The 113672-nt window shown below is 66.8% G+C and carries 102 protein-coding genes and 1 pseudogene (2 of these 103 running past the window's edge); 44 read left to right on the forward strand and 59 right to left on the reverse strand.

The genetic code is table 11. From position 1 onward, the window contains the following. The 3 genes from ACZK3W_RS18445 to ACZK3W_RS18455 form a co-directional block, all read left to right on the forward strand. Nucleotides 1-1434 carry the 3' portion of a TonB-dependent receptor gene (locus ACZK3W_RS18445; RefSeq protein ID WP_478450164.1) on the forward strand. 864 nt of this gene lie to the left of the window's left edge, so 1434 of the gene's 2298 nt are visible here — the last part of the coding sequence; its start codon lies off the left edge, out of view; it ends in the stop codon at nt 1432-1434. 127 nt (nt 1435-1561) lie between these two features. Continuing rightward, complete coding sequence (locus ACZK3W_RS18450) at nt 1562-1852, forward strand: hypothetical protein (RefSeq protein ID WP_478450165.1); 291 nt, start codon at nt 1562-1564, stop codon at nt 1850-1852. Nucleotides 1853-2018: 166 nt separating this feature from the next. Further along, complete coding sequence (locus ACZK3W_RS18455) at nt 2019-2933, forward strand: IS110 family RNA-guided transposase (RefSeq protein WP_180838801.1); 915 nt, start codon at nt 2019-2021, stop codon at nt 2931-2933. A 188-nt stretch (nt 2934-3121) separates the two neighbouring features. Here ACZK3W_RS18455 and ACZK3W_RS18460 read toward each other — a convergent pair whose 3' ends face one another. After that, nucleotides 3122-4375, reverse strand: coding sequence for a flavohemoglobin expression-modulating QEGLA motif protein (locus tag ACZK3W_RS18460; RefSeq protein WP_125895588.1), 1254 nt, complete (start codon nt 4373-4375; stop codon nt 3122-3124). A gap of 227 nt (nt 4376-4602) precedes the next feature. Continuing rightward, nucleotides 4603-5712, reverse strand: coding sequence for a ribosome small subunit-dependent GTPase A (rsgA, locus tag ACZK3W_RS18465; protein ID WP_032129866.1), 1110 nt, complete (start codon nt 5710-5712; stop codon nt 4603-4605). A 114-nt stretch (nt 5713-5826) separates the two neighbouring features. Between rsgA and ACZK3W_RS18470 the strand changes: the two genes are divergently transcribed. From ACZK3W_RS18470 to ACZK3W_RS18480, 3 genes are read left to right on the forward strand one after another with little or no spacing between them, the layout of a single operon-like run. Further along, entirely contained in the window at nt 5827-7101 is a 1275-nt protein-coding gene (locus ACZK3W_RS18470; RefSeq protein ID WP_125895589.1) for a pyridoxal phosphate-dependent aminotransferase, read from the forward strand. Nucleotides 7102-7104: 3 nt separating this feature from the next. Beyond that, nucleotides 7105-7722 carry an SGNH/GDSL hydrolase family protein gene (locus ACZK3W_RS18475; protein ID WP_125895590.1) on the forward strand — a complete coding sequence of 206 codons (618 nt, stop codon included), beginning with the start codon at nt 7105-7107 and terminating at the stop codon, nt 7720-7722. Between the two features lie 4 nt (nt 7723-7726). Further along, nucleotides 7727-8443 (forward strand): class I SAM-dependent methyltransferase, encoded by a 717-nt coding sequence (locus ACZK3W_RS18480; protein WP_125895591.1) that lies wholly within the window; start codon nt 7727-7729, stop codon nt 8441-8443. Between the two features lie 68 nt (nt 8444-8511). Here the strand turns inward: ACZK3W_RS18480 and ACZK3W_RS18485 are convergent, their stop codons facing one another. Then, complete coding sequence (locus ACZK3W_RS18485; protein WP_125895592.1) at nt 8512-9291, reverse strand: polysaccharide deacetylase family protein; 780 nt, start codon at nt 9289-9291, stop codon at nt 8512-8514. 59 nt (nt 9292-9350) lie between these two features. Here ACZK3W_RS18485 and grxD point away from each other — a divergent pair, with 59 nt between their 5' ends. Then, the gene (grxD, locus tag ACZK3W_RS18490; RefSeq protein ID WP_049421809.1) at nt 9351-10277 is read left to right on the forward strand and encodes a Grx4 family monothiol glutaredoxin; all 927 of its coding nucleotides are present in this window, start codon (nt 9351-9353) and stop codon (nt 10275-10277) included. Between the two features lie 77 nt (nt 10278-10354). Here the strand turns inward: grxD and ACZK3W_RS18495 are convergent, their stop codons facing one another. Together ACZK3W_RS18495 and ACZK3W_RS18500 are read right to left on the reverse strand one after the other, a co-directional pair. Next, nucleotides 10355-10894 carry a DUF924 family protein gene (locus tag ACZK3W_RS18495; RefSeq protein ID WP_006384394.1) on the reverse strand — a complete coding sequence of 180 codons (540 nt, stop codon included), beginning with the start codon at nt 10892-10894 and terminating at the stop codon, nt 10355-10357. Nucleotides 10895-10937: 43 nt separating this feature from the next. After that, entirely contained in the window at nt 10938-11714 is a 777-nt protein-coding gene (locus ACZK3W_RS18500) for an AMP nucleosidase (RefSeq protein WP_005414446.1), read from the reverse strand. A gap of 151 nt (nt 11715-11865) precedes the next feature. On the opposite strand from ACZK3W_RS18500, the gene ACZK3W_RS18505 reads away from it, so the two are divergent. From ACZK3W_RS18505 to ACZK3W_RS18525, 5 genes are all read left to right on the forward strand, one after another. Beyond that, the gene (locus ACZK3W_RS18505; protein ID WP_049462465.1) at nt 11866-13275 is read left to right on the forward strand and encodes an amidohydrolase; all 1410 of its coding nucleotides are present in this window, start codon (nt 11866-11868) and stop codon (nt 13273-13275) included. Continuing rightward, nucleotides 13275-14537 carry an amidohydrolase family protein gene (locus tag ACZK3W_RS18510; protein ID WP_253143916.1) on the forward strand — a complete coding sequence of 421 codons (1263 nt, stop codon included), beginning with the start codon at nt 13275-13277 and terminating at the stop codon, nt 14535-14537. Before ACZK3W_RS18505 ends, ACZK3W_RS18510 begins: the two co-directional genes overlap by 1 nt. 20 nt (nt 14538-14557) lie before the next feature. Then, nucleotides 14558-15190, forward strand: coding sequence for a 2-hydroxychromene-2-carboxylate isomerase (locus tag ACZK3W_RS18515; RefSeq protein ID WP_049421816.1), 633 nt, complete (start codon nt 14558-14560; stop codon nt 15188-15190). Between the two features lie 95 nt (nt 15191-15285). Beyond that, nucleotides 15286-16227: a DegV family protein gene (locus ACZK3W_RS18520; RefSeq protein ID WP_032129875.1), complete on the forward strand. Its 942-nt coding sequence runs from the start codon at nt 15286-15288 to the stop codon at nt 16225-16227. Between the two features lie 77 nt (nt 16228-16304). Continuing rightward, nucleotides 16305-16643, forward strand: a complete 339-nt coding sequence (locus ACZK3W_RS18525) for a hypothetical protein (RefSeq protein WP_032129876.1) — start codon at nt 16305-16307, stop codon at nt 16641-16643. A 216-nt stretch (nt 16644-16859) separates the two neighbouring features. On the opposite strand, the gene ACZK3W_RS18530 is transcribed toward ACZK3W_RS18525, so the two are convergent. The 4 genes from ACZK3W_RS18530 to ACZK3W_RS18545 all read right to left on the reverse strand — a co-directional run bounded on the left by ACZK3W_RS18530 (nt 16860) and on the right by ACZK3W_RS18545 (nt 21973). Beyond that, complete coding sequence (locus ACZK3W_RS18530; RefSeq protein WP_125895595.1) at nt 16860-18272, reverse strand: efflux transporter outer membrane subunit; 1413 nt, start codon at nt 18270-18272, stop codon at nt 16860-16862. Next, complete coding sequence (locus tag ACZK3W_RS18535) at nt 18269-19351, reverse strand: HlyD family secretion protein (protein ID WP_006384446.1); 1083 nt, start codon at nt 19349-19351, stop codon at nt 18269-18271. Before ACZK3W_RS18535 ends, ACZK3W_RS18530 begins: the two co-directional genes overlap by 4 nt. Before the next feature lie 21 nt (nt 19352-19372). Then, nucleotides 19373-20902, reverse strand: a complete 1530-nt coding sequence (locus ACZK3W_RS18540) for an MFS transporter (protein WP_032129878.1) — start codon at nt 20900-20902, stop codon at nt 19373-19375. Nucleotides 20903-21055: 153 nt separating this feature from the next. Continuing rightward, the gene (locus tag ACZK3W_RS18545; protein ID WP_032129879.1) at nt 21056-21973 is read right to left on the reverse strand and encodes a LysR family transcriptional regulator; all 918 of its coding nucleotides are present in this window, start codon (nt 21971-21973) and stop codon (nt 21056-21058) included. A 141-nt stretch (nt 21974-22114) separates the two neighbouring features. On the opposite strand from ACZK3W_RS18545, the gene ACZK3W_RS18550 reads away from it, so the two are divergent. Continuing rightward, complete coding sequence (locus tag ACZK3W_RS18550) at nt 22115-22561, forward strand: universal stress protein (protein ID WP_478450166.1); 447 nt, start codon at nt 22115-22117, stop codon at nt 22559-22561. 5 nt (nt 22562-22566) lie between these two features. Beyond that, on the forward strand, nt 22567-23037 hold the full coding sequence (locus ACZK3W_RS18555; RefSeq protein ID WP_049400257.1) for a hypothetical protein: 471 nt from the start codon (nt 22567-22569) through the stop codon (nt 23035-23037). Between the two features lie 54 nt (nt 23038-23091). Here ACZK3W_RS18555 and ACZK3W_RS18560 read toward each other — a convergent pair whose 3' ends face one another. From ACZK3W_RS18560 to frmR, 5 genes are all read right to left on the reverse strand, one after another. After that, complete coding sequence (locus ACZK3W_RS18560; protein ID WP_125895596.1) at nt 23092-24537, reverse strand: GGDEF domain-containing protein; 1446 nt, start codon at nt 24535-24537, stop codon at nt 23092-23094. Nucleotides 24538-24724: 187 nt separating this feature from the next. Continuing rightward, nucleotides 24725-25555: an S-formylglutathione hydrolase gene (gene fghA, locus ACZK3W_RS18565; RefSeq protein WP_478450167.1), complete on the reverse strand. Its 831-nt coding sequence runs from the start codon at nt 25553-25555 to the stop codon at nt 24725-24727. Between the two features lie 63 nt (nt 25556-25618). Further along, nucleotides 25619-25978: a YqcC family protein gene (locus ACZK3W_RS18570; protein ID WP_049421830.1), complete on the reverse strand. Its 360-nt coding sequence runs from the start codon at nt 25976-25978 to the stop codon at nt 25619-25621. An 8-nt stretch (nt 25979-25986) separates the two neighbouring features. After that, the gene (locus ACZK3W_RS18575) at nt 25987-27096 is read right to left on the reverse strand and encodes an S-(hydroxymethyl)glutathione dehydrogenase/class III alcohol dehydrogenase (protein ID WP_012512082.1); all 1110 of its coding nucleotides are present in this window, start codon (nt 27094-27096) and stop codon (nt 25987-25989) included. Between the two features lie 66 nt (nt 27097-27162). Further along, nucleotides 27163-27438 carry a formaldehyde-responsive transcriptional repressor FrmR gene (gene frmR, locus ACZK3W_RS18580; protein ID WP_005411009.1) on the reverse strand — a complete coding sequence of 92 codons (276 nt, stop codon included), beginning with the start codon at nt 27436-27438 and terminating at the stop codon, nt 27163-27165. A 212-nt stretch (nt 27439-27650) separates the two neighbouring features. Here frmR and ACZK3W_RS18585 point away from each other — a divergent pair, with 212 nt between their 5' ends. Continuing rightward, the gene (locus ACZK3W_RS18585) at nt 27651-30740 is read left to right on the forward strand and encodes a TonB-dependent receptor domain-containing protein (RefSeq protein ID WP_478450168.1); all 3090 of its coding nucleotides are present in this window, start codon (nt 27651-27653) and stop codon (nt 30738-30740) included. Between the two features lie 135 nt (nt 30741-30875). Then, nucleotides 30876-31373, forward strand: coding sequence for an Imm70 family immunity protein (locus tag ACZK3W_RS18590; protein WP_293797536.1), 498 nt, complete (start codon nt 30876-30878; stop codon nt 31371-31373). A gap of 8 nt (nt 31374-31381) precedes the next feature. Here ACZK3W_RS18590 and ACZK3W_RS18595 read toward each other — a convergent pair whose 3' ends face one another. Then, nucleotides 31382-32287, reverse strand: coding sequence for a LysR family transcriptional regulator (locus ACZK3W_RS18595; RefSeq protein WP_478450169.1), 906 nt, complete (start codon nt 32285-32287; stop codon nt 31382-31384). Nucleotides 32288-32417: 130 nt separating this feature from the next. On the opposite strand from ACZK3W_RS18595, the gene ACZK3W_RS18600 reads away from it, so the two are divergent. Together ACZK3W_RS18600 and ACZK3W_RS18605 are read left to right on the forward strand one after the other, a co-directional pair. Further along, the gene (locus tag ACZK3W_RS18600) at nt 32418-33521 is read left to right on the forward strand and encodes an alkene reductase (RefSeq protein WP_478450170.1); all 1104 of its coding nucleotides are present in this window, start codon (nt 32418-32420) and stop codon (nt 33519-33521) included. A gap of 59 nt (nt 33522-33580) precedes the next feature. Further along, a complete protein-coding gene (locus tag ACZK3W_RS18605) occupies nt 33581-33997 on the forward strand; it encodes a VOC family protein (protein WP_478450171.1) in 417 nt (138 codons plus the stop codon). A 12-nt stretch (nt 33998-34009) separates the two neighbouring features. On the opposite strand, the gene ACZK3W_RS18610 is transcribed toward ACZK3W_RS18605, so the two are convergent. Continuing rightward, the gene (locus ACZK3W_RS18610) at nt 34010-34705 is read right to left on the reverse strand and encodes a DAPG hydrolase family protein (protein ID WP_107433164.1); all 696 of its coding nucleotides are present in this window, start codon (nt 34703-34705) and stop codon (nt 34010-34012) included. 75 nt (nt 34706-34780) lie between these two features. On the opposite strand from ACZK3W_RS18610, the gene ACZK3W_RS18615 reads away from it, so the two are divergent. Then, nucleotides 34781-35443 (forward strand): TetR/AcrR family transcriptional regulator, encoded by a 663-nt coding sequence (locus tag ACZK3W_RS18615; RefSeq protein ID WP_071229532.1) that lies wholly within the window; start codon nt 34781-34783, stop codon nt 35441-35443. 51 nt (nt 35444-35494) lie between these two features. Here ACZK3W_RS18615 and ACZK3W_RS18620 read toward each other — a convergent pair whose 3' ends face one another. Both ACZK3W_RS18620 and ACZK3W_RS18625 read right to left on the reverse strand, forming a co-directional pair. Continuing rightward, nucleotides 35495-36157 carry an SMI1/KNR4 family protein gene (locus ACZK3W_RS18620; RefSeq protein ID WP_285301564.1) on the reverse strand — a complete coding sequence of 221 codons (663 nt, stop codon included), beginning with the start codon at nt 36155-36157 and terminating at the stop codon, nt 35495-35497. A 129-nt stretch (nt 36158-36286) separates the two neighbouring features. Next, nucleotides 36287-37171 carry a LysR family transcriptional regulator gene (locus tag ACZK3W_RS18625; protein WP_125895894.1) on the reverse strand — a complete coding sequence of 295 codons (885 nt, stop codon included), beginning with the start codon at nt 37169-37171 and terminating at the stop codon, nt 36287-36289. Between the two features lie 107 nt (nt 37172-37278). Between ACZK3W_RS18625 and ACZK3W_RS18630 the strand changes: the two genes are divergently transcribed. Both ACZK3W_RS18630 and ACZK3W_RS18635 read left to right on the forward strand, forming a co-directional pair. After that, entirely contained in the window at nt 37279-38337 is a 1059-nt protein-coding gene (locus tag ACZK3W_RS18630; RefSeq protein WP_032129891.1) for an NAD(P)-dependent alcohol dehydrogenase, read from the forward strand. A gap of 116 nt (nt 38338-38453) precedes the next feature. Continuing rightward, on the forward strand, nt 38454-39710 hold the full coding sequence (locus ACZK3W_RS18635) for an NnrS family protein (RefSeq protein WP_478450172.1): 1257 nt from the start codon (nt 38454-38456) through the stop codon (nt 39708-39710). 39 nt (nt 39711-39749) lie between these two features. Here ACZK3W_RS18635 and ACZK3W_RS18640 read toward each other — a convergent pair whose 3' ends face one another. Continuing rightward, complete coding sequence (locus tag ACZK3W_RS18640; protein ID WP_032129893.1) at nt 39750-41114, reverse strand: glutamate--cysteine ligase; 1365 nt, start codon at nt 41112-41114, stop codon at nt 39750-39752. Nucleotides 41115-41266: 152 nt separating this feature from the next. Between ACZK3W_RS18640 and ACZK3W_RS18645 the strand changes: the two genes are divergently transcribed. The 3 genes from ACZK3W_RS18645 (at nt 41267) to ACZK3W_RS18655 (ending at nt 44582) form a co-directional block, all read left to right on the forward strand. Beyond that, entirely contained in the window at nt 41267-41971 is a 705-nt protein-coding gene (locus tag ACZK3W_RS18645) for a VIT1/CCC1 transporter family protein (protein WP_049421856.1), read from the forward strand. Next, complete coding sequence (locus tag ACZK3W_RS18650; RefSeq protein WP_049400270.1) at nt 41968-42792, forward strand: helix-turn-helix transcriptional regulator; 825 nt, start codon at nt 41968-41970, stop codon at nt 42790-42792. Before ACZK3W_RS18645 ends, ACZK3W_RS18650 begins: the two co-directional genes overlap by 4 nt. Nucleotides 42793-43610: 818 nt before the next feature. Further along, nucleotides 43611-44582: an MBL fold metallo-hydrolase gene (locus tag ACZK3W_RS18655; protein WP_423162501.1), complete on the forward strand. Its 972-nt coding sequence runs from the start codon at nt 43611-43613 to the stop codon at nt 44580-44582. A gap of 73 nt (nt 44583-44655) precedes the next feature. Here ACZK3W_RS18655 and yihA read toward each other — a convergent pair whose 3' ends face one another. Further along, entirely contained in the window at nt 44656-45258 is a 603-nt protein-coding gene (yihA, locus tag ACZK3W_RS18660; RefSeq protein WP_041864681.1) for a ribosome biogenesis GTP-binding protein YihA/YsxC, read from the reverse strand. 155 nt (nt 45259-45413) lie between these two features. Between yihA and ACZK3W_RS18665 the strand changes: the two genes are divergently transcribed. The 4 genes from ACZK3W_RS18665 (at nt 45414) to ACZK3W_RS18680 (ending at nt 48696) form a co-directional block, all read left to right on the forward strand. Then, the gene (locus tag ACZK3W_RS18665; protein ID WP_032128969.1) at nt 45414-46214 is read left to right on the forward strand and encodes a c-type cytochrome; all 801 of its coding nucleotides are present in this window, start codon (nt 45414-45416) and stop codon (nt 46212-46214) included. A 106-nt stretch (nt 46215-46320) separates the two neighbouring features. After that, nucleotides 46321-46971: a thiol:disulfide interchange protein DsbA/DsbL gene (locus tag ACZK3W_RS18670; protein WP_478450173.1), complete on the forward strand. Its 651-nt coding sequence runs from the start codon at nt 46321-46323 to the stop codon at nt 46969-46971. Between the two features lie 106 nt (nt 46972-47077). Beyond that, nucleotides 47078-47905, forward strand: a complete 828-nt coding sequence (locus tag ACZK3W_RS18675) for a thiol:disulfide interchange protein DsbA/DsbL (protein WP_478450174.1) — start codon at nt 47078-47080, stop codon at nt 47903-47905. Nucleotides 47906-47958: 53 nt separating this feature from the next. Further along, on the forward strand, nt 47959-48696 hold the full coding sequence (locus tag ACZK3W_RS18680; protein ID WP_182474396.1) for an endonuclease/exonuclease/phosphatase family protein: 738 nt from the start codon (nt 47959-47961) through the stop codon (nt 48694-48696). 58 nt (nt 48697-48754) lie between these two features. On the opposite strand, the gene ACZK3W_RS18685 is transcribed toward ACZK3W_RS18680, so the two are convergent. Beyond that, nucleotides 48755-49630, reverse strand: coding sequence for an EamA family transporter (locus tag ACZK3W_RS18685; RefSeq protein ID WP_032128972.1), 876 nt, complete (start codon nt 49628-49630; stop codon nt 48755-48757). A gap of 72 nt (nt 49631-49702) precedes the next feature. On the opposite strand from ACZK3W_RS18685, the gene ACZK3W_RS18690 reads away from it, so the two are divergent. The 4 genes from ACZK3W_RS18690 to ACZK3W_RS18705 all read left to right on the forward strand — a co-directional run bounded on the left by ACZK3W_RS18690 (nt 49703) and on the right by ACZK3W_RS18705 (nt 53737). Continuing rightward, nucleotides 49703-50185, forward strand: coding sequence for an Lrp/AsnC family transcriptional regulator (locus ACZK3W_RS18690; RefSeq protein WP_164081387.1), 483 nt, complete (start codon nt 49703-49705; stop codon nt 50183-50185). A gap of 77 nt (nt 50186-50262) precedes the next feature. Next, entirely contained in the window at nt 50263-50814 is a 552-nt protein-coding gene (locus tag ACZK3W_RS18695) for a M23 family metallopeptidase (protein WP_478450175.1), read from the forward strand. A gap of 172 nt (nt 50815-50986) precedes the next feature. Next, entirely contained in the window at nt 50987-53131 is a 2145-nt protein-coding gene (fhuE, locus tag ACZK3W_RS18700; protein ID WP_032128963.1) for a ferric-rhodotorulic acid/ferric-coprogen receptor FhuE, read from the forward strand. A gap of 171 nt (nt 53132-53302) precedes the next feature. Continuing rightward, a complete protein-coding gene (locus tag ACZK3W_RS18705) occupies nt 53303-53737 on the forward strand; it encodes a hypothetical protein (protein WP_478450176.1) in 435 nt (144 codons plus the stop codon). Nucleotides 53738-53807: 70 nt separating this feature from the next. Here the strand turns inward: ACZK3W_RS18705 and ACZK3W_RS18710 are convergent, their stop codons facing one another. Beyond that, entirely contained in the window at nt 53808-56669 is a 2862-nt protein-coding gene (locus ACZK3W_RS18710) for a TonB-dependent receptor (protein ID WP_049421358.1), read from the reverse strand. A 259-nt stretch (nt 56670-56928) separates the two neighbouring features. Here ACZK3W_RS18710 and ACZK3W_RS18715 point away from each other — a divergent pair, with 259 nt between their 5' ends. Beyond that, the gene (locus tag ACZK3W_RS18715) at nt 56929-57816 is read left to right on the forward strand and encodes a hypothetical protein (protein ID WP_279913754.1); all 888 of its coding nucleotides are present in this window, start codon (nt 56929-56931) and stop codon (nt 57814-57816) included. Between the two features lie 57 nt (nt 57817-57873). Here the strand turns inward: ACZK3W_RS18715 and ACZK3W_RS18720 are convergent, their stop codons facing one another. Continuing rightward, on the reverse strand, nt 57874-58281 hold the full coding sequence (locus tag ACZK3W_RS18720) for an ExbD/TolR family protein (RefSeq protein ID WP_032128960.1): 408 nt from the start codon (nt 58279-58281) through the stop codon (nt 57874-57876). Nucleotides 58282-58432: 151 nt separating this feature from the next. On the opposite strand from ACZK3W_RS18720, the gene ACZK3W_RS18725 reads away from it, so the two are divergent. The 3 genes from ACZK3W_RS18725 (at nt 58433) to ACZK3W_RS18735 (ending at nt 62057) form a co-directional block, all read left to right on the forward strand. After that, nucleotides 58433-60418 carry a transglycosylase SLT domain-containing protein gene (locus tag ACZK3W_RS18725; RefSeq protein ID WP_180838435.1) on the forward strand — a complete coding sequence of 662 codons (1986 nt, stop codon included), beginning with the start codon at nt 58433-58435 and terminating at the stop codon, nt 60416-60418. 68 nt (nt 60419-60486) lie between these two features. Next, complete coding sequence (locus ACZK3W_RS18730; RefSeq protein ID WP_478450177.1) at nt 60487-60723, forward strand: hypothetical protein; 237 nt, start codon at nt 60487-60489, stop codon at nt 60721-60723. A gap of 113 nt (nt 60724-60836) precedes the next feature. Further along, on the forward strand, nt 60837-62057 hold the full coding sequence (locus tag ACZK3W_RS18735) for a multifunctional CCA addition/repair protein (RefSeq protein ID WP_478450178.1): 1221 nt from the start codon (nt 60837-60839) through the stop codon (nt 62055-62057). A 46-nt stretch (nt 62058-62103) separates the two neighbouring features. Here the strand turns inward: ACZK3W_RS18735 and ACZK3W_RS18740 are convergent, their stop codons facing one another. The 12 genes from ACZK3W_RS18740 to ACZK3W_RS18795 form a co-directional block, all read right to left on the reverse strand. Next, nucleotides 62104-62301: a hypothetical protein gene (locus ACZK3W_RS18740; protein ID WP_125895627.1), complete on the reverse strand. Its 198-nt coding sequence runs from the start codon at nt 62299-62301 to the stop codon at nt 62104-62106. Between the two features lie 102 nt (nt 62302-62403). Continuing rightward, the gene (locus ACZK3W_RS18745; RefSeq protein ID WP_125895628.1) at nt 62404-62838 is read right to left on the reverse strand and encodes an SseB family protein; all 435 of its coding nucleotides are present in this window, start codon (nt 62836-62838) and stop codon (nt 62404-62406) included. A gap of 49 nt (nt 62839-62887) precedes the next feature. Continuing rightward, nucleotides 62888-63223, reverse strand: a complete 336-nt coding sequence (locus ACZK3W_RS18750) for a hypothetical protein (RefSeq protein WP_125895629.1) — start codon at nt 63221-63223, stop codon at nt 62888-62890. 3 nt (nt 63224-63226) lie between these two features. Beyond that, nucleotides 63227-64264, reverse strand: a complete 1038-nt coding sequence (locus tag ACZK3W_RS18755) for a S41 family peptidase (RefSeq protein ID WP_049400477.1) — start codon at nt 64262-64264, stop codon at nt 63227-63229. 150 nt (nt 64265-64414) lie between these two features. Then, nucleotides 64415-64627, reverse strand: a complete 213-nt coding sequence (locus tag ACZK3W_RS18760; protein WP_125895630.1) for a hypothetical protein — start codon at nt 64625-64627, stop codon at nt 64415-64417. 3 nt (nt 64628-64630) lie between these two features. After that, complete coding sequence (locus ACZK3W_RS18765) at nt 64631-65665, reverse strand: S41 family peptidase (RefSeq protein WP_125895631.1); 1035 nt, start codon at nt 65663-65665, stop codon at nt 64631-64633. A gap of 258 nt (nt 65666-65923) precedes the next feature. Next, entirely contained in the window at nt 65924-68953 is a 3030-nt protein-coding gene (locus tag ACZK3W_RS18770; protein WP_293794486.1) for an autotransporter family protein, read from the reverse strand. A gap of 299 nt (nt 68954-69252) precedes the next feature. After that, on the reverse strand, nt 69253-70311 hold the full coding sequence (locus tag ACZK3W_RS18775) for an acyltransferase family protein (RefSeq protein ID WP_478450179.1): 1059 nt from the start codon (nt 70309-70311) through the stop codon (nt 69253-69255). Nucleotides 70312-70334: 23 nt separating this feature from the next. After that, nucleotides 70335-71483: an N-acetylglucosamine-6-phosphate deacetylase gene (gene nagA, locus ACZK3W_RS18780; protein WP_032128952.1), complete on the reverse strand. Its 1149-nt coding sequence runs from the start codon at nt 71481-71483 to the stop codon at nt 70335-70337. Then, nucleotides 71483-72511, reverse strand: coding sequence for an SIS domain-containing protein (locus tag ACZK3W_RS18785; RefSeq protein ID WP_049400482.1), 1029 nt, complete (start codon nt 72509-72511; stop codon nt 71483-71485). The genes nagA and ACZK3W_RS18785 overlap by 1 nt, the downstream gene beginning before the upstream one ends. A gap of 7 nt (nt 72512-72518) precedes the next feature. Then, complete coding sequence (locus ACZK3W_RS18790) at nt 72519-73586, reverse strand: LacI family DNA-binding transcriptional regulator (protein WP_006391719.1); 1068 nt, start codon at nt 73584-73586, stop codon at nt 72519-72521. Between the two features lie 39 nt (nt 73587-73625). Then, nucleotides 73626-74915, reverse strand: a complete 1290-nt coding sequence (locus ACZK3W_RS18795; protein ID WP_106469126.1) for a sugar MFS transporter — start codon at nt 74913-74915, stop codon at nt 73626-73628. Between the two features lie 376 nt (nt 74916-75291). On the opposite strand from ACZK3W_RS18795, the gene ACZK3W_RS18800 reads away from it, so the two are divergent. The 3 genes and pseudogenes from ACZK3W_RS18800 (at nt 75292) to ACZK3W_RS18810 (ending at nt 81628) form a co-directional block, all read left to right on the forward strand. Further along, nucleotides 75292-76308 carry a glucokinase family protein gene (locus ACZK3W_RS18800; protein ID WP_125895634.1) on the forward strand — a complete coding sequence of 339 codons (1017 nt, stop codon included), beginning with the start codon at nt 75292-75294 and terminating at the stop codon, nt 76306-76308. Between the two features lie 143 nt (nt 76309-76451). Continuing rightward, a complete protein-coding gene (locus ACZK3W_RS18805) occupies nt 76452-79160 on the forward strand; it encodes a TonB-dependent receptor (RefSeq protein WP_478450180.1) in 2709 nt (902 codons plus the stop codon). A 111-nt stretch (nt 79161-79271) separates the two neighbouring features. Then, a pseudogene (locus ACZK3W_RS18810) lies at nt 79272-81628 on the forward strand (beta-N-acetylhexosaminidase). Between the two features lie 145 nt (nt 81629-81773). Here ACZK3W_RS18810 and ACZK3W_RS18815 read toward each other — a convergent pair. Then, nucleotides 81774-82166, reverse strand: a complete 393-nt coding sequence (locus ACZK3W_RS18815) for a VanZ family protein (protein ID WP_125895637.1) — start codon at nt 82164-82166, stop codon at nt 81774-81776. Next, nucleotides 82163-83347 (reverse strand): class I SAM-dependent methyltransferase, encoded by a 1185-nt coding sequence (locus tag ACZK3W_RS18820; protein ID WP_012512116.1) that lies wholly within the window; start codon nt 83345-83347, stop codon nt 82163-82165. The genes ACZK3W_RS18815 and ACZK3W_RS18820 overlap by 4 nt, the downstream gene beginning before the upstream one ends. A 59-nt stretch (nt 83348-83406) precedes the next feature. Here ACZK3W_RS18820 and ACZK3W_RS18825 point away from each other — a divergent pair, with 59 nt between their 5' ends. Beyond that, a complete protein-coding gene (locus tag ACZK3W_RS18825) occupies nt 83407-84144 on the forward strand; it encodes a pteridine reductase (protein ID WP_024957037.1) in 738 nt (245 codons plus the stop codon). A 31-nt stretch (nt 84145-84175) separates the two neighbouring features. Here the strand turns inward: ACZK3W_RS18825 and folK are convergent, their stop codons facing one another. Then, nucleotides 84176-84661 carry a 2-amino-4-hydroxy-6-hydroxymethyldihydropteridine diphosphokinase gene (gene folK, locus ACZK3W_RS18830; protein ID WP_125895639.1) on the reverse strand — a complete coding sequence of 162 codons (486 nt, stop codon included), beginning with the start codon at nt 84659-84661 and terminating at the stop codon, nt 84176-84178. A 92-nt stretch (nt 84662-84753) separates the two neighbouring features. Here folK and ACZK3W_RS18835 point away from each other — a divergent pair, with 92 nt between their 5' ends. Then, on the forward strand, nt 84754-85497 hold the full coding sequence (locus ACZK3W_RS18835; RefSeq protein ID WP_125895640.1) for a proteasome-type protease: 744 nt from the start codon (nt 84754-84756) through the stop codon (nt 85495-85497). A gap of 75 nt (nt 85498-85572) precedes the next feature. Here ACZK3W_RS18835 and ACZK3W_RS18840 read toward each other — a convergent pair whose 3' ends face one another. The 5 genes from ACZK3W_RS18840 to ACZK3W_RS18860 all read right to left on the reverse strand — a co-directional run bounded on the left by ACZK3W_RS18840 (nt 85573) and on the right by ACZK3W_RS18860 (nt 90126). Then, nucleotides 85573-85731, reverse strand: coding sequence for a hypothetical protein (locus ACZK3W_RS18840; protein ID WP_478450181.1), 159 nt, complete (start codon nt 85729-85731; stop codon nt 85573-85575). 10 nt (nt 85732-85741) lie between these two features. Beyond that, nucleotides 85742-87253: a two-component system sensor histidine kinase NtrB gene (locus ACZK3W_RS18845; protein ID WP_478450182.1), complete on the reverse strand. Its 1512-nt coding sequence runs from the start codon at nt 87251-87253 to the stop codon at nt 85742-85744. Nucleotides 87254-87257: 4 nt separating this feature from the next. Beyond that, nucleotides 87258-87698, reverse strand: coding sequence for a response regulator (locus ACZK3W_RS18850; RefSeq protein ID WP_005411057.1), 441 nt, complete (start codon nt 87696-87698; stop codon nt 87258-87260). Then, nucleotides 87695-89512: a sensor histidine kinase gene (locus ACZK3W_RS18855; RefSeq protein ID WP_032130516.1), complete on the reverse strand. Its 1818-nt coding sequence runs from the start codon at nt 89510-89512 to the stop codon at nt 87695-87697. The genes ACZK3W_RS18850 and ACZK3W_RS18855 overlap by 4 nt, the downstream gene beginning before the upstream one ends. Before the next feature lie 230 nt (nt 89513-89742). Further along, nucleotides 89743-90126: a BON domain-containing protein gene (locus ACZK3W_RS18860; RefSeq protein WP_478450183.1), complete on the reverse strand. Its 384-nt coding sequence runs from the start codon at nt 90124-90126 to the stop codon at nt 89743-89745. A 171-nt stretch (nt 90127-90297) separates the two neighbouring features. On the opposite strand from ACZK3W_RS18860, the gene ACZK3W_RS18865 reads away from it, so the two are divergent. Next, nucleotides 90298-91341, forward strand: coding sequence for an oxidoreductase (locus tag ACZK3W_RS18865; protein WP_032130517.1), 1044 nt, complete (start codon nt 90298-90300; stop codon nt 91339-91341). A gap of 335 nt (nt 91342-91676) precedes the next feature. Here ACZK3W_RS18865 and gnd read toward each other — a convergent pair whose 3' ends face one another. The 7 genes from gnd to ACZK3W_RS18900 form a co-directional block, all read right to left on the reverse strand. Continuing rightward, nucleotides 91677-92582, reverse strand: coding sequence for a phosphogluconate dehydrogenase (NAD(+)-dependent, decarboxylating) (gene gnd / locus ACZK3W_RS18870; RefSeq protein ID WP_014648435.1), 906 nt, complete (start codon nt 92580-92582; stop codon nt 91677-91679). A gap of 10 nt (nt 92583-92592) precedes the next feature. After that, nucleotides 92593-93831, reverse strand: coding sequence for a hypothetical protein (locus ACZK3W_RS18875; protein WP_478450835.1), 1239 nt, complete (start codon nt 93829-93831; stop codon nt 92593-92595). A gap of 17 nt (nt 93832-93848) precedes the next feature. Further along, on the reverse strand, nt 93849-94457 hold the full coding sequence (locus ACZK3W_RS18880; RefSeq protein WP_032130308.1) for a DUF2242 domain-containing protein: 609 nt from the start codon (nt 94455-94457) through the stop codon (nt 93849-93851). Nucleotides 94458-94699: 242 nt separating this feature from the next. After that, on the reverse strand, nt 94700-96877 hold the full coding sequence (locus tag ACZK3W_RS18885; protein ID WP_032130309.1) for a carboxy terminal-processing peptidase: 2178 nt from the start codon (nt 96875-96877) through the stop codon (nt 94700-94702). A 252-nt stretch (nt 96878-97129) separates the two neighbouring features. After that, nucleotides 97130-98140: a lipoyl synthase gene (gene lipA, locus ACZK3W_RS18890; RefSeq protein WP_133935589.1), complete on the reverse strand. Its 1011-nt coding sequence runs from the start codon at nt 98138-98140 to the stop codon at nt 97130-97132. A gap of 18 nt (nt 98141-98158) precedes the next feature. After that, complete coding sequence (lipB, locus tag ACZK3W_RS18895) at nt 98159-98869, reverse strand: lipoyl(octanoyl) transferase LipB (RefSeq protein WP_032130311.1); 711 nt, start codon at nt 98867-98869, stop codon at nt 98159-98161. Beyond that, nucleotides 98857-99135: a YbeD family protein gene (locus ACZK3W_RS18900; RefSeq protein WP_005411067.1), complete on the reverse strand. Its 279-nt coding sequence runs from the start codon at nt 99133-99135 to the stop codon at nt 98857-98859. Before ACZK3W_RS18900 ends, lipB begins: the two co-directional genes overlap by 13 nt. Before the next feature lie 261 nt (nt 99136-99396). Between ACZK3W_RS18900 and ACZK3W_RS18905 the strand changes: the two genes are divergently transcribed. After that, nucleotides 99397-100470, forward strand: a complete 1074-nt coding sequence (locus ACZK3W_RS18905) for a lipid A deacylase LpxR family protein (RefSeq protein ID WP_032130312.1) — start codon at nt 99397-99399, stop codon at nt 100468-100470. A 174-nt stretch (nt 100471-100644) separates the two neighbouring features. Here the strand turns inward: ACZK3W_RS18905 and ACZK3W_RS18910 are convergent, their stop codons facing one another. From ACZK3W_RS18910 to ACZK3W_RS18950, 9 genes are all read right to left on the reverse strand, one after another. Continuing rightward, entirely contained in the window at nt 100645-101865 is a 1221-nt protein-coding gene (locus ACZK3W_RS18910; RefSeq protein ID WP_032130313.1) for a D-alanyl-D-alanine carboxypeptidase family protein, read from the reverse strand. Between the two features lie 100 nt (nt 101866-101965). Beyond that, nucleotides 101966-103240, reverse strand: a complete 1275-nt coding sequence (locus tag ACZK3W_RS18915) for a septal ring lytic transglycosylase RlpA family protein (protein ID WP_478445059.1) — start codon at nt 103238-103240, stop codon at nt 101966-101968. Continuing rightward, nucleotides 103237-104382: a lytic murein transglycosylase B gene (gene mltB, locus ACZK3W_RS18920; RefSeq protein WP_478445060.1), complete on the reverse strand. Its 1146-nt coding sequence runs from the start codon at nt 104380-104382 to the stop codon at nt 103237-103239. The genes ACZK3W_RS18915 and mltB overlap by 4 nt, the downstream gene beginning before the upstream one ends. Nucleotides 104383-105442: 1060 nt before the next feature. Then, nucleotides 105443-106522, reverse strand: coding sequence for a rod shape-determining protein RodA (gene rodA, locus ACZK3W_RS18925; protein WP_049421382.1), 1080 nt, complete (start codon nt 106520-106522; stop codon nt 105443-105445). A gap of 192 nt (nt 106523-106714) precedes the next feature. Then, the gene (gene rodA, locus ACZK3W_RS18930) at nt 106715-107827 is read right to left on the reverse strand and encodes a rod shape-determining protein RodA (RefSeq protein ID WP_032130317.1); all 1113 of its coding nucleotides are present in this window, start codon (nt 107825-107827) and stop codon (nt 106715-106717) included. Continuing rightward, nucleotides 107824-109911: a penicillin-binding protein 2 gene (mrdA, locus tag ACZK3W_RS18935; RefSeq protein ID WP_125893449.1), complete on the reverse strand. Its 2088-nt coding sequence runs from the start codon at nt 109909-109911 to the stop codon at nt 107824-107826. Before mrdA ends, rodA (ACZK3W_RS18930) begins: the two co-directional genes overlap by 4 nt. A gap of 3 nt (nt 109912-109914) precedes the next feature. After that, nucleotides 109915-110400 carry a rod shape-determining protein MreD gene (gene mreD / locus ACZK3W_RS18940; RefSeq protein WP_032130319.1) on the reverse strand — a complete coding sequence of 162 codons (486 nt, stop codon included), beginning with the start codon at nt 110398-110400 and terminating at the stop codon, nt 109915-109917. Next, nucleotides 110397-111557: a rod shape-determining protein MreC gene (gene mreC / locus ACZK3W_RS18945; protein WP_125893447.1), complete on the reverse strand. Its 1161-nt coding sequence runs from the start codon at nt 111555-111557 to the stop codon at nt 110397-110399. The genes mreD and mreC overlap by 4 nt, the downstream gene beginning before the upstream one ends. Before the next feature lie 121 nt (nt 111558-111678). Further along, nucleotides 111679-112725 (reverse strand): rod shape-determining protein, encoded by a 1047-nt coding sequence (locus tag ACZK3W_RS18950; protein WP_005419402.1) that lies wholly within the window; start codon nt 112723-112725, stop codon nt 111679-111681. A 283-nt stretch (nt 112726-113008) separates the two neighbouring features. On the opposite strand from ACZK3W_RS18950, the gene ACZK3W_RS18955 reads away from it, so the two are divergent. Beyond that, on the forward strand, nt 113009-113672 hold the 5' portion of the coding sequence (locus tag ACZK3W_RS18955) for a carbohydrate kinase family protein (RefSeq protein ID WP_049463230.1). Its footprint extends 275 nt past the window's final position; the window shows 664 of its 939 coding nt (coding positions 1-664); it begins with the start codon at nt 113009-113011; its stop codon lies beyond the right edge, outside the window.

Consider the following 113672-nt stretch of genomic DNA (forward strand, 5'->3'; position numbering starts at 1 on the left):
GCGCCGGGAACTCTGGACCGCAGCAAGTGCAAGTTCAGCGGTGGCGTCACCAGCATCGACGATGCGTACTACCAGAGCCGTGCACTGCGTGACGACAACCTGTACTCGGTGGATGCCGACCTGCGCCTGGGTGAGCAGGGGCGCCTGAAGCTGCTGGCCTATCACCACGACAACCGTGGCCAGGGCCACTGGTGGGCACCGGGCCAGCCGTCCTACCCGGGCACCGACAAGATGCTGCCGATCTCGATCCGCAGCACCAACTACACGATCAACCGCGATGGCCTGACCGCCGCACTGTCGTGGACGGTCGGTATCCACGAGCTGGAAGCCGGCCTGTGGTACGAGCAGAACGACCACAACGTGTCGCGCAACTTCTACTACATCAGCGGCCCGTTCCTGGACGACCTGTACCTGAAGAACCCGGACCGTCTGCTGTTCAACCAGGACTTCGACATCCGCACGCGCCAGTTCTACGTGCAGGACCGCATGCGCTTCCTGGACCAGCGCCTGACCGTGGACGTCGGCATCAAGAGCCCCAACACCCGCATGCGCGCCACCGCCAACCCGGGTGTGGAAACCAGCATCGCCTCGGGCACGCTGACTGCCAAGGAATCGGTGCTGCCGCAGCTGGGCCTGGGCTTCAAGCTCAACGCCAACAACGAGCTGTTCGCCTCGTATGCCGAAAACATCGCTGCCTTCGTCGGCGGTGGCAGCGGCGGCCCGCTGCAGGTGTCGCCGGAATCGTTCGCGGCCAGCGTCGGCCTGGAGCCCGAGAAGTCGAAGAGCCTGGAAGCCGGTTTCCGTACTTTCGGTGAGAAGTACCAGGCGTCGATCGCTGCCTACAACGTGAAGTTCGACAACCGCCTGCTGTCGCTGAACCCGTGCTCGAGCATCGAAGTCGGCACGCGTCCGGAGTGCGTGACGCGCTTCATCAACGTCGGTTCGGTGAAGAGCTACGGCGCGGAACTGACCTTCATCCTCAAGCCGATCGACGGCCTGCAGTGGTACAACGCGCTGTCCTGGAACAAGACCACCTACGAGGACGACTACCTGTCCGGCGGCGCGGTAGTGCCGGTGGCCGGCAAGATCACCGTGGATACGCCGCAGCGCATGGCCTCCAGTGAAATCAGCTGGAACCGCGATGGCTTCTTCGCCAGCCTGCGTGCCAAGTACACCGGCAAGCGCTACTACACTTACACCAACGACCAGTCGGTGCCGGGCGTGACTACCTTCGACGCCGGTGCGGGCTACGATTTCGGCCCGGGCCTGGGCCTGCGTAACGTGCGGGTGTCGTTGAACGCGACCAACCTGACCAACAAGCGCTACGCCGGCCAGCTGAGCTCGTTCGCACCGACCGATCCGAAGGGCACGCGCTATGCGATCCATGCGAGTGCGCCGCGGCAGCTGTTCATGACGGTGGCGGCGGAGTTCTAAATCGAAAGCGGGCGCTGCGGCGCGTTGATTGTTCCTGCATGGCGTGGGTAGGCAGGCCCATGCAGGACACGCCGTAAACCCATCCATGGGGGCTCGATCGGCGCATCCATGCGCCTCACGGTCCTGCATGGGCCTGCCTACCCACGCTGGACAGTTCCCCGCGCCGGCGCGGAGGCAATTGAAAGCAAGAGCAAAAGCAAAAGCAAAGAGCCGGGCACTGCCCGGCTATTTGCTTTTCAAGCTTTTCAAACGCAATCCCTCTGGTGGATTGCTGGCCGTCTCGCAGGAAATTGTCTGGAGCGGGGGGCTTGCGCTGGCCAGGACCGTCCACGGCATGGATGCCGTGGCCGAGCCTTATCTGATCGGAATCTGGCAGCGTAGGCGTCGAGAGCCGGCGTGGGCCGCCGTGCGAGCCTAGATCTCGACGATCCGTAACCAGGATCGCGACGATCGCCATGTAGCTTGGCGCCCACGCCGGAATCTCCCTTGATCCGCCCGAACAGTTGCTGGAGCGACCACTCGAAGCGATAAGACTGGGCAAGCGGGGGAGCTCTCGACCCTTCCAGACTATACGGAGTCAGGTGATGAACGGGATCGGGATTGATGTCAGCAAGCGTCAGCTGGATATCGGTACGACGGACGGAGAAACCCTGCAGGTCAGCAACAACCGCTCCGGGTTTTCTGAACTGGATGTTTGGCTGAAGAAGCGTCCGACCCGCCAGATCGTGCTTGAAGCCACGGGTGGCTATGAGCAGCCGGTGCTGGATTTCCTGCACAAGGCCGGTCATCCGGTGGCCCGTGCCAATGCCTTGCGCGCCCGGAAACTGGCTCAGGGGTTGGGTCAGACTGCCAAAACCGACCGTTTGGATGCCTACGCGTTGGCGCAGATGGCCGCCCTGGTGAAGCTGCCTCCCTATCAGCCGCTGCAGTCTTGGCAGCAGAAGATGCGGGAGTTCGTTCGGGCACGTCGGCAGGCGATGGACGCCCTGACCATCGCGCGGCAACAGCAGGAAATGGTGCTTGATCGTGAACTGCGCCGACTACTGCAGGGCAACATCACCCGCCTACAAACGTTGGTTGAGCGTCTGGGCAAGCAGATCGTCGAGCAGGTTGGTCAGCAGCCTCAACTGAAGATGCTGAAGTCGATGAAGGGCGTAGGGCCTGTGCTGCAGGCAGTTCTAGCCAGCTATCTGCCAGAGCTTGGCAGGATCACTGGCAAGCGCATCGCCAGCCTGGTCGGGGTAGCCCCGATGTCCCACGACAGCGGCACGATGAGAGGAAAACGAAGCATCCACGGTGGAAGAGCCGAAATCCGGCAAGTGCTCTACATGGCGGCAATGTCGGCCATGCGGCATGAACCTCGGCTGCGCGATTTTTACCAGTCGCTACGAGCCCGCGGCAAGGAAGGCAAGGTGGCCATCGTGGCAGTGATGCGGAAGATGCTGGTCATCCTCAACGCCCGTGTGCGCGACGCTGAAAGCGGGCTAGTCCCCGCCTGAGGCGAGCCAGGGCGAAAGACCAAAGGCTGCCGGCCAGCGGCCGGCACTACCGTGCCCGTTTACCTGACGGGCCTGAGACTCTCCAGCAACACAGTTGCTACAGGGACGTACTTGCGGCGTGTCCTGGCCAGCGCAAGCCCCCCGCTCTCTCCGATATCAATCAAGACGCCACAAGCCGCCAACGCATTTCATTCCGGCGCCAGCTGGTCCATCCGTATCCGGTTGGCGAACAGCGAGAACGCCAGCATCCCGGCCAGGCCATTCGCCCGGCTCACCCAGTGCGGCAGCCAACGCGGCGGCTTCAGCACCCCCGCATCGAACAACGGCGCGAACGCGATCGCATCGGTCAGGCTCATCTTGCCGGCAAACAACCAGCGGCAGACCTGCAGGCGGTCCTCGGCCAGCATGTGGCGGAAGAAGGTGTGCACCGACACCAGGCCGCGCAGGTACACCGTGTCCTTGGTGAAGGCCAGGCCGCCACTCGGCGGCACGCCACGGAACACGCGCTGCGCCGAAGCGAAACTCTCTTCCGCGTTCTGCCCGGCATCGCAGAAATAGCGGAACACTTCGATGAAATCAGCACCTTCGCGGGCCATCGCAATCGCTTCGGTACGCAGGCTGATGCGCTTGAGGCGCTCGATGTCGATGCTGCCGGTGATCTGCTCGGCGAAGGTGGCCAGCCCTTCCTGGGTTGCCGTCACCCGCGGCGAGGACAGTGCCAGGCTGGGCAGCACCGGCTGCTCGCGGCCGTTCAGGGCGGTCAGTGAATGCACCAGCGCTTCATGGTGGAACAGCTGCGCGCGGTCGTAGGCGCTGAAGCGTGCACTGGTGCGCAGGCGGATGCGGGTCGGGCCGGCGGCGGCCTTGGACACCAGCTCCGGGTCGAGCTGTACCTGGATGATGCGCGATTCGAAGAACGCGTCCAGATCGTTCTGCAGCTGCAGTTGCAGCGCGATGGCCGAGACCGGCACCTGTTCTTCCGGTGCCAGCAGTTCGTGGTCCAGCTCGGCGGCGATCTGGATGAAGTGGCGCGCCGCTTCGCGCGTGCTCGGGCCATTGCCCGGCAACGGCTGCTCGGGGGCGCCGAACAGCTGCACCGAACAGGAGTCGACGGCGGCAGTGCCCAGTCCTTCCAGCAGCTGCGCAGCCAGGTCCCAGCTCTGCGCTGACTGCCGCACGTAGTGACCCAGTGGATGGCTGTCGTCGCAGTCGGCGGCAATCGCGGCCAGCGCACGACGTTCCTCGCTGAAATCCAGCTTCGGGTAGTCCACCTTCGGCAGTACCGGCTGGCCGCGTGCCACGCTGGCCAGGAACGGTGCCTGCAGCGTCGCCGGCCAGCTGGTCAGGCCCAGCAGGCGGATGCCTCCCACGGCCTCGACCAGGCGCGCATCGAGCGCTGCATGGTGGGCCACGTCACGGTCCAGCGTCGCAGTCGGTTCCATGCGCGGACTATAGCGCTCTGCCCGCACGTTGGTAGGTGCAATGGATCGGGTAGCTGCCAACCTTGGTTGGCATCCGCCGAAGGCGGACTTCGGATACATCCGTGCCAACCAAGGTTGGCACCTACCAGGAGCGGGCAGTTGGCACCCACCCGAAGCAGGCAGACGCAGGTTCATTGCAGGGGGCAGAGCCCATTGCGGTGCAATGGGATCCGACCCCGCGATACCGATCAACGCCTGCGCGGCTTGCCTGCCGGGCGGAACTGCTGGCCCTTGCCCTTCTTGCCACCGCGTTCCTGCGCGGTCTCGGCCTGGCGTACTGCCAGCTTGGCGGCAGCGGCGGCCACTTCTTCCTTCAGCTTGAAGTAGTTCAGCAGCCGGCTCTCTTCGATCTCGCCGGCCTCGATCGCTGCACGCACGGCACAGCCCGGTTCCTGCTGGTGCTTGCAGTCGTTGAAACGGCACTGTGCGGCCAGCGCTTCGATGTCGGCGAAGCCACCTTCGGACAGCGTTTCTTCGCCGGTCGGCTTCAGCTCGCGCATGCCCGGGGTGTCGATCAGGCAGGCGCCGGTCGGCAGCGGCATCAGCGCGCGGTGCGTGGTGGTGTGGCGTCCGCGCGAATCGTTGGCGCGCACCGCGTTGGTCTTCATCCGCTGCTCGCCCAGCAGGGTGTTGGTCAGCGTGGACTTGCCGGCACCGGAGGAACCGACCAGCACCACCGTGCGGCCCGGGCCCAGCCACGGCTGCAGCACCGCCACGCTGTCGGCATCCAGGCCGTTGATCGCATGCAGCGCGATGCCCTGCATCTCCAGCTCTTCCAGCACCGCCAGTGCGTCTTCGCTGTACTCGGTCTGGTCGGCCTTGGTCAGCACCACCACCGGCTCTGCACCGCCACCACCGACCAGCAGCAGGTAGCGTTCGATGCGGCGCGGATTGAAGTCGGCATCCAGGCCACAGACGATGAACACCGTATCGATGTTGGCGGCGATCACCTGCTGGTGGTAATGCTCGCCGGCCGCACCGCGCTTGATCGCGGTACGCCGCGGCAGCAGGGCGACGATGCGGATGCCATCGAGCAGCACCCAGTCACCCACCGCTGGCCGTTCATGGCTGGGGAAGCGCGGGCGCTGCCATTCCGGCAGCGACTCGGCCTTGATCGACGCATCCGGGCCATCGGCCACCACGTAGTGGGTGCGGTGCTGTTCGATCACCCGTGCCGGGCGGGCCTGCGGATGTGCGGCCATCGCGGCCTGCCAGTCGGCCTGCTGCGCCGGGCCCGGCCAGGGCCAGCCAATGGTCTGCAGGGCGATGAAATCGGGGGTCTGGGTCATCGCCGCCATTCTACCTGTGCCGGCGCCCTGCCAGCCCAGCAATGACGGGCCCGGAGCCCTTGCCATGCATTGCAGCAATTCCGGTAGGATGGAAGCCCCATGCCTTTTGACGGCCCAGCTCCCATGTCCACCAACTCGCCCAAGCCCCTGGCCATCCGCGAGCGCCTTTCCGAAGTGCGCTACGAAATCCGCGGAGAACTGGCGCGGCGAGCCCGGGAGCTGGAGGCGCAGGGCCGCAAGCTGATCAAGCTCAACATCGGCAATCCCGGCGCCTTCGGTTTCCGCGCGCCGGAGCACCTTCAGCGTGCGATCGCCGACGACATGGGCCGCACCGACCCCTACACGCACCAGCAGGGCCTGCCGGTCGCGCGTGAAGCCATCGCCAGCTACTACGCCCGCCGTGGCGCGCCCGATGCGCACCCGGACCGCGTCTTCCTCGGCAATGGCGTCAGCGAACTGATCGACCTGTCGCTGCGTGCGCTGCTCAATCCCGGCGACGAAGTGCTGGTGCCCTCGCCCGACTACCCGCTGTGGTCGGCCTCGACCATCCTCAACGATGGCCGCCCGGTGTACTACCGCTGCGCACCGGAGAACGGCTTCCAGCCGGACCCGAGCGAGATCGAGACACTGGTGTCCTCGCGCACCCGCGCCATCGTGCTGATCAACCCGAACAACCCCAGCGGCGCAAGCTACCCGCGCGAACTGCTGGAGCGCGTGGTCGAGATCGCGCGCCGCCACAACCTGCTGTTGCTGGTTGATGAGATCTACGACCAGATCCTGTACGACGACGCGGTGTTCCAGCCGGTCGCGCCGCTGGCCGGTGATCATCCGTGCCTGACCTTCAGCGGCCTGAGCAAGGTGCACCGCGCCTGCGGCTGGCGCGTGGGCTGGGCCCACCTCAGCGGCGACGATGCCCGCCTGGGTGACTTCCGCGCGGCGCTGGACCTGCTCGGTGCGCTGCGCCTGTGCGCCAACGTGCCGGGCCAGTACGCCATCGAGGCCGCGGTGAACGGCCCGGACACCATTTCCGAGCTGTGCACGCCGGGCGGCCGCCTGTACGAAACCCGCCGTGCGGTGATCGAAGCCTGCGAAGCCAGCGAGCACCTGTCGCTGGTCGCTCCCTCCGGTGCGCTGTACGCGTTCCCGGCCGTGGTAGGCGCTGCGGCCAAGGGCTTCGACGACCACAACTTCGCGCTGGACCTGATGAACAACGAGGGCGTGCTGGTGGTGCCGGGCTCGAGCTTCAACGTGCCCTACCGCCACCATTTCCGCGTGACCCTGATGCCGGAAGCCTCGGTGATGCGCGATGTATTCGCGCGCATTGACCGTGCCCTGGCCCGCCGTGCCGAGGACGCGACCAAGGTCGTGCCGCTGAAGCCGCGCCGTTCGGTGGCCTGACCTGTGACCCTGTCCTACCTGGCGCTGGGCGATTCGTACACCATCGGTGAAGCGGTTGCAGTCGAAGGCCGCTGGCCGCACCAGCTGGCTGCCGCGCTGCGTGCACAGGGCACTGAGCTGTCCGATCCGCAGACCATTGCGACCACCGGCTGGACCACCGACGAACTTGATACAGGCATCGATGCGGCCGCGCCGCAGGGGCCGTTCGATTTCGTCAGCCTGCTGATCGGCGTCAACAACCAGTACCGCGGGCGTCCGCTGGACGAATACCGCAGCCAGTTCCAGGCGCTGCTGCAGCGGGCGATCGGCTTCGCTGGCGGTGACGCCGGCCGCGTGCTGGTGCTGTCCTTCCCCGATTGGGGTGCGACCCCGTTCGGCGCCGGCAGTGGCCGCGACCTGGCCGCCATCGAGATCGAGACCGACGAGTTCAACGCGGCTGCCGAGGTGATCAGCACCCAGCAGGGCGTGGCCTTCGTCGACATCACCGATATCAGCCGCGCGCAGGGCGAAGACCCGACGATGTTTGCCGAGGACGGCCTGCATCCTTCAGCGCGGATGTATGCGCTGTGGAGCGCGCGCGCTCTGCCGGTGGCCGCGCATCTGCTTGGCGGCACGGACTGAGGCGATGGACGGCACGCCACGGAACGGCCCGCCCCTGCCCTGCACGCCCCTGACCGCCCCGCAGGCCCGCTTGATCGCAGAAGCATTCCGGCCAGCGCAGGCCTGGGGCAGCCGCCGCGACTACTACTACACCCGCGGCAAGCTCGGCAGCGATCCGCTGTACGACGGCGTGCTGCAGCATCTGCCTGACGATGGGCAGCCTGTGCTGGACCTGGGCTGCGGGCTGGGCCTGTTCGCCCATGTGCTGCGCCAGCGCGGCGGTACCCAGCATTACCTGGGCGTGGACGTGGATGCCGGCAAGATCACCCGCGCGCAACGTGCTGCCGCCGACCTGCAGGACGTGCGCTTCGACTGCGTGGATGTGCAGGCGCCGCTGCCGGCCCAATCCGGGCACGTCCTGCTGCTGGACGTGCTTCAGTATCTGGACGCGGGCCCACAGCAGGCCCTGCTGCGCGCGGCCAGCGCACAGGTGGCCCACGGCGGCTGCCTGTTGCTGCGTACACCGCTGGCCACCGGCGATGGCCGCGACCGCACCACGCGGGTCGCCGACCGGCTGGCCTGGCTGATCGGCTGGATGGGCACACGACCGCGCCACTATCCCGATCCGCAGGTGTTGCAGGCGACATTGATCGAGGCCGGATTGCAGGTGACGTCGCCCCGGCCGCTGCACGGGCGTACCCCGTTCAACAGCTGGCTGCTGGTGGCGCACCGCATCCGGTAGCGCGGGGCCATGCCCGGCGGATTCCATCCATGCCGCTGCGCTCGCCGGGCGTGGCCCGGCGCTACCGGTTATCCGGCCGGCAGCTGCGCCTTCAGCCCGCGCTCGTGCAGTGCCTGCAGCACGCGCTCGATGATCACCAGGTTATGCCCATGGGCGGCACCTTCGTGCAGCAGCACGATCGCGCCCGGGCGCAGATCCGGCAGCAACCGTGCCAGCACGCCGTCCGGCGTGCAGCCGACGCCGTCGTAGCCGCGCGCGCTCCAGCCTACCCGGACCAGCCCCAACCGCTGCAGCACCGGCGCCACGAACGGATTGGTCATGCCCACCACCGAGCGGTACCAGCGCACCGGCTGGCCGCTTACCGCCTGCAGGGCATGCTGGCAGCCCTCGATCTCGGCGCGCATCGCCGCCGGGCCCAGCCGCCAGAAGCGCGCCTGCGGATGGCTGTGGCTGTGATTGCCCAGGTCATGGCCACGGCGCAGGATCTCGGCGACCAGTTCCGGCTGCGCCAGCGCACGTTCGCCCACCAGGAAGAAGGTGGCGCGCGCCTGGTGGCGGTCCAGCAGGTCGAGCATGGCGCGGGTTTCCGGGCCAGGACCGTCATCGATGGTCAGCCATACCGTGTTGCCGGCCTCCGGCAGTCGGCTCAGCACCGGCGCATAGAAGCGGCTGTTGGGCAGGAACACCGGCACCATGAACAGCGCATGGCTGGCCACCATCAGCGGCAGCCCCCACTGCCAGCCGGCCAGGGCCCAGACCAGGATCACGGCCAGCTGCGACGCCACCAGCCAGGGCAGCCAGCGCCAGGGGCGGGGCGGGATGCGATGCAATGTTCCTGCGTTGCTCATCCCCCATGATGCCATGGGGGTTAGAATTGATGATTCGAATTCCCGGAACCCCGACGTCCATGTCCCTCGATCCCGCCCTGCGTTCGCGCATCGAATCCATCCTCAACGCCAACCGCGTCGTGCTGTTCATGAAGGGCCAGCCGTCGATGCCGCAGTGCGGTTTCTCGGCCAAGGCCGTGGGCGCCCTGCAGGACCTCGGCGTCGAGTTCGCCCACGTCAACGTGCTGGCCGACCAGGAAATCCGTGAAGGCATCAAGGCCTACGGCGACTGGCCGACCATCCCGCAGCTGTACATCGACGGCGAACTGGTCGGCGGCAGCGACATCGTGCTGCAGATGGCCGCCAGCGGCGAGCTGAGCAGCGTGCTGGGCCTGGCTGCGCCGGACCGTACCCCGCCGAGCATCACCGTCACCCCGGCAGCCGTGGAAATGCTCAAGGGCGCGCTGGCCGATGCCCCGGGCGCGGCCCTGCAGCTGTCCATCGACGCCGGTTTCCAGCCGAACTTCCAGCTGGCCCCGCACGACGAAGGCGCGATTGCCGCCGAGTCCAACGGCCTGCGCGTGCAGTTCGACCTGGCCAGCGCGCGTCGCGCCAACGGCATCACCATCGACTGGGTGGACGACATCCGCGGCAAGGGCCTGGCCATCGACAACCCGAACGCGCCGAAGCCGGTACAGGAAATCAGCGTGCGCGATGCCGACGACCTGGTGCGCGCCGGCAACATCACCCTGGTGGACGTGCGCCCGGCCGACGAGCGCGCCATCGCAGCCGTCGGCGTACCGTTCAAGAGCTTCGACGGCAACGGCCGCGCCGCGCTGGAAGCCCTGCCGAAGGACACCGCACTGGCCTTCATGTGCCACCACGGTGGCCGCAGCGCGCAGGCCGCCGAGCAGTTCCGCGCCCTCGGCTTCACCAAGGTGTTCAACGTCACCGGCGGCATCAACGCCTGGTCGGAAGACGTGGACAACGGCGTGCCGAAGTACTGATCGGCACTGAAAAAGGGGACGGAGGGGATTAAGTCGTTTTTGCCATAAACGACTTAATCCCCTCCGTCCCCTTTTTCTTAGCCGGCGAACCCGCCTTCGGCCAGGTAATCCAGTTCTTCCGGCGTGGGGATGCGGCCCAGCACGGCGTTGCGATGCGGGAAGCGCCCGAAACGGCGGATGATGTCGCGGTGCAGTTCGGCGTACTGCAGGTATTCCTTGTCACCCAGCACGTCGAACATCGCCACCGAGCGGTCCTGGTCCAGCGGATCCTCGGAGTGCTCGAACGGCAGGTAGATGAAGGCGCGCAGCTTCGGCACCAGCTGCAGGTCCAGGCCTTCCTCGATGGCACGCATGGCGTAGTGCCGGGCCAGGCCATCGGTGGCGTAGGAATGGGCAGTGCCCCGGAAGCAGTTGCGCGGGAACTGGTCCAGCAGCAGCATCAGGGCCAGCGCCCCTTCGGCACTGCCCAGCCAATGCTCGCGCCCGCGCGAAGCGGCGGCGAAATGCTCATCCAGAAACAACTGGCGGAACTGCGCGTCGAACGCGTCGTCGCGGGCGAACCACTTCGCAGGGCCCGCCTCCTTCCAGAATTCCACCACTTGCGCGGCAACGTCCATTACCTACTCCCAGGCCCGGACGCCCCGCGCCCGGCCTTCATCATCATTCGTCGAAGCGCAGGTGGCGGACCGACTTGCCGTTGCGCCGGATAAGCTTAAGCGCCTCGATGCCGATCTGGATATGGTTTTCCACGAACTGGGAGCTGACCTTGGCATCGGAGGCCTCGGTCTTGACCCCGTCCGGGATCATCGGCTGGTCCGAAACCAGCAGCAGCGCGCCGCTGGGGATGTGGTTGGCGAAGCCGGCGGCGAACACCGTGGCCGTTTCCATGTCGATGGCCATGCAGCGCATCGCCCGCAGCCGCTCCTTGAAGGCCTCGTCGTGCTCCCAGACCCGGCGGTTGGTGGTGTAGACGGTGCCGGTCCAGTAATCGTGGCCGAGGTCGCGGATCATGGTCGAAACCGCACGCTGCAGCGCGAAGGCCGGCAGCGCCGGTACTTCCGGCGGCAGGTAGTCGCCCGAGGTACCCTCGCCGCGGATCGCCGCGATCGGCAGCACCAGGTCGCCCAGCTGGTTCTTGCGCTTGAGACCACCGCACTTGCCCAGGAACAGCACCGCCTTGGGCATCACCGCCGACAGCAGGTCCATGATGATCGCGGCATTGGGACTGCCCATGCCGAAGTTGATCATGGTGATGCCATCGATGGTGGCACTGGCCATCGGCCGGTCCAGGCCGATGACCGGCGCGCCGGTCAGCTCGGAGAACGTATGCAGGTAGCCGCCGAAGTTGGTCAGCAGAATGTGCTGGCCGAACTGGTCCAGCGGTACGCCGGTATAGCGCGGCAGCCAGTTGTCGACGATTTCCTGCTTGCTCTTCATGGGCAGTCCGGTACGGCGGGGGACCGGGTATTTTCAGCCACCCGGCCGGTGCCGTCGAGCCACCGTCGACAGGCCTGTGAAGAAGGTCACTTGGCAAGCCCGCCGCCTCCGGGCTAGCGTCGACGGTTGGACCAGCTGCAAGGGGAACTGCATGGCATCGACGTTGTTGCGCGCCGGGGTAGCCCTGGCACTGCTTTCATTGAGCACGGCTCCGGCGGTGGGCGCCTCGCGCTTCGTCGCCGATCCCTACCCCAGCACCTACCAGGCGCATCCCGATGCGCCGGTGCTGATCCAGAACGCCACCGTGCTGACCGGCACCGGCCAGCGCCTGGACAATGCCGACGTGCTGCTGCGCGAAGGCCGCATCGTCGCCGTTGGCCGCCAGCTGCAGGCCGATGCCGGTGTCACCCGCATCGATGCGCAGGGCAAGTGGGTCACCCCTGGCCTGATCGACGTGCACTCGCACCTGGGCGTGTACCCCAGCCCCGGCGTCGGCGCGCACAGCGACGGCAACGAGATGACCGCACCGGTCACCGCCAACGTCTGGGCCGAGCACTCGGTGTGGCCGCAGGACCCGGGCTTCGCCACCGCACTGGCCGGCGGTGTGACCAGCATGCAGGTGCTGCCGGGCTCGGCCAACCTGGTGGGTGGCCGCGGCGTGACCCTCAAGAACGTACCCGCGGTGACCTACCAGGCGATGAAGTTCCCCGGTGCACCGTGGGGCCTGAAGATGGCCTGCGGCGAGAACCCCAAGCGCGTCTATGGCGAAGGCAAGGGCGTGACCCCAGCCACGCGCATGGGCAACGTGGCCGGCTACCGCGCCGCCTTCATCGATGCCGCCGACTACATCGCCAAGAACAAGCCGAAGCCGGCCAAGCGCAAGGGTTGGTTCGGCAGCGACAAGGGCGACAGCGCCGGTGATGCCGGCGGCAAGCGCGATCTCAAGCTGGACACGCTGGCCGGTGCGATCGAAGGCGACATCCGCGTGCACATCCACTGCTACCGCGCCGACGAGATGGCCACCATGCTCGATCTGGCCAAGGAATTCGGCTTCAAGGTAGCCGCCTTCCACCACGGCGTGGAGGCCTACAAGCTGGCCGACCGGCTGGCCGCCGACGGCGTCTGCGGTGCGCTGTGGGCCGACTGGTGGGGCTTCAAGATGGAAGCCTTCGACGGTATCCCGGAGAACATCGCGCTGGTCGACCGGCCGAAGAACAGCTGCGCCATCGTCCACTCCGACTCACCCGAAGGCATCCAGCGCCTGAACCAGGAAGCGGCCAAGGTGATGGCGTCCGCGCGCCGCGCGCGCATGCCGGAGATCACGCCCGAACACGCCATCACCTGGATGACCGCCAACGCCGCCAAGGCACTGGGCATTGAAGGCCAGACCGGCACCCTGGAGGCCGGCAAGATGGCCGATGTGGTGGTCTGGAACGGCAATCCCTTCAGCTCGTACGCGCTGGCCGAGCAGGTCTTCATTGATGGCCGCAGGTTGTACGACCGCAGTGCACCGGCAGCGACGCCGCGTTCCGATTTCCAGCTTGGCCAGGAGGTGCGCTGATGGGCGTGTTGAACAAGCGTCGCCGGGCATGGCCCGGCGCTACCTTGGTTGCGCTGTTGTTGATGACAACCGCAGCCTCGGCGCAGGACCTGCTGGTGCGCAACGCGACCGTGCATACGGCCAGCACGCGTGGCAGCCTGCAGAACGCCGATGTGCTGGTGCAGGGCGGCATCATCCGCGCGGTGGGCAACGGCCTGTCGGCGCCGGCCGGCGCCAGCGTGGTCGAGGCCAATGGCCGTCCCCTGACACCGGCACTGTTCGGTGGCATCACCGAGACCGGTATCGAAGAAGTTTCCGGTGAATCGAGCACGGTGGACAGTTCGCTGAAGCTCGGTGAGCAGCCACTGCGGCCGGAATTCGACGTCACCCTCGCCTACAACCCGGCCTCAGTGCTGATTCCGGTCACGCGCCTGGAAGGCATCGGCTTCACCGCGCTGGGCGCTGCCACCGGCGGTGGTTTCGTGGCCGGCCAGGGCGGCGTGATGCGGCTCGATGGCAGCACCGATCCGATCGGCCCGCGTGCCCTGTTCCTGCGCATCGGCGCGGCAGCCTCCGAACTGACCGGGCATTCGCGCGCCGCGCAATGGATGCTGTTGCAGCAGATGATCGACGAAGCACGCGGACAGGTGGCTGCGGACTCGCCGCACGCGCTGCTGACGCCAGCCGGACGCCGCACGCTCAGTCGCTACCTGGCCGGCCAGGGCCGCATCGTGGTGGAGGTGGATCGCGCCGCCGATATCCGCCAGCTGCTGCGCTGGGCCACCCGCGAAAAGGTGAAGATCGCCATCGCCGGTGCCAGCGAAGCCTGGCAGGTCGCGCCGGAGCTGGCCGCCGCACAGGTGCCGGTGTTCGTTGACGTGCTGGCCAACCTGCCGGCCAGCTTCGACCAGATCGGCGCCACCCTGGAAAACGCCGCGCGCCTGCAGCGTGCCGGCGTGCCGGTGTCGTTCGTGCAGCGCGGCGACGCCACCCACAACGCGCGCAAGATGCGCCAGCTGGCCGGCAACGCGGTGGCCAACGGCCTGCCGTGGATCGATGGCCTGGCTGGGCTGACCCGGGTGCCTGCACAGGCGTTCGGGGTGGCCGACCAGATCGGCAGCATCGAACCCGGCAAGCGCGCCGACCTGGTGCTGTGGGAGGGCGATCCGCTGGACGTGGCGCACTATGCCGAGCAGGTCTGGCTGGGCGGCCGTGCGATGCCGATGCGCTCACGCCAGACCGAACTGCGTGACCGCTACCTGCAGCGCAACGCGCAGCCCTGACCGCACACGAGGACACACCGATGGCGACACTGCGCTGGTACTTCGACCTCATCTCGCCCTACTCCTACCTGCACTGGCAGAAGCTGAAGCAGCTGCCGCAGTTCGCGCAGATCCAGACCGTGCCAATTGCCTTCGGTGCGGTGCTGCATCACCTGGGCAACCTAGGGCCGGCCGAGATTCCGGCCAAGCGCCGCTTCATCTACCGCCAGCTGTTGTGGACCGCGCAGGCCGAGGGCACACCGCTGCGATTCCCGCCCGGCCATCCGTTCAACCCGCTGCCCGCCCTGCGCCTGTGCCTGGCCGCCGGTGCCAGCGTGCAGGCGGTGGACGTCCTGTTCGACTGGATCTGGCGCGACGGCAACGCGGCCGACAGCCCTGACGCCCTGCGCGAACCGGCCGCACAGCTGGGTATTGACGATGTCGCCAGCGCCATCGCCGACCCGGCGGTGAAGGAGCAGCTGCGCCGTAACACCGAGGCCGCAATTGGCGCCGGGGTGTTCGGTGTGCCGACCCTGGCTATCGATGAGGAGCTGTTCTGGGGCAACGACGCGCACCCTCTGATGGCGGCGGTGCTGGCCGATCCGGGCCTGCTGCGGCAGCCCGAATGGCTGCGCCTGGCCACCCTGCCGGTGGCGGTGCAGCGCAGTCGCTGAACAGGGCGTGGCGCGTTTCCCTCGCGCGCCTGGCTGGGATTTGAGATAGATTTCACGTTTCCGAACCTACAACCGCCCTGGAGGGGGAGCCGCGGATGCGCATCGGAATCGTCGTCGACTCGGCCTGCGACCTGCCGCCGGACTTCATCGCCACCCACAACATCGTGCTGCTGCCGATCACCGTACGCATCGGCGAAGCGGTGCTGGCCGATCATCGCGATGAACAGGCCACACTGAGCTTTCTGCACGCGCACGTGGCCGAACACGGTGCTGAAGCGGAAACCATCCCCTTCAGCGTCAACCAGATCCGCGACCTGTTCCTGCAGCAGCTGGTGATCGATTACGACCACGTGTTCTGCATGACCATCACCAAGACCCGCAGCCCGATCCATGACAACGCGCTGCAGGCCAGTTTCGCCATCCTCAACGACTACAAGCCGGTGCGGCAGGCAGCGGGCTACAACTCGCCGTTCGCGCTCCGCGTGCTCGACACCCAGAACCTGTTCGCCGCGCAGGCGGTGACCGCAGTGGAAGCGGTGCGCCTGCGCGACAGCAACGCCAGCGTGCAGCAGATCCGCGAGCGGCTGGAGGAGCTGGCCAGCAACGTGCACGGCTACATGGTCACCCGTGACCTGTACTACATGCGCGCGCGTGCGCGGCACAAGGGCGACCGCAGTGTCGGCCTGCTCAGCGCCGCACTGGGCAGTGCGCTGGACATCAAGCCGGTGCTGCACGGTTACCGCGGCGAGACCGGACCGGTGGCCAAGATCAAGGGCTTCGACAACGCCGTGCAGAAGTTGTTCGCGGTAGTTGGCCAGCGCGTACGCGCCGGGCTGATGACACCGACGGTGTGCGTCAGCTACGGCGGTGAGCTGGAAGAGCTGCGCACCCTGCCCGGCTATGCACAGCTGAAAGAGGTCTGCGCCACCCATGGCGTGACCGTGTACGAATCGGTGATGAGCCTGACCGGCATGGTCAACGTCGGCAAGGGCGCAGTCACCGTGGGCTTCGCCGATGGGCCGCATCGGTTCGAGTGAGGCCCCGACGCGGCGCGGATCTGCACATCGATTCCACCGCGGTTGTGCCAGTCTTCCCGCACTTCAAGGAGAACTCCATGCCTGCGCAGTACCACATCAGCCTGCCCGACCCGTCCAAGGCCCGCGGCAATGACCCTGACCTGTCCTTCCATTCGCAGGGCGCCGCCGGTTTCGCCGAAGAGCTGCAGGATGCGCTGCGCAATGGCAGCCTGTTCGAGCGCTGGAAGGCCAAGCAGCCTGACCCGGACGCGGTGGAACCGCAGTGGGGCGTGACCGACCCGGATGCCACCGTGACCGGCGAGCAGAAGGACCTGCGCATCAACCTGGTGGCCACCACCCGCATCGACAGTGACGTGTTCAAGCAGCGCCTGCGCCTTCTGGCAGGCCACCATTGGGAACTGCGCGACGTGCGTTGAGGCCATGCCCTGGTAGTGCCGGCCGCTGGCCGGCAACCGCAACATCGATGGAGGTGCCGGCCAGCGGCCGGCACTACCCCGACGATTTCCTACCAGCCCCCGCCCAAGGCCGTGCTCTGGTCGACGCCAACCTTGGTTGGCGCTTCCGGGAAAATCGCCAACCAAGGTTGGCAACTACCGACGAACCGCCGGGCATGGCCCGGCGGTTCCATTTCCCTACCAACCACCGCCCAGCGCGCGGTACAGCTCCACCCGCGCGATCGCAGCCGTGGCCTGGCTGTTGGCCAGCGCAGCCTGGTTGTCCAGCGCGATGCGCTGGGTGGTCAGCACATCCAGCATGTCGACCACGCCAGCCTGGTACTGCCGGCGCGCCGCGCCCAGTGCGCTCTCGCTCTCGTCCACCGCCACATGCAGCTGCACCGTGCGCTGCTGCTCGGCGGCATAGCCATCGATGGCGTCGTCCACTTCGTGCCAGGCCTGCAGCACGGTACGGCGGAACTGCAGCGCCGACTGTTGCTGCTGCAGCCTGCTCAGCGCGAGGTTGGCCTTCAGCCGCCCGCCCTGGAAGATCGGTACGCTGATGGACGGCCCGATGCTGAAGCGGTGCGCGTTCCAGCCATCCAGATCATCCAGCTGCTTGGCCTGGAACCCAGCGTCGCCATTCAAGGTGATGCGCGGCAGGAAACTGGCCTTGGCCACGCCGATGCCGGCCGTTGCCGCATGCAGTGCCGCTTCGGCACGACGGATGTCCGGGCGACGCTCGGCCAGTTCACTGGGCAGCCCCACCGCCACCGCCGGCAACGCCGGCCAGTCACGGCGTGCATCCTGCAGCTGCGCGTCCAGCGCCTGCGGCGGCTGCGCCAACAGGAACGCCAGCGCATTGCGCAGCTGCGATTCGCGATGCCGCAGCGGCGCGATGCGTGCCTGCAGCGATGCCACCTGCGCGGACGCGCTGGACACCTGCAGCGTGCTGGCCACGCCCTGTTGCTGGCGTGCCTCGGTCAGGCGCTTCATGTCGAGGGCGATGCTGAGGTTGTCCTCGGTGATCGCCAGCAGCTGCCGCGTCGCGCGCAGCTGCAGGTAATCACGCGCGGTTTCCGCCAGCAGCGCGATGCGCACCGCGTGTGCATCCTCCTCGGCCATCTGCACGCGTGCGTCGGCCGCTTCCACCTGGCGGCGCACACGCCCCCACAGATCCAGTTCCCAGCTCAGGCCGATGCCGGCCTGGAACAGCCCGTAGTCATCACGGCCGCCGTTGCCGGACGGATCATTCAGGCCCACCTCGCTGTTGCGTGCACGCACGCCACTGGCGCTCGCGCTGACGCTGGGCAGGCGATCGGCGGCGGTGATGCCACGTGCGGCGCGGCTCTGCTGCACGCGGTTGGCGGCCAGCTGCAGGTCCAGGTTGGCCGCGAGCACCTGGCCGGCAAGCTGCCCCAGCAGTGGATCGTCGAAGCCGGCCCACCAGGCCGCGTCCTGGTCGATGGCGTTGCCGGCGACCGCCTCACCCTGCCAGTGGCTGGGCAGTTCCGCCTGCGGGCGTACGAAGTCCGGACCCATCGTGCAAGCAGCCAGGGCCGTGCACAGGCTGGCCGCAACGAAGGTGCGGAACAGGGTGACTGCGCTCATGCACCCTCCCCGCTCTTGTGGCCCGGACTGTGCTGCACGCTCTGCGCGCGGGCGCGGCTGCCCAGGTCAACACTGGCTTCCACCGACATGCCGGCACGCAGCTGGTCCAGCAGTGGCTGGCCGGGTTCCAGCACGATCTTGACGGGAATGCGCTGCACCACCTTGGTGAAGTTGCCGGTGGCGTTTTCCGGTGCGACGGCGGCGAAGGTGACGCCGGTGGCCGGTGCGATGCTGTCGATGTGCCCGCGCAGCGGCTTGCCCGGGAACACGTCCACCTTCAGCTCGACCTGTTGGCCGGCCTGCATGCGGGTCATCTGCGTTTCCTGGAAGTTGGCGACCACGAAGGCGCGCTTCAGCGGTACCACCGCAGCCACCGGCGTACCCGGGGTCAGGTAGGCGCCCACGCGTACCGCACGACGGCCGACCATGCCGTCGATCGGCGCGCGCAGCACGGTGTGCGACAGGTCCAGTTCGGCACGCGCCTGCGCCGCTTCTGCACGCTGTACCGCCGCCTGCGCGGCCTGCACGCCAGCGCTGAGGATGTCGGTGCGCTGGCGTGCGGTCGACAGCGCGGCCTGGCCCTGCTGCAGATGCGCACTGGCCACGGCCTGCTTCGACTGCGCCTGCTGTGCGTTCTGCACGGTGCCGGCGCCGTCACGGGCCAGTTCGCGGTAACGCTGCTGGTCGGCGCTGGCCAGGGTCAGTTCGGAGCGGCTGACATCGACACTGGCCCTGGCCTGTTCAATCAGCGAGTCCTGCTGGGCCAGTGCGGCCTGCGCGTTGGCCAGCTGTGCACGGGCGTTGGCGAGGTCGGCACGGGCCGCCTGCAGGGCCACCTGGTAGTCGCGGTCGTCGATGCGGGCAAGCACGTCGCCCGCCTTCACCGACTGGTTGTCCTCTACTTCCACGGCACTGACGAAGCCGGGAATCTTCGGCGCGACCAGCGTGTAGTCGGCAACGACATAGGCATTGTTGGTGGTCTGGTGACCGCCGTCGCGCAGCAGCAGCCAGGCACCGATGGCCAGGGCCAGCACGCCCAGGCCCAGGCCGGTATTGAGAGTGGTTCGATTGATCGTCATGAGGGGGTTCCTGCGAAAGGTTCAGGCCACGGCACGTGGCGGATGGATGCGGGTGGGCATCCAGGCAATGAGGGGAATGAAGGCCAGCGCCACCAGCGCGACCACCCAGTACAGGTCGGCCGAGGTCAGCGCCTGCACCTGCGCATGCAGGCGCGCGCCCAGCTGCGGGCCCTCGGCCAGCCACGGCTGCTCGCCAAGGCGGTCGACCAGCACGGTGGAATGGAAATGACGGCGGCCCTGGGCGACGGCATCCAGCACGCCGCTGGCGAGCACGGCAGCAAAGCCCTTGACCGTGTTGAACCACGCCGAGGCGAACGGACCGTCCTGCGGTGCCAGCCCGCCAGTGGCCAGCATCAGCAGCGGCAACACCGCCATCGGCTGGGCGAATACCTGCAGCAGCTGTACCCACAGGAAGTTGTCGCGGATCCAGGCCACATCCAGGTGCGAGCCCAGCCAGCAGGCCAGCGCCAGCATCGCCAGGCCGGTGGCCTGCACCCAGCGGCAATCCACTGCGCGGATGTTCAACAACGCCGCCACCAACGGCAGTGCGATCACCTGTGGCAGCGCCACCCACAGCAGCATCGGTGCGGTCTGCAATGGCCGGTAGCCCTGCACGCTGGCCAGGAAACCGGAGGGAATCGAGATCACTGCCAGCAGCACGAACAGCACGCCGCCCAGCGTCACCAGCGAGTAGCTGAGGTTGCGGTTGGCCAGCAGCTGCAGCTTGAAGAACGGCAGCGGGTGGAACCATTCATTGATCATGAACAGCACCATCAGGCCGGCGCCGCCACCGATCATCAGGGTGATCATCGGCGAGTCGAACCAGTTCAGGCGCGGGCCCTGCACCAGGCCCAGCACCAGCAGCACCAGCGCCGGCAGGCCCAGCGCCAGGCCCACGCCATCGAACTGGGCAAAACGCTCCAGCCGCAGCGGGTCCTGCGGCAGGCCCCAGCTGACCATCGCCATGGCAGCCAGGCAGTACGGCACGATCTGCCAGAACGCCCAGTGCCAGCCCACCTGCTCGACCCAGAACGCGGCCAGCGGCGTGCCCATGCTCGGGCCGAAGGTAGCGGTCAACGCGTAACCCGCCAGGCCATACAGCTTGATGCCCGGCGGCAGGAAGCGCAGTGCCACGCTCATCAGCAGCGGCGGCAGCGCACCACCACACAGCCCCTGCAGCGCGCGCAGCAGCAGGAACACCTGCAGGTTCGGGGCAAGCGGGCAGAGCACGCCCAGCACCATGAAGCCACCGATCATCGCCAGCGCGAAGCGGCGCAGCGAGAAGGTGGCGGCACACCACGGGGCGAAGGCCATCGCGCTGACCGACATCGCGCTGTAGAGGGCGACGATCCAGCTGCCGTCATCGACGCTGAAACCCATCGCACCGCGGATGTCGGCCAGGGCGACCTTGGTGATGTTCTCGTTGAAGCCCGACACCAGCACCGCCAGCAGCACGCCACACAGGCCGACCAGAACGCGGCGGTCGAGCCCGGGGGCGGCGGCAGGACGGGGCGCAGCAGCGGCCGGGACAGCGGCGGCCGGCGTACTCATCGCCGGGCACCGATCCGTGCAGTGCACGGCATGTTGGGGGTCATTGGAATGCGCTCAGTGAAACTCCGGGGAGCGCAGTCTAGGGAGCTGGTACCCTGCGAAAAATGGCGCAGCCCGCATCCCAGGCGTGCGTCACGCGCACGCATGAAAGTGTCAGCGCGGAGCCTCCCCTGCGCTTTCGCACATGGTCTTGATCGAGCGCCGCAGCCACTGGTGCGCAGCATCGTTGTCCAGCCGCGGGTGCCAGGCCTGGACGATGGCGGCGGTGCGCACCGGGATCGGCAGCGGGAACAGGCGCAGCGGCAGGCGCATGCTGACGATCCGCTCCAGCATCACGCTCGGCATCTGCGGCAGGATCAGGTCCGACTCGGCGGCCGCGAAGATCGCGCCGTGGAAGGTCGGGCTGATCAGCGCCACCCGCCGCTGCAGGCCCAGCGTGGCCAGGTCGTCATCGATCGGGCCACGCGGCAGCCCCCGCCGCGACACCGCGATGTGGTCGCAGGCAGCAAAACGCTCGGCGCTGATCTCCTCATCGAACAACGGATGATCTTCGCGCGCGGCGCCCATGAACGAGGTACTGAACAGGTTCTGCACCTTGGTATCGGGCGCGTGCTTGCCGGCGGTGCTGATGTACAGGTCGATCCGGCCCTGCGCCATCGCGTCGTCGTCGGTATCGCCCTCGGGCACGAAGCGCAGCACCGCGCGCGGCGCCTGCTGGCGGAACAGTTCACGCAGGCGTCCGCCGAATCCACCGATGAAGACATCATTGGCGCGGACATTGAAGGTGCGCTCCAGGGTGCGCAGGTCGATCTCGCGACCGGCGTTGAACACACGGTGGGCCTGCTCGATCACATCGCGGACCTGCTCACGCAACTGCAGCGCGCGGGGCGTGGGGGCCAGACCGCGGCCGGCACGCACCAGCACCGGGTCGCCCAGCGCGGTGCGGATCCGGCCCAGGGTACGGCTCATCGCCGGCGCGCTCAGGTTCATCCGCCGCGCGGCGGCGGCCACGCTGCATTCGTCAATCAGCACGTCCAGTGCCAGCAACAGGTTCAGGTCCGGCAGGGGCATGACAGTCTCCAGTAAATCAGATGACTCTACGACACTTGTAACCACAGTCGATTGCGTTTTACGCATTCATTGACTGCCGCGCACGGCATGGGTGCGCGCAGTGACATCGGCGACCATCCCCGGCCTGCCAAGGAGACATCCATGTTCAATACCCTGCTGGTCGCCCTGGACGGTGGCCCCCAGCACGCACGCGTGCTGGACCTGGCCGCAGCCATCACCGGCCCCCACAGCCGCCTGCACCTGCTGTGCGTGCTCGACCCCGAATTCGCGCTGGCGGCCGATGCCAGCGAAGCCGACCGCATCGAGTACCCGGAAGCCGCCCGCCAGCGCTCGCGGGCCGAAGCGGTGCTGGCCGAAGCCCTGGCCGAGCTGCGCGAGCGCGGCGTCGACGCCATCGCGCAGATTCCCTCGGGTGACCCGGGCGAAGTGATCAGCGAGCAGGCCCGGCGCCTGAAGTGCGACCTGATCGTCATCGGCCACCGCCACCTGTCCCGCCTGGAACGCCTGTTCGAACCCTCGATCGGGCAATGGACCATCGACCACGCGCCCTGTCCCGTGCTGGTGGAAACCCGCGACCCACAACCCTAGCAACCATGGCCTCCCGTTCCCCGTTGTTTCCCACCCGCGTCAACTACCGCGCCTTCGGCCGCCAGTTCGGCCGCGGCGAACAGGCACTGCTGGCGGCGATACGCCAGCTGCACGATCCTGATCAACAGGCCGATGGACTCGCCCAGCTGAGCAGCCTCGGTATTGATCCCGAAGGCTGCGACGCGTTCGTCGGCCTGCTGCCGCTGCTGGCCACGCCCACCGCCCCGATCGACCTGCTGCCCGCTGGCTCACCGTTCATCGCGGCCAGCGAACTGGACCTGCTGGTCTGCCTGCTGCGCATCGCCCAGTGGCGGCATGCACGCCCGCGCGAAGATGACACGCTGGCACCGTTGCGCCAGCAGCTGGCGCGCTGTGCGATGGCCGTGCAGGCGGCAAACCTGCCGTTGCGCCAGCGCTCTTTGTCACCGGTCGGGCTGAGGCTGCTCGATCCCACTGGCTGGTTGCGGCAGCGCTGACCCGGCCGCGCCGCCCGTGCGTAATCACGCACGGGGACCGGGCACCCGGCGCGCTCAGCAATCCATCCTGCCGTGCGCACTGCCTTCGTCGTCGAGCACGTGCGCATGCAGGATCACCTGGTTGCGACCGGCACGCTTGGCGGCGTACAGGCCGGCATCGGCATCCGCCAGCAACTGATCCGCGCTGGCCAGAGCCGGCGGGTGCAGGTAGCCCACGCCGATGCTGATACTGACCGACCCTTCCGGCAGTGGCAGCGCCGCCACCGCCTCACGCAGGCGCTCGGCCAGCGCCAGCACGCCCGACAGCGGGCTTCCGGGCACGATCACCGCAAATTCCTCGCCGCCGTAACGGGCAACACTGTCACCGGCACGGCCGGCACTGATCTTCAGGACCGTGGCCACGGCCTGCAGGCAGCGGTCCCCGGCCGGATGTCCGTGGCGGTCGTTGAAGGCCTTGAAGTGGTCGATATCCACCAGCAGCAGGCCCAGCTCGGTGCCGCTGCGCCGCGCACGGTTCCATTCCGCCAGCAGCAGTGCATCGAACTCACGCCGGTTGGCCACACCGGTCAGGCCATCCTGCCGAGCGAGCTGGTCCAGCGATGCCTGCCGTTCCATCAGGTCCACCTGCAACAGGATGCTGCGCACGCCGAAGCCCAGCGTTGCCACCACGAAGCCAGTGACCGCCAGCGGCCGCGCATGATCAACCACCAGGGTACCGACCACCAGCAGCAGCAATGGCAGGATCATCGGCCCCGCCGCCTGCACCGTTCTGCCCAGCCTCGGGTGCATCACGAACGTCGGCGCAGGCGCCTGGCTCATCGCCAGCAACGCCAGCAGCAGGAACGGCAGGTCGATCAGCAGATCGTTGTAGGCACCGAAGGACTGTTCCGAGGTGTAGTGGTTGATGTAGTACGCCACCATCAGGTAGCCCACCGCGTAGATCGCCAGCGCGCGGAAGAAGTTGCGCCGCTCCGGAACGTCTCCCACCAGCCAGCGCACCACCGCAAACCCGGCAATGCACAGATTCTGGATATCGAACATGCGCTGCATGTTGGACAACGCGTGGTCGTCGATGTCGACGCGCGCGGCGAACGACTGCGCATGCACGAAGAACAGCACGCCCAGCAACGCGGCCATCGCCGCGTCGATCAGGCTGATGCTCAGCCGCTCGCGGCGTGCACGGGCCAGGATGAACACCAGCGGCACGCCGTACAGCACATACAGGAACAGGCTGGCCTGCGGCGTGACATCGGCACGGCCGGCACCGAGCGCATCGATCATGTTGACGGCCATGCCACCCGCCCAGAGCAGCAGCGCCAGGGCGGTGGCGCGCCAGCCGAGCGCGGCACGGTCGCGGCGCGCCCGCCACAGGCAGGCCGCCGCCGCCAGCAACGGGGCACCCGTGAGGAACCCGAAGGAACCCGCACCGGCCGGACCCGACCACAGGGCCACGACCAGGCCGTGGCAGAGCACATACAGCAGCGCCAGCACTACCGGCATGCATCCCCCGATCCGCAAGGCCGTATGGGCGCACGATAGCCCCGCTCGCGCCACGGCCACGTGATCCAATACAGCAAATACGACACTTCGCGTGCCCCGCCATGGGAGTGCCGGCCGCTGGCCGGCAATCCCGGGGAATCACAGGGCTGCAGGTTGCCGGCCAGCGGCCGGCACTACCGGAAAGCCGTCAGCCGTGCAGGGCGCGGGCGTGGTGGGCGATGTGCTCGCCGATGAAACTGGCGATGAAGTAGTAGCTGTGGTCGTAGCCCGGCTGCAGGCGCAGGGTCAGCGGATGGCCGGCGGCATCACAGGCCTGCTGCAGGCGCTGCGGTTGCAGCTGGGTCTGCAGGAATTCGTCCGCCTGGCCCTGGTCGACCAGCAACGGCAGGCGCTCAGTGGCCACGGCGACCAGTTCGCTGGCATCCCACTGCGCCCAGTCCGCCGGGTTGTCGCCCAGGTAGGCGTGGAAGGCCTTCTGCCCCCACGGCACGTGGCTGGGCGCAACGATCGGCGAGAACGCCGACACGCTGCGGTAGCGCCCCGCGTTGCGCAGCGCGATCACCAGCGCACCGTGACCGCCCATCGAGTGGCCGCTGATGCCGCGCGCATCGGTGACCGGGAAATTCGCCTCGATCAGTGCCGGCAGTTCCTGCGCCACGTAGTCGTGCATGCGGTAGTGCTTCGCCCACGGTGCACGGGTGGCATTGAGGTAGAACCCCGCCCCCTTGCCCAGGTCATAGCCCTCGGCATCGGCCACGTCATCGCCGCGTGGGCTGGTATCGGGCGCGACGATGATCACGCCATGCTCGGCCGCGTAGCGCTGCGCGCCCGCCTTGGTGATGACGTTCTGCTCGGTGCAGGTCAGCCCGCTCAGCCAGTAAAGCACCGGCAATTTCTGCGTTTCCGCCTGCGGCGGCAGGTACACGGCGAACTGCATGTCGCAGCCCAGCGTGGTGGAATGATGGCGGTAGACGTCCTGCCATCCGCCGAAACAGGCGCGGTGTTCAATGCGTTCCATGGTGCTCTCCTGCGCGGCGCGTCAGCGCACGCGTGCTTCTGGTAGATGCCGACCTTGGTCGGCTTATCCACGCGCGGCGTGGATGCCTTTGTTGATCCGTTCATCCAGCTGCGCCAGCAGGCGCAGCAACGATTCGACGCCAGGCTGGCCATCAAGATTGCGCCAGGCCGCCACGGCCACATCGCTGCGCGGCGGCCACTGTCCGGCTGCGCGCGCCTCATGAAGGCGCGGCAGGAATACCTGCGCAAGCCACTGCTCGAACGGCATGCCATCGTCGCTGCCGAAGGCCGAGGTCACCGCACGCGGTGGCCCCACCTCCCCCACTACCCAGCCCAGCGCACGCAACGCCTGCTCGATCGGAGCCACCAGGGCCGCGCGCGGGTCTTCCGCACGCGGCCGGCGCAGAGCATCCAGCCAGCCCATGACGCGGCTCAGTAGTGGACCACCGAACGGATCGACTTGCCTTCGTGCATCAGGTCGAAGGCTTCGTTGATCTTGTCCAGGTCCATGGTGTGGGTGACGAACGGTGCCAGTTCGATATCGCCCTTCATCGCGTCCTCCACCATGCCCGGCAACTGGCTGCGGCCCTTCACGCCGCCGAAGGCAGTGCCCATCCATTTGCGCCCGGTCACCAGCTGGAACGGACGGGTGGAGATCTCCTGGCCCGAACCGGCCACGCCGATCACCACGCTCTGGCCCCAGCCACGGTGCGCGCATTCCAGCGCCGCGCGCATCACGTTGACGTTGCCGATGCACTCGAAGCTGTGGTCCACGCCCCAGGTGGTCATCTCGACGATGACCTGCTGGATCGGCTTGTCGTAGTCCTTCGGGTTGATGCAGTCGGTGGCGCCGAATTCGCGCGCCAGTTCGAACTTGGACGGGTTGGTGTCCACCGCGATGATGCGGCCGGCCTTGGCCTGGCGCGCACCCTGGATCACCGCCAGGCCGATGCCACCCAGGCCGAACACCGCCACGCTGTCGCCCTCCTGCACCTTGGCGGTGTTGTGCACCGCGCCGATGCCGGTGGTGACGCCACAACCGAGCAGGCAGACGTGCTCCGGGTTCGCGTCCGGATTGATCTTCGCCAGCGAGACTTCGGCCACCACGGTGTACTCGCTGAAGGTCGAGCAACCCATGTAGTGGTACAGCGGCTCGCCGTTGTAGCTGAAGCGGCTGGTGCCGTCGGGCATCACGCCCTTGCCCTGGGTGGCACGCACCGACACGCACAGGTTGGTCTTGCCGCTCTTGCAGAACAGGCACTCGCCACACTCGGCGGTGTACAGCGGAATCACGTGGTCGCCGGGCTTGACGCTGGTCACGCCCTCACCGACCTCCACCACGATGCCGGCGCCTTCATGGCCCAGCACCACCGGGAACAGGCCTTCCGGATCATCGCCGGACAGGGTGAAGGCATCGGTGTGGCAGACACCGGTGTGGGTGATCTTGACCAGCACCTCGCCCTTCTTCGGCGGGGCGACGTCGATCTCGACGATCTGCAGCGGCTGGCCGGGACCAAAGGCGACGGCGGCACGGGACTTCATGGTGGCTTCTCCAGGATCAGGCGGAAAGGGAATGGCAGGACGATCGGCGCGATATGGCGCCGATGCTTATTTCAGGTACGAGCGGATCAACGCGCTCATGTCGCGCACGCGTTCGGCGCGTTGTTCGTCTGAGGCAGCGGGTTGCCCGAACTCCTCGCGCAGATGGGCCTCCATCACTTCGGACATCAGGCCATTGACCGCGCCACGGATGGCGGCGATCTGCTGCAGCACCGGCCCGCAGTCGGCACCGGCTTCCAGCGCGCGATCCAGCGCATCGCACTGGCCGCGGATGCGGCGCACGCGGGCCAGGACCTTCTTCTTCTCTTCGGGGGAGTGCGGCATGGCGGGGCCACTTCGGAACTATACTGGGGGATAGTATACACAGAGGGGCGAATGAAGCCATCTGGTGCTGCCGAGGCATGCCCCAGGGACAGATCAGCCCAGAATATGAATGAACAATAAATAGATTCATTTGTTACTTTTTCATGACGTAGGGTGTCGCATTCGCCCCTGCGTTTACCCCTGAGTCACATTGGCGTGACCAGGGAGAAATCATGTACCGACCGTTGTTCGCCCGCAGTCGCTTGTCTGTCGCGCTGGGTTCGGCATTGGTGCTGGTGGCCGCCGCACCGGCCATGGCGCAGCAGGCCGCCACGCAGGAACAGAAGGCCGAGCCCGCCAGCAGCAAGACCCCCGTGCAGCTGGACCGGATGACCGTCACCGGCTCGCGCATCTACCGCGCCGGTTTCGACACGCTCGAGCCCGCCGCGGTGGTCAGCCGTGAATCGATCGAGAACTATGGCGACACCAACCTCATCGATGCCCTGACCCGGATTCCCGGGGTCAGTGCCGGCGTCAGTTCGCGCGGCGACCAGGCCGGCTTCGGTGCAGGCGTCAACTTCGCCAGCAAGTTCGGGCTGGGCAGCAATCGCCTGCTGACCCTGGTCAATGGACGCCGCTTCGTCACCTCTACACCGCCCACCATCTTCGGAGCCGGCGGCGGCTCGGGCATCCAGGTCGACATGAACGCCATTCCCAGCGTCATGGTGCAACGCATTGAAAGCCTGAGCGTTGGCGGTGCCCCCACCTATGGCTCGGATGCGATCTCCGGCGTCAACAACATCATCCTGCGCGACCGGTTCGAGGGTGCCGAAGTCGAACTGGGCTACGGCAGGACCAGCAAGAACGACAACGAGCGCTACTCCTGGTCGGCCATCTTCGGTACCGACTTCGCTGATGGCCGTGGCCACATCGTGGTTGCCGCCGAGCTGGACAACGCCGATGGGGTGAACGCGCTGCAACGCGATTTCTACCGCCAGGGCTACAGCCTGCAGGCCAATCCCACGGCGGCCAATGCCACTGCCCAGCCCCTGCGCCGGCCGACCAATGATGGCCGCATCGACGGCAGCATTCCGTTCAACACCGGGCCCCGCGATGGTATCCCCGACCAGGTCTGGATCCGCAACCGGCGCATTGCCAGCATGACCTTCGGTGGCCTGGTGATGCCGGCAACCGGCAGCTACACGCGCAACGGCCTGGGCGACATCCTTGGCTTCGGCCCGAACAAAGACAAACTGTGGCAGTTCAACAACGAGGGCAAGCTGGTCGAGTTCAATCCCGGCACCAGCTACGCGGGCGGCAACGCTTCCGGCGGTGACGGCCTGAACCTGTTCGAGACGGTGCCGCTGATCGCCGACCTCGAACGACGCTCGGTATTCTCCACCGGCAGCTTCGACTTCACCGACAACGTGCGCGGTTTCTTCGAACTTTCGCGATACGAAGCGACCGCCCGCGAAACCCTCGACCAGAACGTCTACAACGCGGTGTCCTTCGGCAATGCGCGCCTGGACGGCGGCGGTACCGCCAGCGGTGCACTGACCTTCAGCGCCAGCAATCCGTTCCTCAGTGCGGAAACCCGCAAGATCCTCGCCGACAACGGCATCACCTCGTTCCGCCTGTCGCGATCTTCGCGCGATCTGTCGATGAACAACGCCAGCACCGAAACCCGCCTGACCCGTGCGGTGCTCGGCCTGAACGGCTTCTTCGAGGTCGGAAAGCGCAGCTTCAACTGGGAAGCCAGCGTCACCCACGGCCGCGGTGACTTCGACTACCTCGGCACCGGCCTGATCCAGCAGAACTTCATCAATGCGATCAACGTCACCACCGACGCCAGCGGGCGCATCATCTGTGATGCCACCCGCCCGGGCACCACGGCCGATGCGAACTGCCGCCCGCTGAATCTGTTCGGCGAGAACCAGGCGTCGCGCGAAGCCCTGGACTATGTCTCCACCCGGACCGTGGCCAAGGCGCAGACCCGCCAGACCGTCATCAATGCGTCGGTATCCGGCGGCCTGTTCGATCTTCCCGGCGGCGAGCTGTCCGCGGCGGCCGGCTTCGAACACCGCCGCGAAGAAGGCTCCTTCACCCCCAGCGAGTACCAGCGCCTGGGCCAGGGCCGTTCAGTGCCGACCCAGGCGGCGGAAGGCAAGTACCACACCAATGAAGTGTTCGCCGAAGTGCTGGCACCGCTGTTCAATCCCGACTGGGATATCCCGGTCCTGCATCGCCTGGACCTGACCGCCAAGTTCCGCCGCGTCGACAATTCCGTCGCCGGCGCGTTCAATGCGTTCACCTACGGCATCCAGTACGAACCGATCGCCGGCCTGCAGCTGCGCGGCAACAAGACCCAGTCACTACGCGCGCCCTCCATCGCCGAGCTCTACACCACCCAGCAGCCGGCCTACTACAACATCCCGGAAGTGTGCTCGCTGGACAACATCAGCGGCGGCTCAAATCCGGCGGTGCGTCGCCGCAACTGCCAGGCGTTCTTCGCCGCCTACCCGGGTGCCGATCCGAACACTTTCCGCCAGCAGCCGACCAATACGCTGGGTTCGACCAACGGCAGCACCCGCCTGCAGAACGAAACGGCGAAGTCGTGGACGGCCGGCATCGTGTTCGCCCCAGAATGGATCCCGGGCCTGCGCGTCGCCGCCGACTGGTATGACATCAAGATCAACAACGTGATCACGTCGCTGAGCGCCAACGACATCATCACCGGTTGCTTCGACACTGCCGACTTCAACGCCGCCAACGTCCCCAACGCCAACCGCTTCTGCAGCCTGGTGACGCGTGATCCGAACACCGGCGTGGCTACCAGCATCAAGACCGAGTATGGCAACGGCCCGGTGCTGATGTTCCGTGGCTGGACCGCCGAAGTCGGCTACCGTTGGGACCTGTCGCGCTTCGGCGTACTGGACCTGGACTTCTACGGCTACATGCCGAAGAACCGTGGCCAGGCCGCGAACCGGGACGTGCCGTTCGTCGAACAGGCGGGCAGCTTCAACGAGCCCAAGCGCCAGTTCCGTTGGACGGCCCAGCATCGCATCGGCAACTGGAACTACGGCGTGGCCTCCAACTACACCAGCCGCGCCCAGTACACGATGACCGATACCCCGGAAAGCCGTCAGTACTTCTACCGCGACAGCTGGACCACCTGGGACGCCAACGTCACCTACCGCATCACCGACGCCGCGCGCGTGACGTTGTCGGTGATCAACGTGGGCGATGACATCGGGCCGTTCCCGTATGTACTGGATGCACTGGGCCGTCGCTACATGGCCAGCCTGCGCTACAACTTCAAGTAGGCCTGGCGCAGCGTTTCCACAGGCGGGGCCCGGTGTACGGGCCCCGCCTTTTTTCAGTTCGCCCTTGGATTCTGCAATGTTTCGTATGGACGTCCCCCTCTAGCGGGGCCGACCATCAAGGGAACATCACGCGGAATGAAAATCGATGAAGCACCACCAGAAGATCGCCTACATTCTGCCTGCAGCTCCGGCGAGTCATTGGGGTTCACGCGCATGACAGTCGGCATCCGGCTTGGACAGATCACCGATGAGATAGGAAGTTCCAGCTTCCTGTACGCGTTCTTCTCAACCATCTCCGGGAATCTCGAACCGGATGGATGGGGAAGCCGATTCCCTATCCTCATGAGGCAGCTATATGCCGGCAGACTGCAGCAATCAGATGCTGCCGACGCACTGGCCGAACTGCATATGGTTCGACGTGAGCTGGCCGATCTGCCGCCAGCCCGTGTCATCTGGTCGCTCGAGGATCGAACCCAGCATCCACCGTGGGGAGACGATATCGCTCCCGACATCGACAGCCTGGCGACCTACTTCGTGACCGCACATGGACGCGATCTGATTGCTCTTCTGGCTGAGGTATTTGAAGCACTCCAGGAAGGCGAAGACACGTCCGCCCGGATCGTCGACTACTGATACCCAGCTCAGTCAAACACGCCCTCACCCGCCAACCGGGTCAGCTCATCCACCACGTAGCGCACCTTCGGCCGCAGGTGACGCGTCGGTGGCCACAGCGCATGGATGTCGATGTGCCGCTGCATGTGTTCGTCCAGCACCGATTGCAGCACGCCGGAATCAAGATGGCGGCGCACCAGTGAAATGGGCATCTGGCAGATGCCGAGGCCGGCGATGGCCGCTTCGATCACCGCGTCGCCATCATTGAGTTGATAGGGCGCACTGGGAATGAACGTTCCCTCGTCCTCCTCGCTGCCGATCCGCCACCAGATCGGTTGCCCGTGGCGGAAGCCGACGATGCTGCGGTGCTGCACCAGTTCCTGCACCGTGCGCGGCACGCCATGCGCCTGCAGGTACGCCGGCGATGCGCAGGTGACCAGGCGCTGGCGCCCCAGCCGGCGCGCGACCAGGTGCTCGGCCTGGTGCAGCCCACCGAAACGGATCAGCAGGTCGATGCCCTCTTCGACCGGATCGACGAAGTGATCGGTGAAGGTCATCGTCAACTGCAGGTCCGGATACTGGCGGCACAACCGCAGCAGCACCGGCAGCACCACCAGCCGCCCGAACGAGGACGGCATGTCAATGCGCAGCCGCCCGCTGGGCAGGCCCGCCGAACCCAGACAGGCCTCGGCCGCGGAGATTTCTTCCAGCGCCGCCGCACAGGAGGCGTAGTACGCCTCGCCATCAGTGGTCAGTGCGATGCGCCGCGTAGTGCGATGGAACAGGCGCACCCCCAGCCGCGCTTCCAGCCGGGCGATGGCCTTGCCCACCGCCGAGCGCGAGATGCCCAGCGCGTCTGCCGCCTCGGTGAAGCTGCCCGAGCGTGCGGTCGTGACGAACGTCACCAGGCCATTCAAGGATTCCAGCGGCAGCATCGTTCGCACCCCATTGGGGACAAATAGTCCCCCACCAAGGGAGATCGAAGCGCTTTATGCGCCCGCATGTCAACTCCATCCTGTGTGCATCGCGCCGCTGGCGCCTCTCCCCCGCACCGAGATGACCGACATGACCACCGCCCTCTTCCGCCCGTTCGACCTGACAGGCATCGCCCTGCGCAACCGCATCGCGATGGCGCCGATGACCCGTGCCCGCAACCCCGGCTCGGTCGCCAATGAGCTCACCGCGCAGTACTACCGGCAGCGTGCCAGCGCCGGCCTGATCATCAGCGAAGGCACGCCGGTCTCGCCGCAGGGCCAGGGCTACATCGACGTGCCGGGTATCTGGTCGGCCGAGCAGGTGGCCGGGTGGAAGCTCGTCACCGAGGCGGTGCATGCCGCGCAGGGCACGATCTTCGCCCAGCTCTGGCACGTCGGCCGCATGTCGCATTCCTCGCTGCAGCCCGGGGGTGGGCAACCGGTCAGCGCCGGCACCCGCCCGGTGGCCAGCGCACCGAAGAACACCTCGTTCGTGTACCTGGACGACGGCAGCCGAGGCCACGCCGATCCCACCCCGGCGCGTGCGCTGGCCACCGAAGAGATCTCCGGCATCATTGCCGACTTCGCACGCGGCGCCGACAACGCCGTCGCTGCCGGCTTCGATGGCATCGAGTTGCATGCCGCCAACGGCTACCTGTTCGAGCAGTTCCTCAACCCGCTCATCAACGAGCGCGACGACCGCTACGGCGGCTCGCTGCCGAACCGCGCGCGATTGATCCTGGAGACGGTCGATGCGATGGCCGAGCGCATCGGCGCGCACCGCATCGGCGTGCGCCTGGCGCCGAACAACCTCACCTTCGACATGCCGTTCTACCCCGACAACGAAGCCACCTATCTGTACCTGGCCGAGGAACTGGGCAAGCGCGGGCTGGCCTATGTGCACCTCAACGACAACCTGCAGGCGGGGCAGTCGGTGCTGGGCGAGGCGTTCCTGCAGCAGTTCAAGCAGGTCTACGGTGGCACGTTGATCCTGGCCGGTGGCATGACCCGCGAACGCGCCCTGCAACTGGTCGAGGCCGGCACCATCGACCTGGCCGCATTCGGCCAGCCGTTCATCGCCAACCCGGATCTGGTCGAACGCCTGCAACGCGACGACGCGCTGGCCACGCCCGACCGCAATACCTATTACGGTGGCGGCGAGGCAGGCTACCTCGATTACCCGCGCGCGCAGTAGAGCCACGCGATGCGTGGATGCGGGCGTACACTGCCCACCCGCATCCACCGGATCTGCCCATGGATACGCCCACCGCATCGTTCATCGTCAACCTCGATGTCCCCGGTCTTGCCGCTGCCGAGGACTTCTACATCCGAGCCTTCGGCCTGCGCATCGGGCGCCGTCTAGGCCCGGGCGCCGTGGAGCTGCTCGGTGGGCCAACGCCGCTGTACCTGCTGCAGAACGAGGCCGGCAGCGCCGCCACCGAAGACGGCGACGTGCGCGACTACGAGCGCCATTGGACGCCGCTGCACCTGGACTGGGTGGTGGATGACATCGAGGCCGCACTGGCACGTGCGGTTGCGGCCGGAGCGACGCTTGAGCAGTCCGTGCGCGAGCGTCGCTGGGGGCGCATCGCCGTGCTGGCCGATCCGTTCGGGCATGGCTTCTGCCTGATCCAGTTCAGCGGCGAAGGCTACAACGCGCTGGTCGAATGACCGGTGCGCCGTTCACCACGGCAACGGCACGGCTTCACCGTTGGCGCGCTCACCGTAGTACAGCGACGGCAGCAGGCGCGAGAGGAAACTGAACTCCGTGTAGCAGTGCTTGAGCAGGCCCAGGCCGACCGCATCGCCGGCATCGCAGTGCGGATCGGTGCTGTCCAGGCCGAGCACGAAGCGGCTGCGCAGCACACAGCCAAACGGCGTATCGCGCGCCACGTGCAGCATCTGCCCGTCGCAGGGATCACCGTTTGCATCCAGGCGTACGTGATCTCCGAAGCCGATGCGCGCGGCGATCACCGCCGACACATCGCCTGCATCCTGTGCCACCTGCAGGCGCTCGGGCACCAGCAACGTGCGCGGGTCATGGAACTTCAAACGCGCCGCCACCGGCGGAATATCGGCCAGCGATTCCACCGCGTGGATGCTGGCACCGTGGTAGCTGCGTCCGCGCTGCCAGGCCGCGTCCCAGCCGCGATGCTCGACATGATCAACCGGATGCCACCAGCGGATGTGCTGTGTGGTCTCGAAGAAGGTGAACCACCAGTCCAGCATGCGGCCCTTGCAACCGTGCAGATCGGTACGCACCGCCACCAGCAGGGTGCCATCTTCGCGGCGCTGGATGCCGGTTTCCAAGCGCATCGGTGCGGGGTCGAGCAGATCGTGGTGGTCCAGCCAGGCGCGGGCGTTCACAGCGGTATCCATCGGGGTCTCCTGCATGTCGGGAGACCTGACAATACGGAAACGTTCTTCGTTTCGCAATTATCCGAATGCGGTAAGATGGGCGCAATGAACAGCACCACCCTGCCCGAGCCACCCTCACCAATCCGCCGCCGCGGCCGCCCTGCGCGGCCGGAAGCCGAAGTCCGCCACGCCGTGCTGCAGGCCACGCTGGAGCTGCTGCTGGCACAGGGTTACGAGGCCACCACCATCGAAGCGGTGGCGGCGCACGCCGGGGTAGCGAAGAAGACCGTGTACCGCCACGCCAGCAACCGCGAAGAACTGGTCGGGTTGGCCGTGCGCGAGTGGACCGACGGCTTCGCGCCGCAGTTGCAGCGCGATGCGCACGACGCCGATGAGGTGATGCCGTTGCTGCGGGCCATCCTGCAAGCGGTGTGCGCGCAGGCACTGTCGGCGCAGGCAGTGCAGGTATTCCGCCTGCTGGCCACCGACTTTCCCGGCAAGGACGCGCTGCTGCAGGCCTATCTGGACAATGGCATCGAACGCGGCCGTGCGCTGCTGGCCGACTGGCTGGCGCGTCAGCAGCAGCGCGGGCTGCTGCGCGAGGGAGATGCCGCGTGCATGGCGCGGCTGATCCTGGCGATGGCCGTGGCCGAGCCGCTGCGCGAACGCGTGATCGGTGTGGTGGCCGAGGATGCGCCGGTAGAGGTGCATCTGCGTGATTGCCTGGAATTGTTGGCACCCGTACTGCAGGTGCCGTAGCCGGCCGCATCCACGCATGGCGAGGTTCTACCGGCAGCGCTTCGGATCAGGTCACGCCTGCACGTAGGGTATTTCGCTGTCGATACCGTCGAACGCGATCAGCTGCAGCAGCGGCTGCACGTCCTCGTCACTGATCTCACCCGCAGTGATGTCATCCACGCGTGCATACAACGCCTCCAGCGCCGCTACCTGGTCCCCTCGCAGCCAGCCACGATGGGTACCGAGCCAAGCCTGCAGATTGGTTCCGATATCGCCCTCCGAAAGCAGCGAATCCTCTTCCTCCAGCTCCACCACCGCTTCGGCCATCTTGCGGAACAGGAAGTCCTGGAAGTTCGCGGCCAGCAGATCGGCGCGATCATCGTCATGCCAGACCAGCAGCACCGGCGACTCGCTGGAACCCGGTGCATTGGTCCAGAAACAGTAGTGATCACCCGCGCCGGTGCGCGCGAACGGCAGCAGTTTCAGGTCATCGCGCAGCGGGTTGTAATGATCTTCGGCAGTCAGATCTTCCCACGCTGCGCGCAGTTCGCTCGGCTCGATCGGTTCATAGTCGTTGGCATACAGCAGTACCGGCGGCTGCGGCTGCACCTGCGGGAACACCGTGCGGTACCAGTTCGGGCCCTGCTCGCCCCAGCTGAAACGGTTGTCTTCCACCAGCTGGCGGAACAACGGCGGGAAGGTCTGGCCGGAAGCCTGTTCGAGATCGGCGAGCATGCTCAATGACGTCCTTTTGTTGAGAAGACTCACTCTAGCGGGTGAACGCCATCCACGCATGGCGTGGATCTACCCGGAAAGCTCTCGTTGGAGCCGGTCATTGGACGGCACTGCGCCATCCACCGCGATTCACTCGCGCAGCATATCCACGAACGCACGCAGCGCACCGGGCATCTGCCGCTGCTTCGGGTAGTACAGCGCGAAGCCGGCGAACGGCTCGCTCCAGTCTTCCAGCACCGCCACCATCTGCCCCGATTCGATGTAGGGCCGCGCGGTGTCTTCCAGCACGTAGGCCAGGCCGATGCCATCGAGTACCGCGCCGACCACGGTGCCCTGCTCGCCCAGCGTCAGCCGTCCGGGCACGTCGATCTCCAGCGCCTGCCCACCGCGCTCGAACTGCCACTTGTACAGATGCCCGCTGGCGAAGCGGAAGCGGATGCATTCGTGTGCAGCGAGATCGCGCGGATGCTGTGGCGCGGGATGCCGCCGCAGATACTCCGGCGAGCCGACAATCAGCCCGCGCAGTGGTGGCCCCATCGGCACTGCCACCATGTCCTCGGGTACGAACTCGTGCAGGCGCACGCCGGCGTCGTAGCCCTCGGCGACGATGTCGACCAGGCCGTCGTTCTCGGTCAGCTCCACCCGCACGTCGGGATGGGCGTGCAGGAAGCGCGCCAGCCGTGGTCCCAGCTGTGTCGCCACCGCCGCACGGGTGGCATTGATGCGCAGCAGGCCAGCCGGTGCGGCACGGAACTGGTTCATCTCCTCCAACGCATCGTGCACCTGCCCCAAGGCCGGCTGCAGGCGCTCCAGCAGGCGTTGCCCGGCCTCGGTCAGGGCCACGCTGCGGGTGGTGCGATGAAACAGGCCCACCCCCAACCGTTCTTCAAGCGCGCGGATCGCATAGCTCACCGCCGAGGTCGACAGCGCCAGCTCGGCGCCGGCACGGCGGAAGCTGCGGTGGCGGGCGACTGCGGCGAACGCAGCCAGATGGGAGAGATTGTCAGTGGCCATGATTGTGCAGTTTCACTTGATGAATCATGCCGATATCCGGGCTTTTTGCCGCTGGGTACGGGGCGTATTGTAAAGCGCCTTTCGACAAACCCTGCCAAGGATTCCCCATGTCCCTCGCCCGTGGTTACGCCGCCCATTCACATACCGACCCGCTGATCCCCTACGAGTTCGAACGCCGCGCGGTCGGCCCGGACGATGTACGTATCGAGATCCTCTACAGCGGCATCTGCCACTCCGACCTGCACCAGGCCCGCGACGACTGGGGTGGCTCGATCTACCCGATGGTGCCGGGCCACGAGATCATTGGCCGCGTCACCGAGGTCGGCAGCAACGTCACCCGCTTCAAGGTCGGCGACCACGCCGGCGTGGGCTGCATGGTCGACTCATGCCGCCACTGCGACGCCTGCGAGCACGACCTGGAGCAGTACTGCGCCGAAGGCGCGACCTGGACCTACAACGGCCGTGAGCGCGAAAGCGGCGCGCCGACGTATGGCGGCTATTCCGACCACGTGGTGGTCGAACAGCGCTTCGTGGTGAAGGTGTCCGAAACGCTGGACCTGAAGGCGGCCGCGCCGCTGCTGTGTGCCGGCATCACCACCTGGTCGCCGCTGCGCCACTGGAAGGTCGGCCCGGGCCAGAAGGTCGGCGTGATCGGCCTCGGTGGCCTCGGCCACATGGGCGTGAAGTTCGCCAAGGCCCTCGGCGCGCACGTGGTGATGATCACCACCACGCCGGAAAAGGGTGCCGACGCCAAGCGCCTGGGTGCCGATGAAGTGCTGGTCTCGCGCGATGCCGCGCAGATGAAGGCGCATGCCGGCAGCTTCGACTTCCTGCTCAACACCATCCCGGTCGGCCATGACACCAACCCGTACATGGGCCTGCTCAAGCGCGAGGCCACCATGTGCCTGGTCGGCGTGCTGACCGAACTGGATCCGCCGCTGACCGGCGGCAGCGTGATCTTCGGCCGCAAGCACCTGACCGGCTCGGCGATCGGCGGCATGGCCGAAACCCAGGAAATGATGGATTTCTGCGCCGAGCACGGCATCGTCAGCGATGTCGAGATGATCGACATCAAGAACGTCAACGAAGCCTGGGAGCGCATGGCGAAGAACGATGTGCGCTACCGCTTCGTGATCGACATGGCGACGATGAAGAACGCCGCCTGATCGATCGGCGACTGTGAACGAAGAACCCCGGCACTGCCGGGGTTTCTTGTTTGCGTTGCACGGCCCGTCCGCCGGGCCATGCCCGGCGAGCGAAGCGGTTGCCTCCCTCCTTGGGCATGACGAAGATCAAGGACCCGGCCAGCAGCCGGGCGCAGACTCGCTGCATGGCCCGCCTGCCCTCCCCTGCGATGCTGATGCGCGCGCCGCACCGGCTGCTGTTCTTCATCGGCGCCAGCAACCTGCTGCTGGCAATGCTGTGGTGGGCGTTGTGGCTGGGCGCATTGCGCGGGTTGTGGACGCCGCAGCCACCGCCGCTGCCTCCGGCCTGGCTGCACGCGCTGCTGATGCAGTACCTGGTACTGCCCAGTTTCATCTTCGGCTTCCTGCTCACCGTGTTCCCGCGCTGGATGGCACAGCCGGAGCTGCCACGCAGCCGTTATGCGCCGGTCGGCATCGGCCTGTTTGGTGGGCAGGCGTTGCTGATTGCCGCCGCCTGCGGGTGGACACCCGGGCTGTGGCCCGGCCTGCTGCTGGCACTGGCCGGCTGGAGCGCCGGATTGATCGTGCTGGGACGCGTGCTCAAGGCCGCCGGTCCCAACCGCAACTGGCATGCGCGCGCCTGCTATGCCGCACTGCTGCTGGGCTGGCTGGGGCTGCTGCTGTTCATGGCGGTGGGGCGCGGCCACGCCACGCTGATGCCAGTCACGGTGGCACTCGGCACCTTCGGCCTGCTGCTACCGGTCTACCTCACCGTCGCGCACCGGATGATCCCGTTCTTCGCCAACAACGTGGTGGATGGCTATGTGGCGTGGCGCCCGCTGCGCTGGTTGGCTGCGATGTGGGCGCTGCTGATGCTGCGCCTGCTGTTGAGCGCGTTGCAGGTCGACCACCTGCTGTGGCTGGCCGATGCGCCGCTGCTGATGTTGTCGCTGCAGGCGCTATGGCACTGGTGGCCACGCGGGCCGATGCCGGGCCTGCTCGCGGCCCTGTTCCTGGCACTGGCGTGGCTGCCGATCAGCTTCGCGTTGTATCTGCTGCAGGACATCGGCCAGATGCTGGGCCATCCGCAACTGCTCGGCCGCGCGCCGCTGCATGCCCTCGCCGTGGGCCTGTTCGGCAGCCTGCTGGTGGCGATGGTGACCCGGGTCACCCAGGGCCATTCCGGCCGACCGCTGGTGATGCCGGCAGTGGCCTGGTTTGCGTTCGTCGCGCTGCAGGCGGTGGCGATCATGCGCATCGTCGCCGAGCTGATGCCCGACGCCTACGCGTGGCATTTCACCGCTGCCATCGGCTGGTTGCTGGCCTTGGCACCGTGGGTGGCGCGGCTGGGCTGGATCTACCTGAGCCCACGGCGCGACGGCAAGCCGGGCTGACATCGACGCCGGGCATGGCCCGGCGCTACCGCAATCGAATCAATACGCGAACTCGCGGAACACCGGATCAACGTCGCCGTGCCAGCGGCCATGGAACAGCGCCAGCTTGCGTTCGGCCGGGGTCAGGCCGGACTCGACGATCTCCTGCAGCACGTCCAGGAACTTGCTCTCGTCCTGGCCGTCGGCATTGCGCGCCGCGCGGCGCTTGAGGCCTTCGACGGAAATCTTCACCGCTTCACGGGCCAGGTCGCGCACGCTGCCAGTGCGGAACGGCAGGTTCATCGCATGCTTCGGCACGCCGTCGCGCAGTGCATGGCGCTCGGCCAGGGTGAAATCACGTACCAGGTCCCAGGCCGCATCCAGTGCGGTGTCGTCGTACAACAGGCCCACCCAGAATGCCGGCAGCGCACACAGGCGGCTCCACGGGCCACCGTCGGCACCGCGCATTTCCAGATACTTCTTCAGGCGCACTTCCGGGAACGCGGTGGTCATGTGGTCCGACCAGTCGCGCAGCGTCGGCAGCGCGCCCGGCAGCACCGGCAGCTTGGCCTGCATGAAATCGCGGAAGCTCTGCCCGCTGGCGTCGTGGTAGATGCCATCGCGGTAGGAGAAATACATCGGCACGTCGAGCAGGTAATCGACATAGCGCTCGTAACCGAAGCCATCCTCGAACACGAAGTCGAGCATGCCGGTGCGGTCGGCGTCGGTGTCGGTCCAGATGTGCGAGCGGTAGCTCAGGTAGCCGTTGGGCTTGCCTTCGGTGAACGGCGAATCGGCGAACAGCGCGGTGGCGATCGGCTGCAGCGCCAGCGACACGCGGAACTTCTTCACCATGTCCGCTTCGGTGGCGTAATCCAGGTTCACCTGCACCGTGCAGGTGCGGGTCATCATGTCCAGGCCCAGCGAGCCGACCTTGGGCATGTACGCGCGCATGATCTTGTAGCGGCCCTTCGGCATCCACGGCATCTCATCGCGCTTCCACTTCGGCTGGAAGCCCATGCCGAGGAAGCCGAGCTGCAGCTCACCGGCCACCTGTGCCACTTCGTTGAGATGGGTGCCGGTCTCCACGCAGGTCTGGTGGATGGTCTCCAGCGCCGCTCCGGACAGTTCCAACTGACCGGCAGGTTCCAGCGTCACCGAGGCACCATCGCGCAGCAGGGCGATCGTGTTGCCGTTCTCCTGCACCGGCTCCCAGCCGAAGCGGACCAGGCCGTTGAGCAGCGCTTCGATGCCGCGCTCGCCTTCAAAGGTCGGCGGGCGCAGGTCATCCAGGCGGAACCCGAACTTCTCGTGCTCGGTGCCGATGCGCCACTGCGCGCGGGGTTTCTCGCCGGAGGCGATCACCTCCACCAGCTGCGAGCGGTCGGTAATGGGTGTATCGGCGACGTGGCTGGGGCTCGACAAGGGGAAGGCTCGCTGGACAGTGGCGGGGGATGTGGGGCCCGGGGCCTTCCATCGCAAGGGCGCACTATAGCGTGGCGACCCGTTGCGTCATGCGACGGAGACGGTTTTCAGCATCCTACCGACGCCCTCTTGACCCTCGTACACTCGGGGCCATGAGCCGCCATTCACGACACCCCGAACTGCACCGCTCCGAGCGCGTCGGCTGGCTGCGTGCCGCCGTGCTGGGGGCCAACGATGGCATCGTCTCGGTGGCCGGCCTGGTGGTCGGCGTGGCCGCCAGCGGCGCCTCCGCGGCGACCATTCTGGCCACCGGCGTGGCTGGCACCGTGGCCGGCGCGATGTCGATGGCCGCTGGAGAGTATGTCTCCGTGCAGACCCAGGCCGACACCGAAGACGCCGACCTGGCGATGGAAAAGCGCGAACTGCACGAAGATCCGCACAGCGAGCTGGAAGAGCTGACCGCGATCTACCGCCACCGCGGCCTGGAGCCGGCGCTGGCGCGGCAGGTGGCCGAGCAGCTCACCGCCCACGACGCACTGGGCGCCCACGCCCGCGACGAGCTGGGCATCACCGATACCCTGCGCGCGCGCCCGCTGCAGGCAGCGCTGGCCTCGGCCGGCGCCTTCACCTGTGGTGCGGCACTGCCGGTGCTGACCGCGCTGCTCGCGCCGGTCGACAAGGTCGCGATGATGACCACCGCCAGCACCCTGCTCGGCCTGTGCCTGACCGGCGCGATGGCGGCCCAGGCCGGCGGCGCACCGCCGGTACGCGGCGCGATCCGGGTGATGTTCTGGGGCGCGTTGGCGATGGCCGCGGCCGCCGGCGTCGGTCGCCTGCTCGGCGCACACGTGACATGACCGCCATGCTGCCCCCGGCCACCGCACTGCTGGCCGAGATGGCCAGTCTGGCAGGCTGTGAGCGCGCCGAAGGCTATGCCTGCATCACCGCCCGTCGCGAGCATGGCGCCAGCTCGGTGGAGATTCCGCAACCGCAGTTCGCGATCCTGCTGGAAGGCCGCAAGCAGGTGCGCACCGCGCACCAGTCGCTGGAATTCATCCCCGGCGACATCCTGCTGCTGACCCAGCGCTGCCGCATCGATGTGGTCAACACGCCCGACCCGGGGACCGGCCGCTACCTCAGTGCCATCGTGCCGCTGTGTGCCGAAGTACTGGCGGCCGCACGCACGCTGTGGAGCGAGGACCTTCCCGCGCCGGGCCAGGCGATGGCACGTCTGCCGTTGATCGACCATGGCCCGGTGCTGCGCCAGTGGCGGCAATCGCTGCAGGACGGCCGTTACAGCGAGGCACGATTGGCCCTGGCCTCGCTGGTATTGACCCTGTGCCGGCAGGGCCACGGCAACCTGCTGCTGCCGCAGGCGCCGAGCCTGGGCGAACAGATCCGCGACCGCATCGCCGCCGAACCGGCACGCGACTGGCAATCGCGTGATGTGGAAGAACAGTTCGCGCTGAGCGGTGCGACCCTGCGTCGTCGTCTCGCCGCCGAGGACACCAGCCTGCGCCAGCTGCTTACCGAGGCCCGGCTGGCGCATGGCATGCAGCTGCTCTACACCACGGACCTGCCATTGAAGACCGTCGCAGCACGCGCGGGCTACCGGTCTGCGGCGAGTTTCAGCAAGCGCTTCGCCGAGCAGTACGGACTGGCTCCCACAGACATTTGAGGGGGTTCGGCAGGGCTGCGCCCTGCACCCGCAGAGGCAACAGCAACGTCCGAAGCAACAGCAACAGCGGCTATCCGAGGGATGGCGGGGGCGGTGTCGGAGTGCGGGGACGCTGCAAGTACGTCCCTGTAAGCTTGGCAGCCGCATCCATGCGGCTGACACCCCGCACTCCGACACCGCCCCACCTCTGACAGATCTCCGCGGCTGTTGGTAGGTGTCGACCTTGGTCGACACCTCTGTCAGATATCGAATAAGTCATCCACGCATGGCGTGGATCTACTGTGTCGACCAAGGTCGACACCCACCAGAGCAGTTTGCCGTTCCGACAGATCGCAGAAAACTGTCGAAGGCGGGGTGGGTCCGGTTGCGGGGGCGTGAGCCGCATGGGCCCGAGGCATGCCTCGGGCGGGTTGGGTAGGACGCCCAACCCCGGTCTTGCCGTGTGCGCAGGACAGCGCACACGAGCAAGCGGCGACCGAGCTTACATGGGTGAGGGCGCTTTGCTTGCGAAGCATTGCTTCGCAAGCGCCCGAACGCACAGCCGCCAGCGGCTGGGCCGGGCCCCGGAGGGGGACTTGCAGCGGCCCCCGCAACCGGACCCACCCCGCCATCCCACGGATAGCCCGCTGTTGCTGTTGCCTCGGCTGTTGCTGTTGCTTCGGCCGTTGCCGTTGCCGTTGCCTCTGCGGGTGCAGGGCGCAGCCCTGCAGACAACACCCCTCCCTGAGCATTCCGCGTAGTGGTTTGAGCGCCGCACACACGTCGGCCACGGCACGCTATGCGGCAACGGAACCACCCGTCGTCCACCGAGAACCACCATGTCCCTGCGTCCCCTGCCGCTGCACCACGCCCTGCTGTTGGCCCTGTCATCCCTGCCACTGGCCGCGCTGGCCGAAACCACGTCGCCTGCCCCCACCCAGCAGGTCCCAGGCGTCTACCACCAGCGCGTCGGTGCGCTGCAGGTCACCGCCCTGTTCGATGGCGTGGTCGCGCTGGGCCGGCAGGAAGTCGTGGGCGTGCCGCCGACGCTGGTCAGCCGCCTGCTGGAAGGCCGTTACGTGCCCGAAGACAAGAAGGGCCTGCAGACCGCGATCAATGCTTTCCTGGTGCGCCAGGGCAACCACCTGACCCTGGTCGATACCGGCACCGCGCAGTGCTTCGGCCCCGGCCTGGGCCAGGTGCTGGGCAACCTGCGCGCCTCCGGCGTGGACCCGGCCGAGGTGGATGAGGTGCTGCTGACCCACGCCCATCCGGACCATCTGTGCGGCGTGCTCGACGCGCAGGGCAAGCCGGCCTACCCGAATGCCACGGTGTGGCTGTCCAAGGCCGATGCCGACTACTGGCTCAACCCGGCCAGCGAGGCCACCGCGCCGAAGGGCGTGCGCTTTGCCTTCCCGCTGGCGCGCAACGCGGTAGCGCCCTATCAGGCCAGCGGCCACCTGCGCACCTTCAGTCCCGGCGATGCCCTGCCCGGTGGCGCGGTGGCGATGGACACCCATGGCCATACGCCCGGCCATGTCTCCTACCGGTTCGACAGCCAGGGCCAGTCACTGCTGGTGTGGGGTGATGTGCTGCACTTCCACGCGGTGCAGTTCGCGCACCCGGAGGCGGCCTTCGAGGCCGATTCGGACCGCAAGGCGGCCATCGCCAGCCGTCGCGGCCTGCTGCAGCAGGCCACCGCCAACGGTTGGTGGGTGGCCGGTGCGCACCTGCCGTTCCCCGGTCTGGGCCATGTGCGTGGCGAGGGCAAGGCCTATGCGTGGGTGCCGGCGGAGTATTCGCCGTTGTGAGGGTGTGCCGACCAAGGTCGGCACCCACCCGATCCGGTAGCGCCCGGCTGCCAGCCGGGCGACCGGAAATGCCTTATTCCAGCCCCAGCCAGCCGCCGATGATGCCGCGGGCTTCGTCCACACCGGTGCGGGCGGCGCCGGAGAACACCTGCACGCTGACCGTATCACCGAAGGAGGAGTGCAGTTCCTTGCGCACCTTCTGCAGGGTCTGCATCTGCTGGCTGCGGCTCAGCTTGTCGGCCTTGGTCAGCAACGCATGCGCCGGCAGGCCACGCTGCACGGCATAGGCCAGCATCTGCCGGTCGTAGTCCTTCAGCGGGTGGCGGATATCCATCACCACCACCAGGCCCCTCAGCGCATTGCGGGTGCGGAAGTAGCGGTCGATGAAGGCCTGCCAGTGCGCCTGCAGGTCCAGCGGCACCTTGGCGTAGCCGTAACCGGGCAGATCGACCAGATGGGCTTCCGGGGTCACCTGGAAGAACACCAGCTGCTGGGTGCGGCCGGGGGTCTTGGAGACCCGGGCCAGGCTGTTCTGGCGGGTCAATGCGTTGAGAGCACTGGACTTGCCGGCGTTGGAGCGGCCCGCAAAGGCCACTTCGGCCCCCTCATCGGGCGGCAGCTGCCCCATGTTGTGGGCAGAGAGGTGGTATTGAGCGCGTTCGATGAGCAATGACATGTGCATAGGATCGCATGTTGTGGCACCGCGCGCCCGGCCCCGGGCCCTCCGCCGGGAAAATGCTGCACTGCTGCGTTGACCGTGCGCGGAAACGGCGTTGATAATCCGGACGATGCCGTGGCTGCCGCCCGGCCCGGTCCATACGGAGCTTTAGCATGCGCCACGCTCGCGTTCTTGCCGTATCCGCCCTTGCCACTGCCGTAGTCGTTGCCGCCGCTGCGTTCGCGCAGACCACGTTGACCCCGCTGCCCGACAACGGGCCGATCAACACCGCCTCGCTGGAGGTCGATTTCAGCAAGACCCACTGGGGCGATGCCAAGGCCGGCCAGACCAAGGCCTCGGCCTGCGCGGCCTGCCATGGCGCCGACGGCAATTCCACGGTGGAGATGTACCCGTCCATCGCCGGCCAGAGCGAACGCTACGTCGCCCAGCAGATGGCCCTGATCGCCAATGGGCAGCGCAGCTCCGGCGCGGCGGTGGCGATGGTGCCGTTCGTACAGAACCTCACCCCGCAGGACATGCGCGACATCGGCGCGTTCTTCGCCACGCAGAAGGCCACTGCCGGCATCGCCGATGACACGGCGGTCACCGACGGCCCCTACAAGGGCATGAAGTTCTACGAGATCGGCCAGCAGCTGTACCGTGGCGGTGACGCCAAACGCGGCCTGCCGGCCTGCATGGCCTGCCACGGCCCCAGTGGCGCCGGTAATCCGGGCCCGGCCTATCCGCACATCGGCGGCCAGCACGCCAGCTATGTCGCGCGCCGCCTGCAGGAATACCAGGCCGGCCAGACCAACGAGACCGACAAGGCGCACTTCCAGATCATGGCTGCGGTTGCGCAGAAGCTGAGCGAGCAGGAGGTGCAGGCGCTGTCGAGCTACCTGCAGGGCCTGCACAACAAGGCCGACGACGTGGCCGTTGCCACCGCGCCGGCACAACCGGCTGCCGCCCCCTGACCACCACTGGTCGGCCCGGGTCGCCACGCCGGCCCGCGGCTGCGGTATGTTTCCTTCACGCCGGCGACCGCGCCGGCGTTGCTTTTTTCAACGGAGATGCGTGTCGATGAGGTTGATTTCCCGCCTGCTGTTGTCTGTGCTGGTGCTGCTGCCACTGGTAGCCTGCGCCGCCACCCCCGCCAATGCCCCGCTGGTCGAAGGCAAGGACTACGAGCGCATCGCCCAGCCGGGCCCGTTGCAGCCGCTGGCCGGCAAGATCGAGGTGGTCGAGGTCTTCGGCTACACCTGCCCGCACTGCGCCCGTTTCGAACCGCAGCTGGAAGCCTGGGCAGCTAAGCTGCCGGCCGATGTGCGCTTCACTCCGGTTCCGGCAGCCTTCGGCGGCGCCTGGGATGCCTGGGCACTGGCCTACTACGCCGCCGACGAAGTCGGCGTGGCCAAGCGCAGCCATGGCGCCGTGTTCAAGGCCCTGCACCAGGACGGCTCGCTGCCGATGCAGAACGTCTCGGCCGATGAGCTCGCCACCTTCTACAAGGCCTACGGCGTGACCCCGGACCGTTACCTGCAGGCCCTGCGCGGCGATGCCGTACAGAAGAAGGTCGATGCCGCCCGCGCGTTCGCCCAGCGCACCAAGATCCCCGGGACCCCGGCGCTGATCATCAACGGCCAGTACCTGGTCCGTGGCGACAGCTTCGACGACCAGCTGCGCATCGCCTCGGCGCTGATCGCCCAGGCCCGCGCCGCCCGCGGCCGCTGAACCAACACCCACCACCGACACGGCGCTGTCGCCGCCGCGTGTCATCATTTCCCCCTGGCCGGCGCATGACGCCGGCCCCACCTTTCCAGATGCTGGAGACGTTTCCATGAAGATCCGTTACGCCCTCGCCCTCGCAGCGCTGCTGCCGATCCTGGCGGCCTGCAAGGCCGACGACGGCAGCACCAACACCACCGCGGCCCCGGCCGAACCGGCTGCAGCTCCGGCGACCACCGAACCGGCCGCTCCGGCCGCTGGCAGCGAAGGTGCCGCACCGGTCGCTGAAGGCGACAAGGCGCCGGCTGAAGCCGCCCCGGCCGCTGCACCGGCCCCGACCACCACCGCACTGACCGGCCCGGCCCCGGTGGAAGGCGCCGACTACCAGGTGATCCCGAACGGCCAGCCGTTCCAGCCGGCCGCCGGCAAGATCGAAGTGACCGAGATCTTCGGCTATGTCTGCCCGGCCTGCGCCGCGTTCCAGCCGCTGGTCGGCCCGTGGAAGGCCGGCCTGCCGAGCGACGTGAACTTCGTCTACGTGCCGGCCATGTTCGGCGGTACCTGGGACAACTACGCCCGTGCCTTCTACGCCGCGCAGACCCTGGGCGTGCAGGAGAAGACCCACGAAGCCCTGTACGCTGCCATCCATTCGCAGAAGACCCTGAAGGGCGAGCGCGGCACCGATTCGGTTGACGACATCGCCAAGTTCTACGGTGCCTACGGCGTGGATCCCAAGCAGTTCGCCGCCACCATGGGCAGCTTCGCGGTGAATGCCAAGACCAACTCGGCCAAGCAGTTCGCCCAGCGCAGCCAGATCAGCGGCACCCCGTCGATCATCGTCAACGGCAAGTACCTGGTGAAGGGCAAGAGCTTCCCGGACATGCTGCGCATTGCCGACCACCTGATCGCCCGCGAACGCGGTGCGGCCCAGGCTCACTGATCCAAGAGAAGCGTTTCCCGGCCGTGAATTCCCCCCGTACACGGACCCTGCGCTTGCTGACGGCCAACATCCAGGCCGGCTCAAGTACCCGCCGCTACAGCGACTATGTGACCCGTAGCTGGTCACATGCGCTGCCGGCGGGCCGCAAGCGCAGCAGCCTGGACGCGATCGCCACCCTGGCGCGCGAACATGACATCGTCGGCCTGCAGGAGGCCGACCCGGGCAGCCTGCGCTCGGGCTTCACCAACCAGACCCACTACCTGGCCCAGCGTGCCGGCTTCAACTACTGGAGCCACCAGCCGAACCGGCGCATGGGCGGGGTCGCCTCCAGCGCCAACGGCCTGCTGAGCAAGCTGGAACCGGTGGAAGTGCAGGATCACGCCCTGCCCGGCCGCATCGGCGGGCGCGGCGTGCTGCTGGCCAAGTTCGGCGACGGCGCCGATGGCCTGGCGGTAGCGGTAGCCCATCTGTCGCTGGGCGCGGGTTCGCGGATGTCGCAGCTGGGCTTCATTGCCGAGCTGCTGTCCGACCATCCCAACGCCGTCCTGATGGGCGACTTCAACTGCCTGGCCGAACGCCCGGAAATGCAGGTGCTGTACCAGAAGACCCGGCTGCAGCCCCCCGGCTGCATCGTGCCGACCTTCCCCAGCTGGCGCCCCGATCGCGCCATCGACCACATCCTGGTCAGCAGCGGCCTGCAGACCCGTACCGTGGAAGCCGTACCGGCCGCGTTCTCCGATCACCTCGCCCTGGCGATGCAGATCGACGTTCCGGCCAACGCCCTGCGCTGACCGCTCCTGGTGGGTGCCAACCTTGGTTGGCACGCTCTCCGCCGGGCATGGCCCGGCGCTACCCCGCCTGCACCACTGGCACCTTCAGCCGCCGCGCGGTCATCGTGCTGCCCACCGAGGCCAGCACCGTGCAGCCGATCGCCAGCCACTGCAATCCATGCAGGTGCTCGTGCAGCAGCAGCATCGCCCACAGCGCGGCTACTGCCGGCTCCATGCTGATCAGGATGCCGAAGGTCTCCTTGGGCAGGCGCTTGAGCGCCATCATCTCCAGCGACATCGGGATCGCGCTGGACACCAACGCCACCAGCAGGCCAGCGGCCAGGATCTTCGGATCGAGCAGTGCGGCGCCGGCATGCACCACGCCCACCGGCACCACCACCAGCGACGCCGCCAGCAGCCCCAGCGACACCGAATGCCCGGCGTGCAGATGGCCGGCACGCTTGCCGAACACGATGTACAGGCCCCAGCACGCCGCCGCACCCATGGCATACAGCACGCCGGCCGGGTCCAGCGCCGGGCCGCCACCGATCGGCAACAGCAACAGCAGCCCCACCGCCGCGCAGCCTACCCACAGGAAGTCGATCGGTCGTCGTGATGACAGCATCGCCACCGTCAGCGGCCCGGTGAACTCGATGGCCACCGCGATGCCGAAGGGAATCGTGCGCAGGGCCATGTAGAACAGCAGGTTCATCAGGCCCAGGGTGAGCCCGTAGCGCAGGATGGTGATCGCATCCACGCGGCTGGTCTTCCAGCGCCATGGCCGCCAGAACAGCAGCAGCAACAGCGCCGAAAAGCCCACGCGCAGCGCGCTGGTGCCCTGGGCACCGATCAGCGGGAACAGGTGTTTTGCGTAGGAGGTGCCGATGGCCAGCGAGGTGACCGAGCCGAGCACCGCCAGCGCCGGCAACATCGGCGCGAGTCGTGAGGTCTGCATGCGCAAAGTCTATTGCGCCGGCGCCGAGCACTTGGCTCAATTGACGGCCCGTTCGTGCAACTTCTGCTCGCCATGTCCATCGCCCCCGTGCTCGACAGTTTCGACCGCGCCATCCTCGACCTGCTGCAGCGGGACAACACCCTGCCGCAGCGCGAAATCGCCGAGGCCGTGCACCTGTCCACCCCGGCCGTGCAGCGCCGCATCAAGCGCCTGCAGGACAGCGGCGTGATCGCGGCCAATGTAGCGGTGGTCGCCGCCGCCAAGGTCGGGCGGCCGCTGACCATCATCGTCGAGGTGCGCGTGGTCAGCGAGCAGCGCGAGCGGGTGGCGCCGTTCAAGCGCCGCGTACAGGACGACCCGGCCGTGCAGCAGTGCTACTCGATCACCGGCGATGGCGATTTCCTGCTGTTGCTTTCGGCGGCGTCGATGGAGGAGTACGAGGCGATCACCGAGCGCTTGTTCGGTGGCGATGACAACATCGAGCGCTTCCGTACCTCGGTGGCACTGGGCACCTTGAAGCGGAGTTTCGAGGTCCCGCTGGCACCGGTTCTGTAGCGTCGAGCCATGCTCGACTGCGCTTTTACCGCAGAGCAACAGCCGTCGAGCATGGCTCGACGCTACAGTCGGAGACCATGAGCACTCCGTCCTCTCCTGCCGGTCGCCTGCGCCGCTGGCTGCTGCGCGGTCTGTGGCTGGCCATTGCCGTCGTTGCCGCGATGGCGCTGTGGAACAGCCCATGGGCGGCCACGCCGAGGATGCTGTGGACACTCTCGCGCATGCCGCCGGCCACCGAACTCCCGGTGCCGGTGGAGGGTGTGCACCCCCGCCAGATCGCCGATACCTTCGGCGCGCCGCGCGGCCGCGACCGCTCCCACGCCGGCATCGATATCTTCGCCCAGCGCGGCACGCCGGTGCGCAGCGTCACTGCCGGCGTCATCGCGGATGTCAGCGAACGCGGCCTCGGTGGTCGCCAGGTCTGGGTGATCGGGCCCGGGCGGGAACGCTACTACTACGCGCATCTGGAAGGCTGGGCCGAGGGCCTGGCGCGCGGCCAGGTGGTGCAGGCCGGTGACCTGCTCGGCCACGTGGGCGACAGCGGCAATGCCAAGGGCACGCCGCCGCATCTGCACTGGGGCATCTACGGCACGAACGGCCCCCGCGACCCGTTGCCGTTGCTGCGCTGATCGCCACGGCGCACCCGCGCACCGAAACGTTCATGATTTGTAAATAGGAATAGTTCGTATTACCATTTCTTTCGTTTCCGGTGGTGCCAGGACGGCCTGCCCGCCCTTCCCCTATCCGTAGCGCCTCGCCTCCTGGATGCCGGCCGAACGCGCGTGCTCGTCCAGGACCCCCATGACCCGTCCCGCCTTCCGTACCCTGCAGCCGCAGCGGCTGTCCGTTGCCGTGCTTGCCGTTCTCTGCGCCGTGGCCCCGGCCGCCTTCGCCGACACCGCCGCCGATCCGACCACGCTGGACAAGGTGGTGGTCAAGGGCGAACGTGCCGAAGGCTATTCGGTGCGCCGCACCTCGGCCGGTACCCGCTTCGATCTGGCACCGCGCGAGATCCCGCAGTCGGTCAGCATCATCAGCCACCAGCGCATCGAAGATCAGAAGCTGGACGACATCATCGACGTGCTGGCCAACACCACCGGCGTGACCAGCACCCAGTCCGACAGCGAGCGCACCGAGTTCTACGCGCGTGGCTTCTACATCGATGCCTACCAGTTCGATGGCCTGCCGACGCAGATGGTGCAGAACTGGAGCTACGGCGATTCCGGCCTCGATCTTGCGCTGTACGACCGCGTGGAAGTGGTACGCGGCGCTACCGGCCTGCTCAGCGGTGCCGGCAATCCGTCCGCCTCGGTGAACCTCATCCGCAAACACGCCGACAGCGCAGAACTGACCGGCAGCATCTCGGTGAACGTCGGCAGTTGGGGCCGCACGCGCACCACCGTGGACGTGGGCACGGCGCTGAACGCCAGTGGCACGGTGCGCGGCCGGGTGATCGGCAGCTACCTGGACACCGATGGTCAGATGGACCGCTACAACCAGCGCAAGACGCTGGGTTATGCCGTCATCGACGCCGACCTGACCCCGGACACGCAGCTCAGCGTGGGCTACGACTACCAGCAGAAGCGCGCCAACGGCGCGACCTGGGGCGGCTTCCCGATGTGGTACGCCGATGGCAGCCCGACCAACTATCCGACCTCGTTCAATCCGTCGCCGGACTGGACCTACTGGGACACCACCAGCAAGCGTGCGTTCGCCACCCTGCAGCATGCCTTCAGCAACGGCTGGAAGTTCAAGATCGGCGCCACCCACGACCGCACCAAGGCCGACGACAAGCTGTTCTATCCGGCCTACACCGCGTTCAACAAGACCACGGGCGCCGGCATCACGCCGATGGCCGGCTTCTACAACACCGAGCGCAAGGTTGATGGCATCGATGGCTACATCGATGGGCCGTTCCAGCTGTTCGGCCGCGAGCACCAGTTCATGGCCGGCCTGAGCTACAACAAGCGTGAGTTCGCCAACTATGGTGATTTCCAGCCTGACTTCAACGATCCGAATGCACAGTACCTGCCGCTGGCCAGCTACTTCGGCTGGACCGGTGATTTCCCGCAGCCGAACTGGCGACCGCTGAAGCTTGCCAGCCAGGGCACCATCACCCAGAAGGCCGGCTATGCCGCCGCACGCCTGTCGCTGGCCGATCCACTGAAGCTGATCATCGGTGCGCGCTACACCGACTGGAAGAGCGAAGACGAAGGAAACGACCGCTCGCACAAAGTGACCACGCCGTATGCCGGCCTGGTCTACGACATCAACGATACCTACTCCGCCTACGCCAGCTATACCGAGATCTTCCAGCCGCAGACGCTGCGCAACAAGCAGGGCAGCTACCTCGATCCGGTCGATGGCAAGAGCTACGAAGTCGGCGTCAAGGGCGCGTGGTTCGACAACCGGCTGAATGCATCCGTGGCAGTGTTCCGCATCGAGCAGGACAACGTTGGCCAGGAAACCATGGACAAGGTCGACGGGCAAATGAACGAGACCGCCTACATCGCTGCACGTGGCACCGTCAGCCGCGGCTTCGAGTTCGAAGTGAACGGCGAACTGGCACCGGGCTGGAACGCGACCTTCGGTGCTTCACGTTACGTGGCCAAGGACATCAACGGCGCCGACATCAACACCAACCTGCCGCAGACCGCGCTGAAGCTGTTCACCAGCTACACCCCGCAATCGCTGCAGGAACTGACCGTCGGCGGCGGTGCCAACTGGCAGAACCGCATCTACTACGCTGCGCCGGTAGTGGGCCGTTTCGAACAGGAAGGCTACGCGCTGGTCAGTGCCTTCGTGCGCTACCGCATCTCGCCGGAGTTCAGCGTGCAGGCCAACCTCAACAACCTGCTGGACAAGAAGTACTACTCGCAGATCACCGGCTACGGTGCCTACGGCGACGGCCGCAATGGCTCGCTGACGTTCACCTGGGCGTTCTGATCCAACCGGCCTTGTAGCGTCGAGCCATGCTCGACTCGATCACACGGGGTCGTCGAGCACGGCTCGACACCACAACGGGGGCGCCCAGCGCCCCCGTTGCCGCGCTGCCCTTGCAGGTGTAGCGTCGCGCAGACGGATACCTCGCGCCTTCCCCCTCAAGGACGACCGGCCATGCGCACCCGCACGAAACTCGGTCTATCGCTCGTGGCCCTGTTCTCGTCGCTGCCGCTGATGGTCGCTACAGGCAATGGCTACTTCATCCTGCTTCTGCTGATCGGCCTGCCCGCAGCGATCCTGTTCTGGTTCGATCTGGGCCGTGAACTGCGCACCATCCCCACTCCTACCCGCTCCGAGCGCGCGCTGGGATTGGCAATGGGCATTCCACAGGTGCTGTTCGGACTGTTGTGCGCGGGGATCGGCCTGATCCTGGTGGCCTGGATCCTGTACAACCTGCTGGTCCAAACGCTGCCACAGTTCCGCATTCCCTCACTGCCCGCCTTCGCGGTCGGGCCGATGATGATCGTGGCCGGACTGGGATGGGCACGCACCGCGTTCCGCCGTGCCAGCCTTGAACAGGATGACCCGGAACAGGACATTCCGGATTGACCACATTCATGGAGTCGAGCATGGCTCGACGCTGCAACGGCGCCGGGCTGAGCCCGGCGCCGTCCCTTCATCAGAAACGCAGGTCCGCGCGCAGGTACCAGTAGCGGCCACGCGGGATGTCATAGGTCGAAGCGTCGTAACCGTTCAACGAGCACGACAGGCAGATCGGCGGATCCTTGTCGAACACGTTGTTCAGGCCAGCGGTCAGCTGCAGCCCCTTCATCCAGTCGATCTTGTAGCCCACCTGCATGTCATGGAAGGTAGTGGCCGACAGCGTATTGGTGCCTGCGGCCTGGTTGCTGCAGACCGGGAATACAGAGGCGTCACCGCAGTTCTCGGTCAATTCGGAGATATGCCGAACGGTCCAGTTGGCACTCCAGCGGTCCAGCGTCCAGCCGATGCTGGCATTGCTGGTCCATTCCGGAATCGAGCTGTCGGCCACTTCCACGCCCGGCTTCTGCGGCTGCTTCTGGCCCGCCGCACCGGTGGCCTCGTAGCGGCCGACGAACGTGTTCTTCCAGCCCAGCTTGAACTGGCCGATCGAGCTCTGCGGCAACGTCCAGAACAGATCCACGTCCCAGCCATCGGTCTTGATCGAGCCGAGATTGGTCAGGCGGTTGTTGAAGCTGCTCACTGCACCGGTACTGGCGCGGGTGATGCCATCGCAGTAGATCGGATCCAGCGTTTCCACGCACAGGTCCAGCTGGGTCTGCGCGTTGATTGCCTGGATCGCGCCATCGATGGCATGGCGATAGAAGGTCACCTCCACGTCGAAGCGCTCGGACCACGAGGTGTTGTTGCCAAACCACGGGCTCCACACGAATCCGGCACTGAAACTGCGCGAGCGCTCCGGATCCAGCTCGCGGTTGCCGCCGGTGGTCACCGAGATCTGCGAGTTGGCCTGCTGGAAGCCGGCCGGCACGCCCAGCGCGGCACAGTTGGCGGCGCTGCCGCGCGGCGGCGTACCGCCCAGGCCCACCGAGCATGGATCGAACAACTGCAGGTCGGCACGCGCGGCCGAACCGTACAACTCACCAATCGACGGTGCACGGAAGCCCTCGGCATAGGTCGTGCGCAGCACGAAATCGTCGGTCACCTGCCAACGCAGGCCGTACTTGGGCGTGAACTCGCCACCGAAGGTCGAGTAGTCCGAATAGCGCCCGGCCAGGCTCAGGTCCAGCTTCTTGCCGAATGAAGAGTCGGCGAAGATCGGCACGCTCAACTCCAGGTAGGCCTCGTTGACGTCATACGAGCCGGATGTCGGCTGCGAAGGCACGCCGTTGTAGTGGCCCGCCACCGTCAGCGGATCGGGCTGGTACGAACCCTCGTACTTGCGATACTCGAAGCCGGTAGCGAACGACACCGGGCCGGCCGGCAGCGTGAACAGGTCGCTGGACAGGTTGGCGGTGAACAGGCTCAGCTCGTTCTGGCTGCGGTCACGCACCACCGGCTGGATCCACTTCAGCATGTCCGGAGTGATCGAACCGGCACCGCCGAAGATGTTCAGCGGTACGCAGCCCGGCGTCGCCGCACAGACGGACGGATCGCCCAGCGCCATGTTGACGTTGTAGATGTTGTAGCTGCCGTAGTTGGTCTGTTCGGCCTTGTTCTTGCTGTACATGCCGTTGACGTCCCAGTACCAGCTGCGGTCAGCCGCCTGGAAGTTGCCGACGAAGCCGGTGGCGAAATACGTGGTGTCCACTTCCTGCTTGAACACGCGCGCGCCGCCTTCTACTGGACGGCGACCGATCAGGCTCAGGTTGTCACCCGAGACCAGGTCGAAGCCGAACGGGTTGTACGGGTTGAGCGCAGACACGGTGATGTTGTCGGCCAGCGGATTGCCGGTGGCGCCATCGGGACCGAAGAACAGCGGCTCCGGGCCGGCCTGGTTGGTCGACTCACGGCGGTTGCCCAGTGCCTTGACGTACCACTGCACGTTGTCGGTGATGTCGAAGCGGAACTGACCGAACAGGCCTTTACGCTCCGACGGTGTCAGCACCATGTTGTATTCGGCGAAGTTGAAGCGATCAGCACTGGTGAAGCAGTGATAGTCATCGGTGCGCGCGCAGCCGGCACTGCCGTCGTAGCGCGGGTTGCTCACGCCGGTATTGGGCACGATGTTCTGCACCGCACCGGTGTTCGGGTCGGTGAACATGAAACGGCCCTGCGGAATGCCACCGCTGCCGAAGGCCAGGCCGGTGCCGGGAATCGGGAAGCGCGACTGCTCGCGGTCCTTGGCGAACACCGGATCCTGCTTGGTCCAGCTGGCGCCGAGGAACAGGCTGAAGCGGTCGCCGCTCTTGCCCCAGGCCAGGTCCACGCCCTTCTGCGTGCCATCGCCCTTGCTGTACTCGCCGTAGTTCAGGGTCACCTGGCCGCCATCGAAGTCGCGGCGGGTGATGATGTTGACCACACCGGCAATGGCATCGGAGCCATACAGCGACGACGCGCCATCTTCCAGCACTTCGATGCGCTCGACGATGGCCAGCGGAATGGTGTTGAGGTCGGTGGCCGAGCCCACACCGGAAGCGGACGACTCATTGACCCAGCGGATGCCGTCAACCAGCACCAGCACGCGCTTGGCGCCCAGATGGCGCAGGTCCACCTGCGCCGAGCCAGCACCTACACCACTGCCATCGGGCGGGAAGCCGAAGTTGCCGGACGAATTGAACTTGGCATTGAGCGCGGAACCGGAACCGGTGAGCTGCTGCAGCACTTCGCCGATCGAGGTCAGGCCGGTGCGTTCGATATCACCGCGGGTCAGCGTCTGGATCGGCACCTGGCCTTCGACTTCAGCGCGCTTGATGCGGGTACCGGTGACTTCCACCGCATCGAGGTTGGTGGTGGATTGTGCAGCGGCACCCAACGGTGCCAGGGTCATCACGCACAGCGCGACGGCAACCGCCAAAGGGCGGTGGTGCAGGTGATTCATTCGCTCTCTCTCCAAAGGAATGTCGGGACATGGGCTGCCGCACTCCCTCCCTGCATGGCGGCGCCGTCTCCTTTGTAAACAAGTAGTAAAAATCGCGACGTGACCGGCGACACCCTTTCACGCAATCATGACGAATGATCCATCGGCATCCGCAATTGGTTCAACATCTAGGAATTATTTTAAATTCCAGACTTTTGCCAGATTGAACCACGAATCCGGCAGAGACTCAGACCTCCGACGCTCAAAGCGAGGTCCAATCGTGAAAGCAACTACTGCCAGACTGCAAGCAGCGATCTTCGCACTTTTCTTCTTTTCATTTGCAGGTGAATCCGAAGCAGGCGGCCTCATCGAGTGCAACAATTGTGTATCGCCCAAATCCGTCGCTCTACAGTCTGGATCTGGCCTCACAGTGATAATTGACTTCGAAAAAGCACAACTGACTGCATTCGATGTTGAATATGATCGGGAAATGAGAAAATGGAGAGCCCTTCCGACCCCCGTACCCAGCCAGATCCAAATGGCATTTCTCCGGATTGTGGAAAGTGTATCTGGCGTCAGTGATCAGCCGAGCCACGCTCTTCCAAATGCGGGGGGAGGCGCAATGGTCCCTCTCCACCCCGACAATCCGGGGAATTCCAATGGGATGCGATTTCCAGAATCGTACAAATCGTCCGACGCGTTCGAGATCGTAAGCTCTGCGACCATGAGGACGCGACTAGGCCAGTATTTAGCCTTAGAAATCGCAGGAGCCAATACAAGCAACCCAGCGTGGAACAGCTTCGCGCTTTCCATACAGCAATTTTCGCTCAACTGGGCAAGCATCAAAGGGGGCGGATCAGTCAATATAGTAATTACTTGGAGAGACGGATCAAAAACCCTCTATCGAATCACCCCTGATAACGTAGCAGAGGCCAAATACCAGAAAGGTGAGAGCCGGGACGGCACTGGAAACAAGGTCCCAGATGAGACCATTGCAGATCCTGTCACAGCTCCTTCTTACGCTGGACAGTATTACTTCCGCCACGACGGCGATGTCGATAAATGGGCCCGCTCTGCTCAGATGTATGGCGTGCCGGTCCAACGCGGGTCCAGCAGTCGGATTTCCTGCAGCTGGGACGGCCGCACAGTCTATTGCCAGCAATACTGACTAAAGGTGGGCGCTGTTGAGGGTACATCGCCCCCCCCCAACAGCGCCCCACCCATCTCACCGCACGAACGCAATGCGCTCCATGCCGGTCGCCTCGGCTGCGGCCAGAATCCTCGCCATGCCTTCGTATTCGGCCGCCGGATCGGTGGCGATACGCAGCTCCGGCAGGTTGCCGGCATGTTCGCCCGCCTGTGCCTGCAGGCGCGCCTGCAGCTCACTGATCGCCATCGGCTGGCCATTCCAGCTGAGCTGGTTGGCAGCGTCCAGGCGCAGCTCGATCGGCGGTGGCGGTTCGGGACGGTCGACCACGCGATCGGTGGCCTGTGGCAACTGCACGGCTATCGGCCGGGCCACGATCGGCGCGGTCACGATGAAGATGATCAACAGCACCAGCATCACATCCACCAGTGGCGTGACATTGATGTCCGCCAGCGGGCCGCTTCTTCCTGCGCTACTGAACGCCATGTGCCGCTCCCTGCAGCCGGGCCGTTCGCCCAAGCTCGACACTACGTCGCCCGCAGGCTCGCGAGGCAGTGCCTGCAGCACGAGCATTCAGCTGCCGTTGCCGACCCATCGCGTGCACGCAATGCGAAACTGAATTCAGCCATTGCCCGCTATGCTGCCCGCCATGACCCGACGCTCTTCGACCGCCCTGTCCCTGCTGCCCTTGGCCACCACGCTGCTGATCGGCTGCGCCAATGCCCAGTCCCTCGACGCTCAGAACGCGCAGCTGAAGGCCGCGATCGCTGCCGCCGAACGCGGCCAGTTCGATCCCGGCCAAGCCGCCGCACTCAGCCGCCATCCGGCATACGGCTGGCTGGAGTACGCCAACCTGCGCCGCAACATCGACACCGTCGATACCGCGCAGGCGCAGGCCTTCCTCAAGCGCTATGACGGCCAGGCCGTGGCCACCACGTTCCGCAGCGTATGGCTGCCCTCGGTCGCACGCCGCCAGGACTGGCCGACCCTGCTCGCCAACTGGGCGCCCACCGACAACGCCGGCCTGCGCTGTGCGCAGCTGACCGCGCGCCAGGTGACCGGTAAGGTCGATCCGCAGTGGATCAGTGAAGCGCAGGATCTGTGGCGCAAGAACGGCAAGTCGCTGCCGGACGGCTGTGATGCCGTTTTTGCCGTGCTGCAGGCACAGGGTGGTCTGAGCGACGCGCTGCGCTGGGAACGCATCGACGCTGCCGCCGACGCCCAGCAACCCGCTGTGATGCGCAGCGCCGCACGGGGCCTGCCCGCCACCGACCTGGCGCTGGCCAACAATTACGCGGCCTTTGTCGACAAGCCCAATGCCAGCGCATTGAACTGGCCGCGCAACGAGCGCAGCCGGCGCATCGCCACTGATGGCCTGGCCAAGCTGGCCAAGGCCGATCCCGGCGCCACCGAACAGCAGCTGCCTCAGTACGCGCAGGCACTGGGCCTGAGTGCCGAGCAGCAGGGCCAGGTGCTGTACCAGATCGCACTGTGGACGGTGGCGTCCTACCTGCCCGATTCGGCGCGCCGTCTCAATGCGGTGCCGGAATCGGCGTACGACGAACGCCTGCACGAATGGCGCGTGCGCGAAGCGATGTCGCGCGGCGACTGGCCGGCAGCGCTGACCGCGATCCGCAAGATGGGCAGCAAGCAGCGCAGCGACCCGCGCTGGCGCTACTTCGAAGGCCGCATGCTGGAGAAGACCGGCCAGGCCCAACAGGCGCAGCCGCTGTTCCGCGAGGCCGCGCGCGCACCGACCTTCCATGGTTTCCTCGCCGCCGACAAACTGCAGCAGGGCTACACGCTGTGCCCGTGGAAGCCGAACGACAGCGCGCAGGCACAAGCGGTGATCGCGCGTGATCCGGCCATCCAGCGCGCGATGGCGCTGTATCAGATCGACCGCGCCGGCTGGGCCGTGGCCGAATGGAACAGCGCGCTGTCGCGCTTCGATGATACCCAGCGCCGCCTCGCGGTGCGCGTGGCGCAGGACAATGGCTGGTTCGACCGCGCCGTGTTCGCACTCGGCAAGCAGCCGCAGGAACAGCGCCTGTACGACCTGCGTTTCCCCCTGCACCACGACGCCACCATCCGCCGCGAATCGGCACGCAACGCGATCGATCCGGCCTGGGTGGCGGCAGAGATCCGCGCCGAGAGCACCTTCACCCCGCGCGCGCGCTCGCCTGCCAACGCCATGGGCCTGATGCAGGTGCTGCCGGCCACCGGTGCCGGCGTGGCCAAGTCGATCGGCCTGACCGGCTACGGCGGTGCCGACAGCCTGTACGACCCGGACACCAACATCGCCATCGGTACCGCCTATCTGCGCCAGCTGATGAACAAGTACGACGGCCTGCCGTACGTGACCATCGCCGCCTACAACGCCGGCCCGACCCCGACCGCGCGTTGGCAGGGCCAGCGCCCGGGTTATGACCCGGACCTGTGGATCGAGACCATCAGCTACAAGGAAACCCGCGAGTACGTCGCACGCGTGCTGGCCTTCAGCGTGATCTACGACTGGCGCCTCAATGGTGATGCGCTGCCTCTGAGCGACCGCCTGATGGGCCGCCTGGTGGACAAGCGCAAGAGCTTCAGCTGCGCCGCCAACGCTGACCAGGGCGGCGATTGATCGCAATGCGGTCGTGCCGGCCGCTGGCCGGCACGACCCGATCTCCATTTCCCGGGGAGGGGAAAGCGATGAGCCTGCTGGCCTGGATCGGGATGTTCGCCGCCTGGAGCCTGTTCGCCACCTGGGTATTGCGCTGGGGTGGCGCGGCCTGGATGGAAGGCTGGAAGTCGCTGGCCTTCATCGACAGCTGGGGCAGCCTGTGGGACGAAGCGCAGATCAAGCTGTACTTCCTCTGCCTGTGGATCGTCTACGGGCTGTGGTTCCTGGCTGGCCTGTTCGTGCCGGAGTGGCGCGGCCTGCAGTGATTCCTCTTCATCGGTAGTGCCGGCCGCTGGCCGGCAACCGCCATTGTCCAAGGGTTGCCGGCCAGCGGCCGGCACTGCCGATGCTCATGCACCTACCGTGCGATCATCCCCCCATGAAGATCTATCTTGTCGGCGGCGCCGTACGCGACCGCCTGCTGCAGCGCCCTGCCGGCGACCGTGACTGGGTTGTGGTCGGTGCTACGCCCGCGCAGATGGAGGCGCAGGGCTACACCACCGTCGGCCGCGATTTCCCGGTGTTCCTGCACCCGAAGACCGGCGAGGAATACGCGCTGGCGCGCACCGAGCGTAAATCCGGCCGTGGCTATCGCGGCTTCGTGGTCGATGCCGATCCGGCGGTGACGCTGGAAGAAGACCTGCAGCGCCGCGACTTCACCATCAACGCGATCGCCTGTGACGAAGACACCGGCACGCTGGTCGATCCTTACGGTGGCGTGCGCGATATTGAACAGCGCGTGCTGCGCCACGTCGGTCCTGCGTTCGTGGAAGATCCGCTGCGCGTGCTGCGCGCGGCGCGCTTCATGGCGCGCTTCGCGCCACTGGGCTTCACCGTCGCCGAAGAGACCATGGCACTGATGCGCGAGGTCGCCGCCAGTGGCGAGCTGGACGCGCTGGTGCCGGAACGCGTCTGGCAGGAACTGCGCAAGGCGCTGGTCAGTGAACGGCCCTCCGCCTTCCTGCGCACGCTGCACGCTGCGCATGCGTTGGGCCCGATCCTGCCCGAGCTGGAAGCGCTGTATGGCGTGCCGCAGCGTGCCGAATTCCATCCGGAAGTCGACACCGGCATCCACCAGGAAATGGTCAGCGACATGGCCGCGAAACTGGCACCGGGTGATGACCTAGTCGGCTTCGCTGCCCTCACCCACGACCTCGGCAAGGGCCTGACCCCGCCGGAGGAATGGCCACGCCACATCATGCACGAGCAGCGCGGCATCAAACCGCTGAAGGCATTGTGCGCGCGGTTGAAGATTCCCACCGAGCACCAGCAGCTGGCCGAAGCGGTCTGCCGCGAGCACTTGAACGTGCACCGCATCGACGAACTGCGCGATGCCACTGTGCTGGAACTGCTGGGCCGCTGCGATGCGCTGCGCAGGCCAGAGCGCGTGGCTCGTATCGCGCTGTGCTGCGAGGCCGACAAGCGCGGTCGGCTCGGTTTCGAGGATGCCGACTACCCACAGGGCGAAACGCTCAAGCGCCTGCACCAGGCGGCGCTGTCAGTGCAGGCACGGGATCTGGATACCACGCATCTGAAGGGCCCGGCCATTGGCGAGGCGCTGGCCAAGGCGCGGGTGAAAGCCATCGCCGCCGCCCGCTGAAGCCCGGGTAGTGCCGGCCGCTGGCCGGCACCTTCACATCGCCCGTCTATCGACGACGCTTGCGCGAGAAGTGGTCGACTGCATGAGCACCCAACAAGATAGGTTGCATCAAGAGGAAGAGCCAACCACCCAACCGGAGCGTCTCCACCGGATTGAACCGGGTGATGAACGCAGCTGCCAGTGCCAAACCCGCAAGAAGGCCGATCTCATAGACCCACAGCGATCGGTTAGAACGCTTGCCCACGATGCTCCTCTCCATTGAACAGGACGCACTTGCAAACCATCGCCGCCGTCCGGCATCACGGGTAGTGCCGGCCGCTGGCCGGCAACCAGACAATCCCTGGATTCAGTGCGCCATGCCGCGGGTGATCGCCGCTGCACGCTGCTTCAGCTGGGCCACGGCATCGGGAATCATCTCCATGCCCACGTCCAGGCCCGGGTTCAGCACCAGGCCGACGCCGTCGCCGATACCGGCCAACAGCGCATGCACCGCAATCGGCATGGCATGGGCGAACTGCGGCAGCTGCTCGTGCCACAGGCCAGCACGCTCGGGCGCGGTGAACACCGCGAACATCGCCTCGCCGCTCTCGCTGGTCAGCACCAGCGGCGAGATGCTCTCGTCCCAGGCGCCGTCTTCGCCAATGGCCTTGTCCAGCAGCACGAACGCCGTCGAGGTCAGCAGGCCGTCGAGGAACTGCGCTGCGGTCAGCGTGCCGTCCTGGGCCTGCAACAGGCGCACCTCGAGGTCGTTGAGGGGGTCGAACGGGGTGTCGTGGTCCATGGTCGCTTCCGGTACGTGATTGCAGGGCAGACTTTAACAGGCCCGGTCCTCAACCGAGGAATCCGTGCCGCCACAGCCAGCCCAACGCCGCCAGACCGGCCACCACCACCAGCATCAGCGGCAGGCCGAAGCGGTGCCGCCACGAGATCGGCACCCCACCCAGCTGCTGGTCCATGGTGTCGGTGTCCAGCACCCAGCCGTGCCCGCACCGGGTGCAGGCCAGCTCATAACGGCGGTGGTAAGTGAGGCCAAACAGCAGGTCGATGCGCGCCATCCTGTAGCGCAGCTGGGGCGCGAACTCGGTTTCCGTCTGGCAGCGCAGGCAGTGGTGGGCTTCGGTCGGGCCGACCACCATCACCCGTTCCTGCTGGCCGATCAGGATCATGGATCAGCGGCCCTGGCAGGCGGGTTGGGCCAGCAGCCAGGCTTGGGCGGCGGCAAGGGTGGCCGCATCGCCTGTCGTCAATTCATCCGGAGTAATCCTGGCACCGGCGCCAGCGCCAGTGCGGTCTTTCATCACCGCGGTCGTCACTGCCAACACACTGCCATCCACCAGGGGCCGCGTATCGTTGCTTGTCGAGAAGCCCGCTGTCGACTGCCCGAAACTCCGCGTCTGGGGGCGCCCCCTGAATGACAGCATCGTCGCTTCGCCAGAGCTGGCGGTATTCGACCCGACCAGAACGGCGACGGGCGCGCCGGGCTGCTTGAGGGAATACCCCGGTCGACCGAATCCCAGCCTGGGACGACCATCGACCTGCACCATGGTCGGCGTCAGACTCCAGCGCCGCGACCCGTGGGCAGTAGCAAACGACCCGACCTCTTCCACGCCTGTCGACGACGTGCGCAGCAACGGCGCAACACCCAGCAGCATCGGCCACATGTTGCCCCCATGGTTGCTGCGCAGATCGACAATCCAGCCACAGCGATCGCCGCTGTCCTTGCCACGGATGACATCCTGCCATTGCAGCGCGCGCTGGATGTCCTGATTGAACTCGTCCTGCCGCGCAGCCCCCGGCGTGGCGGCATAGCCTTCGATGACCACCCAGCCAATGCGTGCATCGACGGCACCAGTCACTTTCGCCTTGGCAACGGCCTCAGCGCCGACCTGCTTCGAGCGCTCCGTGGCTTCACGCTTGCGTGCAAGCGTCATCCAGACACCATGCCCCCCGGTGCTCTCCACGATGATCTCACGCAGAGCGGTATGCAACGCACCCGGGTACGCCTGCAACGACGCCAGTCGCTTACGAGCGGCAGGCCAGTCCACTTTGTCGCGGTACAAGGCTTCATGCTCGAGCAGATCCAGGATCTGTACCTGCGCTTCCGGCGAAGGTACTTCGGTGGTGGACGCGATGGCGGCCGTTGCGTTGGCTGCCAGAAGGGTCAGTATCAGCGCGCCATTCCCAGGCACTCCCTTGCACATCTGCATGCGACGTTTCCTTGTCGTTGGGTCAGGTTCACAGCATAACCGTGGCGAATCATGCCGCGCCATTATGCGGATAGCCGTTGTAGAGCCGAGCCCATGCTCGGCTGCATGGGACACGATCAAAGCAGCCGAGCATGGCTCGGCTCTACAGGGTCATGGCGCCGGTGGAATCTGTGCCGACCAAGGTCGACACCTACCAGAGCGGGTCTCGTAGCGGCGATGGTAGGTGAGGCCGAACAGCAGGTCGATGCGCGCCATCTTGTAGCGCAGCTGGGGCGCGAACTCGGTTTCCGTCTGGCAGCGCAGGCAGTGTTGGGGTTCGGTTGGGCCGACCACCACCCGCTCCTGCTGGCCGTTCAGGATCATGGATCAGCTGCTCTGGCAGGCGGGCTGGGCCAGCAGCCAGGCTTGGGCGGCGGCAAGGGTGGCTGGTCCGCTGGGGGTAGCCTGATCCGGCTGCATCCTGCCACCGTCGCCCTGGCCGTTACGGTCGGTCATGACGTTGTGGGTCAACAGCAAGGTGGTACCGTCCACCAGCGTCGTCGGTCGATTGCCGGTAGAAAAGCCCGCGCTCGGCTGACCGAAACTACGACTCCCTGGTTGCCCTCGAAACGCGAGTGCCACTGCTTCGCCGGAGCTGGCAGTGCCTGCCCCCATCACCACCGCCACCGGTGCCGTGCCCGCACGCAGCCGATACGCGCCCTGTCGTGAACGCAGCATCGATGCGTTGCCTTGCACGACTTCACCTTCCGCCTGCCGCCACCACAGCAATCCATTGGCACTACGGAAAGCGCCGATCAACGCTCCCTGCGTATCCGGCGTTCCATGCAGCAATGGCAACAAACCAAACAACATCGGCCACATGTTGCCGCCGCCATTGCTGCTTACATCCACTACCCAGCCGCACCGCATTCCGTCATCCAGGCCAGCGATACGCTCCTGCAACGCCAGCGCGTAGACCTTGCGTGCTTCATAACGTTCCGATTCGCTGCGTTGCAGGTCTTCCACGAAGGGGCTCACCCGCAGCACGCCGATGCGGGGATTGGCGTGTCTGGGGGCAGCGAGGTCGGTCGCCTGAGCGGCATTCAAGCGCTGAGCACGTTCGGAGCGCTGACGCTGCTCGCTTGGTGAAAACCAACGGCCGTGGCCTCCGCTGCTGCGTGCGGCGGCCTCATCCAGAACACGGCGCTGTTGTGCGCGGTCATCGCCTGCGGCGTTCAGGCGTGCGCGCACGTCGTTCCAATCGACGCGGCCACGGTACAAGGACTGGGTTTCCAACAATTGCAGCATCTGCTCACGCGCCTCGGGCGACGGCAGCTCCACTGTTTCCTCTGCAACAGCGGCCGCAGATGAAAGCAGCAGCGTGGCGAGCATGGCGGCACGAACATTCCTTAGGTCCAGCATCGACGACTCCTTGTCATGTATCGAAGCCTTAGGATAGCCGTGGCGGGATCGATCTCGCCACGCACCAGTGTTCTATAGAGCCGAGCCCATGCTCGGCTCTGTGGGAGTGGACCGAAGCAGCCGAGCATGGCTCGGCTCTACAGGGTCATGGCAGCGGAGAGAGTCGTGCCGACCAAGGTCGGCACCTACCAGAGCAAGGTCATGGCGCCGGTGGAATCTGTGCCGACCCAGGTCGGCACCTACCCAATCCTGCGGTGGTCACCAGTCCGCGCGCAGGCCGATGTTGCCTTCGATGATGCGGCGCTTCTCGTTGCGGTCGCCGCCCAGCTCGCACGTGTAGTCGGCCACGGCGTACGCACTGATGGTGCGATTGAAGCGCCCGACCACACCCACGCCGGCTTCCACTGCGCGCGAGCGCGGCGAGTTGACGATCACGTCATCGTCGAAGCCGATGCGATCCTCGCCGGAACGGCCATGCCAGTAATTGAGCTTGAAGTACGGTTGCCAGCCGTTGTCGGCCAACTGGTAATCGCCGGCCAGGCGCAGGCCGATGCGGCCGGTCCAGGCATTGTCGTTGTCGAAACGCACGCTCGATACTTCATCGCGACGGTCGTCCAGCGAGGTGCGCTGCCAGATCACCTGCACCTGCGGTTCCAGCCACCATGCGGACTGACCGAAGTGCAGCAGCGGCTTGCCGGCCTCCACCGACACGCTGGTGCCGTCGCCGCTCAGGCCGAAGCCGAGCCCGCGAGAGGAACGTACGCGGCCGTCGTAACGGCTCTGCATCGCCACGGCGTCGATGTACCCCCCGCTGCTGTCGGTGAACGTCCAGTACAGGCCCACGTGCTTGTCGTCCAAGCGGTTCTGCCCCACCTGCACGTTCTCCCAGCCGAGTGCCAGGCCGGTGGTCTTGCCCTGCGCGCGGGTGCGGCCGACGAACACGCCGATCTGATTGCGATGGCTGTCATTGGCCGTGGCCCACACATCGAGGCCGGCCTGCAGGCCCATCACATCGCCATCGAAGCCCGGCTGCGCATCGCCCTTCCAATGGATCTCGCTGCTCTGCCCCACCAACCGGCCCCAGGCCGTGCGGAATGCGCCCTGGTTGTACAGCAGGCGCTGCTCGCCCTGCCGCTCATGGAACGTGCCGAGGCTGGCCAGCGAGGTCTCGCGCAGCAGCGGCGGCACCACGGCGTAGGTGGCGGTTTCCACGCGGTACAGCGGTACCACTGCGCCCTCGGCGGGGCGTGCACCCGGCGTCGGCGGCGCACCGGTTCCGGGCAGCGCTCCGCCAGCCACCGGCACGTCCGGCACCGCTGGATCACTGGGCGGCGCCACCGGCACGGGTTCCGGCGGCGGTGGTGGCGGCGCGGTCTCGCCTGCGGTCAGATCCGGATCGGTGGCGCCTTCGGGCGGCGGTGGCGGTGCCGGGGTGATCGGTGGTGGGGGTGCGACGGGTGGCGTCGGCGGCGGCGGCGCGCCATTGATACCGCTTCCGTTGGGCGCCGGTGCAGGCCCGGCCACCACGGTCGAGCGCAGGTACCAGTTCTCGCTGGTACCGGCACTGACACCGCCCTTGAACAGGAAGTACTCGTAGGCACCGGCCGCCACCGGTGCGAACAGCGAAAACGCGCCCGGCGCGGTGCGACCACCATTCAACGCCTGCACCAACAGGATGCCATCGGCCAACGTGGCCGCTCCACTGCCTCCAGCGTTGATGACGCCGATGCCGGTCGTGCCGGTGGCGGCACCGCTATCGATCACCAGTCGATCGCTGGTGGAATTGTCCGCACCCAGCACGGTACGCAGGTACAGGCCGCCACCGTCACCGCGGTAGTTGCCACGCACGGTGAACACGTCGCCAGCGCCGGCACCGGTCAGGTCGATGCGCCCGGCATTGACCATCTCCACCAGTGTGCCACTGTTGAACGGACGGACGGCATGGCCGCCACTGCCCGCGTAGACAGTGCTGGTGTCATCCACCGTGAGCGTGCCGGTGCCGGTTCCGCTGTCACCCAGCACCAGATCACCATCGAAGGTCAGCTCGGTGCTGTTGGCCAGGCTGATTGTCTCCCAGTTCTGGAAGCGTCCCACGCCCGCAGCCTTGACGTTGTTGAAGTTGAGCTGATCGATGCCACTGCCACCGTCGAACAGCGGCACTGCACCAAGGTTGCCCTGGTTGAGGTTGCTGAGGTTGGCCACGTCGTTGTCCGGCCCCATGTCGATCGCGCCGTAGACGATGCCGCCGCCGTTCCAGTTGAAGGTGTCGTTGCCGGTGCTGAGCAGTACCTGGCCGCGCACGGTGCCATCGGTGATGGTCACGCTGTCGGCACCACCACTGACACTGATGTTGCCGCCGATGTAGGCCGTACCCGAGATGATGATGGTGTCGGTGTCGAAGCCGGTGACCACGTTGCCCTCAACGATGCCGCCGGACTGATCCCACAGATTCTTGTCCAGCTTCATGTTGACGCGGCCGATGCGGCCAGCGGTCATCCAGGCCTGGTCGCCATCCTCGAACGCACCGACGATGCGGCCACCGCTCATGCGGAAGGTATCGATGTTGTCGCCCTGCTGCAGCGCGCCGATCGTGCCGCCACTCATGACGAAATCATCGCGGCCACTGCCCTGCACCACCACGCCGGTGACGGTGCCGCCGGTGACAGTCATCTGGTCATCGCCACCGCCCTGGTCGACGCTGTCGATCGTGCCGTCGCTGAGCAGCAGCACATCGTTTCCATCGCCCTGCAGTACGCCTCCGGTGATGCTGCCGGCCTGCATCTCGAAGCGATCGTTGCCCGCATCGAACTGCGCGCCTGTACGGCCACTGATGGTTCCTCGGTTGATCACCACGCTGTTACCGCCGCCGACGAACTGCAGGGCAATGTTGTTGCCGGCGCTGATGCTGCCGGTGTTGTCGACGCGGCTGCCACCCCCAAGCTGCACGGCCACACCGCCCACCGAACTGATCGCGCCCTGGTTTGACAGCAGGTGACCACCGGCACCGACCAGCGCGAGAGCCGATCCACCACCACTCTGCTGCAACTGGGCACCATTGCCGACGTTGACGGTGACGCCAGCCGCGCCACTGGCGGTAACGGGAGTGGTCTGCGGATTCGGTGCGTTGGCATCACAGGTGACCGTCTGGCCGGCGGTCGGTGTCGAGTTGTTACAGCCGGCCCAGGCGACGCTGGCGGTCGTCAGAAGCAGGGAGGGAACGGCGAGGGCCTGCAACACGGAAACAGCAAGGCGGCGCGGGCGGAACGCACGCGGAACGGCACGGGACATGGGGCACTCCTGGACGGGAAATCAGGAACTGCGTATGTGCGGCACTGCGCTTGCAGTCTGCCGTGTGGTGAACCGTTTCGACAGGTGAACTTGCGTGCAGAGAATCACAGTTCAGATGTGAAATCGCCCGGTCCTCACGCCAATGTGATGTGGCTGAAATCGTTCATTTTTTCGGCACGTGGGAATCAAGCGCAAAGCATCCACGCATGGCGTGGATCTACTGACCCTGCATCGCCAATCGATTCACTCATGGCACCTGGTAGATCCACGCCATGCATGGATGCCGTTGGCGGATGGGGTCAGATCTTCAGATAGATCTTCCGCCGGTCCAGCCACCACGCCACGCCCCACCACAGCGCGACGAACGCCAGCGCCTGCAGCATCGACGCCAGCTCAAGCGCCTGCGGCATCGCGGTGGCCAGCTGCTGCCAGAACCAGCCCCAGGCGCCGCTGGCCATCAGCACCACCGACATTATCGATGCACCCAGATACGCGGTGATCGCGTTGACACCGAAGCGCCGGCCCAGCGCCGGCCAACCCTTCTGGTCGATCAACACATGGCCCAGCCACAGCGCCAGCGCGGCCAGGCCGCCGGTCCACAGCACGTAGCTGGGTGTCCACAGCTGCTTGTTCAACGGCAGCACCACGGCCAGCAGCAGGCCCAGCGCGGCAGTCACCGCACCCAGCCCCGCCAGCGCCGCGGCACGCCCGCTGCGCAGCAGTCCTCCGGCCAACAGGCCAAGCACGGTACTGGCCAGCGCACCCAGCGTGCTCAGCAGCCCTTCCGGGTCGTGGCCAAGCCCGGTGTCGGCGTGCCATTGATAGATCCACGGTGCGAACAGCGTGGTATCCAGACGGCTGGCCGGGTTGGACCATGGCGCCAGGTCACCGATGCCCAGCAGCAGCACCGTGTACCCCACCAGCAACGTGACCAGCACGCCCGCCTGCATGCGCGGCCGCGCATACACCGCCAGTACGCCCACCAGCGCCGCGCATACCGCGATCCGCTGCAGCACGCCCCAGATGCGGAAGTGAGGGGTATGCAGCGCCCACCAGATCAGCAGGTGCAGCAACGCACCGGCCACCAGGATGCGCAGTGCGCGCTCCAGAACGCCGCGCGCCAACGCGGGTCGCGCCGCCGTGTCCAGCGCGCGTGGCGCCACGCTGAAGGCCATCGACACGCCCACCAGGAACAGGAAGAACGGGAACACCAGATCGGTGGGCGTGCAGCCATGCCATTCCGAATGACGCAGCGGCGCGAACACCGCGCTCCAGTCACCCGGGTTGTTGACCAGCAGCATTGCCGCCACGGTGATGCCGCGCAGGGCATCGATCGAGCCCAGGCGGCGCGGCGGCATACTTCCCTTCAAGGGATCGGCCATCAGGCGGCCTCGTATTGTCCGGCAATCCAGGTGCCACGCACCTGCAGGGCATCGTCCAGCAGCACCAGGTCGGCCTGGTAGCCCTCGGCGATGTGGCCCAGACGATCGTCAACGTTGAGGAACTGGGCCGGATAGGTCGAGGCCATGCGCGCGGCTTCGGCCAGTGGCTGGCCGAGCAGCTGCACGGTGTTGCGCACCGCGGTGGCCATGTCCAGCGCCGAGCCCGCCAGCGAACCGGCGGCATTGCGCACCACGCCGTCGATGGCGGTGATGGTTTCGCCGTACAGCACGTAACTGGGATCGTCGGCGCCAACCGGCGGCATCGCATCGGTGACCAACAGCAGGCGACCACGCGGCTTGGCTGCCAGCGCCACGCGCAGGCTGGCCGGATGCACATGCACGCCATCGACGATGATGCCGATCCAGCTGTCGCGGTCCTCCAGCGCAGCACCCACCGCGCCGGGCTCACGGCCCTGCAGCGGCGACATCGCGTTGTACAGGTGGGTGAAGCCACGCACGCCTGCATCCAGACCGGCGCGGATCTCTTCGTAGGTGCCTGCGGTATGCCCAGCGGCAACGACCACGCCGCGCTCGACCAGCGCGCGAATGGTCTCCAGCGGCACGCGTTCCGGTGCCAGCGTCAGCAGTGTCACACCGTTGTCCAGCGATGCGGCCAGCGCGATCTCTGCTTCGTCTGGCACACGGAACTTGCTGGCATCGTGCGTACCCTTGCGGGCCGGCGCGATGTACGGTCCTTCCAGATGGATGCCGATCACGCCTGGCACACCCTGCGCGATCGCCTCGCGCATCGCATCGATGGCTTCACGCATCACGCCCACGTCGTCGCTGATCAGCGTCGGCAGCATCGCGGTGGTACCGAAGCGGCGGTGCGCCTGCGCGATGGTGCGCAGTGCCGCCACGTCTGGCGTGTTGTTGAACAGCGCGCCGCCGCCACCATTGACCTGCACATCGATGAAACCGGGCAGCAGCCAGCCACCGCTCAGATCAACCTGCTCGGCGGCCTGGCCCAGCTGCGGCGCTGCATCGGGCAGCAGCGCGCTGATGCGGCCATGCTCGATCACGACCGCCAGATCGTCGCGGAACTCGTCGCCTGCCAGGATGCGGGCATTGCGCAGGACCGTGGCCATCACACCGTCTCCGTGACCTTGTTCAGGTGCGGCGGCAGATCCGGGTTGAAGCCACGACGCAGCGCCAGCGCGTTGATCGCGCGGTAGAAGCTCTGCACGGTCAGCAGCGGTGCGCACAGCGGATGCGGCGCGGCCGCTACCGGCAGGTTGCCACCGGCACCGGCCATCCACACCTGTGCACCGCGCGCGGTGAATTCCTCGACGACGGCACGGGTGCCGGCGCCGGTTTCATCAGGCTGCGCAAAGGCCAGCACCGGGAAACCGCGGTCGACCAGCGCCATCGGGCCATGCTTCACTTCAGCCGAGCTGTAGGCTTCGGCATGCAGGCTGCAGGTTTCCTTGAACTTCAATGCAGCTTCCTGCGCAGCGCCGAGGCCCAGGCCACGGCCGAGCACGAACAGGTTGGTCGCCTCGACCAGGCCCTCGGTCACCGGCGTCCAGTCGCACTGCCAGGCCTCGCGCATCGCGTCCGGCAGCAGGTCCAGCGCCGCACGCAGGCTTGCGTCCTGCTTCCAGTAGGCAGCCAGCTGCAGCAGCGCAGCCAGCGACGCCAGGTAGCTCTTGGTCGCCGCCACACTCTTCTCGGCACCGGCGTGCAGCGGAATGACCGTATCGGCCAGCTGCGCCAGCGGCGAATCCTCGACGTTGACCAGTGCGATCACGCGCGCGCCGGCAGCCTTGGCAGCTTCCGCGTTGCGCAGCAGGTCCGGGCTCTTGCCCGACTGCGAGATGACGATGAACAGCGCGCCACGCAGCTGCAGCGGTGCGGCATAGACCGAACCCACCGACGGCGAAGCCGATGCGACCACCAGGCCCAGCTGGGTTTCCAGCAGGTACTTGCCATAGGTGGCGGCATGGTCGGAGCTGCCGCGTGCGCAGGTGACCACGAACGGCGGCGGCGCGGCGCGCAGGCTGGCAGCCAGGGTTTCCATGGTGGCGTGGTTGCGCGAGAACTGGCGCGCGACCACGTCGGCCGCTTCAGCGGCTTCGGCGAACATCAGGGTGGACGTGGGGTCTGACAGCGACATGGCAGGCTCAGGCAGGATCGGAAGGAAGGGGGCGTGCGCCGGCCGGGCGCATCGGCGCGGTCGAGCCGCGCACCACCAGTTGTGGCACGAAGCCCTGGTTGTGCAGCGGTGCCGGCGCATCGTCGTAGGCGTCGCTGCGCAGCTGTGCGATCAGCAAGCGCGCGGCGTGGCGGGCGATGTCTTCGGTGGCCTGCTTGGCGGTGGTCAGCGGTGGCCACGACTGGCGCGAGAACGGGCTGTCCTCGAAACCGGCAATGGACAGGTCGTAGGGCACGTTCATGCCGGCCGACTTGGCAGCGGCCAGCACGCCGGCAGCGATTTCGTCGTTGGAACCGAAGATGGCGGTGGGCGGCTCGCGCAGCGCCAGCAGGCGGCGCGCGCCGCGGAAACCATCGTCGAAGGTGTAGTCGCCCTGCACCACCAGATGCTTGTCCACGGTCATGCCGTAGTCCTTCAGCGCGGCTTCGTAACCGGCATAGCGTTCGCCCGAGGAGCGGTGCGAGATGCCGCCCCAGAGGAAGCCGATGCGCTGGTGGCCCAGCTGGATCAGGTGCTCGGTGATCTCGTAGGCGGCCTCGCGGTCGTCGACGAATACGCAGGCACCATCGGCCGGGTCTTCGGTGGCCGCAATGATGCGCACCAGCTTGATGCCGCGCGCGGTCAGCGCCTGGATCAGGTCGCGGCGCTCGGACATCGGTGCGGTCAGCACCAACCCGGCCAGGCGCGAACGCTGCACCCAGTCGGCCAGCTCATCGGCCAGCAGCGGCGAGCTGGAATCGCAGGGATGGATCTGCAGGCCGAAACCGGTCTCGCGGCACGCGGCCAGCACGCCGTTCTGCACGCCGATGATGTGGTACGGGTTCGGGTTGTCGTAGACCAGCCCGATCACGAAGGTGGTGCCGCTGCGCAGGTTGCGCGCGGACGGATCGGGTTCGTAGTCGAGCTCGGCGATGGCACGCAGCACCCGCGCGCGGGTGGCCTGCATCACCGAGGGCTCGTTGTTGATCACGCGCGAGACCGTCTTCAGCGAGACCTTGGCTTTCTCCGCAACGTCCTTGATAGTCGCTCTGCGCATGGGTTTTCCCTGGGGTTGGCTGCCGTCCATCATCGCCGATCAGGCCTTGTCCTGCGGCAGGCCGGCGCGATGCCCGATCACCGAATAGAACAGGATGTACAGGTAGCACGGCACCATCAGCAGAACGAACACCAGCTGGAAGTCGATGTGCTGCTTGAGCACGGCGAACAGCTGCGGAATGATCGCGCCACCGGCGATGCCCATCACCAGCAGGGCCGAGCCGGTTTCGGTGAAGCGGCCCAGGCCACGGATCGCCAGCGGGAAGATGGCCGGCCACATCATGGCGTTGGCAAAGCCCAGCAGGGCCACGAAGGCTACCGACACATAGCCGTGGGTGGCCCAGGCGCCAAGACAGAACACCACGCCAAGCACCGCCGAAATGGTCAGGTAGCGCGACTGCGAGACAACCTTGGGGATCAGCAGCAGGCCGACCACGTAACCGACCAGCATTGCGCCCAGGGTAAGCGAGGTGAACATCTTGGTCTGGTCCAGCGGCAGGTCGAAGCCGTGGCCGTAGGTACCGATGGCATCGCCGGCCATCACCTCCACGCCCACGTAGACGAACAGGCACAGCACGCCCAGCCACAGATGCGGGAACTGGAAGATGCTGCGACGCTCGGCGGCACCGGCAGCCGCCGGCGTGGCGTTGGCTTCGGACGACTTGATTTCCGGCAGCGGCGAGAACAGCACCGCCACCGCCAGCACCACCAGCAGCGCAGCCATCGCCAGGTACGGGGTGTGGATCTTGGCGGCAAACTCGTTCAGCAGCGCGGCCTTTGTGACCGCATCTGCGGCCTGCACCTGTGCATCGAGGTCACCGATGCCGTGCAGCACCAGCGTGCCGATCAGCACCGGCGCCAGCATGCCGGCGATCTTGTTGCAGATGCCCATCAGCGCGATGCGGCGTGCCGCCGTCTCGATCGGGCCGAGGATGGAGATGTAGGGGTTGATCGCAGTCTGCAGCAGGGCCAGGCCGCTGCCGATCACGAACAGGCCGCCAAGCGCGCCCGGGTACCAGCGCTGGGTGGCGAACTCACCGAACAACGCAGCACCACCGGCCATCACCAGCAGGCTCAGGCTGAGGCCCTTTTTCATGCCGGTGCGGCGCAGGATCCACGACGCCGGCAGGGCCAGGAAGAAGTAGGACAGGTAGAACACCATCAGCACCAGGAAGGCACCGACCTCGCTGAGTTCGAAGGCCAACTTGACGAAGGTGATCAGCGGGCCGTTGAGCCAGGTGAAGAAGCCGATCAGGAAGAACAACACGCCTACGATGGCGATGGAGGTGGCCACGTTCGGGCGCGCGCTTGCAGCGGGGACGGCGGACATCAGGAGGGCTCCTGCGGCGACGGCCGCAGAACGCGGCGTCGGAGAGTGGCTGGGAACAACGTTGTCACATTCTTTCGATGGACAGCCGCGGTTTGTCAACTTCCACGCGCAGCCCTGTGAACCTCGTGCTGCACTGCGCAACCCGATCGCAACGCATCGTGCTGAATGCGCCGAAGGCCTTGGCCCATGTGCGGCAACGGTTCCCACGTGAAACCTGCACTCACGCCATGTAAACGTTTACTGCATGTCGCATTCGTTGCGATGCAGCAACGAAAGTGTCACGAACTCGTTGACATCGTTGTCAGCGGGGTTACAGACTCCGCCCCAATCGCCGCCCCCGATCCCGGGTCCGGCCCCACCTGCAGCAGGAGCCCGCGTGACCGCCAGCCACCCCGCCCCGGCCCATGTCCTGTCCCGAGTCGCGCCGACGTTCCTGGCCGCCGACGTCGGTGGCACCCATGTGCGCGTGGCCCGGGTCCAGGCCAGCGGTGATGCCGCCCATCCGGTGCAGGTGCTGGAGTACCGCAAGTACCGCAACGCCGACCATGCCGGCCTCAGCGCGATCCTGTCCGACTTCCTCGGCGAAGGCCCGCGGCCCACGCATTGCGTGGTCGCCAGTGCCGGCTACGCCCGCGAGGACGGCACGGTGATCACCGCCAACCTGCCGTGGCCGCTGTCGGCGCGCCAGGTGGAAGCCGACGTCGGCCTGCAGCGGGTCTACATCGTCAACGACTTCGAAGCCGTGGCCTACGCCGCTGCGCAGGTTGACGCCAGTGGCGTGCTGCACCTGTGCGGACCGGAAACCGCCGCCCGCGGCCCGACCCTGGTGGTCGGCCCCGGCACCGGCCTCGGCGCCGCGCTGTGGATCCCCACCGCGCACGGCCCGGTGGTGCTCCCGACCGAAGCCGGGCAACCGACCCTGGCCGCCAGCACCGAACTGGAAATGGCCATCGTCCGCCACATGCAGCGCGACCGCGCGCACGTGTCGATCGAACACGCGATCTCCGGCCCGGGCCTGATGAACCTGTATCGCGCGGTGTGCGCACTGCAGGGCCAGGCGCCGACCCTGGCCAGCCCCGACGCGGTTACCGCTGCGGCCATGGCCGACAGCGATGCACATGCGCGCCAGGCGCTGGATGTGTTCTGCGGCCTGCTCGGCAGCACCATCGGCGACATGGCGCTGTACTACGGCGCCCACGGTGGCGTCTACCTGGCCGGCGGCATCCTGCCGCAGATCCGTGAATACCTGCACGCCAGCACTTTCGTCGAACGCTACCTGCAGAAGGGACCGATGGGCGAAGCGCTGGCACGCATCCCGGTGAAGGTCGTCGAGCACGGCCAGCTGGGCGTGGTCGGCGCTGCCAGCTGGTACCTGCAGCAGTCGGCCGCCTGACACCGCAACAGGCTTCAACGCAATCGCAGCACGCAGTACGTGGCACGCCAACGCACGGGACTTCGCCGCCGCCCCGCGCATGTCATCGCAACCGTAATCGAACACCGCCGCCGGCATCCAATCGAGTGATGAGGAGAGACATCATGAACACCCGCAAGACCCTGCTTTCGGCCGCCATCGTCAGCTGCCTCGCCTTCAGCGCGCACGCGCAGCAGGCCACCCAGACCGCCACCGACCTGGATACCGTGCAGGTCACCGGCATCCGTGGTTCGATGGAAAAGTCGCTGGATACCAAGCGCGAAGCCAATGCGCGCGTGGAAGTGGTCACCGCCGAAGACGTGGGCAAGCTGCCCGCGCACAACGTCGCCGACACCCTGCAGCGCCTGCCGGGTGTGAACATCAGCTCGTCCAGCGCCGACGAAGGCGGCTTCGACGAAGCCGACCGCGTCAGCCTGCGTGGTACCAGCCCGAGCCTGACCCAGACCCTGATCAACGGCCACACCGTCGGCACCGCCGACTGGTTCGTGCTCAGCCAGGGCAACAACGTCGGCCGCAGCGTGAGCTACTCGTTGCTGCCGTCGGAACTGGTGCGCTCGGTGGAAGTGAACAAGTCCTCGCAGGCCAAGCTGCAGGACGGTGGCACCACCGGTACCGTCAACATCCTCACCCGCAAGCCGCTGGAATTCTCCAAGCAGCTCACTGCGGAAGGCTCCATCGGCATGGTGCGTTCGGACCAGGCCAAGTCCAACGACCCGCAGCTGTCGGCACTGTTCAACTACAAGAACGACGAAGGCAACTTCGGCGTGATGGTGCAGGCCTTCAGCCAGAAGCGCGAGCTGCGCCGCGAAGCGCAGGAAATCCCGGGCGGTTTCTTCCAGATCGATCCGAATGGCACCGTGGCCAAGTCCAACCCGGACCTGGCCGGCGTCTATGCCCCGGGCCTGCTCGGCTCGACCCTGTTCGAACAGACCCGCGAGCGCAAGGGCGGCCTGGTGTCGCTGCAGTTCAAGCCGATGGACAACCTGACCCTGGGCCTGGAAGGCTTCAGCTCGGAACTGAAGGCGAACAACTACAACCGCAACTTCATGCTGTGGGGCGGCCGCATCCTCAACGACCGCACCGTTGAAGATGCCAATGGCAACAAGATCCTGATTCCGGGCCAGGCCCCCAATCCGGGTTACGTCGTCAAGGATGGCGTACTGGCCAACGCCACCTTCGCCGGCCAGGCCGACCGCGACTACGCGGTGTACGACATGATCTACCGCGAGTCGAAGGCCAAGACCAACTACATCACCTTCGATGCCGACTGGCAAATCAGCGACAACCTGGGCATGAAGTTCCAGGCCGGCAACACCAAGGGCACCGGCGATACGCCGCGCCAGTACATCGCCGAGGTCAACCTGGCCCGCGGTGGCGGTGCCAACTGGTCGACCCACGGCAACGGCTCGCCGATCGACTGGAACGTTGGTGGCAACATCGGTCCGGGCGGCGTGACCGACTTCGGCACCTGGGGCAACCAGCAGGTCACCGCGATCGACAAGGAAAAGTGGGCCACGCTCGATTTCAACCAGTACTTCGCCGATGCCGGCGTACTGAACTCGATCGATTTCGGCGCCCGCTTCGGCGACCACAAGCGCGAGGCCAAGTCGCCGGAAGGCGCAACCCCGGGCGCGATCTGGAATGCGCTGAAGAACGGCGCGACCGCCAACTTCCCCGGTGGCTTCGCCAACGGCATCGGTGGCAGCTTCCCGCGCGACCTGTGGTACTTCACCCCAGGTGCACTGAAGGATGCAGTGACCAACAACTCCACCTGGCTGTCCGGCAATGATGGCCCGACTGGCCGCCACAACTACGGCGCCGAATGGAAGGTGTCGGAGAAGAACTTCGCTGCCTACGTGCAGGGCAATTTCAGCGGCGACCGCTGGAGCGGCAACGTCGGCCTGCGCTACGTCAACATCAAGCAGGACATCGATACCTACGCGGCCGCCACCGGTTCGACTGTGCCGGACGTGAGCAGCCTGTTCGGTGCCTGGACCCGCCAGGCCTTCGAGAACAAGCACAACCGTGTGCTGCCGAGCGCCAACTTCAAGTACGACCTGCGTGACGATCTGGTGCTGCGCGTGGCTGCGTCGCAGACGCAGACTCTGCCGGACTTCTCGGCCCTGGGCGCTTCATCCTACGGTTCGGACCTGAACCGTACCGGCGGCGGCGGCAATCCGAAGCTGAAGCCGGTGGTGTCGACCAACTTCGATGCCAACCTGGAGTGGTACTTCATGCCGCGCGGCATGTTGTCGATCGGTGCGTACTCGATGCGCCTGAAGGACTACGTGGCCTTCAGCACCGAGAAGGAAATGCTGTTCAGCGAGCTGACCAACCGCCTCGAGGAATACAACATCTCCCGCCCGCGCAATGCCGACGGCAAGGTACGCGGTATTGAAGTGGCCTATGAACAGCCGATCGGCGAATACTTCGGCGTCAACGCGAACTACACCTACGCTGATGGCAGCACCGAGCACACCTGGGCCGATGGAACCGACAACCTGCTGGGCACTTCGAAGAACACCTACAACGTGGGTGCCTACTTCGAGAACGACACCTTCGGTGCACGCGTCAGCTACACGCGCCGTTCGTCGTTCCTGATCGGCCTGTCCGGTGCCAACCCGTACTACCAGGATGACTTCGGCACGCTGTCGGCATCGCTGAGCTACAAGGCCACCGACTGGCTGAGCATCAGCTTCGATGCGCTCAACCTCAACAACCCGACCTACAAGTACTACCAGACCGCGGCCATCCCGACCTCGTTCTACAGCAACGGCCGCCAGTACTACCTCAACTTCCGCTTCAAGTACTGATCCAGCGGCGGCAACATCGCCGAGTCGTGCACGCACGCCGGGCCTGGGTCATTCCGGGCCCGGCGTTTTTCATGTATAGCGTTCATCGCACCGTTCCAAGGAGTCGTTCCGATGGTCAAGCCTTCCCGCGCCCGGATGCGCAGCGCAGTGCTGCTGGGCAGCCTGCTCGCCCTGCTGCCGGCACTGCCGGCACTCGCCGCCGATCCCACGCCTGCCGCTGAAGCACCCGGCCCCCTGCTGCGCGCCGACAGCCTGATGCTGATTCCCGCCCCGGCCACCGTGCAGCGCGGCCAGGGCAGCGGCATCACCGTCCGCGCCGACACCGTGCTGCAGGCCGAAGGCGAAGCCGCGCAGCGCGTCGCCAGCCAGTTCGCCGATCTGCTGGCCCGCAGCGGTGGTCCGCGCCTTGCACCAGCCAGGGCAAGGCGGCAGGCACGTCGGGCAGCATCCGCTTCCAGATCGTGCCCACCTTCCGCGACAGCGGCGAAAGCTACACGCTGGAGAGCACCGCGCAGGGCGTGCTGATCCAGGCCGGCAACGAAACCGGCCTGTTCTACGGCGCGACCACCCTCGCCCAGCTCGCCACCGGCGGCAGCAATGGCGTGCTGCCGGCGGTGCAGATCCAGGACGCGCCGCGCTTCAGCTGGCGCGGTTTCATGCTCGATTCCGCACGTCACTTCCAGAGCCTGGACGAGATCAAGCGCGTACTCGACGCGATGGCCGCGCACAAGCTCAACACCTTCCACTGGCACCTCACCGACGACCAGGGCTGGCGCATGGAGATCAAGCGCTACCCGAAGCTGACCGATGTGGGCAGCTGCCGCCTGCCGGCCGGTGATGGCGGCGTCGACCCGGCCAGCGGCCAGGAGCATCCGTACTGCGGTTTCTACACGCAGGACCAGATTCGCGAGGTGATCGCCTATGCGGCGAAGCTGCATATCCAGGTGATCCCGGAAATCGATGTCCCGGGCCACGCGACTGCCGCGATTGCTGCGTATCCGGAGCTGGGCACCATCGATACGCCGTTGAAGCCGATCAGCGAATGGGGCGTGTTCCCCAACCTGTTCAACACTGAAGACAGCACCGTCACCTTCCTCGAGAACGTGCTGGAGGAAGTGATCGAACTGTTCCCGGCCAAGTACGTGCACGTGGGTGGCGACGAGGCAGTGAAGGACCAGTGGGAAGCCTCCAGGCAGGTGCAGCAGCGCATGCGTGCACTGGGCATCAAGGATGAGATGGCCATGCAGAGCCACATCATCAAGCGCCTGGAGACGTTCCTGGAGGAGCACGACCGGCGCCTGATCGGCTGGGATGAGATCCTCGAAGGTGGTCTGCCGCCGCAGGCCACGGTGATGTCGTGGCAGGGCACCGAAGGTGGCCTCGCTGCGGCCAGTGCCGGCCATGACGTGATCATGTCGCCGGTGGGTTACCTGTACCTGGACTACCTGCAGACTGCCTCGCAGAACGAGCCGCCTGGTCGCCCGACCCAGGTCAACCTCGGCAAGCTGTACAACTTCGAGCCGGTGCCGGCCGAACTGGCCGCCGACAAGCGCGGGCACATTCTCGGCCTGCAGGCCAACATGTTCACCGAGCACACGCGCAACTACGCACGCCTGCAGCACAACCTGTTCCCGCGCCTGGCCGCCGTGGCCGAGACCGGCTGGAGCACGCCGGAACACCGCGATTTCCGCGATTTCCTCGCACGACTGCCGGCACAGCTGCAGCGCTACCGTGCCTGGGGCCTGGCCTATGCGCAGACCCCGTTCGAAGTAGGCGTGGACTATACCGATGATCGCGCGAAGAACACGGTGACCGTGTCTCTGGCCAATCCGCTGGGCTATGAGGTGCGCTACCGCACCGACGGACAGCCGGTGACCGCGCAGTCGCCGCTGTACCAGCAGCCGCTGACGGCGCAGCTGCCCGCCGCCGTGCAGGCCGCCGCGTTCTACCAGGGCCAGATGCTGGCCGCGAAGCCGACGGTTGCGGACTTCACTGCGCAATCGCTGCTCAGCCGCCGCAGTGATGAACTGCTCAGCTGCGTGGGCAAGAAGGGGCTGGTGCTGCGCCTGGAAGACGATGGCCCCCGCGAAGGCAACCGTGCGGTGTTCAACGTGGACATCTTCCAGCCGTGCTGGCGCTGGCCGCAGGCGCAGCTGGACGGCATCGGCAGCGTGGAAGTGCGTGCGGGACGTATTCCGTACTACTTCCAGCTGGCCCACGACGAACCCAAGCGCCGCTTCGAAAAGGCCAAGCGCGCGCACGGCGAGATGCAGGTGCGTCGCGGCGACTGCAGCGGCAAGGTGCTGGCTGAGGTACCGCTGCCGGCCAAGCCCGGTGCCGATGGCTTCGTGACACTGCGTGCAGCGCTGCCGAAGGGTACCCAGGGCACCGGTGACCTGTGCATCAACTTCACCGGCGACACGCGCCCGGCGATGTGGGTGCTGGATGAGGTCACGCTGGGGAAATGACGGCAGGTCTGTCCTGGTGGGTGCCGACCCTGGTCGGCACCCCGGGCAGTTCATCCACGCATGGCCACGCATGGCGTGGATCTACGGATTCCATCCGCGCATGGCGTGGATCTACAGGTGGGTGCCAACCTTGGTTGGCACGCCTTTACCCGCGCCAGCGCAGCAGCAGGTCGCGCATCGGGGTCAGTGCGGTGGCCATGCCGGCCAGCACGCCAATGGTGTTGGCCAGCGCATCCATCGGGTCGGCCATGCGGTTGCTGGTCAGCGCGCCCTGCGCGAACTCGATGCCGATGCCCATCAGTACCAGGCCTACGCCCACCCACAGCAGCGGGCGGCCGCGACGGAACAGCTGCACCGCGCTGCCGGCGAGGATGAAATAGGCGAGGAAGTGCTCGCCCTTGTCGCTGTTTTCCGGCAGCGGAATCGGCGGCGGCGGGATCAGGCAGACCACGATCACCAGCAGCACCGCCAGCGCCCACAGCACGGCCCACAGGCGCGGCCGCTGCAGCGGCTTGATCACCGGCAACGCGTGGCTCACAGGCGCCAGCTCAGGTCACCCAGCTCGAACGCCGGCTCGAAATCGACGTCGCGCTGCAGGCCGATGGCCTGGAAGCGCTCGCCCATCTCGGTCGGCAGGGTCAGCTTCTTCACCTGGTCACGCAGCTGGATGCGCCCCACTTCATCGGTGCGTTCCTCGGCCAGCAGCAGCACCTGGTCCAGGCCGTTGCCAAGCAGGAAACTGGCCTGGCTGCAGTAACCGGCCAGCTCGAAACCGGCGTGCATGCCGGCCTCGGCCATCGCGGTGAAATCCACCGACGCCGTGATGTCCTGCAGGCCCGGCCAGCGGTAGATCTCGTTGTGCACGTGCTGGCGATAGAACGCGCGCACGGTGCCGTCATCGCGATCTTCCATGTAGAACTCGCCACGGTTGTAGCCGTAGTCGACGAACAGCATCGCGCCACGCTGCAGGCCACCGGCCACCGCCTGCAGCCAGTACGGCAGCTGCGGCAGCACTTCGGAGCGGTAGCCCTCGGCAAAAGGCTTTTCCAGGTAGCGTTCAAGATGGCGCACCGCACCGTTGAGCAGGACGTCGGCCGGCTGCGCACCGCGGATGAAGTTGCCATCGCCATCGAGCTCGACGGTTTCCTCGTAGACCTCGCCGTCCCTGATCAGGAAGCGTGGAGTCGGCAGCGCGTCGATCACCTCGTTGGCGAACACCACGCCCTCCCAATCCTCTTCAAACGGGCGGTCGACCCAGTCCACCCGCGCGGCCAGCTCGGCCGGCAGGTTCTGCTGCAGGCGCTGCTGCTGGCGCTCGCGCAGGTCCGCACTGGGTTCGAGGATGGCGTAGCGCGCCGGCAGTGCGTCCAGCTCGGCCAGGCGCAGCAGCACCGCTTCGGCGAAGGCGCCGGTGCCGCCGCCCAGCTCCAGCATGCGCGCCTGAGCGCCCAACTGGGCGAACACCGGGGCCAGCGCATTGGCCACGCTGCCGGCGAACAGGCTGCCGAGCTCGGGCGCGGTGGTGAAATCGCCGCTGCCGCCGAACTTGCTGGCGCCGGCGCTGTAATAGCCCCAGCCGGGGGCATACAGGCAGAGCTCCATGAAGCGCGAGAACGGCATCGCCCCGCCCTGCGCAAGGATCTCGGCGCGCAGGGCGGCCGCCAGCTGGTCGCTATGGGCCAGGGCATCGGCTTCGGGCAGGGGGAAGGTGGGCTGCATGGCGTCTTCGAATGCGGTGACAATGGTGCACAGGATAGCCGAGCCTTGGAGGACCCTCGATGAGCGATACCCACCCCGTGGTCCTGATCACCGGCAGCGCGCGCCGGATCGGTGCGGCCATCGCCCGCCAGTTCCATGCCTGTGGCTGGTCGGTGGTGCTGCACGCCAACACCTCCAGCGCGGAGCTGCAGCAGGCCGCGTTCGATTTCGACAACGTGCGCCCGGGCAGCGTGCTGGCCCTGCAGGCCGACCTGCGCGACGCCGACGCCCTGGCCGACCTGGTGGAGCAGGCCGTCACCCACTTCGGGCGACTGGATGCACTGGTCAACAACGCCTCCAACTTCTTCCCCACCCCACTCGGCCAGGTCACCGCCGAGGCGATGGACGAGCTGTATGCGGTCAATGCGCGCGCGCCGCTGCTGCTGTCACAGGCGGCGGCGCCCTACCTGCGCCGCCAGCAGGGCTGCATCGTCAACCTGACCGACCTGCACGGCACCGACCCGATGCGCGACCACATCGCCTACACCATGGCCAAGGCCGCGCTGGAGATGGCCACCCGCTCGCTGGCGCTGGAGCTGGCGCCGAAAGTGCGGGTCAATGCAGTAGCGCCGGGGGCGATCCTGTGGCCGGAACAGGGCAAGGACGATTTCGCCCGCGAGGCGCTGTTGGCACGCACGCCGCTGGCACGGATCGGCACGGTCGAGGAGATCGCCGAGGCGGTCTACTGGCTGGTGGCCGAAGCCAGCTTCGTCACCGGCCACACCCTGCGCGTGGATGGTGGGCGAACGGTCAGTTGAAATGTTGCCGGCCAGCAGCCGGCAACCACCCTCATTCCAGGTCCACGACCTCGAACGCCTCGCCAAACTGTCTGTGCGCACGCCACAGCGTTGCCAGGTCCTGCCCGCTGACCGGGTCGATGAAGCCCGGCGCGATGTCGGCCAGCGGCTTCAGCACGAAGGCGTGCTTCAGCTCCGGGCGCGGAATGCGCAGGTGGCCGGGACCTTCCACCACCAGATCCCCGTAGAACACTACGTCGATGTCCAGGGTCCGATCGGAGAAGCGCGGCCCGCTGCGGTCGCGCCCGTGCGCGTCTTCCAGCGCATGCAGCCACTCGTCCAGTTCCTGCAGCGGCAGGTCGGTTTCGATCGCCACCGCATTGTTGAGGAAGGCCGGGCCATCGAAGCCGACCGCGGCGGTACGGTAGGCGGGCGACACCTGCAGCGCGCCGAAGCGCTCGCGCAGGGCCGCCACCGCGGCGTGGAGGTAGCGACGGGGCTGGACGTTGCTGCCCAGGCTCAGGAGCACGGTGGTCATGCGGTTCAGGTGACGGCACTTGGGGGGGCGTGGACATGCCGTCGTCACGGCGACCTGCCTACAATCCGGGACGCACATGATAGGGCACCGACATGACCTATTGCGTTGGAATCGAGGTGGACGAGGGCCTGGTCTTCGCCGCCGACACCCGGACCAATGCCTCGCTGGACGATGTGCGCGTGCACCGCAAGCTGCACGTGTTCGAGTACCCCGGCCAGGCAGCCTACGTACTGATGGCGGCTGGCAACCTGGCCACCACCCAGCTGCTGGTGTCGCGCCTGGGGCGCGATGCCGACGAGCGACGCACGCCCAACCTGCGTGACATGACCCACCTGTTCGAGGCCGCGGCCTACGTCGGCCAGTTGCTGGTCGACAGCCAGGTCAGGACCGAGCACAGCGAGCACGGCCATGACGGGGTCAACACCCAGGCCACGCTTATCTTCGGCGGCCAGGTTGCCGGTGAACGCCCAGGGTTGTACATGGTCTACCCGTTGGGCAACGCCATCGCCGCCTCGCCGGAGACACCCTACCTGCAGATCGGTGAGTCCAAGTACGGCAAGCCGATCCTCGACCGCATCCTCAGCCCGGCCACACACCTGGAGGATGCCGCGCGTACGGCGATCGTCTCGCTGGACTCCACCATCCGTTCCAACCTGTCGGTGGGCCTGCCGATCGATCTGGCGCTGCTGCGCGACGGCGAGCTGCGCATCGGCCAGCAGCTGCGGCTGGGCGCGGATTCGGCGTTGTATGCCGATATTCACCAGAACTGGTCGCGGCGGCTGGAACAGGCGGTGGACGCGCTGCCACGCTTCCCGTGGGAAACCCTGGACCGGTAGTGCCGGCCGCTGGCCGGCAACCGTAGTAATCCCATCGCACGGCGATGCCGGCCAGCGACCGGCACTACCGGGGCGTCAGCCCAGCGCTTCGGCCACCGCGCGGAACACCTGCTGCATCGGCAGCGGCCAATACCAGCCACGCATCTCCAGGGAAACCGGGGACCGGTAGTGCCGGCCGCTGGCCGGCAACCGCAGTGATCCCACCGCACGGCGATGCCGGCCAGCGACCGGCACTACCGGGGCATCAGCCCAGCGCTTCGGCCACCGCGCGGAACACCTGCTGCATCTGCAGCGGCTTGTGCAGCACACGCACCTCCACACCGGCCGGGAACGCGTCCGCCGCGACTGGCACCGACGGGTCCTCCAGCACCAGCGCCGGACCGCGGTAGCCAAGCGTGGCCATCTCGCCCAGCAGCTGGCTGGCCGGCAGCAGTTTGGAGCCGGCATCGGCAATCACCAGCGCCGGCATCGCCTCCTGCTGCATCCAGCGCAACGCCGCCGGGCCATCGGAGGCCAGCTGCAACTGGTAACCCTGGCTGGACAGCGCGTTGCCGAGCAGCGACAGGCGTGTGGCTTCGCCGTCAACCACCAGGATCGACTGGCCACTGCCCAGCGCCACCAGCTGCTCGATCGGCTCGCTGCCATCGATGGCCTCATGCATCGGCAGCCGCAGTTCGAAGCAGGTGCCCTGCCCCGGCTGGCTGTTGACGTGGATGCTGCCACCGGCGCCTTCAACGATGCGCTTGCAGGAAATCAGCCCCAGGCCGGTGCCATCGGCCTTGGTGGTGAAGAACGGATTGAACAGGTGTGACAGCGTGTCCGCATCCATGCCGATGCCTTCATCGGCCACGCAGATCTGCATCCAGTCCACGCCATCGCGCTGGCCGGCATGGCTGGCAGTCAGGCTCAGGCGACCGCCGTTGGGCATCGCCTGGATCGCGTTGAGCGCCAGGTTCAGCATCACCTGCTGCAGTTCGGTGTAGTTGGCGTCGACCACCAGGCCTTCGTCCTGCACCTGCAACTCCAGGCGCACCGCATCGGGCACGTTGCTGCGCAACAGCAGCGCCACCGCATCGAACAGGCCATCGATCTCGATGCGCTCGCTCGGCTTGCGCGAGCCGCGCACGAACGACAGCATCGATTCGGCCATCTCGTGGCCACGGCGGCCGCACTCGGCAATGACATCGGCCAGGTGGTGCAGCTGCGGATCCTCGGTGCGCGCCTTCAGCAGGTCCGGCATGATCAGCAGCGGCTGCAGGATGTTGCGCAGGTCGTGGCTGAGGCCGGCGGCAAGCAGCGACAGGCTTTCCAGGCGCTGCGCGCGCATCAGCTCGGTTTCCACCCGTGCACGCTCTATGGCGCTGCGTGCATCGCGGATCGCACGCGCCACCGCCGACGGCAGGCGCGCCGGCAGGTGCTTGATGATGTAATCGTTGGCGCCCTTCTGCAGCGCCGCCACCGCGTTCTCCTCACCCATGGTGCCGGAGACGAAGATGAAGGGCACTTCCGGTGAGGTCTCGCGCACGATGCGCAGCGCGTCATCACCGGAGAACCCCGGCATGCTCAGGTCGGACAGCACGATGTCCGGCTGGAACGCGACCAGTGCCTGGCGCAGTTCAGCCTCGCTTTCGACGCGCTCGAAACGGGCCTCCAGGCCCGCGTCGAGCATCTGTTCGGACATCAGCTCGGCATCTTCCGGTGAGTCCTCCACCAGCAGGATGCGCAGCGCCCCCAGGGCGGGACCGGTCAGGGGCATGGGCTCACTCGAGTTCCGGTGCCTGGTTGATCAACGCCCAGAACTTGCCCAGGGTCTGCACCGCGCCGAAGAACTGGTCCACGTCCACCGGCTTGACCACATAGGCGTTCACGCCCATGTCCCAGCTGCGGGCCAGGTCGCTTTCCTCGCGCGAGGACGACAGGATCACCACCGGCAGGCGCTTGAGCTCTTCGTGCTCGCGGATCTGCCGCAGCACCTCCAGGCCATCCATGCGCGGCATCTTGATGTCCAGCAGCAGCACCGCCGGCAGGCCTTCCTCGCGGTTGGCGAAGGCACCACGGCGCAACAGGTAGTCCATCACTTCCACGCCATCCTCGACGTGCACGATGGGGTTGGCCAGACGCGCCTCTTCCAGGGCGTCGATCGCCATTTCGGCATCAGCCGGGCTGTCTTCGGCGAGAAGAATGGTGCGCAGAGTGGTCATGCAGAAGGCCCTTGTTTGTCCGCGTCGATCGCGGGAGGCAGGTAGAAGTGGAAGGTGGCGCCGACGTCCGGTTCGGCCTCGGCCCAGATACGGCCGCCATGGCGGGTCAGCACGCGGCGCACGCTGGCCAGGCCGATGCCGGTACCCGGGTAGTCGCTGGCCTTGTGCAGGCGCTGGAAGACACCAAACAGCTTGCCGGCGTAGGCCATGTCAAAGCCTGCACCATTGTCGCTGACCGTGAACTGATGACCGCCGTCAGGCTGCGGCTGGTAGTCCACGCGGATCTTCGCTGGTTCGCGGTTGCCCGAGTACTTCACCGCGTTGCCGAGCAGGTTCAGCCAGACCTGGCGGATCATGTTCTCATCGCCCACCACGATCGGCAGCGGCGCGATGCTCCACTCCACGTGGTGCGCATGGCCGCTGTTCTCGGCCTCGGCCTGCAGGTTGGAATCGAGCATGGCGCGGGTATCGGCCACCAGCGACTGCATGTCCACCGCCTGCTGGCGCATTGCCGCGCGGCCCAGCCGCGAGTAGACCAGCAGGTCGTCGATCAGTGCCGCCATGCGCCGCGCCGAACTGGAGATCACCTCCAGGTAATGGCGGCTCTTGTCATCGGCGGCGTCGCCCAGATGGCGCGACAGCTTGTCGGAGAAACCGGCCACGTGGCGCAGTGGTGCACGCAGGTCGTGCGACACCGAGTAGCTGAAGGCTTCCAGTTCCCTGTTGACCTCGGACACCTGCGCAACCTTGCCTTCCAGCTGGCGGTTCAGTTCCTCCACCCGCAGCTGCACGGCACGCTGCACGGTGACGTCGCTGACCGTGAGCAACACCACTTCGTCGTCGGTGTCCGGCAGCGGCATGCGCCGCGCGTTGAGCAGCATGTAGCGCACCATGCCATCGGCGGCGCGCTGTTCATGCTCGAAGTCCCACAGTTCGCGGCCGCGCAACAGCACATCGGACAGTCGCTGGCGCATCACGGGGTCTTTCCATGCACCGTCGCCGACAGTGTCCAGCAACAGGCCATCGGCGCGTTCATCCTGCAGCCCGTACAGCTCGGCGAAGGCAGGGTTGTGCAGCTGCACACGCAGGTCGCGGTCGAGCAGCACGATCGGCTCACGCACGGTCTGCAGCACCGAGGCTGCACGCGCGGCCGAACGCAGCGACTGCCGTTCGGCATGCAGGCGGCGACCGATCTGCCGCTGCAGCAGCCACAGCACCAGGCCGAGCAGCGCCAGCTGGATCACCAGCGAACTCCACGACACCAGCTCGGTCTGCTTGCGCTGGCGTGCGGCCTGCTCGGCGCGCTGTGTCAGCAGCTTCTGCTCGCTCGCCTGCAGTTCCTCCACCAGGCCACGGATCGGATAGCGCGTGCTCAGGTCCTGCACCAGCTCGCGCTGATCACTGTTGGGTTCGGACTTTGCCAGTTCGCGGGCAAGCGCCATGCGCCCTTCCAGCATCGACTCGATGCGGCCGATGCGGATCAGCTGCTCAGGATTGTCACGGGTCATCCGGCCCAGTTCAGCCAGGCGACCGGGAAGGTCATTGGCTTTGGCCATGCGCTCGCGCAGGCCAGGCGCATCCACACCCTTGGACAGGGTCAGCGCAGCCGATTCGACATCGCGTACATCGGCCTGCAGCTGCTGCAGGGCCACACCCACGGCCTGGGTATGATTGACCCAGGCCATCGCATCTTCGCTGTCCTGCTGCAGTTGGCGCAGGGTCAACCACGGCACCACGATGATCGCGGCAGCAGCCAGCGCCAAGGCCGGCAACCGCCAACGGTCCCAGATGTCATCACTGAAAACCAGCGCCATAGTTCCTCGTCAGCACAGCCGCGGAGCGTAGGCCGATACCGGCCCGGCTGCGGCGGAACGGGCAATATAGCGCAGGCGGTCACAACTCTGGAGTTTCCCGCCTGGTTGGCTGAACGGGTTGCGGAAACCCACGGTAGAGCCGGGACGTGCTCGGCTGCAACCCAAAGGGCAGTCGAGCAAGCTCGGCTCTACCCAGGCAGCGGGCGCCCCATGCGGGGCGCCCTCCGGGGTCAGCGCTTGGCAGCAGCGCTGACCTTCAATGCAGCGGCATCGACGCGGGTCACGCCCTTGATGCCCTTGGCGGTGGTGACCGCCTTGTCCTTCTCGGCCTGGGTGGCCACGGCACCACTCAGGCTGACCACGCCGTTCACGGTTTCCACCTTGATTTCAGTGCCCGGAACGTTGCTGCTGGCCAGCAGATCGGCCTTCACCTTGGTGGTGATCCAGGTATCGGTCACCGGCTCGTTGGAGTCATGGCGATCGGCATGGGTTGCCGGATGGGTGCTGGTCGGCGGGTTCTTCGCGGCCGGGTCCTTGGCGAATGCAGCCGAGGAGGACAGCGCCAGGCCCAGGGTCAGGGCGGAAGCAATCAGCGTGCGGGTGGTATTGCTCATCGTGTCGTACTCCTTCGGGATGTGCTGCCAGTCTGGACAAGCCGCCGTAGAGCAGGCGTGGCGTTGCGGTCATGCCGCTGTGAATCGAGGCGATTCCAACGGCAACGGTTCAGTTTTGGCCTGTACGCAGGTGTCGTTTACCCTGCCCTTCCCCATTGCCGGAGCCGCCTCATGCGCCCCGACCTGCAACTGGCCCTGATCGGCTACGGCCTCGCCGGCCGCGTCTTCCATGCGCCGCTGATCCAGCACACGCCCGGGCTGGTGCTGCACAGCATCGTCAGTTCGCAGCGCGACACGTTGCTGCGCGCGTTCAGCGACGTGCACGTGCGCGCCACGCCGCAGGAGGTGTTCGACGACCCGGCGGTGGACGCGGTGGTGATCGCCACTCCGAACGCACAACACGCACCGCTGGCGATCGCGGCATTGGCCGCGGGCAAGCACGTGCTGGTCGACAAGCCGTTCGCGCTGGATGTCGCTGAAGCCGAAGCGGTGCTGGCTGCGGCACGTGATGCCGGACGCATCGCGACCGTGTTCCAGAACCGGCGCTTCGATGCCGACTTCCTCACCCTGCAGGCGCTGCTGGCCGAAGGCGCGCTCGGTGACGTGGCCGAGTGCCATGCGCACTTCGACCGCTACCGGCCGCAGGTGCGCGACCGCTGGCGCGAGCAGGACGGACCGGGCAGCGGCCTGTGGTACGACCTCGGACCGCACCTGCTGGACCAGATGCTGGTGCTGTTCGGCTGGCCCGAGGCCATCGATGCCGATCTGGCCGTGCAACGCGAAGGTGGCAGCGGCATCGATTACTTCCACGCGGTACTGCACTACCCGAGGCATCGCGCGATCGTGCATGCCGGTTCGCTGGTGGCGGCCCCCACGCCGCACTTCAGTGTGCATGGCAGTCGTGGCAGCTGGATCAAGCATGGGCTGGACGTGCAGGAGGCACAGCTGCGGCGCGGTGTTGCGCCAGGGGCGCCAGGCTGGGGCATCGACCCACGGCACGGCGAGCTGGTGCGCTGCGATGCTGAGGACAATGTGCAGCGCAGTACCGTGGACAACCTGCCGGGCGACTACCGGCGGCTGTATTCGCAGTTCGCGGCGGCGATGCACGGTGATGGCGAGCCGACGGTCAGCCCGGTGCAGGCACTGCAGCTGATGCGGTTGCTGCAGGCCGGCATGGACAGCGCGCGCGAAGGGCGGCGGGTTCAGTTGGGGTGACCGGCAGGGCTGCGCCCTGCACCTGCCGAATCGACGGCAACGTCAACGTCAAAGGCAAGCTATCCGTGTGATGGCGGGGTGGGTCCGGTTGCGGGGGACGCCGTAAATACGTCCCTGTAGGCTCGGTCGCGCCATCCATGGCGCTCACGCCCCCGCAACCGGACCCACCCCGCCTTCGACAGATTCCCGCGCCCGACGGTAGGTGTCGACCTTGGTCGACACATCGACGTGGAAACCATCGGAGACGGCTTTTGTAGAGTCGAGCCATGCTCGACTGGCTTCATGGGGTCGGAGCCCTTCGGCAACGCCGAAGGGCTCCGACCCCACCGCGGTGCTTACGATTTCTTGATGGCGTGGCCGCCGAACTCGTTGCGCATCGCTGACAGCAGGCGGTCCGTGAACGAATTCGATTCGCGCGAGCGCAGGCGTTCCAGCAGCGACAGGGTGATCACCGGTGCCGGCACATCGAGCGCGATCGCTTCGGCCACGGTCCAGCGGCCTTCGCCGGAATCCTCCACGTACGGGGCGATGCCATCCAGCGACGGATTGCGCTTGAGGGCTTCAGTGCTCAGGTCCAGCAGCCACGAACGCACCACGCTGCCGTGGCGCCAGACTTCGGCGACCTGGGCCAGGTCCAGTTCCATTTCCTGCTTGCGCTCCATCAGCGCGAAGCCTTCGGCGTAGGCCTGCATCATTCCGTACTCGATGCCGTTGTGGACCATCTTGGTGAAGTGGCCAGCGCCGGACGGGCCGACACGACCCCAGCCACGATCTTCGGCCGGTGCCAGCGTGCGCAGCAGCGGTGCGATCTGCTCCACCACCGACGCTTCGCCACCGACCATCAGGCTGTAGCCCTCCTGCAGGCCCCACACGCCACCACTGGTGCCGCAGTCGACGTAGCCCAGATCGTCTTCGGCCAGGGCCTTGGCGCGGCGGATCGAGTCCTGGTAGTTGGAGTTGCCGCCATCGATGACGATGTCACCCTCGGCCAGGTGCGGGGTCAGCTGGCCCAAGGTCTGGTCGACGGTTTCGCCGGCCGGCACCATCAGCCACACCACGCGCGGCACCGGCAGCGCGGCAACCGCGGCGGCCAGCGAATCGACCACCTCCAGGCCGGCCTCGGCAGCGCGCTGGCGGGCGCCTTCGCCCGGGTCGTAGCCGACCACGCGGTGGCCGCCGCGATGCAGGCGCTGGGCCATGTTGGCGCCCATGCGGCCGAGGCCGATCATTGCAATATCCATTGTTTCACCTTCAGTTGGGGTCTAGGGTCAGGCTGCCTGGCCTGCCGGTAGCCGCGCAGTGGCGCAGCTGCGCCTCGCGCCAACGCCGGTAGAGCGTGGTATGCAGATTGTGCACCGCCAGGTCGATCGAAAACGGCGTTCGCGGGTTGCGATCGAGCAGGCGGGCGATGTGGTAGCCGATGGGACGTATACCGCGTGGATGCACATAGATCACGAACTGCTGGTAGAACGGATCGTCCAGCAGCTGGTCCATGCGTGCCAGCGTGTCGTGGTAGCGCAGTTCCAGCCGTGCACGAAGGTTGGGATCGCGCTCGAACAGCAGGCGCTCGAAGTACCGCTGGCCGATGCGCGGGATGTCCTGCGCGAGTTTCCAGAGTTCGACATTGCGCTGGTCGTACCAGGCCAGTCCGCCATGCGCAGCCAGTGCCTGCGCGGCGCCCTCGCCCACCTCGACCACGACGAAGTTCTCGGCCTGGTTGCTCAGATCGTCCAGCGTGCTCTTGTCTTGAACGTGTTCGATGAAACCGGGCACGCCGACGAAGGCCTGCCGTCCCATCGCCGAGGTGCGCACCGCCTTGCCATCGGCGAAGAAATCGCCCGCGTGGGCTCCGAGCAGGATGCTGTCGGTATCGTGCAGGGCGAGGAAAGTGCCGATCGACAGTTCATCCGCTGCGAACTCCGTATCGAACGCGGCATCACCATAAAGCTCTCGTTGCGTGGCCAGCTGCGCGACCTGGCGGCCGACCCCGCATTCGGCACGCACGGCACCGCTGTAGAACGCCTCCAGTGCATGACTGTTGCCCGCGCTCGGCACGAAGCCACGACCGAAACTGCGTGTGCGCTGCCAGCCTTGCGCGCGTGGGCCCTGCAGGCCGAAGCCGATCCAGCCCAGCTGCAGGCCGGAGAAGCGGAAGGTGGGGTTGTCGTGCAGTGCCGAGGCCGCACGTTGCGTGGCCGCGCCCAGTTCGAAGGCATAGGCGCAGACCGTGGCTGGATCGTCCAGCAATTGTTGCAGCAACGCCTGGCGTGCTGCGGGGGACATTCCGGCCGGCCACCCCACGCGCAGATCGCCTGCCGCCTGTGCTTCAGCCAGCGAGGCACGTGTACACACCGGGCCGCCGTGCACCTGTGGTGCACCGGCCGTGACCCCGTCAAAGCGCCATCCCAGCCGCTGCAGCAGGCCCTGCGTGCAGTCCGGCGTTGCGGACGCAATGCCCAGCGCGGGCATCAGCAGGAGTGCCACGCCCATCAACGTGCCGCGCACGATCACCCTTGATCCGTGCTGCGGGCCGGTGCGGGCTCGGACGATGCAGGCTCGGGCGGCGCGAGCGCAGGCGGTGCGGGTTTGCCAGCATCCGCAGGCAGGTACTGTTGCAGGCGCTGGAAGAAGCGCTGATAGAACCCGGCATCGGTGACGGTGCTGCTGGCCACTTTCACCAGCGAATCGTCATTGCTGCCGAATGGCAGCGACACCGAGCCCAATGCACCCACGCCCACGCTGGCCGACGTCGGGCTCTTCTTCAACGCATAGCGGTCCTGCACCGCGCTGACGAACACCAGCGTCTGGCTGCCACGCGGGGCACAGGAGATGCGCAGCACCAGCTGCTCGTGATCATCCTCGCGTGGCTGGAAGTTCTTGTTGCCTTCCACCTGCGCTTCGTCGGAGCGGGCGATGGCGTAGCCCTGGCTGAGCAGGGTGCGCCGCGCGGCCTCGCAGGCGTCACCGGGGCGGCCATCGACGGTACGCGAGAAGGTGTCGCCGGAATCAAAGGATTCGCGCAGCAACGTACTGTCGGCGGCGCGGCCACCACAGGCCGACAGGATCAGGGCACTGGCGAGCGCCACGGCAGCACTGGAAAGACGGGAGGCCCGCATGGGTACTCCTGCGAGGACGGTACCGCCAAGGGTAGCCCTGCGGCCGTGTGCGGCAGGTTGAAACCGGCGTGAGCGAGCCACCCCGTTGCTGCCGGTTCATGCACAGAAAAGGGGACGGAGGGGATTAAGTCGTTTGTGGCACTTCGCTCGCCGGGCATGGCCCGGCGCTACCGTGAACGAGGTCCCCAGACAGAAAGGGGCCGGCAATACCGGCCCCTCGGGTATCACATGCCGTCGCCGGCTCAGTCCGCCCAGCGACCAGCGCCGGTCGACTGCGGCAGCACCTGCGCCGACAGCGGGCGGTCATTGGCCAGCAGGTTCACCGCATCGGCCAGGATCGAGGCCGACTCGCGCAGCAGCGGGTCCGGACGCTTCTCGGCAGCCTTCTCGCGGGCGGCATCCTTGACGATGTCGCGCTCGTTGCCAGTCAGGCCGTCGTCGTTGCTGTCATCGGCCAGCGGGTCCAGGGCCAGGCCCAGCTCCTTGCGCATCGCCTGGCGCTCCTTGCGCTGGGTGTCCTGGCGCTCACGCTCGGCGCGGCGAGTGGCCTCGTTGAGCGAGATGTACTTCTTCGCGGCCTCGGTGCGGAACTGCTGCACGTCCTCGTTCCACCACTGGAATTCCTTGTCGGCGGCGATGCGCGCGTCATGGCGGGTTTCCAGCTTCGGCAGCAGCGGCGCGAAGTTGCCGTACTGGGTGTGCGGCACGGCAGCGATGCGGGTCCACGGCAGCGCGTTGTCGTAGGTGCTCTCGCCGAACTCGGTGGCATCGACGCTGGCCGGGAATGCCAGGTCCGGCACCACACCCTTGTGCTGGGTGCTGCTGCCGCTGATGCGGAAGAACTGGGCGATGGTCAGCTTCACCTGGCCGAAGCGCTGGGTCTCGCCACTCGGCCAACGGTCCAGGTCGACGATGTTCTGCACGGTGCCCTTGCCGAAGCTGGTCTCACCGATCACCAGGCCACGGCCGTAATCCTGGATGGCACCGGCAAAGATTTCCGAAGCCGAGGCCGAACCGCGGTTGATCAGCACTGCCAGCGGGCCATCCCATGCCACGCCCTGGTTGCGGTCGCTGTTGACGGTGACGCGGCCACCGGACTCGCGCACCTGCACCACCGGGCCCTGCTCGATGAACAGACCGGTCAGTTCAATGGCTTCATCCAGCGAACCACCACCGTTGTTGCGCAGGTCCAGCACCACGCCGTCCAGCTTGTCGTTCTTGAAGCCGGCCAGCAGCTTGGCCACGTCGCGGGTGGCCGAGGCGTAGTCGGCCGCGTTGCGGCGACGGCCTTCGAAGTCCTGGTAGAAGGTCGGCAGCTTGATCACGCCGACCTTGCGCGCCGGCTCGCCATTGGCGGCCGGAATGGTCATGGTCTCGCCCTTGGCGGCCTGTTCGGCCAGGCGCACCTTCTGGCGGGTCAGCACCAGAGTGTGGTGCTTGCCGTCGGCGCCCTCAGCAGCCGGGATGAACTCCAGCTTGACCTGGGTATCCTTGGCGCCGCGGATCTTGGCCACGACATCGTCGATGCGCCAGCCGATCACGTCCTCGACCAGGCCGGACTTGCCCTGGCCGACGCCGACGATACGGTCACCCGGCTTCAGCGTGCCATCCACTGCGGCCGGGCCACCGGCGATGATCTCGCGGATCACCACCACGTCGTCCTGGCGCTGCAGCTGCGCACCAATGCCTTCCAGCGACAGCGACATCGCCTGGTTGAAGTTCTCGGCGGTGCGCGGCGTGAAGTAATCCGTGTGCGGGTCAACGGCGCTGGTGTACGAGTTCATGAAGAACTGGAAGACGTCTTCGCCCTTCAGTTCATTGACCGACTTCTCCAGCGTCGCGTAGCGCTTGTCCAGCGTCTTGCGGATGTCGTCCGGCTTCTTGCCGGCCAGCTTCAGGCGCAGCCAGTCGTTCTTGACCGACTTGCGCCACAGCTCATCCAGCTCTGCACTGCTGGCTGCCCACGGCACCTTCTTGCGGTCGTATTCGAAGCGCTCGTCGGTGGTGAAGTCCGGCTCCTGCTTGAGCAGCTTGCGCGCGTAGGCCACACGTTCGCCGACGCGCTGCTTGTAGACCGCGAACACCTGGAACGCCGGCTCCAGCTCGCCGCCACGGATGGCCGAGGAAATGTTGGCTTCGAACGGCGCGAAGCGCGCCACGTCGGCCTGGGTGAAGTACTGCTTGCCGCCGTCCAGCGTCTCCAGGTAGCGCTTGAACACGTCCTTGGAGGTGGCCTCGTCCAGCGCACGCGGGCGGTACGCGTAGCGGCTGTCGGACAGCAGGCCGTACACCAGCTTGGAGGTGGTCACCTGATCGGCGGTTGCCGCAGCGGGCAATGCCGGCGAATCGGCCTTGGCCGCCAGCGCCAGCGGCGCGACCAGCGCCAGGGCCATCAGGAATGCGGGGGCTTTGAATTTCATTGACGTGCTCGAAGGCGCCTTGCCAAGGGGGAGACTGCGGGGTGTTAAGACACCACGACAGTGCCGAAAGTTGCCGGGTTTGTCACCCGGCCGCGCTCGGTGGAAAACCAGCCTAGCCGGGCCGGTGTAGCAAATTGTGAATGCAGGCGAAGGCGTGGGACCAACGGTCCGCACCCACGATGGTGGTGGCACCCATTGGCAGCGCCGGGCCGTGCTTGGCGAAGGCGTGCGGACCAACGGTCCGCACCCACCTCAGGAGACGCCGGCGCCCTTGGCCTGCACGTCGGCGTGGTACGACGAGCGCACCATCGGGCCGGAGGCCACGTGGCTGAAGCCCAGCTCGTAGCCGTAGTCTTCCAGCGCCTTGTAGTCCTCGGGGGTCCAGTACTTCAGCACCGGGTGGTGATGCGCGGTCGGCTGCAGGTACTGGCCGATGGTGATCATGTCCACGTCGTGCGCGCGCAGGTCGCGCATGGTGGCCTTGATCTGTTCGAACTCTTCGCCCAGGCCCAGCATGATGCCGCTCTTGGTCGGCACCTCCGGGTGCTGCGCCTTGAAGTTCTTCAGCAGGTTCAGCGACCACTGGTAGTCCGCACCCGGGCGCACGTTGCGGTACAGGTCCGGCACGGTTTCGATGTTGTGGTTGAACACGTCCGGCGGGTTCTGCGCCAGAATCTCCAGCGCGCGCTCCATGCGGCCCTTGCCGCGGAAGTCCGGGGTCAGCACTTCGATGCGGGTGCCCGGCGACTTCGCGCGGATGGCACTGATGCAGTCGACGAAGTGCTGGGCACCGCCGTCGCGCAGGTCATCTCGGTCGACGCTGGTCACCACCACGTATTTCAGGCCCATGTCGGCCACGGTCTGGCCGAGGCTGGCCGGTTCGTTGGCATCCGGCGGCTTCGGGCGGCCGTGGGCGACGTCGCAGAACGAGCAGCGGCGGGTGCAGACCTCGCCGAGGATCATGAACGTTGCCGTGCCGTGGCCGAAGCACTCGTGGATGTTCGGGCAGCTGGCTTCCTCGCACACCGTCACCAGGCGGTTCTCGCGCAGCTTGGCCTTCAGGTTCTGCACCGCATTGCCCGAGGGAATGCGCACGCGGATCCAGGACGGCTTGCGCAGCACCGGCGCATCGGCGAACTGCACCGGCGAGCGGTTGATCTTGTCACCGCCCAGCTGCTTGACCCCGGCCTGCAACGGCGCGGCGGACGGAGAGTCGCCCTGCACGATCTGCAGGGGAATGGAACGGGCGGTGGTTTCAGTCATGGCAGTTCCGGGGGGCGGTCAGGCGGCCGCAGAAAGATCAGGCAGTTCGGGCGTGGGCTGCAGCAGCAGGCCGAACTGGCGGGCCAGGTGGTCCAGCAGCACCGGCTTGACGGCCTCCATCCCGGAGGGCCCGCCCAAGTCTACTACCGAGGTCACCTGCAACCCCTGATAGCCACAGGGGTTGATACGGTGGAAAGGTTCCAGGTCCATGGCCACGTTGAAGGCCAGGCCATGGAAGGTACAGCCGCGGCGCACGCGGATGCCGAGCGCGGCGATCTTGGCGCCACCGACATAGACGCCCGGGGCGCCCTCGCGGCGTTCGGCGCCGATGTTCCACTCGGCCAGGGTATCGATGATGGCCTGCTCGATGCGGCACACGTAGTCGCGCACACCGATGCCCAGCCGTGGCAGGCGCAGCAGCGGATAGACCACCAGCTGGCCGGGACCGTGATAGGTCACCTGGCCGCCGCGGTCCACGTGCAGCACCGGGATCTCGCCCGGCGCCAGCACATGCTCGTCCTTGCCGGCCTGGCCCAGGGTGAATACCGGGTCGTGCTCGACCACCCACAGCTCATCGGCGTCGGCCTCGCTGCGCTGGTCGGTGAAGCGCTGCATGGCGCGCCACACCGGTTCATAGGCCTGGCGGCCGAGGTCGCGGACCAGCGCCGGGCGCGGCGCGCGGTCTTCCGGGGCGGCTTCGGCCGGGCAGCTGTCGGCTACAGCGTCCACTTCACTTCCGGGTGGTCGCGCAGTGCCTGGTGCGCCAGGTCGTACTGTTCGCGGCTCTCGGCCTTGAACACGATGCGCACGGACACGTACTTGCCGTTGGAGGAATGCTTCCAGCTGATGCGTTCATTCACCACATCGATGCCGGCAGCCAGCAGCAGGCGGGGAAGCTCATGTTCCAGGCCGCGGTTGGCCGGGCCCATGGCACTGAGCTCGAACTGGCCGGGGAACTGGAAGCCGTGGTCGGGGTTGTCGGACTTGATTTCCATGCCCCCATTATCGGGCCGCAGGCCAACAAACCCAAGAGTATTCATCAACGTCAAACAGTGCACCGGTGAGTCGCTGCGTTGCAGCTGAACGGCCGTTCAGCATTGGCCATTGCCCCTTGGGGCGCCGCAGGACAGTGCAGGATTGTCTTCACGAGACAATGTCGTTTTCGGAACAGACAAGTGATTCGAACGCGCTCGTTCCATCACGCCCGCACGAGTACCGTGTCGCGGCATATATCGACAGACAGAAAAAACCTCCACATGAGCCCCCCTTCCCAACGCCGCCTTGCAGCCCTCGGGCTGTCCGGCCTGCTGGCTGCTGCCCTCCCCCTCGCCGCCCAGGCGGCCGAACAATGTGGCCCGGACGCGATGCGCGATCACCCTCCGCAGGTCAATTTCCGCGTTGACAACGACCTGTTCGGCGGCCGCCACCAGGACCAGGGCTATACCAATGGTGCACTGTTGACCCTGGTCTCGCCCAATCTGGTCGATTACACCGACGACCCCTGCCTGCCACGCATGGCCCGCTGGGTGAACCAGTACCTGGAAGGGCTGCATCCGGGCAAGTTCGAACAGCAGAACATGATCTTCAGCATCGGCCAGGGCATCTTCACCCCGACCGATTTCAGCCGCAGGGACCTGATCGAGGACGACCGCCCTTACGCCGGCGTACTGATCGCAAACTTCGGTTTCAATGCGCGCAGCGGCGACCGCCTGCAGACCACCCAGCTGACGCTGGGCGTGGTTGGCCCGTGGGCACAGGGCAAGCAGGTGCAGAATGCCGTGCACGAAGTGCTGGGCGACGAGAAATTCAAGGGCTGGGACAACCAGCTGCACAACGAGCCCCTGTTCATGCTGACCCATGAGCGCATGCGCCGCTGGCCGGGCGATGCCAGCGTCAATGCCGACGGCTGGGGTTGGGACGCCATCAGCCACTACGGCGGATCAATCGGCAACCTGGAAACCAAGGCCAATCTCGGCGGTGAAGTGCGCTTTGGCTGGAAGCTGCCGGACGACTTCGGCAGCACGCCGTTGCGCCCGGCCGGTGAGAACACTGCACCAACCCGCGGCGGCCGTCCCAATGGCTGGTCCTGGCACCTGTTCGCGACCTCGGACGCCGCCTGGGTGATCCGTGACATCACGCTGGATGGCAACACGTTCCGCAACAGCCACAGTGTGGACAAGCGCCATGTGGTGGCCTACGGCGGCTATGGCGTGGCGGTGATGTACGGACGCTGGAAGTTCGCTGCGGCGCGTTACCACAGCACGCGCGAGTTCAACGGCCAGCGCGAAGCGCCGGTGTTCGGCAGCTTCACCATCAGCCGCTCGCTGTAGGTAGGTGCCGACCGTTGGTCGGCACACCGGGGCCGGTATATCCGGATGGGTTCATGAGGAGCCGGCCAGCGGCCGGCACTCCCCACATCCGGCAGGATTCATGCGCAAGCGGCATCCCGAAACAGAAAAGGCCGGCATTTGCCGGCCTTTTCCTTCACCACGCCGGGGCGTGGATCATTCCGATTCCCACCACATCCAGAAGCTGTCCCACAGGCGCTTGAAGAAGCCGGCCTGTTCGACGGCAGCCACCGCCACCAGCGGCGCTTCGGCCACCAGCTTGCCATCCAGCATCACCTTCACGGTGCCGATCTGCTGGCCGGCGGTGAACGGTGCTTCCAGGGTCTTGGGCACGTCGATGCTCGGCTTCAGGTCGTTGTAGCGGCCGCGCGGCACGCTCACCAGCATCGGCTGGGCCACGCCCAGCTGCACCTTGTCGGTGGTGCCCTTCCAGACCTTGTGCTCGGCCACGGCCTTGCCCGGCTCGTACAGGCGGTGGGTCTCGAAGAAGCGGAAACCCCAGTTCAGCAGGGCCAGGCTGTCATCGGCACGCTGCTTTTCCGACTGGCCGCCCAGCACCACGGCGATCAGGCGCTGGTCGCCGCGCTGGGCCGAGCTCATCAGGCAGTAGCCGGCTTCCGAGGTGTGGCCGGTCTTGATGCCGTCCACGCTGCCATCGCGCCACAACAGCAGGTTGCGGTTCGGCTGCTTGATGTTGCCGACCTGGAATTCCTTGATCTTGTTGTACGCGTAGGTTTCCGGGTAATCGCGCACCATCGCACGGCCCAGCAGCGCCAGGTCGTAGGCGGTGCTGTGGTGGCCCTGCGCAGTCAGGCCATGGGCGTTGACGAAGTGCGAATTCTTCATGCCGATCTTCGCGGCATAGCTGTTCATCAGCGAAGCAAAAGCTTCTTCGCTGCCTGCCACGTGCTCGGCCAGGGCGATCGCGGCGTCGTTGCCGGACTGGATCGCCATGCCCTTTTCCATGTCTTCCAGGCGCGCGGTCTGGTTGACCGGGAAGCCGCTGTAGCTGCCATCGGTACCCGCGCCACCTTCGCGCCAGGCGCGTTCGCTCATCATCACCTGGTCATCCGCACGGACCTTGCCGTTCTTGACCTCGGCGGCGATCACGTAGGACGTCATCACCTTGGTGATGCTGGCCGGAGCCAGCTGTTCGTTGATGTTTTCACCAGCCAGCACCTGGCCGGTGGCGTAATCCATCAGCACCCAGGCCTTGGACACGCTCGGCGCCGGCGCCGGCGGAGTGGCGACGGTGGCCGGGGCGGCAGCGGCGGCGGCAGGCGCCGGCGTGGCCGGAGTCGGCAGCGGCGTCTGGGCGGAAGCCAGGCCCACCACCAGGGTGGCGGCCAGGGCGGTGGCGGCGGAACGGAAATTCATTGGACAGCAGGCTCCAGGGGACGGCCGGGAATGGAGGGTGGAACGTAGCGGCCATTGTAAGGCCGGGGCAGCATGGGCCGGCAGCACCGGCCCGGGTGGATCAATCCTTGACGATCTGCGGCGAACCCAGACCCAGACCGGCGATGCGGCCGACAAGTTCCGCGGCACTGGCATGGTCGCTGGCGGGAACGCGCAGGCGGAACAGGGTACGGCCACCGGCGGCGATGTCACTGATGGTGGCACCGACGATGCCGGCGGCGTTGAGCTGGCCCATCGCGCGGTTGGCGTTGTCACGGTTGGAGAAGCTGGCAACCTGCACCATGACTGCGCCCACCACCTGCTGCGACAGGCTGGGGGTAGCGGCGGCGGTGCGGACCGGTGCCTGCGCAGCGGCGCGCGGCGTGGTACTGGCAACGACCGCCGGAGCCGGCGCGTATGCGGTGCTGCGCACCGGCGGAGCACTCGGCGGCAGGCTGCTGACCGCCACATCCGGCACGGTGCTGGCCACGCCCTGGGTGGTGGCCGGCTGGCCACGCGCCGGCATGCCATCGGCCGGCAGCCCCTTGACCAGGCGATCGATGTCGCTGTCGACGGCGGCACGCGCGGGCGGTGCCGGGCGCGCACTGGCTACAGCGCTGGCGGCGGCAGCTTCCGCAGCACGACGCTCGCGGCGCGACGGCTTCTGCGCCAGCAGGTTGCCCTCACCCGGCTGCAGCGCGCGCACTTCCACGTTGCCGGTGCCGCGCTGGGTGATGCCCAGGCGCACAGCGGCGGCATAGCTGAGATCAACCACGCGGCCATCATGGAACGGACCGCGATCGTTGACGCGCACGATCACCGACTCACCGTTGTCGAGGTTGGTCACGCGGGCGAAGCTGGGCAGCGGCAGCGTCTTGTGCGCAGCGGTGAACTGGTACATGTCGTAGACCTCGCGATTGGAGGTCAGGCGGCCATGGAACTTGGCACCGTAGTACGACGCAGTGCCACGCTCGACATAGTTGCGGGTGTCGTCGAGCACTTTGTACGACTTGCCCAGCACCACGTACGGCGTCTTGTTGCCGATCGCCGAGCGTTCTTCCGCGGTCACTTCCGGCTCGGGGATGCAGGCCACGTTGGGAATGTAGTCCGGCGTGCTGTCACGCACGCCCGGCTTGTACAGGCCACCGGCGGTGTAGTTGCCGCGGGTGCTCAGGTCTTCCTTGGCCGCCGCGTAGGGCGATCCTTCCGGGCAGTGTGCCGGGCGCGGGCCGCGCCCCTGCACCAGGGTGCCGCCGGACTTGCCACCATGGCCGGCCGTGGCCGGCTTCTTCGGCGCGCTGCTGCAGGCAGCCAGCGCGAGGACGATCAAGCCTGGGACCAGCCATCTGATGTTCATGCCGGGGGCAGCTCCTGTCCGGCGATGGCCTGGGACAACTGGAACACGGCCATCGCGTACATCTTCGAGAGGTTGTAGCGGGTGATCGCGTAGTAGTTCTGGAAGCCCAGCCAGTACTGCTTGCCGGTGCTGCCTTCAAGCGTGATCGGCGTGGCGGTGGCGCCCGGCTGCACCGCTGCGCTGGGCTGGTAGCCACGCTTGGTCAGGTCGGCCAGCGACCAGGTCGGCATCCATTCGGTCGGATTGAATTCCTCGCGGCCCGGCGCCAACGTGGCCGGCACGGCCACCTGCCCGCCACGCACCCAGCCACCCTTCTTCACGAAGTAGTTGGCGATGGACGAGAACACGTCGTCGTAGCTGGTGAACAGGTCGCGACGGCCGTCGCCATTACCGTCCACCGCGTAATCGAGGTAGCTGGACGGCATGAACTGGCCCATGCCCATCGCGCCGGCATAGCTGCCCTTGAGCGTGGTGATGTCCAGGTTCTCTTCGCGGCCCAGCTCGAACAGCTTGGCCAGCTCATCGCGGAAGAACAGCTCGCGGCGCACTTCGCGTTCCAGCTTGGCCGGGTCGCCGCTGCGCGGGTAATAGAAGGCCAGCGTGTACAGCGCATCCAGCACGCGGTGGCTGCCGGCATTCTTCCCGTAGCTGGTTTCCACGCCGATGATCGCCACGATCACTTCGGCCGGCACACCGGTGCGCTGCTGGACGCGATCCAGTTCGGCGCGATGCTGGGCCAGGAACGCGCGGCCGCCATCGATGCGCGCCTTGCTGATGAACATCGGCCGGTACTCGTTCCACGGCTTGACCCGTTCGGCCGGGCGCGACATCGCGGCGATGATCGGCTGGCGCACCTGCGCCTGGTCGAGCACGCTGCTGATCTGCTCCGGCTTCAGGCCATAGCGCTTGGCGGTATCGGCAATGAAGCGGGCCCGTGCGACCTCGAACGGCACCGGGGTGAGATCGACCGGCGGCGCGGTGGCGGCAGCGGCTTCGGGCGCGGCCTCGGCCGGGCCATGGGCCTTGGCGGCGGGCTGGCGCGGCGTACTGCTGGCCTGGGGCGAAGACGGTGGGGACTTCGGCTGGGTCGCGCAGGCGACCAGGCCGAGGGTGAGCATGCAGGCCAGAGTGCGTCGAATCATCGTCGCAGGTTAGCAGGTCATGGATGAATTAAAACCCCTAACACCATGAATCACAACGATTTGCCTGCGAGCAGCGGGAAATGTGAAGACGTCGTGATCACACTTCCCCATTCAGATAGAGGTTGCCGGTTGCGTCCCCATCCCCGCAGACGCAACCGGCGACCGGATCCGGTCGGTACCCGCGCGGCTGCCGCTCCCCAGTGGCAGTGCTCCGCGCTCCCTGTACCCGTTGGATCAGTACTGCTTCCCGCCCGACGCCCCCTCGCGCTGCAACGATTGACGGCGCGCCGTGCCGAACGGGCCGCCATTGTGCAGGCCGATTACGACAAGTCCATTGATCAGGATCAACGCGCTGTAAAAGTGTGAACCAGCTAACGCTTTTTCCGGACTTTGGTCAGTGGGCGTGCTGCCGTGCATCGTTGTGAGAACGCTTCCACAACGGGCGTTGCGCAGAGTCAGGAAGTTTCCAGCCAACGGCGCAGCCCCTCGTGGGTGGGGTGTGTTGCGGAAAGCAGAAGCCGCCGCTGGGCCGGTCAGGTTGGGTACGCGGGGGACGCCGTGAATCCGTCCCTGGAGGCTTGGCAGCCGCATCCATGCGGCTGACACCCCCGCATACCCAACCCGACCGCCCTCTGACAGATTTCGGTGGTCTGCCACCCACGGAGAAGAAAGAGAAGATCACAAGCGGGTCGCGCGCTGCGCTTGCTCGAGAGCCGAGCATGGCTATGCCGGTCGTCCTGACCGGCACCCTTCGGGCCGTCGCCGTGGGCGACGTTGGCAGCGGCTCCTGCCGCTGCCTTCGGCTCTACACAAAGCAAGGAAGCGACCCGCCAGGCCGCTTTTGCTTTTGATCTTCTTTTTCTTCTCCGTGGGTGGACGCGCACGGAACCTGTCCGTGGCCGGGTAGATGGGCTGCGCAGGGGCGTGAGCCGCATGGATGCGGCGACCGAGCTTACATGGACGTACTTGCAGCGTCCCCTGCGCAGCCCATCTACCCGGCCCCACCCATGAACTGCTTTGCGCGACCACCCACGAGGGGCTGCGCCGTTGGCTGGAAACCCTATCCCCCGTGCACGGGCCGGTGCCCACGTACCGCCATCACCAGTCCGATGCCGGCCAGCAGCGAGACCGCTGATGTCCCGCCATAACTGATCAACGGCATCGGAATGCCCACCACCGGCAGCAGGCCGGAAATCATTCCACCGTTCACCAATACGTAGACGAAGAACGCCAGCCCCAGGCTGCCGGCCAGCAACCGCGCATGCGTGTCGCGCGCGTGCACTGCGATCCACAGGCAACGCCCGACCACGAACAGGTACAGCGCGAACAGCGTCGCCACACCGATCCAGCCGAACTCCTCGGCCAGCACCGAAAACGCGAAGTCGGTGGTGTACTCGGGCAGGAAATCCAGTGTGGCCTGGGTGCCCTGCCCCCAGCCACGTCCCTGCCAGCCACCGGAACCGATCGCGATGCGCGACTGCAGGATGTTCCAGCCGGTGCCGAGCGGGTCTGCTGCCGGGTCTAGGAAGGTCAGTACGCGATCCTTCTGGTACTGCCGCAACACGCCGAGCCAGGCCAGTGGCGCGGCCACCGCCAGCCCCACCGCGCCGGTGGCCACCCAGCCCCAGTGCAGGCCCGCCAGCAACAACGCGAACACGCCGCTGGCGGTGACCAGCGTGGCGGTGCCGAGGTTGGGCTGCATCAGGATCAGCACGGCGGGAACGCCGATCAGCACTGCGGCCGTCAGTACCGTGCGTGGTGACGGTGGCAGCGGTTGCCGGTGCAGGTACCAGGCCATCATCAACGGCAGGCTGAGCTTGAGCAGCTCGGAGGGCTGCAGGTAGAAGACGCCGAGGTTGAGCCAGCGCTGCCCGTACTTGCCGGTGCCGATCACATACACCGCCATCAGCGGCAGCATCGACAGCGCGTACAGCGCCGGTGTCCACGCGCGCAGGCGCAGCAGCGAAACACGCGACAGCAGCCACATCGCCAGCAGGCCACCGGCGAAGCGCGCCGCCTGCCCGGTGACCGGACCGGAAACGCTGTGCAGCACCGCCAGCCCCGCGCCCATCAGGATCAACAACGCGACCAGCAACGGCAGGTCGATCGTGCGCACCGCCTCACGGCAGCCGCCAAGCATTCGTTTCCAGTCCACGCTGGCCACGGTAACAACGCGCGCTTGCGTGAAGCTGTCAGGGTGCTTCTGCGTCTGTAGAGTCGAACCATGCTCGACTGCCTTTCATGCAGCAGAAGCAGTCGAGCATGGCTCGACTCTACAGAACAGCGAGAAGCAAGCGAGCATATGGAAGCGCGACGAAGCGCGGGGCCGGTGTTACCCGTAGCCGCCGTGCACTGGATTGTGGCTACGCACGGCCATCACCAACCCGAAGCCGGCCAGCAGCGAGACCGCCGAGGTACCGCCATAGCTGATCAGCGGCATCGGCACGCCCACCACCGGCAGCAGGCCGGAGATCATCCCGCCGTTCACCAGCACGTAGACGAAGAACGCCAGGCCGGTGGCGCCGGCCAGCAGGCGCGAATAGGAATCGCGCGACTGGCTGGCGATCCACAGGCAGCGCCCGATCACCACCAGGTACAGCGCCAGCACGGTGGCCACGCCGATCCAGCCGAACTCCTCGCTCAGCACCGAGAACGCGAAGTCGGTGGTCTGCTCGGGAATGAAGTTCAGATGTGACTGCGAGCCCTCGCCCCAGCCCTTGCCATCGAAGCCGCCGGAACCGATCGCGATCTTCGACTGGATGATGTTCCAGCCGGCTCCCAGTGCATCCATCTCCGGGTCCAGGAACATCATGATGCGGTCCTTCTGGTACGGCCGCAGCAGCCAGAACCAGGCCACCGGCGCGACCGCAGCCACGCCACCTACGCCCAGCCCGACCCACCACCACGGCAGGCCGGCCAACAGCAACACGAACACGCCGCTGGCGGCGATCAGCACACCAGTACCGAAGTCCGGCTGCAGCATCACCAGGCCGGTCGGTACGCCGATGATGACCAGGGACACGAGCACGGTATTGAAGCGCGGTGGCAACGGCATCTTGTGCAGGTACCAGGCCACCATCATCGGCAGGCTGACCTTCAGCAGCTCGGCCGGCTGCAGGTAGAAGAATTTCAGGTCCAGCCACTGCCGGCCGTATTTGCCGGTGCCCAGCACGAACACCGCCAGCAACGGGATCATCGAGATCGCGTAGATCATCGGTGTGGCCGAGCGGATGCGCAGGATCGGTACCCGTGAGATGCCCCACAGCGCGGCCATGCCCACTGCAAAGCGCGCGCCCTGGGCCATCACCAGGCCGTCGCCACCGGCACTCTTCAAGGTGGCCAGGCCGATCACCATCAGCGCGCCCAGGGCCAGGCACAGTACCCAGTCCAGCGTGCTGAAGAAGCGGCGCAGCATGTCGCCGGCCCAACGCAGGAACACTCTCATCGTGCGGGCTCCGCGGTGGTCGGGCGTGGCGTGGCCGGCAGCGCGGCGGCGGCCGGCGGCCCCGGCTGCGGTGCGGGTGCGGGTGCGGGTGCCGGTTCCGGCGCAGGCACGCCAATCAGCACGGGGTGTTCCCCCAGTTGTGCCGCAGCAAGGTCACCGGCCTGGCGCGCGCCCACATCTTCGTTGTCGAATGCGGTTGCACCGATGGCGGTGGTGCCGCGCTCGCTGTCCAGCGGCTGCATGCCTTCGGGCATCTTGCCCAGCAGGTAGGCGTCGAACACCTTGCGTGCGATCGGCGCTGCCGCCGCGCCGCCGTAACCACCGCCCTCCACTGCGATCGCCAGCGCGATCACCGGCTGTTCGACCGGCGCAAAGCCGACGAACAACGCGCGGTGGCGCAGGTGCATCGGCAGGCTCTTCGGATTCACCGCGGCGGTACCCTTGCGGCTGATGACCTGCGCGGTACCGGTCTTGCCGGCCATCGTGTAAGGCGCGCCGGCCGCCATCCGCGCAGCGCTGCCGCCAGGCAGCATGGTGGCCATCATGCCTTCGCGCACCGCCTGCAGGTTGTTCGGGTTCGGACTGACCGGTTTGCTCTCGCCCGGGTCGGTCGCCATCCAGTCGTGGTCGAACCCCGCACGCTGCTGGATCACCAGATGGGGCGTGCGCAGCTGCCCGTTGGCCAGCCCACTGACGCCCCGCGCCAGCTGCAGCGGAGTGACCTTCCAGTCACCCTGGCCGATGCTGATGTTGACTGTATCGCCCGGATACCAGGCTTCCTTGCGGCTCTTCCGCTTGTAGGCCGGCGACGGCAGGATGCCCCCGATCTCGCCGGTCAGGTCGATGCCGGTCGGCTGGCCGAAGCCGTAGTACTCCATGTAATGGTCGAAGCGCTCGATGCCCAGATCCAGCGCCAGCTTGTAGTAGTACGTGTTGACCGATTGCGCGATCGACTTGCGCAGGTCGGTCCAGCCGTGGCCGCCGCGGTGCGAGTCACCCCAGCCACGCGAGGTGCCGGGCAGGTAGAACATGCCGGTGGACAGCACCTTGTCTTCCGGGCGGCGCACGCCCGAATCGAGGCCCGCCAGGCCGATCAGCGGCTTCAGCGTGGAACCGGGCGCGACGCCACCCAGCACCAGGCGGTTGAACTGCGGCCGCGACGGGTTGTCGTTCAGCGCCTTGAAGTCGGCATGGGAAATACCGTTGACGAACAGGTTGGGGTCGTAGGACGGCAGGCTGACCATCGCCAGCACTTCGCCGGTGCGCGGGTCCATCGCCACCGCCGAGCCTTCCTGGTCGCCGAAGGCGGCCACCATGGCGCGCTGCAGGTCGGCGTCGATCGACAGCCGCAGGTCGGCGCCGGACTGCGCGGCGACGCGGCCGATGGTGCGGATCGCACGCCCCTGCACGTTGGTCTCGACCTGCTCGTAGCCGACCTTGCCGCGCAGCTGCTGCTCGTAATAGCGCTCCAGACCGGATTTGCCGATGTGGGTCAGCGCGGCATTGCCCTCGCCGAGGATTTCCAGGTCCTTGTCATCGACGCGGCCGACGTAACCGATGATGTGCGCGAACAGGTCGCCATAGGGATAGCGACGGGTCAGATAGGGTTCCAGCTCGACGCCGGGGAAGCGCCAGCGGTCGACGGCGAAGCGTGCCATCTCCTCGTCGCTCATGCGCAGCTTCAGCGTGACCGGCAGGAACTTGCGGCGCGCCTTGCGCGACTTGTTGAACGCTTCCAGTTCTTCCGGGCTGATGCTGATGATCTTCGCCAGCCCTTCCAGGGTGGCGTCCATGTCCTTGACCTTGTCCGGGGTCACGTCCAGGCGGAAGGCCGGCACGTTCTCGGCCAGCAGGCGGCCGTTGCGGTCGTAGATCATGCCGCGCCCGGGCACCACCGGCCGCGGCTTGATGCGGTTGGCTTCCGAGCGCGTGGCGTAGACGTCGTGGTCCAGCACCTGCAGCTTGAAGTACCAGCCGCCCAGGCCCAGCAGGCAGACCAGCACACCCAGGAAGCCCAGCGCCGCGCGGCGGCGGAACTGTTCGGCTTCGGCGTGGGGGTTCTTGACCTGGCGGCGCGGGATCATGGCTCAGCGCCCGCGCTTGCCGAAGCGCACCGCGTCCAGCAGCACGAATACCAGCGGCCACAGGCCCATGCCCAGCAGCGGTGCCCACCAGTACGACCACGGCAGGGTCGGCTCATCCACCACGATGTGGACCAGCGCGCTGACGATGCGGTCGTTGAACAGCAGGCCGCCGATGGCCAGCATCTGCTGGGACATCGGGAAGAAGCGGATGCGGGCGCGGAAACGCTGCAGGATGAAGGCCAGCATCACCAGCCGCAGCGACTGTTCGCCGAGTACACCGCCGTACAGCAGATCGGCGATCACGCCACTGGCGAAAGCGACGCCCAGGCCGACACGCTCAGGCGCTTCAATCACCCAATAGGCCAGCACCAGCGCCAGCCAATACGGGCGCAGCGGCTGCAGCAGCGCCGGCAACGGCAGCAGGCCCAGCAGCAGCGCCACCACCAGGCTGGCAGGCAGCACCCACGGGTTGTCGCGCAGGCGGCTCATCGCTGGGCCTCCGGCGCGGTCGGTTGCCGGCCAGCGGCCGGCACTACCGTGGAGCTGGCTGGAGTGGAGCCCCCTTGTTGTTCAAGGGGGCGCGCCGACGGCGCGGGGTCAAGGGAGGATGCGGGGGCAACCGGCTTCGTCGAAGACGGAGTCGGTTGCCGGTCAGCGGCCGGCACTACCGTCGCCGACCCAGCATCGGGTGGAGAGCCCCCCTCTTGTTGAGGGGGGCGCGCCGAAGGCGCGGGGGTAAGGGAGGATGCGGGGGCCGGTTGCACCGAAGGTGCAGTCGGCGGCAGTTCGCTGACCGCAGGCAAGCGAATTGCTGCACCCGGGCGCAGCAGCAGCACGTCGCGGCCGCGATCCAGCTGCGCCGCCGGCTTCAGTTCGCCGACCAGGAAGGCATGGGTATCGTCCGGACGCAGGCCGGTGATGGTGCCGACCGGGAAGCCGGCCGGGAAGCGGCCACCGAGGCCGGAGGTGACGATCTCATCCCCCACTTCCACGCCGGCGCTGAGCGGGATGTCGCGCAGTTCCAGCTTGTCGCCGCGGCCGTAGACGATCAGGCGAACGCCGTTGCGGGCCACCGTCACCGGCACGGCATGGTCGGGGTCGGTCAGCAGCAGCACGGTGGAGGTACCGCCAGTGACGCTGATCACCTGGCCCATCAGACCGCCGGCATCGATCACCGCCTGGCCGACGTGCACGCCTTCGCGGCTGCCGGCGTCGAGCACCAGACGCTGCTTCACCGGATCCAGGTCGATGTCCAGGATCGGCGCCAGCTGCACGTCCAGGCCACTGCGCTCGGCCACGTTCAGCAGTTCGCGCAGCTGGGCGTTGTCCAGCGCGGCGGTCTGCAGGCGGGTCAGGCGGGCGTTGGCCAGCAGCAGCTGGTTGCGCAGTTCACGGTTCTCGTTGACCAGCTGGCCGTGGCTGGCCGCCGAGTCCTTGACCTGGTTGCCGAGCTTGCCCGGCAGTCCCGCCAGTGCCCATACCGGCTGCACCAGGCTGTTGGCCTGCCCGCGCAGCTGCGCAAGCCAGCCGGCCTGGTCGTCAAGCACGATCAGGGTGATGGCCAGTGCGAGATAAGCCAGCAGACGCAGCGGGCTGGCGGCATCACCGGATCGGGAAGCAACGGGAGGTCCGGCGTAGGGCGGCACGGCAACGATTCAACTGGCAGAAGGCGGAAGGGAAACACGCGGACGCCCCGCCGGTGCCGGCCTACCCTCATGGTGGGCCGCACCCCGGAGGGGCGCTGCGGGCGCAGGCAGCCGGGACGGCTTATTCCGGCGCAAAGAACTCGTTGCCGTGCATGTCGACCAGCTCCAGCGCACGGCCACCGCCGCGGGCCACGCAGGTCAGCGGATCGTCCGCCACCTGCACGTGCAGGCCGGTTTCCTCGGAAATCAGGCGATCCAGGTCACGCAGCAGGGCGCCACCACCGGTCAGCACGATGCCGCGCTCGGCGACGTCGGCGCACAGTTCCGGCGGGGTCTGTTCCAGCGCCAGCTTGACCGCGCTGACGATGCCCGACAGCGGCTCGTGCAGGGCTTCAAGCACCTCGTTGGAGCTGATCTTGATCATCTTCGGCACGCCCTCGGCGAGGTTGCGGCCGGAGATTTCCATTTCGATCACTTCCGCCTGGGGGTAGGCACAGCCCAGCTCGACCTTGATGCGCTCGGCGGTGGCTTCACCGATCAGCATGCCGTGGTTGCGGCGCACGTAGTTGGTGATCGACTCGTCGAAGCGGTCGCCGCCGATGCGGACCGAGGCCGAATAGACGATGCCGTTGAGCGAGATCACCGCCACTTCGGTGGTGCCGCCGCCGATATCGATGACCATCGAGCCACGGGCTTCGGTAACCGGCATGCCGGCGCCGATCGCGGCGGCCATCGGTTCTTCGATCAGGAACACGTCACGGGCACCGGCTTCCTCGGCCGATTCCTTGATCGCGCGGCGCTCGACCTGGGTCGAGCCGGCCGGCACGCAGACCAGCACGCGCGGGCTCGGGCGCAGCACGCGCGACTTGTGCACCTTCTTGATGAAGTGCTTGAGCATCGCCTCGGTGTAGGTGAAGTCGGCGATGACGCCGTCCTTCATCGGGCGGATGGTGGTGATGTGGCCCGGGGTACGGCCAAGCATCTGCTTGGCTTCGGCGCCTACGGCTGCCACCGAGCGGGTGCCACCAATGGCACGGTCCTGACGCACGGCCACGACCGATGGCTCGTTCAGCACGATCCCCTGCCCGCGCACGTAGATGAGGGTGTTGGCCGTGCCCAGGTCGATGGACAGGTCATTGGAGAACATGCCACGGAGTTTCTTGAACATCTGAGGAAGGAGTCCTGAGGGGTGTCGTGCCCGCCGCGGGATGGCGAAAAAATGGGCAGAAATCGAGGCCGACAAGCCTAGCAACCCGCCTGCCGCCGAGCAAGGAAAAAACTAGCTGAACCCGCGTCTTCACAGGCTTTCGGCCTGATCGGGTCTCACCCGGTTCTGGCCCTGAGCGACACCAGCGGGTAACCTTTGCGCCGTCGGGCGCCCAAGGGCGCCGTTTGCTTGCCCGCCGAACCGGGCCGGCCCACCCCAAAATTCACCGCATAGGCTTACATCGATGTCCGCTCTGATCTGTGGTTCTCTTGCCTTCGACACCATCATGGTGTTCCCGGACCAGTTCAAGAATCACATCCTGCCGGACAAGGTGCACATCCTGAACGTGTCCTTCCTGGTCCCGCGCATGCGCCGCGAGTTCGGCGGCTGCGCCGGCAACATCGCCTACAACCTGCACCTGCTGGGCGGCCAGCCGATCCCGATGGGCACCGTGGGTTCGGACTTCGGCCCGTACCGCGAATACTTCGACGGCCTGGGCATCGACCTGTCGCGCGTGCGCGTGATTGATGAGCTGTTCACCCCGCAGGCGTTCATCACCACCGACCACGACAACAACCAGATCACCGCCTTCCACCCGGGCGCGATGATGCGCTCCTACGAGAACCACGTGCGTGGCGTACCGGGCGTGACTCTGGGGCTGGTCGGCCCGGACGGCCGCGAAGGCATGATCCAGAACGCGCAGGAATTCCACGAAGACGGTATTCCGTTCATCTTCGACCCGGGCCAGGCCATGCCGCTGTTCAACGGCCCGGAGCTGCGCGCCTTCATCGACCAGGCCGACTACGTGGTGGTCAACGACTACGAGTCGAACCTGCTGCAGGAGCGCACCGGCTGGGACGAGAAGGAGATCGTCAGCCGGGTCAAGGCCTACATCACCACCCGTGGCC

It is taken from the genome of Stenotrophomonas sp. 80084_Sma, from assembly GCF_056481995.1.

Excerpts from the sequence above, each read along its gene's own strand:
- ACZK3W_RS18590 (WP_293797536.1), top strand. The coding sequence starts at position 30,876 with ATGAAAATCGATGAAGCACCACCAGAAGATCGCCTACATTCTGCCTGC.
- ACZK3W_RS18855 (WP_032130516.1), bottom strand. The coding sequence starts at position 89,512 with ATGGCGCTGGTTTTCAGTGATGACATCTGGGACCGTTGGCGGTTGCCG.
- ACZK3W_RS18720 (WP_032128960.1), bottom strand. The coding sequence starts at position 58,281 with ATGGCGTTCAGTAGCGCAGGAAGAAGCGGCCCGCTGGCGGACATCAAT.
- ACZK3W_RS18545 (WP_032129879.1), bottom strand. The coding sequence starts at position 21,973 with ATGCCCCTGCCGGACCTGAACCTGTTGCTGGCACTGGACGTGCTGATT.
- ACZK3W_RS18755 (WP_049400477.1), bottom strand. The coding sequence starts at position 64,264 with ATGCAGATGTGCAAGGGAGTGCCTGGGAATGGCGCGCTGATACTGACC.
- ACZK3W_RS18850 (WP_005411057.1), bottom strand. The coding sequence starts at position 87,698 with ATGACCACTCTGCGCACCATTCTTCTCGCCGAAGACAGCCCGGCTGAT.
- ACZK3W_RS18470 (WP_125895589.1), top strand. The coding sequence starts at position 5,827 with ATGTCCACCAACTCGCCCAAGCCCCTGGCCATCCGCGAGCGCCTTTCC.
- ACZK3W_RS18515 (WP_049421816.1), top strand. The coding sequence starts at position 14,558 with ATGGCGACACTGCGCTGGTACTTCGACCTCATCTCGCCCTACTCCTAC.
- ACZK3W_RS18455 (WP_180838801.1), top strand. The coding sequence starts at position 2,019 with ATGAACGGGATCGGGATTGATGTCAGCAAGCGTCAGCTGGATATCGGT.
- nagA (WP_032128952.1), bottom strand. The coding sequence starts at position 71,483 with ATGGCCACGGTCCTGCGCAATGCCCGCATCCTGGCAGGCGACGAGTTC.
- ACZK3W_RS18540 (WP_032129878.1), bottom strand. The coding sequence starts at position 20,902 with ATGAGTACGCCGGCCGCCGCTGTCCCGGCCGCTGCTGCGCCCCGTCCT.
- ACZK3W_RS18560 (WP_125895596.1), bottom strand. The coding sequence starts at position 24,537 with ATGCCGGTAGTGCTGGCGCTGCTGTATGTGCTCTGCCACGGCCTGGTC.
- ACZK3W_RS18725 (WP_180838435.1), top strand. The coding sequence starts at position 58,433 with ATGCTGCCCGCCATGACCCGACGCTCTTCGACCGCCCTGTCCCTGCTG.
- ACZK3W_RS18575 (WP_012512082.1), bottom strand. The coding sequence starts at position 27,096 with ATGAAGTCCCGTGCCGCCGTCGCCTTTGGTCCCGGCCAGCCGCTGCAG.
- ACZK3W_RS18655 (WP_423162501.1), top strand. The coding sequence starts at position 43,611 with ATGTCCCTGCGTCCCCTGCCGCTGCACCACGCCCTGCTGTTGGCCCTG.
- rodA (WP_032130317.1), bottom strand. The coding sequence starts at position 107,827 with ATGAGAGTGTTCCTGCGTTGGGCCGGCGACATGCTGCGCCGCTTCTTC.
- ACZK3W_RS18615 (WP_071229532.1), top strand. The coding sequence starts at position 34,781 with ATGGGCGCAATGAACAGCACCACCCTGCCCGAGCCACCCTCACCAATC.
- ACZK3W_RS18825 (WP_024957037.1), top strand. The coding sequence starts at position 83,407 with ATGAGCGATACCCACCCCGTGGTCCTGATCACCGGCAGCGCGCGCCGG.
- ACZK3W_RS18845 (WP_478450182.1), bottom strand. The coding sequence starts at position 87,253 with ATGCCCCTGACCGGTCCCGCCCTGGGGGCGCTGCGCATCCTGCTGGTG.
- ACZK3W_RS18605 (WP_478450171.1), top strand. The coding sequence starts at position 33,581 with ATGGATACGCCCACCGCATCGTTCATCGTCAACCTCGATGTCCCCGGT.
- ACZK3W_RS18765 (WP_125895631.1), bottom strand. The coding sequence starts at position 65,665 with ATGCTGGACCTAAGGAATGTTCGTGCCGCCATGCTCGCCACGCTGCTG.
- ACZK3W_RS18625 (WP_125895894.1), bottom strand. The coding sequence starts at position 37,171 with ATGGCCACTGACAATCTCTCCCATCTGGCTGCGTTCGCCGCAGTCGCC.
- ACZK3W_RS18885 (WP_032130309.1), bottom strand. The coding sequence starts at position 96,877 with ATGAAATTCAAAGCCCCCGCATTCCTGATGGCCCTGGCGCTGGTCGCG.
- ACZK3W_RS18710 (WP_049421358.1), bottom strand. The coding sequence starts at position 56,669 with ATGAATCACCTGCACCACCGCCCTTTGGCGGTTGCCGTCGCGCTGTGC.
- ACZK3W_RS18525 (WP_032129876.1), top strand. The coding sequence starts at position 16,305 with ATGCCTGCGCAGTACCACATCAGCCTGCCCGACCCGTCCAAGGCCCGC.
- ACZK3W_RS18910 (WP_032130313.1), bottom strand. The coding sequence starts at position 101,865 with ATGAATTTCCGTTCCGCCGCCACCGCCCTGGCCGCCACCCTGGTGGTG.
- ACZK3W_RS18595 (WP_478450169.1), bottom strand. The coding sequence starts at position 32,287 with ATGCTGCCGCTGGAATCCTTGAATGGCCTGGTGACGTTCGTCACGACC.
- ACZK3W_RS18905 (WP_032130312.1), top strand. The coding sequence starts at position 99,397 with ATGAGCCCCCCTTCCCAACGCCGCCTTGCAGCCCTCGGGCTGTCCGGC.
- fhuE (WP_032128963.1), top strand. The coding sequence starts at position 50,987 with ATGACCCGTCCCGCCTTCCGTACCCTGCAGCCGCAGCGGCTGTCCGTT.
- fghA (WP_478450167.1), bottom strand. The coding sequence starts at position 25,555 with ATGGAACGCATTGAACACCGCGCCTGTTTCGGCGGATGGCAGGACGTC.
- ACZK3W_RS18675 (WP_478450174.1), top strand. The coding sequence starts at position 47,078 with ATGAAGATCCGTTACGCCCTCGCCCTCGCAGCGCTGCTGCCGATCCTG.
- ACZK3W_RS18760 (WP_125895630.1), bottom strand. The coding sequence starts at position 64,627 with ATGATCCTGAACGGCCAGCAGGAGCGGGTGGTGGTCGGCCCAACCGAA.
- ACZK3W_RS18915 (WP_478445059.1), bottom strand. The coding sequence starts at position 103,240 with ATGAACATCAGATGGCTGGTCCCAGGCTTGATCGTCCTCGCGCTGGCT.
- ACZK3W_RS18480 (WP_125895591.1), top strand. The coding sequence starts at position 7,727 with ATGGACGGCACGCCACGGAACGGCCCGCCCCTGCCCTGCACGCCCCTG.
- ACZK3W_RS18520 (WP_032129875.1), top strand. The coding sequence starts at position 15,286 with ATGCGCATCGGAATCGTCGTCGACTCGGCCTGCGACCTGCCGCCGGAC.
- ACZK3W_RS18865 (WP_032130517.1), top strand. The coding sequence starts at position 90,298 with ATGCGCCCCGACCTGCAACTGGCCCTGATCGGCTACGGCCTCGCCGGC.
- ACZK3W_RS18585 (WP_478450168.1), top strand. The coding sequence starts at position 27,651 with ATGTACCGACCGTTGTTCGCCCGCAGTCGCTTGTCTGTCGCGCTGGGT.
- ACZK3W_RS18460 (WP_125895588.1), bottom strand. The coding sequence starts at position 4,375 with ATGGAACCGACTGCGACGCTGGACCGTGACGTGGCCCACCATGCAGCG.
- ACZK3W_RS18630 (WP_032129891.1), top strand. The coding sequence starts at position 37,279 with ATGTCCCTCGCCCGTGGTTACGCCGCCCATTCACATACCGACCCGCTG.
- ACZK3W_RS18775 (WP_478450179.1), bottom strand. The coding sequence starts at position 70,311 with ATGCCGCCGCGCCGCCTGGGCTCGATCGATGCCCTGCGCGGCATCACC.
- ACZK3W_RS18950 (WP_005419402.1), bottom strand. The coding sequence starts at position 112,725 with ATGTTCAAGAAACTCCGTGGCATGTTCTCCAATGACCTGTCCATCGAC.
- ACZK3W_RS18790 (WP_006391719.1), bottom strand. The coding sequence starts at position 73,586 with ATGCGCAGAGCGACTATCAAGGACGTTGCGGAGAAAGCCAAGGTCTCG.
- ACZK3W_RS18735 (WP_478450178.1), top strand. The coding sequence starts at position 60,837 with ATGAAGATCTATCTTGTCGGCGGCGCCGTACGCGACCGCCTGCTGCAG.
- ACZK3W_RS18510 (WP_253143916.1), top strand. The coding sequence starts at position 13,275 with ATGGGCGTGTTGAACAAGCGTCGCCGGGCATGGCCCGGCGCTACCTTG.
- ACZK3W_RS18485 (WP_125895592.1), bottom strand. The coding sequence starts at position 9,291 with ATGAGCAACGCAGGAACATTGCATCGCATCCCGCCCCGCCCCTGGCGC.
- yihA (WP_041864681.1), bottom strand. The coding sequence starts at position 45,258 with ATGTCATTGCTCATCGAACGCGCTCAATACCACCTCTCTGCCCACAAC.
- frmR (WP_005411009.1), bottom strand. The coding sequence starts at position 27,438 with ATGCCGCACTCCCCCGAAGAGAAGAAGAAGGTCCTGGCCCGCGTGCGC.
- ACZK3W_RS18610 (WP_107433164.1), bottom strand. The coding sequence starts at position 34,705 with ATGGATACCGCTGTGAACGCCCGCGCCTGGCTGGACCACCACGATCTG.
- ACZK3W_RS18805 (WP_478450180.1), top strand. The coding sequence starts at position 76,452 with ATGAACACCCGCAAGACCCTGCTTTCGGCCGCCATCGTCAGCTGCCTC.
- ACZK3W_RS18745 (WP_125895628.1), bottom strand. The coding sequence starts at position 62,838 with ATGGACCACGACACCCCGTTCGACCCCCTCAACGACCTCGAGGTGCGC.
- ACZK3W_RS18690 (WP_164081387.1), top strand. The coding sequence starts at position 49,703 with ATGTCCATCGCCCCCGTGCTCGACAGTTTCGACCGCGCCATCCTCGAC.
- mrdA (WP_125893449.1), bottom strand. The coding sequence starts at position 109,911 with ATGATCCCGCGCCGCCAGGTCAAGAACCCCCACGCCGAAGCCGAACAG.
- ACZK3W_RS18695 (WP_478450175.1), top strand. The coding sequence starts at position 50,263 with ATGAGCACTCCGTCCTCTCCTGCCGGTCGCCTGCGCCGCTGGCTGCTG.
- gnd (WP_014648435.1), bottom strand. The coding sequence starts at position 92,582 with ATGGATATTGCAATGATCGGCCTCGGCCGCATGGGCGCCAACATGGCC.
- rodA (WP_049421382.1), bottom strand. The coding sequence starts at position 106,522 with ATGCTTGGCGGCTGCCGTGAGGCGGTGCGCACGATCGACCTGCCGTTG.
- ACZK3W_RS18665 (WP_032128969.1), top strand. The coding sequence starts at position 45,414 with ATGCGCCACGCTCGCGTTCTTGCCGTATCCGCCCTTGCCACTGCCGTA.
- ACZK3W_RS18650 (WP_049400270.1), top strand. The coding sequence starts at position 41,968 with ATGACCGCCATGCTGCCCCCGGCCACCGCACTGCTGGCCGAGATGGCC.
- rsgA (WP_032129866.1), bottom strand. The coding sequence starts at position 5,712 with ATGGCGGCGATGACCCAGACCCCCGATTTCATCGCCCTGCAGACCATT.
- ACZK3W_RS18670 (WP_478450173.1), top strand. The coding sequence starts at position 46,321 with ATGAGGTTGATTTCCCGCCTGCTGTTGTCTGTGCTGGTGCTGCTGCCA.
- ACZK3W_RS18570 (WP_049421830.1), bottom strand. The coding sequence starts at position 25,978 with ATGGGCTGGCTGGATGCTCTGCGCCGGCCGCGTGCGGAAGACCCGCGC.
- ACZK3W_RS18555 (WP_049400257.1), top strand. The coding sequence starts at position 22,567 with ATGGCCTCCCGTTCCCCGTTGTTTCCCACCCGCGTCAACTACCGCGCC.
- ACZK3W_RS18550 (WP_478450166.1), top strand. The coding sequence starts at position 22,115 with ATGTTCAATACCCTGCTGGTCGCCCTGGACGGTGGCCCCCAGCACGCA.
- ACZK3W_RS18450 (WP_478450165.1), top strand. The coding sequence starts at position 1,562 with ATGGGCCTGCCTACCCACGCTGGACAGTTCCCCGCGCCGGCGCGGAGG.
- ACZK3W_RS18495 (WP_006384394.1), bottom strand. The coding sequence starts at position 10,894 with ATGGACGTTGCCGCGCAAGTGGTGGAATTCTGGAAGGAGGCGGGCCCT.
- ACZK3W_RS18685 (WP_032128972.1), bottom strand. The coding sequence starts at position 49,630 with ATGCAGACCTCACGACTCGCGCCGATGTTGCCGGCGCTGGCGGTGCTC.
- ACZK3W_RS18500 (WP_005414446.1), bottom strand. The coding sequence starts at position 11,714 with ATGAAGAGCAAGCAGGAAATCGTCGACAACTGGCTGCCGCGCTATACC.
- ACZK3W_RS18860 (WP_478450183.1), bottom strand. The coding sequence starts at position 90,126 with ATGAGCAATACCACCCGCACGCTGATTGCTTCCGCCCTGACCCTGGGC.
- ACZK3W_RS18600 (WP_478450170.1), top strand. The coding sequence starts at position 32,418 with ATGACCACCGCCCTCTTCCGCCCGTTCGACCTGACAGGCATCGCCCTG.
- ACZK3W_RS18835 (WP_125895640.1), top strand. The coding sequence starts at position 84,754 with ATGACCTATTGCGTTGGAATCGAGGTGGACGAGGGCCTGGTCTTCGCC.
- mreD (WP_032130319.1), bottom strand. The coding sequence starts at position 110,400 with ATGAGCCGCCTGCGCGACAACCCGTGGGTGCTGCCTGCCAGCCTGGTG.
- ACZK3W_RS18705 (WP_478450176.1), top strand. The coding sequence starts at position 53,303 with ATGCGCACCCGCACGAAACTCGGTCTATCGCTCGTGGCCCTGTTCTCG.
- ACZK3W_RS18900 (WP_005411067.1), bottom strand. The coding sequence starts at position 99,135 with ATGGAAATCAAGTCCGACAACCCCGACCACGGCTTCCAGTTCCCCGGC.
- ACZK3W_RS18530 (WP_125895595.1), bottom strand. The coding sequence starts at position 18,272 with ATGAGCGCAGTCACCCTGTTCCGCACCTTCGTTGCGGCCAGCCTGTGC.
- ACZK3W_RS18505 (WP_049462465.1), top strand. The coding sequence starts at position 11,866 with ATGGCATCGACGTTGTTGCGCGCCGGGGTAGCCCTGGCACTGCTTTCA.
- ACZK3W_RS18750 (WP_125895629.1), bottom strand. The coding sequence starts at position 63,223 with ATGATCCTGATCGGCCAGCAGGAACGGGTGATGGTGGTCGGCCCGACC.
- ACZK3W_RS18645 (WP_049421856.1), top strand. The coding sequence starts at position 41,267 with ATGAGCCGCCATTCACGACACCCCGAACTGCACCGCTCCGAGCGCGTC.
- ACZK3W_RS18770 (WP_293794486.1), bottom strand. The coding sequence starts at position 68,953 with ATGTCCCGTGCCGTTCCGCGTGCGTTCCGCCCGCGCCGCCTTGCTGTT.
- ACZK3W_RS18785 (WP_049400482.1), bottom strand. The coding sequence starts at position 72,511 with ATGTCGCTGTCAGACCCCACGTCCACCCTGATGTTCGCCGAAGCCGCT.
- grxD (WP_049421809.1), top strand. The coding sequence starts at position 9,351 with ATGTCCCTCGATCCCGCCCTGCGTTCGCGCATCGAATCCATCCTCAAC.
- ACZK3W_RS18820 (WP_012512116.1), bottom strand. The coding sequence starts at position 83,347 with ATGCAGCCCACCTTCCCCCTGCCCGAAGCCGATGCCCTGGCCCATAGC.
- ACZK3W_RS18635 (WP_478450172.1), top strand. The coding sequence starts at position 38,454 with ATGACGAAGATCAAGGACCCGGCCAGCAGCCGGGCGCAGACTCGCTGC.
- ACZK3W_RS18730 (WP_478450177.1), top strand. The coding sequence starts at position 60,487 with ATGAGCCTGCTGGCCTGGATCGGGATGTTCGCCGCCTGGAGCCTGTTC.
- ACZK3W_RS18535 (WP_006384446.1), bottom strand. The coding sequence starts at position 19,351 with ATGACGATCAATCGAACCACTCTCAATACCGGCCTGGGCCTGGGCGTG.
- folK (WP_125895639.1), bottom strand. The coding sequence starts at position 84,661 with ATGACCACCGTGCTCCTGAGCCTGGGCAGCAACGTCCAGCCCCGTCGC.
- ACZK3W_RS18620 (WP_285301564.1), bottom strand. The coding sequence starts at position 36,157 with ATGCTCGCCGATCTCGAACAGGCTTCCGGCCAGACCTTCCCGCCGTTG.
- mltB (WP_478445060.1), bottom strand. The coding sequence starts at position 104,382 with ATGATTCGACGCACTCTGGCCTGCATGCTCACCCTCGGCCTGGTCGCC.
- ACZK3W_RS18875 (WP_478450835.1), bottom strand. The coding sequence starts at position 93,831 with ATGGGCGTGGCACTCCTGCTGATGCCCGCGCTGGGCATTGCGTCCGCA.
- lipA (WP_133935589.1), bottom strand. The coding sequence starts at position 98,140 with ATGACTGAAACCACCGCCCGTTCCATTCCCCTGCAGATCGTGCAGGGC.
- ACZK3W_RS18795 (WP_106469126.1), bottom strand. The coding sequence starts at position 74,915 with ATGTCCGCCGTCCCCGCTGCAAGCGCGCGCCCGAACGTGGCCACCTCC.
- ACZK3W_RS18880 (WP_032130308.1), bottom strand. The coding sequence starts at position 94,457 with ATGCGGGCCTCCCGTCTTTCCAGTGCTGCCGTGGCGCTCGCCAGTGCC.